The following is a 97,158-nucleotide window of genomic DNA, read 5'->3' on the forward strand; positions in this document are numbered from 1 at the left end:
GCGCGAGCGCATCTGGCGCTCAAACAACTACCACCAGCTGGTGTTTTACGCCGCCTGCGCCTACTGCGGCCACAACAGCCCGGTCGAACGCTTTACCAAAATCATGGAAGACATGACGCTGGATAAAGAGCAGGAAACCGCGATGCGTAAGGCGCTGATTGAGCTTAAGCCCTACGCGTTCGCCCAAAACGTTCGCCATCCGCGCCTGCTGATGTTGATAAACGAAATCACGGCGCTGCGCAAAAGCGATCGCTACGTTACTCCACAGCCGCGGCAGAAGGCGCTATCAGAGTGCATGTCCGATGAGAAAGAGGACGTTACTTTACGGCTGGCGGCGAAGCTTTTGCTACAGGAAGCCAGGCAGCGAGAAAAACGTCAGGGGTCGGACAAAAAGCCAAGCCGCTTCTGGCAGTTCTGGCGTTTCAACACGCGCCTTAACCGCAGCGGCTATCTGGCGCAGGTGCTGGTGGGCACCATAGCGGCCTATTTTGTCTCCCGTTTTGCCATTTCGCTGTCGTCGGACGTCAACGGCCCAATGCTGTTTGGCTTTCTGATGCTGCTAAACGGCGCAAGCGCCGTCGTTCGGCGCATCAACGATATAGGACTCGGCCTGCTGGCCACCGTTTGCGTGATTATCCTTATCTTTGTTGTTACCCCTGCGGCCCTGATTTTGCTTCTCATCCCAGGGACGCAGTCATCCACCAACGCTGGCCCACCGCCGGAAAGGTGGTTCAATCTCTGACCTGAAACGCTAAAAAAGCGAGGCGCCCGATGAAGAAAACCTACAGAATTGCCGCCATTCCCGGCGACGGTATCGGCAAAGAAGTGTTACCGGAGGGCGTCCGCGTACTGCAAGCGGCGGCCAAACGCTGGGATCTCAACCTCTCTTTCGAGACCTTCGAGTGGGCCAGCTGCGACTACTACGAGCAGCACCAGAAGATGATGCCGGACGACTGGTTTGAGCTCTTAAAGCCGTTCGACGCCATCTACTTCGGCGCCGTCGGCTGGCCGGATCGGGTGCCGGACCATATCTCCCTTTGGGGCTCGCTGCTGAAGTTCCGCCGCGAGTTCGATCAGTACGTCAACTTAAGGCCGGTGCGGCTGTTCCCCGGCGTGCCCTGCCCGTTGGCGAATAAGAAGCCCGGCGACATCGATTTCTACGTAGTGCGGGAAAACACAGAAGGGGAATATTCTTCCCTCGGCGGCCGCATGTTTGAAGGCACCGACCGCGAATTCGTAGTGCAAGAGTCGATTTTCACCCGCCACGGCGTCGACCGCATCCTGAAGTTCGCCTTTGAGCTGGCGCAAACTCGCCCGAGAAAGCTTTTGACCTCCGCCACCAAGTCCAACGGTATGGCCATCAGCATGCCCTACTGGGACGAGCGCCTGGCGCTGATGGCAAAAAATTATCCTGAAATCCGCTGGGACAAGCAGCACATCGACATCCTCTGCGCCCGCTTCGTGCTCAACCCGGAGCGCTTTGACGTGGTGGTCGCCTCCAACCTGTTCGGCGACATTCTTTCCGACCTCGGCCCGGCCTGCGCCGGCACCATCGGCATCGCGCCGTCGGCCAACATCAACCCGGAACGCAACTTCCCATCGATGTTTGAGCCGGTGCACGGCTCTGCGCCCGATATTTACGGCCAGAACATCGCCAACCCGATAGCCACCATCTGGACCGGCGCCATGATGCTGGACTTCCTGGGGGACGGCGACGAGCGCTACCGCGCCGCCCACGACGGCATTTTGCGGGCCATAGAGCAAACCATCGCCAGCGGCCCCAAAACCCGCGACCTCGGCGGCCGGGCCTCCACGCAGGAGGTAGGCCAAGCGATCGCCGAGCTGTTATAGCGCTCACAGCGCCTTCGGATTGGGATGGGCTATTCTTAACGGATAGCCCAGACTGATAACAAACTGATTAAATCAGCTTCAGTGAAAATTCCGACCGAAAACACACTGTGCTTATATCATCACTGTGCTCGGCCGGAAGAGCGCCTGAATTAGCTTTGGGAGTGCGGCGGGCCTAGGCTGCCTACGGGCACTTCGTTGGCTTACGCCAAGTCGACCCCCACGGCACCCTCTCCCGCCGTTTAGCCCCGTAAGTTTTATTCAAACCCTTTGTTAACAATCTCTAGACTATCCTTAATGGGTAGCCCTGAAAATCAAGAATGGAGGCCCTTCCATGCAGTTAAGCGATCCTGCGCTGTTTAAACAGCACGCGTTTATCAACGGCATCTGGCTTTCCGCCGCAAGCCAAAAAACCCTCGACGTCACCAATCCCGCCACCGGCGAACGGCTCGGTCAGGTCCCCGATATGGACGAAAACGACGCGCTGCTGGCGGTGGAGGCGGCGAAGCTCGCTCTGGTCGGCTGGCGGGCGCTGCCGGCGCAAAAGCGGGCCGCCCTGCTGCGCGACTGGTTCGAATTGATGCTGGCGCACAGTAAAGATCTCGCCATGCTGATGACGCTGGAACAGGGAAAGCCGCTGGCCGAAGCCGAAGGAGAAATCCGCTACGCCGCGTCGTTTATTGAATGGTTTGCCGAGCAGGCCAAGCGCACCAACGGCGAAATAATCCCTTCCCCCTCTGCGGACCGCCGCCTGATGGTGATTAAGCAGCCGGTCGGCGTATGCGCCGCCATTACGCCGTGGAACTTCCCGTCCGCCATGATTACCCGCAAGGCCGCGCCCGCGCTGGCGGCGGGCTGCACCATGGTTATCCGCCCCGCCACCGAAACGCCCTTTTCGGCGCTGGCGATGGCGGAGCTGGCCTCCCGTGCCGGCATTCCCGCCGGCGTCATCAACGTCATCACCGGGCGCTCCGGCCCCATCGGCGGCGTGCTGACCACCCATCCGGAGGTGCGCAAGCTGACGTTTACCGGCTCGACAGAGGTCGGAAGGCTTTTGATGCGCCAGTGCGCCGACAGCGTGAAAAAGCTCTCCCTTGAGCTTGGCGGCAACGCGCCGTTTATCGTGTTTGACGACGCGGACCTCGACGCCGCCGTTGAGGGCGCCATCGCCGCCAAGTTTCGCAACGGCGGGCAAACCTGCGTATGCGCCAACCGCTTTTACATCCAGCGCGGCATCTACCCGCAGTTTACCGGGCGCTTCACCCAGCGGGTGCGCGAGCTTAAGGTGGGGAATGGGCTAGAGGAAGGCATAGACATCGGCCCGCTGATTAACGCCGACGCGGTGAAAAAGGTGAACGAGCTGGTGGAAGACGCCGTAGCCCGCGGCGCCCACGTGCTGACGGGTAATACGCCCCACCCATTGGGCGGCAACTTTATGACGCCCACCGTGCTTGGCAACGTCCGCCACGGCTCGCGCGTACTGGATGAAGAGATCTTCGGCCCCGTAGCTCCACTGGTGGTGTTCGACAACGAAGAGGAGGCCATCCGGCTGGCCAACGACACCATTTACGGCCTGGCCGCCTACTTCTACAGCCAGAACGCCGCCCGCCTCTGGCGCGTGGGCGAAGCGCTGGAGTACGGCATGGTCGGCATCAACACCGGGCTTATCTCCAACGAAGTCGCCCCGTTCGGCGGCGTTAAGCAGTCCGGCCTCGGCCGCGAAGGCTCCACGCACGGCATCGATGAGTATTTGGAGATGAAGTATTTGTGTCAGGGGTTTTGAATAGGGTCTGACAGCAGTTCATAAATTAACGCTTTGGTCGTCGGCAGCCTACGCGCTGGCGGCCGTATTATTTTCTCAGCGCTATTACATTGGCTATTCCCACTCCTATTTCAGGCAAAAATATTTATAAAGCCTTTTTCTATCACTGCCTTTTCCAGCAAACATTGAGCAATAAGGAAACGGCGCCAACTTACTCATCCTCGTACATATAAAAAGCAAAAATAACACATTGGATACGATTTTCCATAAAAATTAGAAAGTTACCATTGCGCCATATTATTCCATTTAATATTATGCAACCCGTTTATTAATAGAAAACAAATTAATGGAAAACGTTTTCGGATGGATACCCGCTCCCTCGCTACATTTGCGCGCTGCGCTTTACCTTTTTTGATTGTTTCTTTCTCTTGGCCAGCGCTATCCGCACCGCTGCCCATGACGGACACCAATACGCAGGAACTCTTGCGTCAGCAGGAACGCGAGCGCCAGCTGAGAGAGCAGCTCGACAAACAGCCGGACGTGCGAACTGAACTCCCCGAAGCTGACGGCCAAGACGCAACGTTGCCGATAAACGAATCCCCCTGTTTTCGCATCGACAACGTTGCGCTTATCGGCGATGCAGCTGACCGTTTCCAATGGGCGCTATCCGCAGCAAACCGGGGCCAAGACGTTGTTGAAGGCCGCTGCTTAGGTTCTCAAGGAATTAATCTTGTCATGCGGCGCATTCAAAACGCGATTATCGCCAAAGGGTTTGTCACTACCCGAATTTTCGCAGGCCCGCAGGATTTGACGCAGGGCGCGTTGACGCTCACGGTCGTCCCCGGCCGCATCCGTGAAATTCGCTATGCCGACGGCAGCGACGGGCAAACGCTTACGCTTTTGACGGCGCTGCCCGCGCGTGCGGGCGACATTCTTAACCTGCGCGACGTCGAGCAGGGGCTGGAAAACCTAAAGCGCGTACCGACCGCAGAAGCCGATATTCAGATAGAGCCGACGGACAACGCGGGAGAAAGCGACCTGACGATCGTACGCAAGCAGCAGCTACCGCTGCGCGTATCGCTGTCGATGGACGACTCCGGCAGCAAAAGCACGGGGAAATATCAGGGCGCCTTTTCACTCTCCGTAGACAACCCGCTGCGTATGAACGACCTGTTTTACGTCAGCGCCGGACACAGCCTGTTTGGCGACAGCAACCCACGCGACGGTCAGAAAGGTACCGAGAACTATAACGCCTACTACTCTATTCCCTACGGATACTGGCAGCTCAGCGTTTCAGCCAGCCAGTACGACTATCATCAAACCGTCCCTGGCTACCAAAGCGACTATAAATACAGCGGTAAAAGCAAAAACGCCGATGCCAGGCTCTCACGCATCCTCTATCGCGACGGCTCGCGCAAAACTACCGCCAGCGTGCGCGGCTGGATGCAGGAGTCAAAAAACTTTATCGATGACGCTGAGGTGGAAATCCAGCGACGCCGTACCGCAGGCTGGGAACTGGGCCTGAATCATCGGGAGTTTATCGGCAGCGCCATCGTTGATGCCAACGTGTCGTGGCGCCAAGGCACCGGCGCGTTTAACGCCATTACGGCTCCGGAAGAAGAGTTCGGCGAAGGCACCTCACGCCCGCGCATTCTTAACGCCGACCTGCAATACAACCAGCCGTTTAGCCTCGGGCCGCTGAACCTGCGTTACAGCAACCAGTGGCGGGCGCAGTGGAACCAGACGGCCTTAATCCCGAATGACCGTTTTTCCATCGGCAACCGCTATACCGTGCGCGGCTTTGACGGCGAGTACACGCTCGCCGGCGAGCGCGGCTGGTTTGTGCGCAACGACTTAGGGCTGGCGCTAGGGCAGTACAACCAGGAGCTTTACGTCGGTATGGACTACGGCGAAGTGGACGGCCCGTCAACCGAATGGATTATTGGCCGCCATCTGGCCGGGGCGGTTGTGGGCCTGCGCGGCGGCCACGGGCCATTCAGCTATGACCTGTTTACCGGCTGGCCGGTGAGTAAACCGGACGGCATGCCGGTTTCCAACGTCACCTACGGCTTCAATGCCAACCTGTCGTTTTAAGGGGAGCCGATGATGAAACAGGATATCAACGTCATTGCGCCTGCGCTGACCGGTAAGCCGGTTGACGAGGCGTTCATCCTTGGCAGCGCCGTCTGGCTATGGATGCACTCACCGCTACATCGGGAAACCCCGCTGCTGGCGCTGCAGGACGTCCTGCTGCCCGCCATTAAGCACCGCCAGTTCGTCATGGCGTTCGAAAACAACAGGCCGGTGTTTTATCTAAGCTGGGCAAAATTGAACGAAGCCACTGAATCCCGCTATTTGCAAAAAGACGTAATGCACTTGGCTACCTCCGAATGGGACAGCGGCGAGCGGCTGTGGTTTATTGACTGGATTGCTCCGTTCGGCCACACCCGCGCCATGAATAACTGGGTTCGCAGTCGGCTATTTGCGGGTAACTTTTGCGCCCGCAGTGTCTATCACCGACAGCACAAGCCGCACGGCAAATCTATTCAACAATTTCGGGGAGTGGCCGTACCGCTCGCTGTCGCAACGCACTGGTTTGACAGCCATCCCGTCAGTTTCGGTCTACAAAAAACGTTGAGCGAAGGAACGCAATCATGAACAAAGGCATGTATCGGCTGGTATTTAACAAAGCGCGCGGCGAATTAATGGCCGTGGCCGAATTCGTTACCGGGCATCAGAACGGCGCTACGCCGCGACCGTCTTCGCCGAAGGCAAATAGCGTGACCGTTGGGCTGCGCATCCTCGCCTTTAGCCTGCTGTGCGCGCTTAATCTGGTATGGGTTTCCCCCGTTCAAGCGCAAAGCCACATCGTCGCTGACCCGAGCGCCCCGCGAAATCAACAGGCGCAGGTGCTGCCTGCGGGCAATAACCCGAATATCCCGGTTATTAACATCCAAACCCCGAACGGCAAAGGCGTTAGCCGTAATACCTACAGCCGATTCGACGTCGGCCCTGACGGCGCGGTGCTCAACAACGCCCGAACGAATCAGGGCAGCCAGTCGCAGTTAGCGGGCTATGTAGGCGCCAACCCGAATCTGGCCAGCGGCAGCGCGCGCGTTATCCTCAACGAAGTCAACGCCCGCGATCCGTCACAGCTGCGCGGCTATATTGACGTAGCCGGGCAAAAAGCCCAAGTTATCGTCGCCAACCCGGCGGGCATCACCTGCGACGGCTGCGGCTTTATCAACGCCAACCGCGCCACGCTTACCACGGGTACGCCGCAGTTTGACCAAAGCGGCAATCTGACCGGTTATCAGGTCAATAACGGCAAAATCATCGTCGGCGGCCAGGGTATGGACGCCAGCCGAGCGGACCACACCGATGTGATTGCCCGCGCCGTCGAAGTGAACGCCGGGCTGTGGGCCAATGAATTAACCGTAACCACCGGCGCAAACCGCGTCGACGCCGACAATACCGCACAGGCCGAACGGCGCACCGCCAGCGGCGATAAGCCGCAGTTCGCGCTGGACGTTTCTTCACTTGGCGGCATGTATGCCGGCAAGATCACCATGACCGGCACAGAACAGGGCGTGGGGGTGCGCAACGCGGGACATATTGGAGCCTCAGTCGGAGAAGTCGTTATTACTGCCGACGGTCGACTGGAAAACAGCGGCACGCTCAACGCGGTGGGCAATACCCATATCGCCGTTAGCGGCGATGCAGTGAACACCGGCGTTGTGTATGGCAAGGAAAACGTTACGCTCCGCAGTCAGTCTCTGGACAACGGTGGCCAGCTTGCCGCAGCGCGTGACATTACCGTACAGACCAACGGCAATGTCACCAACCGTAATGACGCCGCAATCACGGCGGGCAGTCAGTTAAGTATCAACGCCGACGGCCTCGCTAACGATGGCGCGATTAGCGCGCAAAGCGATGTCGCCGTCACTGCCAAACGGCGCATCAACAACACAGGGCGCATCAGCAGCGGCGGACGCGCCACCATCAAGGCCCAGCAGCTTGATAACGCTGGCACCGTTTACAGCATCGGTTCCGGCAACTACAGCGTTGATATTTTCAGCAACAGCAGCACGTTTGCCAGTGGCACTGACCTGAGCATAACGGGTATCAGCCAACAACATAGCGGCTTGACCGTGGCTGGATTACAGGCTGACGGTAATCTGGGAAACAGCGGCTTTCTGGATCTGAGCGCCAGCCAGCGCATTACTGCCCCCGGCCAGCTCTATGCCGGTGGCGATATGCGCCTACTTTCGCCGGAGCTGCAATTGAATGGCGGCACGCTTGCCGCCAACGGCAATGCGGCACTCACAACGACACGGCTCAACACCCAAAACTCCCGCTTAAGCAGCGGCGGCAGCCTTTCCGTCAGCGCTGAACTCATTGATAACCGAGCCGGGCAGTGGCAAAGCGGCGGTGAAACAACGATTATCGCAGCCCGATTCGACAACCGAGACGGCAAAATACGCGCGGGAACAGACTATCGGTTGACCAGCGCCGGCAGCCTGGACAACCGCAGCGGCCTGATTAGCGGCAACGGTGCCGTCAGCCTCAATGACGTCAGCACCAGCAAGACCTTCGCGATTGAAAACGCCGCAGGCACCCTGATTGCCGGGCAACAGTTGGACGTTAATGCGCACGCCTTCACCGGCAGCGGCCAGCTGTTAAGCCTTGGCGAATTACGCCTACAGCTCGATACCTCCCTGGATTTTGACGGCGAACTGACGGCTAACGGCGACGCCGCTCTGCTGATTGGCGGCAACCTGACCAACAGCGGCCAGATCCAGACCGGGCAACATCTGAGCCTGAGCGCAGCCAATCTCGACAACCGCGTCAGCGGCGAAATCGCCGCCGGTCATACCGACATCACTACTGCTAGCTTAACCAACCGCGGGTTGATTGACGGCAGCCTGACGAGGCTTAACGTCACCACGCTCAATAACTTCGGCACCGGCAAAATTTATGGCGACAACCTGCTGATTAACGCCGGTACTCTGAACAATTTCGAGGAAGGCAGCGACACTGCCGTTATTGCCGCCCGTGACACCCTGCTGATTGGCGCGGGCGAGATTAACAACCGCTGGCACAGCCTGATATACAGCGGCGGCGATATGGGGATTGGCGGCCACGTTGATGAAAACGGCCAACTGACCGGTCGCGCGGCATTGATTGACAACGCCAGCGCCACTATCGAAAGCCTGGGCAACATGCAGCTGTCGGTCGATTCGCTCAACAACCGCAACCTCGACTTCGCGACCCACGTCGTTGAAATCGAACGTAGGCATATCGATGAATACAGCTTCTATCCCGATCGCGACGGCGGCCCCATCTACAGCAGCGATGAGGCCTATGTTGACAACAGCGCCAGCAACCATCTGAAAATGCTGCATGGCCCCGGCAGGGCTGATGACCATTTCTATCAGTACGACTACGAGCGCGTTATCACCGAAGACCAGATCCTGCGCAGCGATCCCGGCCAAATTTTGGCGGGCGGCAATATGATTATCAACGCTGACCGGGTGCTCAACGACAAAAGTGAAATCATCGCGGGCGGCACGCTGGTCGGCAATATTACCGATTTGGTGAATACCGAGCTGAAAGGCGAAAACATTCTGACCGACAGCGGCATCCTGCACGAGTACTACCGCAAAAAGCGCAAGGGCAGCGACAGCCAAGGACATCGGACTAACAACTACCTGCCCGCACCGGTCATCACCGAAATCGACCTACAGCCGACCACATACTTAGGTAACACCGCCCCCACGGGCAGCGGCCTAAGCGTCGGCCAGAACGTCATCACCTACGTCAATGCCAACACCGGTGTCGACGTTAACGGCCCCGGCACTCTGCGCATCGGCACCGTCACCCCCGGCATGCCGGACAACGGCCTGATGCAGCAAACCGGCGATCCGACCGCCGGCTACTACCTGGAGACCGACCCGCGCTTTGCCAACTACCGCAAGTGGCTCAGCTCCGATTACATGCTCGAGCTGATGGCGACCGACCCCAACACCATGCACAAGCGCCTAGGCGACGGTTTTATCGAACAGCGCATGATCCGCGAGCAGGTGGTCAAACTCACGGGAAACCGCTTCCTTGACGGCTATGAAAACGACGAAGCGCAGTATCGCGCCCTGATCGACAGCGGCGTCGACTTTGCCAAGCAGTACGGCCTGGTTCCCGGCGTCGCGCTGACCGCTGAACAAATGGCGCAGTTGACCAGCAACATCGTCTGGCTGGTCGAACAGCAGGTGACGCTGCCGGACGGCAGCATCGTGACCGCGCTGGTGCCGCAGGTGTATATCGTTGATGACAGCAGCCCAAAAGCGCCCTCCTCCGCCCTCATCGCCGGGCGCAACGTTGACTTGACCGTAAGCGGCGAACTGACCAACCGCGGCACCCTGTCCGCCGCCAACGGCCTATTCGTTGATGCGGGCGCCATCAGCAACCTCGGCGGCAGCATGCTGGCCAATGACCTGTGGCTGAACACCGCGGGGGACATCAACCACCTCGGCGGCCTGCTGGCGGGCAATAACAGCGTCACCATGGTCGCTGGCGGCAACATCAACGTCGCCAGTCAGACCGTTCGCACCGAAGGCGCACAGGGCTTTGTGGAAAACGTCAGCCGCGTGGCCGAAATTCGCGTTAACGGCAACGGTCAGCCATCCGAAACAGGTAAAGGCAATGGCGAACTGACCATGATTGCCGGTGGCGACATGACCTTAACCGCCGCCGCCATCAGCAATCAGGCCGAAGGCGGTCAAACCTATCTGTCGGCAGAAAACATCACCCTCAACACCGTGACCGAATCGTTCGAACAGAACAACAAATTCGACGGTGACAACTGGCTCAACCGCAGCGGCAGCGCTGAGGTCGGCACCGTCATCAAGGCGCAGGGCGACATCACCCTTGATGCGGGCAACGATATTCACGCCCGCGCCGCCAACATGACGTCGGACAAAGGCGACATCGCGCTGTACGCTGGCAACGACATCACCATTGAGTCCGGCCGCAGAACCGACCACACCGACGCCGCCTTTAAGAGCAGCGGCAAGAGCGGCGGCGGCAACAGCGTGTCGCTCACGTTAAAAGACACGGTGGATGAAAACAGCGCCATTGGAAGCCAGCTGTCTGCCGAGAACGTCACCCTCAACGCCGGGCGCGATATCACGTTCACCGGCTCGAACGCCGTCGCGACGAAGGACGTTGACCTGTCCGCCGGGCGCGATATCACCCTTCAGGCGGCCCACGAGGAGTACAGCAACCGCCACTTCCGCGAGGAGAAAAAGTCCGGCGCATTCACCAGCGGCGCGACCGTCACCTTTGGCAGCCAGTCGCAAAGCTACGACAACACCGCCTCCGGCACCGAAAGCTACGCCAGCACGATTGGCGCGCTTGAAGGCAACGTCAACATCAACGCGGGCGGCAGCTATCGCCAGACCGGCAGCCACGTCAAGGCGCTGGAGGGCGATATCGGCATCACCGCTGGCGACATCACCATTGAGTCCTCCGCCGACGCCTGGCAGAAAAAGAGCATTTACACCTTCAAGCAGGACGGCCTGACGATGGGCGTCTCCAACCCGGTTATCAGCGCCATCCAGACCGCGCAGGACATGCACAAGGCCAGCCAAAATACCGACGACACCCGCATGCAGGCCCTGGCCGGAGCCACTACCGCGCTGGCTGGCTACAACGCGGCCAGCGCGGTAGCGCAGAACCCACAGCAGGCGGGCGGCATCAATATCAGCATCACCTACGGCCAGAGCCGCTCGGAGGACGTCACCAGAAGCTGGGGCGTTAACCAGACCAGCAGCACCGTGCAGGCGGGCGGCAACGTTATTCTTAACGCCAATACCAAAGATGGCAGAGAGGGCAGCGGCAATATCCGCATCACCGGCAGCGACATCGATGCAGGTAAGAACCTCGGCCTTATCGCCGAGAACGACATCCTGCTCAACGCCGCTGACAACACCAACAGCCTGCGGCGCGACAGCGAGAGCCAGAGTTGGGGCGCGGGCGTCGGCATCGCGCTTGGTTCTAACGGCTGGTCTATCGGTTTTACCGCCAACGGCAGCCTGGGGCGCGGCGAGGCCGAAGGCGATGACGTATATCGCACCAACAGCCACCTGACAGCTGGGGATACCCTGTTTATCCAGAGCGGCGGCGACACTACCCTCTCTGGCGCTGCGGCCAAGGGCAGCAGCATCATCGCTGACGTGGGCAAAAACCTCACCATCGAGAGCCTGCAGGACACCAGCACCTACAAAAGCGACGACTGGAACGTCGGCGGCAGCGTGACGGTGGGCTACGGCTTCTCTGCCAGCGCCAACTACAGCCAGAACAAGGTCGATGCCGACTTCAAGAGCGTGACCGAACAAAGCGGCCTGTTCGCCGGCGACGGCGGCTTTAACGTCTACGTTGGCGAGCACACGAGCCTGACCGGCGCGGTGATTGCAAGCTCTGACAAGGCGGCGCAGGACGGTAAAAACCAGTTCAGCACCGGAACTATCGAGACCAGAGACATCAAAAACCACTCCAGCTATGACGCCTCCGGCTTTAGCATCGGCGGCGGCTACAGCTACGGCGGGGGCGGCATGATACCGCTGGGCGGCGGTGACGGCGATGGCGGAGGCGCTACGGCCTCAGGCGGCGGCGTCGGCAAGGACCAAAAGGGCAACGCCACCACCGGCGCGAATGCCGACCCATCCACCAAACAGCCTGAAACCGGCGGCTGGAGCGCCACTACGCCGATTTATATGAGCGCCAGCGATAGCGACAGCAGCACCACTCGCGCGGGCATCAGCGGCGGCGACGTCACCATTCGCGACGAAGCGGGCCAGCAGGCCCGCACCGGCCAGACGGCGGCGGAGGCTATCGCCAACCTTAACCGCGACGTCAGCAGCGACCGCGACGGCACCAACGCCGTCGATAACCTGTACGAGCGCGACAAGAAGAAAATCGACGCCGGGTTTGAAATTACCCGCGCCTTCCAGAACGAGGTCGGCACCTTTGTGGTGAACAAGGCCAAGGAAGCCGATGCGATTAAGAAGTCTCTGATAGAGCAAGGCATCGACCCGGAGACCAACGCCGACTACCTTGAAGCCCTCAAATGGGCACCCGGCGGCGAGTACAGCCAGGTTATTACCGCCATCACCGCCGCCACCGGCGGCAACATCATGGGCGGCATGGACGGACTGGCCCAGGCGGCGGTGCTGAACTACGTGCAGGGCATGGGCGCGCAGGAAATCAAGAAGCTGGCGGACAGCATTGGCGAAGGCACGGTTGAAGGCGAAGCGGCCCGAGCAGTGCTGCAAGGCCTCGCAGCCTGTGGGGCGCAGGCTGGCCAAGGCGGCGACTGCGCCAGCGCCGGGCTGGGGACGGCGGCGGGGGTGATTGCTAATGCCATTTTGGACAACTGGGACAAAGACCCGAGCCAGATGACCTCCGAGGAGAAGAAGGCGCGAGAGGACCTGATAACCGGCCTTATCGCTGGAGCTGCTGGCGTAACCGGCGGGGATGCGGGGAGTGCGGCGGCTGGGATGCAGATCGAGCAGGAATTTAACCACCTTACCACCGGCGAAAAGCAGGTACTTCAGGGTAAGGAGAAAAAATATGCCGCCACTTGCCAGGGCGAAAGCGCAGGAAGTAGCGCCTGTCAGGAACTTAAGCAGGATATCGACAAGCTTAAGGAAAAAGGCGGCAGTATTGATAAAGTTGAAGAAAGTGAATTCGGCCCGGACTTCCAGCTCGCAGGCACAGAGCAAACCGAGCATAAGCCGGGAGACGTGGTTTCCTGCGTGAACTCCAGCAATGGCTATTGTGTCGTCACCGACCAATCAGCGAACAACGGTCGCGAATGGGTACTGACAGACGCAGACGACGTTCAGGCGATTGCCGCCAAACATCAAAACGGCAGCGCGGAAGACTTTATCAAGGAACTCGGCGCGGCCTACTTTAATGCAGGCTGTGGGCTGCCGGGGGCAGCGTCTACGATTTGCCAGACGTATTCTGCGGCGGGCGGGGCGAATCCGATTGATGGGAAGGTTCCGACGGATGCGGAGAGAGCAGCTTGGGCTGTTGATGCTGCATTGAACATCGCCGGAGGTTACGCAACGTGGAAGTCGACGAAGGGTACTTCCGTTGATGCAAATAAAATCAAGGAAGACCTTTCATCTTCGACTATTCAACCATCAAAATTGACTCCTGAAATGGAATCTAAAATACTAGCAGGGCAACGGGTCGATGGTACAAATAAAATAATCGGTGGACATTCTCCAAGCATAAATGATGCTAACCCTAAGTATGCTGTGGAAACAATTAAAGTAAATCAAGATGGGACTAGAACAGTAAAATACACAACTCAATTTGAAGATGGAAACTTGTCAAAGATAAAAACCAGTACTTTATTCCCTGAAAGCTGGTCAGACAAAAGTATTATTGAATCTATTAATAAAATCGGGAATACTTCACCTATAGGTCAAAGAAATTCATCTGGCGAAACTCTTCATCGGGGAACGATTAATGGTGTAGAAATTGATGTAATTAAAAAAGGTAATGAAATTACCGCTGGGTATCCAGTTGGGGGGAAGCCAACACCTGGCTTTACTCCTATAGAATAAGAGGAATATAAAGATGTATAATAAATTTAATGAATGTATCCTTGATTTTAGCCTCGAGCGTGATCCCGGTGATTACTGGTATGATTGTGCTATTCTAGAATCTACTGATATCTTGAAAAAATTTGACAAAAAAGATTGGAAAGTGTTGCTAGAACAGTTAGGTTCCAAGCCTCTATTTTGGCAGAAAAGACTAGTGGAATGTTTAGGTGACTTACATAGCCCATATGAGATAGAAGTAATTTTATATCTTATTGATACAGATGATGAAGACCTTTTCATTACTTGCATTGATTCATTAAGGCTATTAGATTTATCGGGATTGAGTGGGGGTAGAAAAGAAGAGATATTATCTAAAGTCACATGCTTATTAGATAATAAGCCCTTACCAGTAAAAAAAGTCATAGAGGAACTTATAAGAAAAATTAATAAACCTAATAGCTATTAATAAATAGAATAGGGCCTGTTTATAAAACTGTATACAGGCTCCTATTCATCCATATTCTATTTTGTAAAAATATTTACCAACCCTAAATCAAAGTAGAGAAAAATATGCTATCCATAAGCGATATAATGAATAAAAAATTAGTGGTTTAGCACAATTTAAAGCATATTTTTACGCTTTAGGCGCTGTAAATGAAAAGGCTTTTTTGACAGACCATAAAAATGGCCATTTGGAAAATAGTATTATTTTACCAAATAGTATTATTGAGTTAATTATTGAACAGGATAAGAGTTTTGGAGTGCTTGTTGGTGGCGAGTATGCTTATTACGCTATGGATGCAATTATAGAAGGTTTTTTAGAATTGAACGGACAACAATTATCCTTATCTAAAGTAAATAAAATTACTTTATTTGACTGTGATATATCACAAGACTTTATTTTTACTGATTAGATTAAAGCTGTAGGAACCCAACCAAAAAACTGGGATCCATAATTCTATTTCTCAGACCGAACCTGTACATGAATTCGTGTACAGGCTCTTTATGACAGGGATGTTGCTAGTTATAGCAAAGTGAATACCCGTACACCTTTCTATATTTTCTTGATCTAACCGTAAGAATTGGTATTGTATTGATAATAAAAAAGGGAAGTTAACATGGGATTACAGGCAAGCATTGATATCGAATTTCCTCATGAAATATCACCTAAAAATGTCGTTATGGATTTAATAAATAACGATTTTCACTTTGATTTTGATAATTATGTTTCTTTTTTATCCTCATCAGACATAGATGACTATGATTGGCATAAAGAAAATAAAGCTAACTTCGATCTTTGCGAATTTATTAATTCACATAACGATAAAAGTAAAATCGGCATAGTGTTAGTAACCAAAGAAGGCATAGGTGGAGAATTCCTAATCTATCCTTCGTGGTTATCGTTCTCATTATCTATTAATAGGGTATACATATCACCACAAGAAAGAATCATAGACTTTAGTTGGTACTTTACGAGGCTATCATCCTTTCTAAAAACAAAAAATATATCAGTTATAAATTGTCAACTTGCTTATTAAGAATTTGATGAATAATGGGATGGTAAGGGATTAGCATCCTAACTGAGATTCACTATGAGAAAAGAGTTATTTGATCTTCCCCACGCGCATAAAATAACTTATAACGACCGAGGATATGTAGATAAGCGCTATTATCGCGAGTTAGATAAAAATGGTAATGCTGTTGGTCCTTGGCTCATTGAAAAATAAAGAGAAATAACATGTCTAATGATGTTTGTGGTTATATCGTATCTTCTATTACACGAGAAGAAGAAAATGCTCTAACTAATTATTTTTTCAAGAAAGATCTTGGTCTACAGCAGATACCTGATAATGAATTGTATAATTTCCCTGTGGACCTGCTACCAAAAGACAGTGATTTTATATTCTTGATTGGTGACAGACCTGGTTATCCTAATGCTACCTATTTAATTGACTATCTTGAATACGATCCTGAATCATCTGATATCGGCTTTCCTAGTAATCCAAAAGAACGCCTAAATATCCTTCTAGATGCACTGGTTGATATGATCAAGATAACAAATGCCGAAAAAATGGTCGTTGCCCTAACGGACTGTAACCAGATTGAAGCGGTAAAAAAGATAAATTTATCTGAGATTTATGATGTTATTCATGCCGATTTTGAAAAATATCGAGCTCCTCCTGATACCCTTTATGAAATTATAGTTTAACCATTAGTTTGGGCCTGTAGAGCCTGCACGAGCCTGTACATGAATTCGTGTACAGGTGTAGTCCCCCCTGTTTTTAGTACCACCGCCAGTTAGAGTCTCCGGCCAGTTTTTGCCTCGCATAAATAACTGGACTCACCTGCCAGACGGGAAAAATAGTGATGATATGCATCGACGGTACAGGCCCAAGAAATAGGAAATTACATATATTGATATACAGGCTTAACAATAAAACGGCCGGTGTTTAGATCTAGAGTGAAAGGTACCCAACCACCAGGCGGATCCCATTCCCCAGAACCATAAATAATGTTTTCTTTAATATCATGGATAAGAACGCCATCTACCGCACATGGTTCCGAACGCCATTTAATCCCCGTTTTGATATTAATGAAGAAAGTGTACTCAAACGTCGTAACAATAAAGTTCTCCGTAAGCTCATCAGAATAAACATCAGGGATTGAATATAAGTTCCCAACATAGTCATCTAAGCTGATGCTGGTGACATTATGCGTTTCCACATCAAACAGATGAACATGCATTCCATGAAGTATGGCAACGGTGCTCTGGTTTACTTTTATTTCTTTAAAACACTGCTCAAGTATCCAGCCGTCAGTATCAAGGGCAGCGTATATGTTAAGGAATAGTTGAGGCTTTTCATTTACGGATACAAGAACCCTACGCCTGAAGAGTGTTCTTTCAGCAAATTGGTTAACGTCTATAACAGGCAAATCTATGCCCAGAGATAAACTTGAATTCTTTTCAGGCTCTATGAAAATGGCTGTTACGGTCATCAAGATAAACTCTTTTTTGTAATAAGATAAAAATTACTCAAGAGGTAAGATGACTTAACTAACCATTATTTTCAATTGATACACGAAAAATATATAGAACTCAACATAAGGTGTTTTATTGTGGCACCTCGTAAATTGAAATACCGCAAGTGGCGCCCGCATACAGGCGCCATGCATATCCTCAATCTTAATGCTTCACCAACGTCGCAAAATAGTAAACCAGCGGCACAGCCAATATCCACAGCCCCAGCGGGATTTCCCGCCACTTGCCGGCGATGGCTTTAATCACGATGTAGAACAGCAGCCCACCGGCGATGCCGGTGCCGAAGCTGTTGGCAATCAGGGTAATCATCACCATCATCAGCACCGGCAGTCCGTCGGTGAAGTTGCCCAGATCGACTTTGCGCAAGCCGCTGAACATATTCAGGCCGATGAGGATTAGCGCCGGAGCGGTGGCCTCTTTGGGAATCATCAGCGCGACCGGAGTGAACAGCAGCATCAGCAGGAACATCACCGCCGCCGCCAGCGCCGTGATGCCGGTTTTACCGCCCGCTTCCGCTGCCGCAGAGGATTCAATCAGCGCGGTAGCCGCCGGGATGCCGAGCCACGGGCCTACTGCCGCCGCAATCGAGTCGACCACAAACGGCCGGTTGATGTTCGGCATATTGCCTTCTTCATCCAGCAGGCCCGCTTCACCGCCGACGGCCAGCGTCGTGCCCATGGTCGAGAAGAACTCCGAGGCGAAAAAGACGAACAGGAACGGCAGGAAGGCGATATTCAGCGCGCCGATCATGTCAATCTGCCCCAGTACCGGCGTTAGCGAATGGGGCATGTCGATAAAGCTGCTCGGCAGCTTGGTGACGCCCATAGGAATACCGATCAGGGTAGCGACCAGGATGGCCCACAAAATGGAGCCAGGGATCCGCCGCGCCTGCAAGGCAATAGCGAGGAACAGGCCGCACAGCGCCACCAGCGCGCCGGGAGAGAGGAAGTCCCCCAGCATCAGCGCGTTGGTTTTGGCATTGGCCAGCACCAGCCCGGCGTTGCGAAAGCCAAGCACGGCGACGAACAGGCCGATAGAGGCCGTCAGCCCCAGCTTGATGGACTGCGGCACCGAGCGGGTGACCACTTCTCGCAGGCCGAATTTTGTCAGCAGAAAGAATAAAATCCCGGACCAGCAGGCGATGCCAAGCCCGACCTGCCAGCCGATGCCTTCGCTGCCCGCCAGCGTCACACCCACCAGCACCGACCCACCGATGCCCGGCCCGACGATAAACGGCAGGTTGGCGTAGAACGCCATCAGCAGCGTGCCGCCGACGAACACCAGAATGGTGCCGGTAGTCGCAGCGCCCTTGTCCATCCCGCCGACCGCCAGCAGGCCGGGGATGACCACCAGCAGATAGGCGGCGGCGAGAAAGCCGGTGATGCCCGCAAGGCACTCGGTGCGCACTGAGCTGCCGCGGGAATACAGGGCAAAGCGGCGTTCCAGCCAGCTTCCCTGCGTGGATGTGGTCGAATAAAAAGTATTGTCGGCCATGCTCAAGGTTCCTGATGATTAATTATTGTTGTGATATGTGTTCCGGGGTCTCCCGGCAGTCAAGCAGCGGGTCGACAATCTGGCGAGTGCTGCCGTCGGTCAAACCCAAGTCGGTCAAATGCGGCCCTGCGTTGCAGGCAAGGCAGGTGCCTTCGATAGCCTTAAAGACGCGGTACGGCGGCTCCCAGTCGGCCACTTTCGCGCTCAGATCGCGAAGCTGACGGAACTGCTCGGCCAGCTCGGCTGCCGGCAGGTCGGACAGCATGCCGGCAATCGGCATAGCCACGTGAGCCAGAATCTCGCCCCGCTGCGCCAGCGCCATTCCACCGCCGGAAGCGATAAGCCGGTTAGCCGCCAGCGCCATGTCTTCTGCATTGCGGCCCAGCACCACCAGGTTGTGCGAGTCGTGGGAGTAGCTGGTGGCAATCGCGCCGCGCAGCTCGCCCCAGCCTTCCAGCAGTGCGATTTGCGGCGTCGCCTCGTGGCGGCCGTGGCGGTGCTGAACCCAAATCAGGCTAAACCCGTCGGGCAGTTGGACGATGCCGTCGCGAACCTGAACGTCGATCTCTCCCCACTGGGTAAAGCGCGCGCCGCGAATGTGCCGCAGGCGAGCGACGCCGTGACGGATGCCCTTCACGCGCAGAGCGAAATCCTCGGCGTTAAGCGGCGCAATTTTCATCGTGTCGCGCGGAGGAACGCTCTCCGCCGCTGCGGCGATTGGCTGTAACAGCACGCCGCCTTGGGCAATCAGCTTCCCGGCGACGTAAACCTCGCGCGCCTTCAGCTTTTCCAGTGAATCAAAGACAACCAGATCGGCACGGCGACCGGCGGCAATCAGCCCAAGGTCATTGCGCTGCAGGCGAATAGCCGCATTGAGCGTCGCGAAACGCAGGGCGTCGGTAGCCGACAGGCCGTGCTCAATCAGCAGGTTGAGCAGCGCGATGATGCCGCCCTTTTCCAACAGCATGTCCGGCGGCACGTCGTCGGTGCAGACGGTAATTTGCGACGAGAGATGCGGCAGCGTTTTGAGCGCCTTAACGATGTCCGGCAGCAGGTAGGGGTGAGAGCCGCGGATTTCCAGCGTCAGCCCGGCGCGCAGCTTTTCCAGCGCGTCCTCGGCGGAAACCAGCTCGTGGTCGGAGGTAACGCCTGCGGCCAGATAGGCCTGCAAATCCGCACCGCTCAGCCCGCGGGCGTGGCCTTCAATCACCTTACCGCTGTCGAGGCCAGCCTGAAGGATTTCCTCCATTCGCTGGCTGCCGTGCAGGATGCCGTGCATGTCCATCACTTCCGCGACGCCGCGCACTTCCGGCCACGCCAGCATGGTTTCCATTTCCGCGCCGGCGAAGTCCGCGCCAGACATCTCCAGCCCCGGCGTCGACGGCACGCAGGAGGGCGCGGCGACCATTACTCGCAGCGGTAAATCGCGGCTGGCGTCAACGGCGTAGCGCACGCCCTCGACGCCCAGCACGTTGGCCAGCTCGTGCGGATCCCAGAAGACCGCCGTGGTTCCCTGAGCGAGAACGACCTCGGCATAGCGCTCCGGCGACAGGTGTGAACTTTCAAGGTGGACGTGAGTGTCCATCAGTCCCGGCGACAGATAAGCACCAGCTAATGAACGGCTCTCGCGGGCGTCGGTACGACTGTGACGCGGGTGAACGCTGGCAATCATGTCGCCGACGATGCCAACGTCGGCTTCGCGGATTTCGCCGGTGACCATATCGACAATGCGCGCGTCGGTCAGTAGCAGATCGAAGGGGGATTTACCGCGAGCGGCCTGTACGGCGCGGCGGCGGATTTCAACATTGCTGGACATAGCAACTCCGACACAAGGATAATGTGGGTACTCTAGTGGCATAGCAAACGTTTGCCCAGATGATAAAATTTATCGCCCGATAAGCTCGGGTTATTATGCGTGACTATCGTTTTACCGTTGGTGAACAATAATATGGCCGAACCCTGGCAGCGCCTGCCCGCGCTCTCTTTGAAGCAGCTACAATATTTCGTGACGCTGGCGCAGCTGCGTCACTTCACCGACACCGCCAGCCGCCTGGCGATCAGCCAACCGGCGCTGAGCAGCGCCCTGCGCCAGATTGAAACGGTGCTGGGCGGCAAGCTGGTTAACCGCACCGCTTCCTCCGTCACGCTGACCGAACTGGGCGCCGCGATTTTGCCGCACGCCCAGCGTATGCTGAGCGTGGCTCAGCTGGCGTTTCAGGATATGCAGCAAATTGTGGAAGCCGGCGGTGACGGTACGGTGCGCATCGGGCTGGTGCCATCGGTCAGCTCTCTGCTGTTCCCTCTGCTGCCACTGACTCTGGCGCAGGCCTTCCCTCGTTTGCGGCTTGAGTTTCACGATCTGACCAACGATGCGCTGTTTCAGCAATTGCAAAGCGGGCAAATTGATTTCGGCATTGGCGCTATCGACAGCTCCCTTCCCCCTGAGCTACAGGTTTATCCGCTGCGTGAAGATCCGTTTGTCGCGGTGCTGCACCGCGACGACCCGCTGGCCGACAGGTCGCACCTGCAGTGGAAGCTGCTGGCCGGGCGCGATATCGCGGTGTTCTCGAAGGGCAATATCCGTCGCCTGGTCACTGCGCTGGCGGAGAGCCATCGCCTGACGCTGAATGCGCGCTATCAGGTAGACTACACCGAAACCCTCTACGGACTGGTGCGCTCGCGGCTGGCGGTGGCTATTCTGCCTGAGCTTTATACCACCCACCTACAGGACCCGGATTTAAAAACGGCACACCTCCAGCAGCCCGCGCTGACGCGCACCGTGGCGCTCATGCGCGGGCCACAGACGCTGCCGCCGCTGATAGAGGAGAGTTTTGCGTTGCTGTTGGGGGCGCTGCGGGAAGGGGTATAGAGATGATATATAATAAATTTGATGCCTGCATATTCGATTTTAGCCATGGGCGAGAGCCGGATGACTATTGGCATGATGGCGCCATTCTTGAGGCAGCTGAATCACTTAAAAATTTTACCAAAGATGATTGGGAGGCGCTGTTAAAATAATTAAAACGTAACCCCCCTATTTTGGCAAAAAAGGCTTGTGGAGTATTTAGGTGATTTACACAACTCATATGAGCTGGAAGCCATTTTAAATCTCATCAATACAGATGATGAAGACCTGTTATTTATCACTTGCGTTGATTCATCAAGATCCTCAAATTTATCGACGCGGAGCCAGAACAGTAAGAAGCAATTATTATCCAAAGCAGAGGGTATATTAAGTAATGCGGCCTCCCTAGAGAAGCACGCCTTGGAAAAGTTAATTATAAAGCTTAATTGAGCTATTAATTATTTTCTGCTTTTCAAGTTTCTATTTTGTTTCTATTTTTATTAAATTTTGTAACCTCCCTACCATAAGGCCATTTATTTGCCTCCCGTTCAAAAAACCAAGTAAAATGATGGAATTATAGATCCAATAAGTCTAAAATTAATAAATTATGCAGACGGCCTATAATTCAGCATATCCGGCGCTAAGAAAATTATATTAATACTAACCTTACTTGAGTTTGACTTTATTATGTTTATTCAATGGAAGAAGATAACGCTCTCAAACATGATTGCAGGCATTTTTTGTTTCTCGATAAGCTTTGCAACTCAGGCTTTAACGTTCACCTATTATCCGACATGGGGTTCAGGAGGCGGCGTTGCGGGGACCTGCACATTTACATTACCCGAACAAGCACCGCTGTCGATCCCCCGAACGCTGATTGTCGATAACAGCCTGCCAAACGGTACAGAGCTGTTTAGCTGGAATTACAATGAATTCATACCTAACATCAGCGGAAGCTGTAGCGCAAATGGTTCCAACACTAGATCATCATCGGCAAGATTCTTTTTTATGCCCGCAGGTTCGGTCGGAGGAACGGCCATGACGTCTGGTGCCTTCAAGACAAATATACCCGGTATAGGCATCAAGTTTTACTATACTTACACGGCTACAGGAATGAGCGCATATCAAAGCGCTACCAGCTCATCGACCACGAGAATAACCACCGAAGACGGCTGGAAGATTGGTGTAACTCCACTCAATATCGAATATTCAATGAAGAACGATACCTCTATAGGCGTTTGGTTCACTACGGACTACCGTATGACTCCGCCCCCAACGACTTACTTTTATTCCTACAACGCTAACAATGCTGCTTATTCCGTACGTGCCGCATTGGTTAAAACAGGAAGTATCACCTATACCTCAACGCCACTGTCATTACCGCAAGCAGCTACTTTCGGCACGCCCGATGCCGGTGGGTATACTCCAATTCCTACCGTGCTAGGAGGAGGAGGCATCACCATCATTCCCCCTACTTGCCGCCTGCATACGCCAGAGGATTACGTCGTCAATATGGGGGAATGGACAAACAAAGCCCAGCGCCCCGCCTACAGTACGCCAAAGGGCTTTAATATCAATCTAGAATGTTCCGGTAGGCCTGACAACGTATACTTTCGCTTTGAGGACACGGGCATCTCACCCGGCGGCAATAAAAACGTCAGCCTGTATGACGGCAGTGGAAATAAAATAGACGGTTTGGAAATTGAAATGCAGTACGGCGGCTCGCGCATTGACGTCGATAACACGACTATCACCAGCGTAGGGCCGCACGGCGCGACCAAAACTAACACGCAAGATTTTTCGTTTAACAGCCAAAGCAGCGTTGGATTTTCGGCTCGTTATGTACAGCGTAACAATATCCAAAAAGCAGGAACGCCTTATTTTGGTCCCGTGACGGGAATGGTGAATATGTACGTCATCTACCAGTAACAGAATAGGGAATTAGTTTTTGCGAGCCGTTTCCAGACCCTATATTCCCTTTCTTACTACAGACGCTGGTCGCTGTATCATCGCATTAATGCGCTGCCGCCGCTGATAGAAGAGAGTTTTTCTTTGCTGTTGGGGGCGCTGTGGGCGTCGGCGTAGAGGTTGCCGATACGATTACAGATAGCGCTGATGACATAAAAATAGAACCTAAAAAACGCAGTTCTAAAATTGTTCATAACTCACGTAGAACAATACCCTTTATGTTGAGGATATATATGGCTTCGCATCCATTTTTCTCGTCAACCAGCGATAGCGCAATGACGATTCGGGGCTACGAGCTAAGGTCAACTGAACGCGCTTATGGTGATTCCCTGAGGACAATCTTCGATGAGCTTGAACGTGTGGATTTTCTCGCATCGGCCGAAACGAGAATTTTTACCTGCTTTCGCTTTCTGGATGCAAAGTCTGACTGGGGAACCGTATGGCGCAAGATAAAAGGCGAAGATTGCATCGGACTCGATCTCGTATTCCTGAACGACGTCGACTTACCCTTTTATAACACCACTCTCGCCGCGCTATCCGATGGCCTTCAACGACTGGCGATCGGGCTTACAACGAGAGACGTTTTCATCGAAGTGCTGGACAGCTGCGCCCACAGATTCAAGGAGTGGGGGCACGACCCCGCACAAATTCATGCCCGTCTGGAAAGTTGGTTTCATAATGAAGGTTACAGCCAAATCTGGAAGCTATTCGACCTTTTTGGACAAGACACAAACTTGAGCGACTGTGAGCGCCTCATACCATGGCTCACTTTCGATGACGTCGTCTTTTTGTATGAACGATGGCATGCGTCTCAGGGGAAGAACTTCGTCTCGACGTTGGATTCTCGATGCCACTATAAGCAGATTGGCCTGATACCTAAAAACAAGAAAAAATCAGCGTAACTTCGCGTGTGATAAACCTATTTGATACGGCACCCAAGAAGCGTCAGTCCTCTTATTGGAAGCGAAGTATTAATGTGTAGGTAACTCACTCATCTTTTGCGGCCAACCTTCCATAAATTATCTTGCCGTTTGTCATGTGTCGGCGGTTATCAATAATATTCTGCACGAACATCAATTAATCCTTTCATTTGATTTGCTCCCCCGAAAACAATTGTATAAAATTTTATACACAAGGAAAACTCAATATCCGAAAAGGCAACGATGCCTGAAGAAAAGGCAATCGTATGGATGGGCACCTCATTTGAGGATGTACTGGCTTTCCCCCGAACGGTGCGTAAAGAAGTGGGTTATCAGTTACACCGAGTACAATATGGCATTGAGCCTAAAGACTGGAAACCTTTCTCGGAAGTAGGCGCTGGCGTTAACGAAATTCGGGTACGCGATGCCAGTGGGACTTACCGCGTAATGTATGTAGCAAAGTTTGATGAGGCTATCTACGTTCTACACGGCTTTCAGAAAAAAACGCAGCAAACGGATAAGCATGATAAAGATATCGTCAGAATGCGTTACAACCTGGCAATCCAACAGCGGGGAAACGGTAAATGACCACAAAAACGAACAATGAATCTCGCCATATCACGCCCTCCGGCGGCAATATCTTTGCCGATCTGGGCTTTGACGAACGGGAAGCCAAAGCGCTTCATGCGGATTCCTTGCGCGAAATAGAAAACACGCTGGCCATCAAGGAAGCGCTAATGGAAGAAATCGCGGTCTGGATTGCAGACAGAAAGATGAAGCAGGCGGAGGTCGCCGCCATTTTGCATATTTCGCGCCCGCGCGTTTCCGACGTGGTAAATAAAAAAACTGGCAAGTTCACAATTGATTCGCTGGTGAATATGCTGAGCCGCATGGGTAAAGACGTTCGGGTTTGTGTTGGGTGAGCTTACACGCCGATTAAGCGACAGCGGGAAGGCAAAAGGCGCCTCACCATTATTGATAACGCCGCTGGCACTCCATTGGGGTTCACGCCCAGTGCGTACATATACCCCGGCGCGTAGTTTTTGCAGCCCGTCGCTATGCATATACTTATTGGCTAAAGATGGGCTAATGCCATTTTTTGTCAGCCAAGACTGCAACACCAAAGAGCCCGGCGTCGTATTTCGCAAAAGCCAGTTTAGTTTTGATGACATATATTCTCTTTTAGTTTAACAATATAGAAAATAGTAAACTATTGAGTTGATGACATGTCAATCTTGAAAGCTGTCACTCCTGCTATCTTGAGGAACACCCGTAACTTTATATAGCAAGCACTTCCTTGAAAAGAGGAAACGTTGCTAAATTAAATAGTTATTCTCTATTTTGCGAGCCATCCCCAGATACTAGATCCCTTCTCTTGCCGCCGATCTCTGCCCGCGGTATCGGTAGTTCGTTGTAAGGGGTTTCAGGGTCCCAGCCCATATGTTTATAAAAACCGTTTTTATCGACATATGGCCCTAATATGTCGATGCTATAAACATGTCACACCGTTATGAAGACAGCGTAAACCGTCAACGGATAAAAAAGAGGCGTTAGTATGTTAAATAGTATTGAAATAGCGTTATAAATTAATTTATGCCCCAACGGATCCTTTCACACGATCAGAGCAGAGTATTTCAATGAGCCGATACCATGTTTCCAACAGCGAAGGCCTGCATGAAAAGAACTCCGATGAACAGGTCCTAGCCAACAAGCTGGGCATTTCTGATGCCAACAAAATCAATGACGCTGAACTAGTATTATTAGAGCAGCTCTATGACTTTATTTTTGAAGAACAATTTCCTCTTGGGCAAATCACGGTATCTATGCTCAAAAAATGGCATCATCGCTGGTTAGGTAATATCTATGAATGGGCAGGGCGAGAAAGAACTGTCAATATCAGCAAAGGCGGCTTTATGTTTGCGCCTTCAGCCCAGCTACCAAAACTACTGGACAAGTTTGATACTAACTATCTTGCCCGTTACACCCCCTGTGATGAAATGGATGAAGAACAGCTCATCGAAGCCATCTCGGTAATCCATGTTGAGCTGATACTCATTCATCCGTTCAGAGAAGGAAATGGACGTCTATCGCGACTTTTAGCTGATGTAATGGCCGTTCAGGGGGGATTTAAGCCATTGAATTATCGAAGTTGGGAACAGAATCGAGCTCAGTACATTTCAGCTATCCATGCGGGTATATCGATGGACTATGAGCCAATGAAGCACTGGGTCAAAAAGGCATTAAAAAACGGCTAAATCGCCAAGCGTAGATGAGCAAATTCTTTACGCTTAGCCTCAAGTGAAGCCTCTATTTTACTAGAAGATTGGCCTGTTTCGATCGCCGTTGACGTTGCCACTGAACGAACGATCTCTTCACGAGACGGCTTGACATAAGACGCTGGCGTCTTCTTGTTATCGTTCATCACTATTCCTAAGGTAGATTGATCTGTTAAAGCGTTCTGTAGATTATTATAGCAAGTGTCTTACTCTACTTCATATAGCAATCTCTTTTCTAAAAAAGAGTAAGCAATACCAAACCAAATCACTATCTTGCGAGCCATCCCCAGACTCTAAATCCCCGCTCTTGCCGCAGCGCGGCGACCACGCTATCGTCGCACCGTGCCTGAGAAATCAGGCAACGGGATTAGCCTCCTGCCGATAACTCTCTGACGACATATGATTTTTATGTCGTGCGTCCGACTTTAGAAGCGATATACTGTCGCTTCTCTATGGTGGGCTGGATGAGGGCGCCGCAAGGTGCGCCGGTGTCCAGAGAGGCCGGTAAGGCTAACCTCGTCCAGTTCACCACCCGCGAGATTAGCCTCTCCAGTGGTGACCATATCAATCACTTTCTGGAGGCTGCTCTATGGCTACAACCCCTACCCAAACACATCCGTTACTTTTTCTCGCTTTAAATCCCAACGTCGATTTCACCACGCTGGCCGACTACTGCGAGCAGTTTGCCGAAGCGCAGGCCGAGTTTAACTTTCCGGTGCTGCGCGCCGCGTTTTGCGAACGTCTCATTGCCTGCCTGACGTGGCTTAAAGATACGCAGAACGCCCCCATCCCGCCCCATCTGGAATCGCAGTTTATTGTTGACGCCTACCCCCTCGTTTCTCCTCGCTTCGAGCCCGAAACGGGGCAGCTGTGCGACTACTGCCTGGCGCTGGCGAAGGTTCTGGCCGACCGGGAGCTGCCGCCCGACGTGGAGCAAACGTTCTCAGACCTGCTGTTTGGGCTCGCCTGTTATCTTGCCGCAGATCTTAAAGCCCCGCGCTGGGTACGCACGGCTAACGGGCTCGTTCCCGTCGATGGAGGTGAGTGATGAAGCAGCAGGACTGGCATCCCGCCGATATCATCGCGGCGCTGAAAAAGCGCGGCACGTCGCTCGCCGCCGTCTCCCGCAACGCGGGGTTGGCGTCCTCTACGCTCGCCAACGCGCTGATGCGCCGCTGGCCTAAGGGGGAAAGGCTGATTGCCGGAGCGCTTGGGGTTGCGCCGGAGGATATCTGGCCTTCGCGGTATCGGGGATAGGTTGGATTTTTTGAAATTTACTTTCCGCGCCGTTGTAAATAGCGGCGCGGATGTTGCGATAGCTCGCCAGCAACTGTCAGAAGTGAAAAGAATTTATTTGTTATTTCGATGACAAAATATATTTTTCATCACCAAGGGCTACTCTATGACTAAAATCCTCCGTGGCCTTAAAGTCATTCATTGAACAACGATTGCAGCTGCTATATTCATCGCCAACCTTACCGTCATTTTGCCACCCGCATACGGGGCATATTTCATAGAAGGCATCTTCTCTATTTTCAAAAACGATGTATCCGCAGGCATCGCAACAAACGCCTTTTATTGTGTCATCCCGATGGTCAAGAATGGTGATTTCGTTGCCCGTAATGGATCTTACGATATTTTCCCAGAAGCCATTTCTTATTAATCTGGAAAAAACAAGGTCGTCATATATTATCTGGTTATATTTTTTCTTTGCTGATTCGAGCGAGGAATTATCATCAATCACACCATGTTCGATAAGAAACAGGGTTCTGTCTTCTGCTGTTGTTTTGAATAATGAGTACAATCTAATGAATTCAATAACTTCATTGTACGTAAACTCAATTTTCATTACGACGCAATCTCCTAATTCCCCATGCCACACAGCCACCCAATCCTCCAAGCACAACGCCAACGGCCAACCCAGAAAGCATCTCCCTATAGCTCATTAATTCTGTATTTAGGGTAAAGGCGCTAAGCATAACGCCGATAACGGTAACGATCGAGGCGTGAAGGATGCTCTTTTTTTGTATCAGCAAACCTGCAAAAAAACCGCAAAGGAACGTCAGAAAACAGGCCATCAAATTGAAATACGTCAAATTCTCGCCCACTGGCCCAAAAAATCTATAGCGGATAACGAGATAGAGAATATTCCTCGCAAGAAGGTAGATATTGATACATACCATATAAGCCAGAAACACTTTGTTTTGGAGCCGTGATTCAAAAAATTTAATCATTTTATCTGCCAACATGGCGCGATATCCCTATTCACTAAATTATTCCCTACATCCCTATTTTTTAATACTAAGGAATATATCCATTTTTCGAACTAACCGATACCGAAAGAATAACGTTATCTTTCACTCGTATATCAACAAAAAAATCCTTTTTACAGTGCGGGCATTCAACATAGCCTTCTGCCGTAAAACTTTCTTGTAGCCTGTTTTTAGTGACGTTTATTAGCTCATCCTTCAGTTGATATTGGCATAAATTCCCTGAAGGGAAGAAAGCTTCAATCTCATAGACGTCTGATGCCTCACATCGAGGGCAAACGCAGACTGCGTGTAGGATGTCATGCGTTGACATGGAATTTCCCTTAACGGCATACCGTGCCCTTAAATGTGCCGGCGTCTCGTTCCAAACGCAACTGAAGTGATGCCATAGGCAGTAGCTACTCGAACCGTAATTCCCACTTAGAAAGAATATTTTCATATTGTTCACGGTCTGGGATCGTAAATGGAACCTTCTTCACAACAGCGCTTAATATCGAAAAAAGATCTTTCTTTAACTTCATATCATCGATAAAGGTGTCAATACCAACTACGTACTGAAATAATGCATTATTGTTAGATAATTCTTTTATTTCATTAGGTAATAATGTGCCTTCATCGCTAGCTATTATTAATACTGCATCACCAAAGGGATGGATCATTTCCACACACTCAAGTTCGTCGATTAACAGACGTACCTCCTCCATTACACGGCGATATGCTTTTGTGTACATTCTATTTTTTGATACTAAAGATAGTGAAAATCTCACAACTAATAGCTCCCAAAACGATAAGATCATATTTCAATAAGATGATGCTGGATCTGACATGCCGCATTTATCCATAAAATAGAGATAGATAGTTTTTTTCTTATAGGTACATGCAATAAATTCTGGAGTGGAAAAAGATCCGGCAACGAGAAATAAAGAAAGCTTATATATTGCCAGTTCAATAGATTCGTATGATAAGCGCAGTTCCATCGATAATCGGCTCATAAAAATATCGTCATCCTCTGGATGCCCGGAGCATGACAATAATAAGGTGCGATAAGGCGCTGAGCCTGCGCATTCTAGCGCTATCTCCGCCGTTTTTTGCGTGTCTAATAAGGTGGTAAACGCAAGCATTAGCTCTTGCGCATCCTGCTCGTTAAGAAAAAAGTGAAAACCGCTCAGGCTTTTATTAATAAACACGTTATTTACCTATATTCGGCCTATGTGAGATATCCCATTATCTTTCGTTAGCATGGCGCTCGCCCCTCTTACGAAAAAACGGTTTTGCGCGAGCGGTACCATCGCGCAAAGCCAGTAAGATATTCTCGTTTAGCCAACCACCCTACAGCTTCATCGAATCCAAATACTCAATCAGCCGCGCGCGCGCCGAGTCGATCTCCTCTACGCGGTGTTCGCTTAAAAGCTCGTCGAACTCGTTAAGCCAAATGCCGATCTGGATGCGCTCGTTGCCCAACGACTGCGCCCAGGCGCGTTCCAGGCGGGCGCGCAGGGCGCGGTTGGGCATTTCGTCGCGGGGGTGGATCTTGAGCGCCTTAAGCCGCTCGTGGCTGCTCTTTTTCTGCTCTTCGCTCAGCCCGATGGGGCTGTGGTCGATAACCTTGGTGTGGGATTTACCCGTTTCAAGCAGGTCGACGTCCACTTCCAGCAGGCCGTTGATGTCGTAGCTAAAGCGTACGTCCAGCGACTGAATGTTGCCGTTCGGCTCTACCGGCACTTCGAACTCGTCCACCAGAATGTTGTTCTCGACGCGGGGATTTTCCCCCTGATAGACGGCGATGCGAATAGACTTCTGCTCCGGGTGGCCGGTGTAGAACGTCTCTACCCGCGAGGTCGGCACCACGGTGTTGCGTTCGATAATCGGCGAGAACACGCCGGACACCTTGCCGTTGTTGGTGGAAATACCGAGGGTATAGGGGCAGACGTCGGTCAGGATAACCTCGTCGATCGCCTCATCGCGCAGGCGGCAGGCGGCCTGTACCGCCGCACCCAGGGCGACGATGGTGCTTGGGTCCAGATGCTGATGAGGCATTTTGCCGAACAGGCGCACCACTAAACGCTGGATGATCGACAGCTGAGACGCGCCGCCCACCAGCACCAGGTTGTCCAGCTCGCTCGGCTGCAGGCGGGCGTCGTTCAGCGCCTGCTCGATCGGCGCCCGCAGGCGGTTGAGCAGAGGCAACCAGACCTTCTCCGCTTTCTGCATGTCCAGCTCATAGCGCCACTCTTTGTCCTGCCAGTGCCAGACGATATCGACGTCCTGCGCGCCCATGCGGCACTTGGCCTCTTCGGCGCTGTCGTTTAGGCGCGCCAAGGCATCGGTCGTAACCTCGCCTTCGCTGAGCTTCCACTCCTTCAAGCAGTCTTTCACCAGCGCATGGGTGAAGTCTTCCCCGCCCAGATAGTTATCCCCGGCGGAGGAGTGAACCTCAATCAGCGGCAGGGCGAATTCCAGCACCGTGACGTCAAACGTGCCGCCGCCGAGGTCAAACACCAGCGTGCGGCCAAACTCCTGAGTGTGCAGGCCGTAGGCCATTGCGGCGGCGGTGGGTTCGTTAATCAGGCGTACCGCGTTAAGCCCGGCCAGCTCGGCGGCGAATCGCGTCTGCTTGCGCTGCTCGTCGCTAAAGTAGGCGGGTACGGAAATCACCACGTCGGAGATCTCCTGCCCAAGCCAGGCTTCGGCGTCTGCCTTCAGGGATTTGAGCACCAGCGCCGACAGCTCCGGCGCGTTAAAGGTTTTCTCCGCAAGGCGATAGGTCTTGTTGCTGCCCATAAAGCGCTTAAACAGCGCGGCGGACCGGGTTGGGTGCGTCGTCAGGCGTGAAAAGGCCGGGCGACCGACCAAAATAGAGCCGTCTTCATCGAGGCTGACGACGGAAGGAGTCAGGTATTCGCCCAGCGCATTGGGAATAAGCTGCGCTTTTCCCTCCTGCCAGACGCTGATAAGACTGTTGGTTGTCCCTAAATCAATGCCAATCGCCGGCACTGACGCACGTTCTCCATTCATGACCTGCTCCCATTAAATTGCTCACTAACCCTGCATAATATAGGGGTAGCAGGCGGCGATCAAACGTTCAGGCCGTGTTCCCGTCCGATCGCCTCAAGAAGCGCTCTCGCCCCGGCCTCAACCAGCCGCTCGGTCTGTGCAAAGTCGCCCGTATAGTACGGATCGGGCACGTCCGCGATGTCGGCATTCGGCACAAAGTCCATCAGTTTGTACAGGTGGTCGATAAACGGCGTTCCTGCAATGTCGCGAATATCGTCGATATTGCCGTTATCCATTGCGATTAGATAGTCAACATTCCCAATATCGTCGCGCTTTAACAGTGACGCCCGCATAGTGGAAAAATCAATGCCCCATCGACGCAGCACCTCTTGCGTACCCCGATGAGGCGGATTTCCCACGTTCCACCTTTCCGTCCCGGCGGAGCGGACTTCAATGCGCTCGCTTAGCCCCGCCTGCGCCACCAGATGGCGAAAAATGCCCTCCGCCATCGGAGAACGGCATATATTGCCTAAACAGACAAATTCAACGACGATGACCTCTTTCTCTCCTGCTTTTTGCTTCATATCGCCCCATTTTCTGCATCGTTTTAATGCTAAAACAATAATACATTTTTCAGCCAAACCAAAATCCGGCCTGTGCTTTGCCCGGTGAACCGTCAGCCAGCGGGCGTGCAAGAAACCGTAACCCGGCTTTACCTCTTTGCCAGAAACCATTATGGTTGGTAAATCATGCTGCGCGCTTATTGCGCTTTCCTACACGTGCCGCAACGGCTTCTATCTCTGAACGGGAGGCTTCGTGAAAAAGGCCTTTGGCGTCTTCTTCCCCCTGTATACCACCACGCTCATCATGCTGCTGGGCTCAGGCCTGCTGACCACCTATATCTCTCTTCGGCTGGCTTCGGCCAACGTCAGCGGCGCGCTTATCGGCGCGCTGACCGCCGCCAACTACGTCGGGCTGGTGCTCGGCGGCAAGGTCGGGCATTACCTGATTGCCCGCGTCGGCCATATCCGCACCTATGTCGCCTGCGCGGGCATCATCACGGCTGCGGTGCTGGCGCACGGGCTAACGGCAATGCTGCCGGTCTGGGTCGGGCTGAGGCTGGTTATCGGCATGTGCCTGATGTGTCAGTACATGGTGCTGGAAAGCTGGTTTAACGATCAGGCGGAGCCCAATCAGCGCGGCGTGGTGTTCGGTTTCTACATGGCCGCGTCGTATCTCGGCATGGCGCTGGGTCAGCTGGTGCTCATCCTGCTGCCGGACCTGGAAATCCAGTCGCTGCTGATTATCGCGCTTTGTTTCTCGCTGTGTCTGGTGCCCATCGCGTTAACCACCCGTAGCCACGCCCGGCAGATGTCGCCCGCGCCGATGGAGCTGCGCTTTTTCGTCGGCGCTATCCCTAAGGTGTTGGCCTCAACGCTGGTGGTCGGCATGGCGATCGGTTCCTTTTACGGGCTGGCGCCGGTTTATACCCAGCTACAATCTTTATCAACCGAGCAGACGGGCCTGTTTATGGCGCTGTCGGTCTGCGCCGGCCTTATCGTACAGTTACCCTTCAGTTGGTTATCCGATCGCTACAACCGGCTTACGCTGTTAAGGGTGATTTCCCTGATGCTAGCGGCAGCCGCGCTGCCGCTAGCCCTGCTGCCCCACATTGACTTTACGCTGCTGCTCGGCATTGGGTTTATCGTCGGCATGCTGCAGTTTACGCTCTACCCGCTGGTGGTGGCACTGGCCAACGACCTGATTGAGCCGGAACGCCGGGTTTCGCTGGCGGCCTGCTTGCTGATGGCGTTCGGCGTTGGCGCAAGCATCGGCCCGCTGCTGGTCGGCGCGGCCATGATGCCGCTGGGGGGCAACATCCTGTACGCCTTCTTTGCCCTGTGCGGTATTATTTTGGCGCTGCTTAGCAGAACGCCCAAACAAGAGGAGGTGCAGTTTGTACAAGACGCGCCGCTGCCTCACGTCGCTATGCCGGACAGCCTGATGAGTTCTCCTCTGTCCCCTGCGCTTAACCCCAGCTTTGACGAGCAGATGATTCAGGAAGTCATGCCCTCGCCGGAACCAGCGAGTGAAGAAGACGCCGCTTTGCAAAGCGACGCGGAGCCCCCGGAAGAAGCCGAAGAAGACATGGCGCAGAGCGAAGAACGCAAAAATGACGAAGGCCTGGAAAAGGCCTACACCATGCTGCCCTGATGCCGTTTAGAGATGAGATGACTGAAATGACCGAAATAGTGGAAATAACGACCGAACGCCTCAGGCTGCGCCAGTGGACGCCCGCCGATCGGGAGCCGTGGGCCGACATGCTGGCCGACCCGCGCGTAATGGCCTACTTTCCCGCCCCGTTGGACCGTACGGCCAGCGACGCCTTCGCCGATCGCTGCCAGGCAGGGATTGTCGAACGCGGCTGGGGATTTTGGGCGGTAGAGCGCCTAAGCGACGGGCGATTTATCGGCATGGTCGGGCTTAATGTGCCTCCCGCTGCACTACCGTTCTCCCCTTGCGTGGAAATCGGCTGGCGGCTGGCGCACGACTGCTGGGGAAAAGGCTATGCGTTTGAGGCGGCTAACGGCGCGCTTGCGGCGGGATTCGAACGTTTGGGCCTTTCAGAAATCGTCGCGTTCACTACGCTGCAAAACCGCCGTTCCCGTGCGCTGATGGAAAGATTAGGCATGCGGCCCTCGCCGCAGGAGGAATTCGACCACCCAATGCTTACAGCCGACAGCCCGCTGCTCAAGCACTGCCTGTATCGGCTTTCCAAAGAGGCCTGGATGACGCGCTCTGCCGACGCAAACAAACGCTGACGGCAAAGCGCTATAGGAAGAAAAAGGTCCGCTAACCGTGTCAGGGACTAACGGACGAAGCACTACAGGGTGTAAAGAACCTGTTATTACTCAACGTCGCTAAGGCTGCAACGTCAGATCGTGAACGGTGGCATCCGGTGCGTTGTGGCTTACGGACTGAATGCCGGCGTCTCTTGCCTGCTCCGTCGTATAGGTTTGGCTCGTGCCAATCACCTGACCATTGACCGCCTTCAGGTTAAATGAGAACTTTCCGTTGGCCGTCGCTTTTTTCTCGAAGTGTTTCACATCCTGCGAATGAGTTTTTACTGACTTCACACCGTTCTGGCAGTTGGCTTTGGTGGTATACCCTTCGCTGCCGAGAATAATCTGCCCGTTTCCTGCCTTCAGGCGAAAATAAAACTCATCGTTTTTACCTAGGAAAATTTCGAACTTCGCGCTCATATCCGTCCACCTTCTGTCTGTTCGCTGCGCCTTCACGGCGCTGTTCGGTAACTTCCTTAAGCATAGTCGATAGCGCTCACGGCGGTGGCAGAAACGCGTTTATTTTTTCACCTCACGGTACGTCGTCCCTATTCCTCGTCGATCGCCGAAAACCGCTCGGCAAGAAAATCAATAAGCGCCCTTACCGACGGCAGCAGCCCTCGCCGGCTGGGAAACACAACGTGGATAATTTCCTGCCGCGGCGCCCACGCGGGCAGAATATCAATCAAAGCGCCCTGCGCCAGCTCCTGCTGCACCATCAAAAGCGGAAGCTGAACCACGCCGACGCCTGCAATGGCGGCGCTGCGTAGCGCTATCATGTCCGTTGTGACAAAGCGCGGCGCATAGTCGACGTCTACCCGCTCGCCGCCGGGTCCGAACAGCGTCCAGCAAAACGCGCTCTGGGGCAAACCAAGCCCCAGCGTTGGCCAGTCGGCAAGCGACTGCGGGCCGAACGGCCGCCCAAGGCGGTCAACCAGCGCCGGGCTGGCGACCAGGCAATGCCTGCGCTCGGCCAGAACCCGCATCACCAGATCGCTGTCCTCCAGCGGCGGCGGACGTACTCGAACGGCAACGTCAACGCCTTCACCCAGCAGGTCTACCTTTCGGTTAGTCGCTTCCAGATGGACGGTCACCAGAGGATAGCGCGCCATAAAGTCAGCCAGCATCCGGCCAATGTGAACGTGCAGCATCGCCACCGGGCAGGTAACCCGAATAACGCCGCGCGGCGCCGCCCGGTTTGTTTCGATCACCTCCTGCGCCGCATCCGCCTCTACCAGCATGGCTTTACAGCGCTCGTAATAATCTCGACCGACGTCCGTCACGACAAAGTGGCGCGTAGAACGCTGGATCAGGCGAACGCCGAGCCGTTCTTCCAGCATGGCGATGCGTCGACTAAGCTTTGACTTGGGAACGCCCAGCGCTCGTCCGGCCGGCGCGAAGCCGCCGTGGTCTACGATCTGGACAAAGTAATAGAGGTCGTTCAAATCCTGCATGGCGCTTCACCATCGTTCTTAAAATAGGACGCTGAAGTCCAATTTAGCAGACTACCGGGCTTTTTGTCCTGAAACTATGATTTATCTATCGACGCGCTGCGTGCGCTTTCAGCCCACACAATCACCAGAGGATAAACTCATGACTATACCCGCCAACTTCCACAATCAGCATCCCGTCATTGATGCCGACGACGCCGTAATGCTTTTAATCGACCATCAGAGCGGCCTGTTCCAGACGGTAAACGACATGCCGATGCCGGAACTGCGCGCCCGCGCCGCCGCGCTGGCGAAAATGGCCACGCTGAGCAACATTCCGGTCATCACCACCGCCTCCGTGCCGCAGGGCCCCAACGGCCCGCTGATCCCGGAAATTCACGCCAACGCGCCGCATGCCAAGTACGTCGCCCGCCGGGGAGAGATCAACGCCTGGGACAACCCGGAGTTTGTCGCCGCCGTTAAGGCCACCGGTCGCAAAACGCTGATTATCGCCGGCACCATCACCAGCGTATGCATGGCCTTCCCCTCCATTAGCGCGGTTGCCGACGGCTATCGGGTGTTTGCGGTCATCGACGCATCGGGAACTTACAGCAAGATGGCGCAGGAAATCACGCTGGCCCGCGTGGTTCAGGCCGGCGTCGTACCGATGGACACCGCCGCCGTCGCCTCCGAGCTGCAAAAGACCTGGAACCGAGACGACGCACAGGAGTGGGCGGAGGTTTACACCCAGATTTTCCCGGCCTACCGGCTGCTGATTGAAAGCTACCAGAAGGCGCAAGAGGTGGCTAAAAGCAACGAAAAGCTGGACTCCGCGCGTTAATACGTATGACACCCCGCCATTGGCGGGGTGCTTTTTGACTGAATAACCGTAAATAGGGACGAAATCAGAACCGCTTCTTCACGCCCAGCATGCCGCCGTAGCTTCGGTAGTCGTTCTCCCCTCCCCGACCGCGAATATGGCCCCACGCCTGCCACCCGCCGGCAACTTCGCCCTGTAGGCCAAGCTTTAATTCATAAGTGCTGCTCGGGGTATTGTCATTGATGGTTTTGCCGTTGAAGCTCAGATCGTTCTTCGTAGTGTCATGCCACCAGTTGGCTTCAATAAACGGCTGCACGCTTCTGCCCTCCAACATGCTCCGGCTGTGCAACCGTACGCCCAAACGCGTCACTGCGCTATCGGTATCACCGCCGCGCACTCGGGTGTCATTCGCTTCTCTATGGTTGTCCGTTCGATAGATGTTGTAGGCGACCTGCCCCTGCGGCTCGATAAACCATTCGCGGCTTCTGTTTTCTCCCAGGCTAAAGGCGTAGCCGCTTTCGACAGAAAAGATCCAACCGCGGCTGTCATAGCTTTCCTCCTGGTGGCCCTTGCCCTGTACGCGGTTATCGTACCAGGCGTATTGCCCCCAGACGTCAACGTATGGGCCGACCAAGCCGTCTTTCTGACCGAACCAGGTGAGGTAAACGCCGGCGCTATAGCCGTCAACGTCTCCGCTGGCGGCGCGCTCATGGCCGCTGGCCGTGATGCCGCTGTGGGCTACGTCCGCGTCGATATGGCTTTGGCCAAAGGCTCCCATAACCCCCATGTGCCAACGATCGATACCACCTCGGCTCCAGCGAATAAGATCGCCGCCAAGGTGTACTATTTCCGTATTGGTTTTCATATCTATATAGCCATCGGCAGCGTGGCTGTTGGTGCGCTCCGCAACAATGCGCACCCAAGCTGCGGGTTCGCTGTCGGCATCGCTGTGCGCATCGCCCGAAAGCTGCTCGCCGCGGCGGTCGTGCATCGTATGCATAAACATCGTGCTGGCGGCTCTGAGGTTGCGCAGATAAACCCCCGTTTCCGGGCGCGGCGTCTCCAGCGTACGCAGATACCAATTGCCGTCACCGGCGCTCGCGCCGACGCCGCCCTGATGCAGGTCGTATTCATGAATGCCCGCCGTAACCCGGCTGGCTAAAGAAAACTGGCCGTCGGACTGACCGCCGACGCTGACGACTTCAATACCGTTAACCGTAGGCGTTCCCTCCCCGTCGAGGTTATTGATAGTAATGCGGGTAGCGCCATTCGTATTGCCAAGGATGACGAGCCTGTCCGTTTGCGAAACATCGTGGCCCAGTCTGGTGTTGAGCGTCAGCTGGCCATTATCACCCACATAGTCGCCGCCGACTGACAGCATGCTGGTAGCTGCCGGCCCCATCAGTCGAATCTCGCCGCCGTTAATCAGGCTGCCGCTGATGGTGAAATGTCCATCGCGCCCGCCGCCAAATCCTGGCGCGGCGTTGGCGACAACCAGCGTTCCCCTGTTAGTGACGTCGCCCACCACGCTGCCGTAGCCGCCCAGCGTGCCGGAGGGGTGTATCGTCATCCCGCCTCCGCCCAGCAGCCGAGCATTATTGCCTAAGATAAGCGCGCCTGCGTAAACGTCCGTTGCGCCGGTATAATCATGATCGCCGGTAAAGACTAAAAGGCCATCTCCTGCCTTGATTAATGAACCCTTACCGTCAATAACGCCGTTGAATACGGTATCCGTCGTCTGGTTCACGGTTAATGCGGAGCCCGTTAAATGGACCGTTCCCGCACCCGTTAGGTTATTGACCCGCTGCGCAAACCCGTTGAGATCAAAAACGCCGCTGGGGCTTAACGACAGCATATCGCTATCGTTAATGATATTCGCAGCACCGGCCCGTAGCGTACCGGCATTGACCACCGTTGGTCCCGTATAGCTGCTGTCAGGGTTTGTTAGAAGCAAAACCCCCTCATCATCTTTGAACAGCGTACCTACCCCACTGATTTTTCCGGCAAACGTTTTGTCGCTAATATGGGCAAAAGCGAGTACGCCATCGTTCGCTACGTCTCCGTTCAGCTCTCCCGGCGGATGTATCCACAGGCTGGCGCCGGACGCAATAGCCGTGCCCCCGCCGACGCCGGCATGCGTCAACGCGCCGTTTAAGACCAAAGCCCCGCTTTTAACGTTCAGCGCCGCTGAATCTTCTGCGGTTGTGCTCATCGCGCTACCGCCGAGCACCCACGTCCGATCGTGCCCGGCCTCTACCACAACTCGCTCCAGACCGAAGAAGTCACTCGTCAAAACGCCGCTTTCCCGTAAAGTCAGCGTATTGCCTCCACCAAGGCTGACAATAGCGCCGTCAATAGAACTGCCCTGCGTCAGAACCAGCACATTATTATCACCGCTGACGGAAACCGCGATGCCCGAGCGCCCCACGACGCTACCGCCGTTGGTGAAGGTATGATTATCAGTATTGATAAACACGCCGGTGCCTCCAATAATCGAGCCTTGGTTATTAATTTCAACGGTGCCGTGGCTGTTGATTAAGACGCCATATTGCGTACTGGCAGTACCTGGAGTAACGATCGTCCCGCCCTCCTGATTAATAAGTTTTCCACCCGAACCGTTGCGAAACCAAACGCCATAGTTTTTAACGCTAATATTGCCGGCATTGATAACTTCGCCATAGCCCGCATTCGTAATGACGCCATAACCGCCGCTAAGCGTGGATGAATCGCTGCCGACATAAACGCCGTTGCCCCCCTTAAAATACACCGCCGTCAACGACCCTCCGCCTTGAATAAGGCCATCGTTAACCACCTTACCGCCGTTCATCACAAATATGCCGTCGCTCTGGCTATTAACGACCCCCGACCTTGAATTGGAGACAGTTCCCCCCGCCTGTAGCCGAACGCCGAATGAATCGCCGTTATTGCCTCGGCCAGAGCTAATAATATTTCCCGAATTATTCAAAACGGATCGGCCGTTCTGTGAATCTAAATAAACACCGTTTTCGGCCCTAATTCCTGCGCCGTTGTCTATAACCAGCGCCCAATCAGCGGTATTGCGGCCAACGATGCCAACTTGGCCCGGCGCGTTGATAACGTGTGGCGCCGCTAAAATAAACGGCCCAGAACCGCTGAGCGTATAGGTTCCCGTTTGTGCAAGAATCTCGACGTCAGCAAAAGCATACGGGGTAAATCCGACCAGCAGCGATGAACACGCTAACGATATTCTTTTGTAAGGCTTACCGGTAGGTTCAGAGCAATACTCATAGGGTGAACACGTTATATTTTTCATAGAAAACCTCCGTAAAAAAAATAAAAAACAGGGCTCCGCGCTGCATTTATTAATAACGCAACGCTGTCAGGGAAAGAGAAAGGTGCAGGAGTTCTCCTAGATGAAAATATGAATCCTCATCCACGTATTGATAATAATTATTAGACTCAGGCAATATTCCAAATATTTTCTTAAAATAGATTATACGCAAATTCTATTTGAATAATACGTAAAGCAGATCTGTCCCTTTTCAGCCTCAGCGCCTCCTTTAAAGCTCCCGCCTGCAAGATATTTCTCCCTACTATTAACAATAGCAGAGGCATTAGTAATAACGATGGACACAATGTGATCCAGATTGCACCATTGAAGATAAGTTTAAAATAAGTGCCATTACTATTGCGACGGATTACTTCAACCATTAGTAGAATAGAAAATAATAATAACGTAGTTTTACACAAGAAAAGGCAATTTGCCTTTCATGGAAAAATAATAATATCGTTTTATCTTTGAGTAATTAAAATGAAATTATTTTAATAATGTTCCATTACTAAATAATTCATTAAAAAATGTTCCATTACTCATAATATAAACATTCGGAATTATGCTAATCAAGAAATAAACGCATTATTTAATCTCTAAATATAATCAGCGTTCACCTGTGGGAGGCTGTTATAGAGAACCCGGTTTTACGCTATCGCACCGCTGTACGTACGCTTCCTTACGATGAGCACATTTTCAAACCGCTTTTCCCTATTGCAACAATCGCTGAGATAACGTGACCGAGTTTGCATCATCAAATATTAAATTGATGTTAAGATTGTCATCCAACTGTGCGTTATTTGGGTGATGGTCGTAAATAAAGCGTAATAACAATCCGTTATGCGGCGTTCACCCAGCTAACCCCCGGTTTACAAGATCCCCCACACCTGAGAGGGGCCGCCTGCGGCGTGCCCGTATCCAAAAAGGACATAGCGATGGACGAACAGTTAAAACAAAACGCGCTTGATTTTCACCAGTTCCCGGTTCCGGGAAAAATCAAAATAGTCCCTACCAAGCCTCTGGCGACCCAGCGCGATCTGGCGCTGGCCTATTCGCCCGGCGTTGCTGCGCCCTGTTTAGAGATAGCCGAAGATCCGCTCGCCTCATACAAGTACACGGCTCGCGGCAACCTGGTGGCGGTTATCTCTAACGGCACCGCCGTGCTGGGCCTCGGCAACATTGGGGCGCTGGCGGGTAAGCCGGTCATGGAGGGTAAAGGCGTTCTGTTTAAGAAATTCGCCGGCATTGACGTATTCGACATTGAGGTCGACGAAGCCGATCCGGACAAGCTCATCGACATCATCGCATCGCTGGAGCCCACTTTCGGCGGCATCAACCTTGAAGACATCAAGGCTCCGGAGTGCTTTCGCATTGAAAAAGAGCTGCGCAAGCGCATGAAGATCCCGGTCTTCCACGACGATCAGCACGGCACCGCCATCATCTGCGCCGCCGCCGTTCTTAACGGCCTGCGCGTGGTGAACAAAAAGATTGAAGACGTGAAGCTGGTGGTTTCCGGCGCGGGCGCGGCGGCAATCGCCTGTCTGAACCTGCTGGTAGCGCTCGGCATGAAGAAAGAGCACATCACGGTGTGCGACTCGCGCGGCGTTATCTATCAGGGCCGTGACGAGAATATGGAAGAAAACAAGGCAATATACGCCGTGGTCGACAGCGGCAAGCGCTCGCTGGGCGACGCCGTCGGCGGCAGCGACATCTTCCTCGGCTGCTCCGGCCCGCGCGTGCTGACGCCGGAAATGGTCAAAACCATGGCCGACAGCCCGCTGATTCTGGCGCTGGCCAACCCGGAACCTGAAATCCTGCCGCCGTTGGCGAAAGAGGCCCGTCCGGACGCCATCGTCTGCACCGGCCGTTCGGACTATCCGAACCAGGTCAACAACGTGCTGTGCTTCCCGTTCCTGTTCCGCGGCGCGCTGGACGTAGGGGCCACCGTCATTAACGAAGAAATGAAGCTGGCCGCCGTGCGTGCCATCGCCGATCTGGCGCTGGCGGAGCAGAGCGACGTCGTGTCTTCCGCCTACGGAGACCAGGAGCTTTCCTTCGGCCCTGAATATCTGATACCCAAGCCGTTCGACCCTAGGCTTATCGTCAAGATCGCGCCTGCAGTCGCCAAGGCGGCGATGGACTCCGGCGTAGCGACTCGCCCCATTAGCGACTTCAGCGCCTACGTCGAGCACCTGACCCAGTTTATCTACAAGACCAACCTGTTTATGAAGCCGGTCTTCTCTCAGGCCAAGTCGACGCTTAAGCGCATCGTGTTTGCCGAGGGTGAGGAAGAGCGCGTGCTGCACGCAACTCAGGAAGTGGTTTCTCAAAACCTGGCCTTCCCGATCCTGATAGGCCGCCCGAGCGTAATTGAAATGCGCCTGAAAAAGCTTGGCCTGCAGCTTCAGATTGGCAGGGACTTCGAGGTGGTCAACAACGAGTCCGATCCGCGCTTTAACGAGTACTGGAGCGAATACCATCACATGATGAAGCGCAAGGGCGTGACTCGCGAAGCGGCCCGCCGCCGCATCATCAGCGATCCGACCCTTATCGGCGCGCTGATGGTCAAGCGCGGCGAAGCCGATGGCCTTCTCTGCGGCGTTATCGGCAACTACCACGACCACTACGACGTCATCCAGACGATGTTCGGCTATCGTGACGGCACCTCAACTGCCGGCGCTATGAACGCGCTGCTGCTGCCCAGCGGCAACACCTTTATCGCCGACACCTACGTCAACGACGACCCGACGCCGGAACAGCTGTGCGACATCACGCTGATGGCGGCAGAAACCGTGCACCGTTTTGGCATTGAGCCGAAGGTGGCGCTGCTGTCCCACTCCAGCTTCGGCACCTCGGACAGCCCGAGCGCGGTAAAAATGCGCCGCGTGCTGGAGTTGGTGAAAGAGCGTGCGCCTAATCTGGAAATCGATGGCGAAATGCACGGCGACGCCGCGTTGGTGGAAGCCATTCGCAACGACCTGATGCCGGACAGCCCGCTTAAAGGTGCGGCCAACGTGCTTATCATGCCGAACATGGAGTCTGCCCGCATTAGCTACAACCTGCTGCGCGTCTCCTCTTCCGAAGGGGTCACCGTCGGCCCGGTGCTGATGGGCATCTCAAAGCCGGTGCACATCCTGACGCCGGTCGCCTCGGTGCGCCGCATCGTCAACATGGCGGCGCTGGCTGCGGCGGAAGCGCAGACTAAGCCGATTTAAGATTGACTGCGGTAGATATGACAACGGCCCCGATTGGGGCCGTTTGAATTTCTGCAAACCTAATTAGATATTCCCTAGCTCGCTGATAATGTTTGAATTTTTCTCAATCATCAACAACAGATTGAGTGGAATTACACCATATCGCGGATGTCCTCGGCATGGTCTTCAACTTTCCTCAACTGCGGTTACAACGCTGGACCAAAAGGCATTGATGAGTTGTTCGATTTCTACCGAATTATCCGCAACAGACTGCCGCACGATGGCATCAATTAGGCATTCTTTATCAAGGAACGTTAATTCCGCAGGTGATCCCTCCTGATACATGGTCGCAACATCGTAACCTAGTAATGCAGCCCCCATTCGCACCGGATCCCAGCCCAGCCGCTCGCCTTCAACGGGTGGCTCATAGATTCGGTCATCTTCAATAGCGCCATATTCACGAACAATATTATAAAAATCGACCGCATCTTTAGCGTTACCAAATCCGCGATCGCGCCAGGCAAACAGCTTTAATAAAGCAAGCCCCGCCAGAGAGCAAAAGGGCAACGTTTCGCCGTTATCCAGTCGTACCTGCACGGTATGCCTAAACGCTTCGTCAAAACCATCCACGTACATAATAATTTTTCGATCTGGCGGCCAAGCGATTTGGTTATCCTCGGCAATTGCGCCAAATGGGATAATATCTACTTCGATACCCGCTACGATGATACGATGAGCGTTATTTCGCACAACCTGAGCATCTTGCGCAAGAAAAGCATTCTTTAATTCATCAAAGCGCTGCCAGCCATCCACAAATACGGCAATGTCTATATCGCGAGTACGGCGTCCTACACGTCTACCGTGTACATGGTGAAGCAAAATTTCACGCGCCGTCGCGCCCGCAATGAAGAAAGATATATCCTGCGCCGTACAAATCCGCTTTATCTGAACCAACAGTCCTTCAATAGTCAAAGAGAGCGGATTCGTTAAGGTGGAGATATTTGTCATTGATTATCCTTGCCGCTTCCCAATTTCGGGCGTCCCCACTGGCCAACAACTCTGCCGTGCACAGCATCGCTTTGGCTTTAGGATTAATCGCCAACTGGCCCCAAAAGCGGGAAACCAGCTGGAGTTTTCCGTCCGAAACGGGTTTCAGTCCCAATTCTTTTCGCCTTTGCAACAGAGAATAAGGCGTAAAAATCACCCCGCTTTCGGGTATCAGGTATCCTTCGCTCAGCTCTGCGGCCGCTATTTCGCTGCTCCAGTGTTCACCTGCCGCAAGCGTGATTTCATTCCATGACGTCGGCGCGGCTAACGGAAGAAAATTCAGCTTCGGACGCAAAGCCGTGGCGTAGTCCCTCAACCACAGCGCCAGCAATTCTTCCTCGTTCATCAGGCGTCGTCCATTCTCCGATTTGCGAAAATAGCGCTGCGCCGCAAGATAGGTGAAAGCCTTGTTGACCATGCCTAAAGAAATGCCAGCCTTCTCGGCTAAATTGCGGTAGGTATCGTTCAGGGTTTCGGGGTGAGACAGCAGCACAAAAAGGAGTTTCATCACCCCTTCAGCAAATCGGCGGTTCGCGACAGCGGGTTTCTTTTCGTATTTGCCTTCAATCAAAAGATACAGCCCCGGCGTCTGAATTCGGGCGTTTCCTGCGGTATCGATAAAGTTAATCTGGTGAACGGCGCAATGTTCCGCCAGCGCGGGCGTTAATGAGTTGCACACCAAAAGCGCAGGGAGGTCGGTTGAAATACCGGACATCTGCTCTCGCGCCGCCAGCAGGGACTCCTTACGATGAACCCGCCTGACTTCCAGTGCGAAAGTCACCGCCTCGCCGTTTGGCGCAATAAGCTTTCCCCATCCGTCGCACGCGCCATAGCGGGTGCCAAGCGCGTACTGTAACTGAAACCCTTTTGGCAAGTTCTCTGCAACAGTAGATAGGAATTGTTCTTCTTTCATTTGTTCACGCCTTTATTTTGTTCATGATTCATGAACAAAATAATTTTATGAACAAAGAGGAGGGATATGCAAGGGAAAGTTTTATGTGAAGCAGCCGGGCCGTGAGAACAACGAAATGACATCGCCGCACTGTGCCAGCGCGGTGACAAAATTGAACATGGCGCCCTAAGGCGCCAACGTTGATTATTGGATACGAAACGGACTCATACTACAGCGCTTATCGGGGCTTTTCAGCCCCGTCAACAGCGAAGAACAGTTATCCCCCCGTCTCATCCGCCAACAGCAGCCCCTTCCCTTTGGCGTAATACGCCTCCCTAACGTCCCCTGGCACCATGTTACCGCCGGTAGCCCACACCAGATGGGTGGCGTTCTCCATCGACGTAATCCCGTGGGCCGACGCGTAGCATTTTCCATTTTCGCTGCCTTCCAGTAGGGAAACGCCCCTAAAGCCGGCCAGCGCGCTCGGTTCCAGCTCGATATTTTCCAAATCTACCAGCGCGGCAAGGTAGCGGTACATACTGTCGTCGGTCAGGGTATAGGAGCCGCTAATCAGGTGCTCTATCGTTTTACCGACAAAGCTCGACGCTCTGCCCACCGCCAGACCGTCGGCGTCGGTTTTGTTGTCGATGCCGAAGTCCTGCACGCAGACCCTATCGTGATAGCCGGTCGCCAGCCCCAGCAGCATGCAGGGGGAATGAGTGGGCTCTGCAAAAAAGCAGTGGGCGTTCTCGCCGAACACCGACTTCAGGCCAAACAGCACGCCGCCCGGGCCGCCGCCGACGCCGCAGGGCAGGTAGACGAACAGCGGATGCGCCTTATCTACCACCACGCCGCGCGCCTCAAACTGCTTTTTCAATCTTAGAGCGGCAACCGTATAACCGAGAAACAGCGACAGGGAGTTTTCATCGTCAACGAAGTGGCACATCGGGTCGCCCTGCGCCTCTTTGCGCCCGGCCTCAACGGCCTTGCTGTAGTCGTCCGCATACTCCTTCACCGTGACGCCCTTGCTTCTGAGCATCGCCTTTTTCCACTGTTTGGCGTCGGCAGACATGTGAACGGTGGTCTTAAAGCCCAGCTTGGCTCCCATGATGCCGATAGACAGCCCCAGGTTGCCCGTTGAGCCGACCGCGATCGAGTACCGCTCAAACAGGCTTTTGAACTCATCGTCCGCCAGTTTGGCGTAGTTGTCCCCTAAAGAGAGCCAGCCGCTCTTTAAGGCGATGTCTTCCGCAAGCGCGAGCACTTCATAAATGCCGCCCCGCGCCTTGATAGAGCCGGAAATCGGCAAATGGCTGTCGCACTTTAGCAGCACCTGCCCTTTCACCTCTTGCGACATCTCTTTGGCGAGATAGCGCTTCATCTCCGTTAGCGCAATCACCGGGGACTCAATAATGCCGCCGTGCTGCTGGGTTTCAGGGAAAACCCGCTCAATATAGGGGGCAAACCGTTCAAGCCGACGAGCGGCATCCTGAATGTCCTCCATCGTTACCGCTGAATGGCGAAGAACTTCTTCGCACTCTCCCAGGCGGTCGTTCAGCCAAAACGTTTCTTTCAACGCGGCGAGCTCCTTCGTTATCGGAAACTCGTCATGCCACTCTTGCAGCGTTTTTCCTGCGATCATTTTTTTACCTCTGGCATAAATAAGTTTTTCCCAATAGCCCGCGTTTAGAACATGCCCGGAAGCACGCCTGCGAACGTTTGCAGTATCAGAACGACGGCAAATCCGACGAGGCTGGCAAGCGTCGTACTGTAAGTCGTTGCGGTAAAGGCTTCCTTCACCTCCAGCTGGTTGTACTTGGCCGGCAACCAGAAGGCCGCGTCGGTGGGCAGCGTCATGCCGACGGTGCCGCAGCAAATGGCCAAACCAACCACCACCGGCGAGTAGCCCATGGAAACCGCGGCGGGCCCAACGATAGAGACCACCGTCAGCATGGCGACCGTCGCTGACCCCACCGCCGCACGGATAATCATCGCCAGCAGGAATGCCAGCAGCACTATCGGCAGGTTCCAGCTGGAAAGCAGCTCCACCAACGCGTTGCCCAGCCCGCTCTTTTGCAGGATAAGGCCAAAGCAGCCGCCGGTGCCGATCACCATCAGGATGTTGCCCAGCCGGTCAGACGCGGCGTCAACGAACTTCATAATGGAGGAGTCGGTGTTTTTAACGATGTACTTTCTCAGCACGAAGGCCGACAGGAGAAGCGCCAGGAACAGGGCAATATTGTTGTTGCCGCAGAAGGTCAGCACGGTGTACATCAGGCTGTCTTTCGGCAGCAGCCAGGTGGCGATAGAGCCAGCAATGATTAGCGCAATCGGGAACAGGATCAGATTGAATGCCGTCATGGCCGAAGGCTTTTCCGGATCCGGCGCCAGCAGCTCGCTGTTGTTCACCAGTTCGGAAACTTCTTGCCGATAGGCGGCCTTTTCTTCCGCCGTCAGCCGCGAGTTGATGAAGTTTCCGTACTGCCAGCCGCACAGCAGGCTTGCCGGCAGCGCGACGATAAGGCCGTAGGCGATAAACCAGCCGAGATCCGCGCCGATCTGCGTGGCGACGGCCACCGGGCCCGGCGTCGGTGCCACCACGCAGTGGGTCAGCAGCAGGCCGACGAACAGCGATGCGGCGTAGGCGCTCTTCTTTTTGTTGGTGAGCTTGCGCAGCGAGTTAATCAGCGGGGAAAGCATGATATAGCCGGAAGCGAAATACACCGGAATAGCGACAATAAAGCCTGCCAGGTTCAGCGCCAGCAGGTCGTTTTTCTGACCAAATTTGCGCAGCAGCCCCTTGGCCATCTCTTCGGTTGCGCCCGAGGCCGCCAGCATTTCGCCGAAGATCCCGCCAAACAGAATCACCAGGCCCAGGCTTGCCATGGTGTTACCAAAGCCTGTCCCCAAATAGCCGAGCAGCTCTCCGGTCGGCATACCGCACAGCACCGCCATCATAATGGCGGAAACAAACAGGCCGATCGCCGGGCTGACCTTAAACTTGATAAGCATCAGCAGCAGGACGACCATGACTGCCAAAAAGGCGACTAAAACGCTCATTAAAACCTCCGTTTACTCTTTTTATTGTTATTGCGCGCCGTTTGAAAAGTGTCGAAGAACCCTGCCTGAATGAACGCCGGTAAGCTTTTTGTCGCGATAGACAATGCCGCCGTTAACGATGACGTATTCAATGCCGTCGCTCAGTTCGTTCGAATGGGTATACGTCGCCTTGTCCTGCAGCTTTTCGTAGTTAAACACCACCAGATCCGCATCGTTGCCGTCCTTAATCACGCCCTTGGTCGGCATCCCCAAACGCGCCGCCGGCATCGAGGTCATTTTTCGTATCACCTCTTCCAGCGTCATGACGCCGTTTTCCTTGTGGTAGTAGCAAATCGCCCGCGGGCAGGTGCCGTAGGCGCGAGGGTGGCCCTTTTCGTCCAGCGCGCGGGTCAGGCCGTCGCTGCCGACCACCGTATGGGGGAACTGCGCTATCTCGAAAACGTCTTCGTCACACATGCTGCTGTACACCGCGCTGCTGACGCCTTTGTTCTCCACCATGATGTCGAAAAACGTCTCGAACGGGTCTTGCCCCAGCTCTGCCGCATATTCCGCTACGGTTTTTCCCACTACGCCCGGCGTGTTGGGCGATGAGGAGACAAACACCCCTTCCCAGCCGCCGGCGTTAATGTAGTAGTTGTCATATTCGGATTTAGGGTCTTCCATCTCCCGGCGGATTTTTTCGCGCATCGCAGGGCTCTCAAGCCGCTCGGCCATCTTCGCCACGCCTTCAGTGAAGTGCCACGGCGGCACGCAGGCGTTGAGGTGGGTCATGTTTCTCGGGTAGGGGTACTGGTCGCAGGTGACCTGCACGCCTTCATCGATCGCCTTTTGAATAACGGCCAGCGTCTGTTTTTGCAGGCCCCAGTTGGCCTTGCCCAAAATCTTGTGGTGGGAGATAAACACCGGCACGCCCGCACGACGGCCGATTTCAATCGTTTCTTCCACCGCCTTGACGCTGTCGTAAGATTCATTGCGCATGTGGGAAGCGTAAATGCCGCCATAGGGCTTAATCACCTTGGCCAGCTCGACGATTTCATCGGTGGTGGCGTAGCAGCAGGGGGTATAAATCAGCCCGGTGGAGAAGCCGGCGGCGCCGTTTTCCATCGCTTCTTTCAGCAGGCCTTTCATGGTTTCCATTTCCTGCTCGGTCGGCTCACGGTTATCAAACCCCATCACTGCAATACGCAGGGTGCTGTGGCCGACATAGCTCTTAATGTTCGCCGTTTTGGGCGCGGCGTCGGCGTAGTGCAAATAGCGCCGATAATTCGTCCAGTTTTGCATATCTTCCGGGAACGCCAGCGCGCCGACGGACAGCTGGCCCTGCACCAGGTCTAGATGCTCCGGCGTGACCGGAGCAGCCGACAGCCCGCACTGGCCGCCGATTTCCGTCGTTACCCCCTGCGAGGTTTTACAGAGCCGGGCGCATTCGTCGCCTAATATGAGATCGCCGTGAGAGTGGGCATCGATAAAGCCGGGGCTGACGTAAAGCCCTTCGCCCTCAATCACCGTTTTCGCCGCTTCTGTTCCGTCAGCGTGGACTATCTTATCGCCGACTACCCCAACGCTTCCCCGATAGGCGGGCGCGCCGGTGCCGTCAACGACCATAACGTTCTTTATCAAGATATCGATCATGACATTTTTCTCCTGAATCAAGGGGGCCGTGTCCTGCTGCAGTCAGGAACCGTTAAACCGTAATTGTTCAGGGGATATTGGATAAAAAAGGCTGGTGGCTGACAAACGATAAAAACGGCGCTTCGCATGAGCCCAATTAATTCAAATGAGTGATATCCGTCAAATAACCGAAAATACGAGACGATTGCATCATTTAAATTCACACAAAAGATCAGGCTTCAGGGTACTCTTTAACGCAGTCGAACTCGTTTTATGACAGAGGAACGCCGTGTACACCGAAGACCACTACCTTGCCGGCGGCAAACGTTTGAGCAGCTATCAGCTATCGAAACTGCACACGTTTGAAGCGGCCGCGCGCCACAGCTCATTCGCGCTGGCAGCGGACGAGCTGTCGCTGACGCCCAGCGCCGTCAGCCACCGCATCAACGGGCTGGAAGAAGAGCTAGGCTTTAAGCTGTTCCGACGATTTCACCGCCGCATTGAGCTTACGCAGGAAGGCCAGCGGGTATACTGGTCTCTGAAGTCGTCTTTGGAATCGCTCAATCGGGAGATACTGGAGATTAAAAGCCGGGAGCTGTCCGGCAGCCTGACGGTATACTCTCGCCCGTCGATCGCCCAGTGCTGGCTGGTGCCCAAGCTGGCGCAGTTTAGCCAACAGCACCCGGCCATCAGCCTGAACGTTTTGACCGGCAATGAAAACGTCGACTTTCGCGGCTACGGCATCGATCTGGCTATCTACTTTGACGATAAAACGCCGGAAAGGCTGGTCTGCCGCCACCTGATGGACGAATCGATCGTGCCGGTCTGCAGCCCGGAGTACGCCGAACGCTTCGGCCTGGCGGGCAACCCCGAAGGTCTTAACCGCTGCACGCTTTTGCATGACCGCCAGGCGTGGAGCTACGACTCCGACACCCACGAGTGGAACTCATGGGCGCGGCACTTTTCCATCGAACTCAATGCGGAGCAGCACAGCATCGGCTTTGACCGCTCCGACCTGGCGATTATCGCCGCCATGAACCACGTCGGCGTCGCGATGGGAAGAAAAAAGCTGGTGGAAAAGCGCATCGCCAGGCAGGAGCTGGTCGCGCCCTTTCCCGACATGGAGCTGCTCTGCGCCCAGCGCTACTACGTCGCTACCCTGCCGGAACGCCAGAGCCCGAAGGGTGAGGCGTTTATTCAGTGGCTGCTGTCGGCAGCGCAGCCGGAGGTTTGAGAAGAAGCACATCGCCCGCTGGGTTACAACTACATCGCACCGCGGTGTGCAAACTTGCAAAGGCGTTTCTATACTAAAAGAAATGTTTTTACCCACAGCGAGCAAATCCATCATGAAAAAAACCATGCTTACCCTGCTGTTTTTGCTGCCCTTTACGCTTGCCAGCACTGGGGCAAACGCCGACAACGACAAGGCGAAAGGCAATAAAGGACACCAAAACAGCGCGCACCAAAACAACGGCCATAAGGGCAACGATAAAGGAAACGGCGGCAAAGGAAACAATAAGAGCAACGGCGGTAAAAACCACGACGGCGGTTCGCCAACCATCACCATTACCTTCGATCAGGCCAGAGGCCTGGCCGTCACCCACGGCCTGACGGGATACTCATCGCTTCCGCCCGGCATTGCTAAAAACCTGGCGCGCGGCAAGCCGCTGCCTCCCGGCATCGCCAAAAAGGCCGTTCCGGCCGGGATGCTGAGCTCGCTGCCCCACTATCCGGGCTATGAGTGGTACATCGCGGGCGACGATCTGGTGCTGGTGGCAGTGACGACGGCGATCGTGAATACCGTTTTATCGGGCGTGTTTAACTAGCGCGTCTTCCGCTTATTTTCCCTCACGTAGTCTTGCAACACAGGTGAGGCATTTTGCCTCACCTCCCGCAGCGTATTCCCTCATTTTTTCGCACCGGCAGCCCGCCGTATATACCAAAGCGTTATAAATCAGCTGATTAAAAAATGGCACGGTTATTGATACCTGTTTGAGTGATTTACTCACCCATAAGGATCGCGACATGAAAAAAAATGCTGTTGTCATTCACCCGCAGGACTGCGTCGCTACGGCCATTATGCCGCTGGCCGCCGGCGAAAAAGCCGCAATGTTTATCGGCACGGAGGCCAAGGAAGTCACGCTGCGCAACGCCATTCCTGCCGGACATAAGTTCGCCATTCGCGCCATGGCGCTGCACGACGAAGTATACAAGTACGGCGAATCTATCGGCAGGGCGACGCAGGCCATTGAGCTCGGCGAGCACGTGCACGTTCACAACGTGGAAAGCGAGCGCGGGCGCGGCGACTGGAACCAGTAATCTTCAATAACGATAAAAAATCACTAAGGAATATTCATGAGCAACGATACTTTTCCCGGCTACCGCCGTCCGGACGGCAGCGTAGGCATCCGTAACTACGTGCTAATTCTTCCCACCAGCGTCTGTTCCAACAAGGTCGCGCAGGATATCTCCCGCCAGGTGAAAGGCTCTACCTGGGTCAACAATACCTTCGGCTGCTGCCAGGTCGCCAGCGACGCCCGCCTGACGGAAAAGACGCTGGTCAACGTCGCCAAGAACCCCAACGTCGGCGCTATCGTGGTGGTTGGCCTCGGCTGTGAAGGCGCTGAGCCAACCCGCATCGCGGACGAAATCGAGAAAATCGGCAAGCCCTCCTGCTGCATCACCATCCAGCAGGAAGGCGGCACGCTGCAGTGTCAGGCCAAGGGAATCTCGCTGGCGCGCGAATACGCCCAACTGCTTTCGCAGCAAAAAACCGAGATAACCCCCGTCAGCAAGCTTATTCTGGCGATGGAGTGCGGCGGCTCCGATACCACCTCAGGCCTGGCCTCCAACCCGGCCTGCGGCGCAGCGTCTGATATGCTTATCGCCAAAGGCGGCAGCTCGATTCTGTCGGAAACCACCGAATTTATCGGCGCCGAGCACATCATGGCCAAACGCGCGGTGACGCCGGCAGTCGGTCAGCAGCTTATCGATCTGGTCGTCTCCTGCGAAGCGCGCGCCAAGGCGCTGGGCGAAGACATTCGCGGCGGCCAGCCGACGCCGGGCAACATTGAAGGCGGCCTGACGACGATTGAAGAAAAGTCTCTCGGCTGTATCCATAAAGCGGGCCACGCGCCGCTGCAGGGCGTACTCCAGTATGCCGACGCGCCGACCAGCCCAGGCCTGTGGGTGATGGATACCCCGGGGCAGGACATTGAGTCGATGTCCGGCATGGTTGCCGGCGGCGCACAGGTGATTATCTTCACCACCGGTCGCGGCACGCCGAGCGGCAACCCGATCGCGCCGGTCATCAAAATCACCGGCAATAAGGCAACGTTTGACAAGATGAAGGACAACATCGATATCGACGTTTCGCCCATCATGACCGGCGAAGCCTCTATTTCCCAGATGGGCGAAGAGATCTATCGGGAAGTGGTGCGCGTCGCCAACGGCAAAACCACCAAGTCGGAAGATCTGGGGCACGCGGAGTTCTCTATTTATAAAATCGCCCCGACTTTCTAAATCGTCTCTTTCCGGGCGGCGAACCTCGGTCGCCCGTTTTTCTGGAAGCTAACTATGAAAATTAAACAGGCTTTAGAACGTTTTCCCGGCGGGATGATGGTTATCCCTCTTATCATCGGCGCACTGTTCAAAACCTTCGCCCCCGGCGCGTTGGAAATAGGCGGCTTCGTGTCGTCAATCTCCCACGGCGCGATGGCGATCCTCGGCGTGTTTTTAGTCTGCATGGGGGCCGACGTACAGTTTAAGGCCGCGCCCAAGGCGTTAAAAAAGGGCGCGGCGATCACCCTCGCCAAATTCGCCAGCGGCGTAGCCGTCGGCCTGCTGGTGGGTAAGTTCTGCGGCGCCGACGGGCTGTTTGGGCTGTCCGCGTTGGCCATCATCGCCGCCATGACCAACTCCAACAGCGGCCTGTACGCCGCACTGGTCGGTGAATACGGTGACGACACCGACGGCGGCGCCATCGCCGTGATTTCTATCAACGACGGGCCGTTTTTAACCATGCTGGCGCTGGGAAGCGCGGGGCTGGTGACCATTCCGTTTATGGACCTGCTGGCGGTGATTATTCCCGTCGTCATCGGCATGGTGCTGGGCAATCTGGATGAAGAATTGCGCACCTTCCTGAAAACCGGCGGCGCGATGCTTATCCCCTTCTTTGCCTTTGGATTAGGCTACGGCATCGACTTCGCCCGCCTGCTGACGGCAGGCTTCTCCGGTATTCTTCTGGGCCTGATGACGGTATTTATCGGCGGCGCTTTCAACATCATGGCCGACAGAATGTCGGGCGGGACCGGCGTCGCGGGGGCGGCCGTTTCCTCCACGGCAGGCAACGCCGTCGCTACGCCGGCGGCGCTGGTGCTCATCGACCCAAGCCTGGCGGAGACCGCCACCAGCGCAGCGGCGCAGGTGGCGGCGTCTACCATCGTCACCGCCCTGCTGGTGCCCTTCCTGACCGTATGGATAGCCAAGCGCAATGCCCAGCGCACCGAGGCCCGAGCGGTCGGCTAACAAAACGCGTTCGGCGCTCTCGTTATCCAAGAGCGCCGAATTTATCCAGCCGATGTCACGATTATGCGCCCACGTTCACCTTTTCCCTGACGCCAAAGGTAAGATAGCGCATCATGGCTCCCCCGTTTTGTAGGTCCATGGTTATGAACACAATTCCTTTCGAGACTGCGCCAACGCCGCTTTGCCTGGTCGCCCCCTATCCCGCTCTGATTGAGGAAGCCAAAAGCCTGCTTCCGGGGGTCTCAACGCCGCTGACGCTACACCTGACTGATTTAAATCGCATTATTGAGGAACTGCCGACGCTGGAATCCCGCGGGCACCGCGTGCTGATAAGCCGGGGCGGCTGCGCCGACCTTCTGCGTCAGCACAGCCGACTGCCGGTGGTCGAGATAAAAACCTCGGGCTACGACGTGCTCAACGCGCTAACGCCGTTTATCGGGCAAAAGGTCCGCATCGGCATCGTCGGCTTTCGAAGCGTCGTCGAAGGCTGCTGCCGCGCGGCGGAACAGCTGGGCATTGAGCACGAATCCTTTTTGCTGACCAGCAACGACGCTAAAGAGATCGCCGCCATGCAGCAAAGGCTGACGACCCAGCGGCTGGACTGGATTGTAGGGGACACCGTCTGCCAGGACTACTTCGCGCCGCTGGCGACCCGCTTTCGCCTGCTTAACTCCGGCATCGACTCCGTGCGCCAAGCGCTGGAAGAAGCGCAGACGCTCTATCAGGCCTTCAGGCAACAGGCGCTGGAGCGCGACCACCTGCAGCTGATTTTGGACAAGTTCGACAAGGGCGTGATCTCCGTTGATGAACGGGGCAACGTGCTGCACGTCAATCACTGCGCCCGTATGCTGTTCGACCTGAAAGCGACGGCGGAAAGCGACACGGGATCGCTGACGCTGTCCCAGCTTAGCGCGGCCATCCGCCCCGACTGGGACTCGCTGCGCCGAGGGAAGCCGGTGCTGGCGCAAATCATCGACAGCGCGCTGGGGGTGTTGGTCTTAAACCAATATCCGGTGATCGCGGACGACAGGCTCATTCGCGCCGTCTTAACGGTGCAAACCGCCGCCAGCCTGCGGGATACCGAATATCAGGTTCGCCGGCAGGAGCTGGCGCAGCGGGGCCTGAACGCCCGCTACCGCTTTAACGACATCATTACCGAAAACCCCGAAATGAGGCGACGCATGGATATCATGCGCACCTACGCGCTGACCGACGCGACCATTCTGATAAGCGGAGAGAGCGGTACGGGAAAAGAGCTGCTGGCGCAAAGCCTGCACAACGCCAGCCGACGGGCGAACGGGCCGTTCGTCGCCATCAACTGCGGCGCCGTCGCACCGCAAATTCTGGAAAGTGAACTGTTTGGCTACGTAGCGGGCGCGTTTACCGGCGCGTCGCCTAAGGGGAAAACCGGGCTGTTTGAGCTGGCGCATCAGGGAACGCTGTTTTTGGATGAAATCGGCGAGCTGGATAAGCCGCTGCAGTCGCGCCTGCTGCGCGTGCTGCAGGAGCGGCAGATTATGCGCCTGGGCTCCGATCGGGTTATCCCTATCGATATTCGCATCATAGCGGCCACCAACAAGAAGCTGCCTCAGCTGATAGAACAGGGCGTATTTCGGGAAGATCTCTACTATCGGCTTAACGTGCTCAAAGCAACGACGCTGCCGCTGCGCGAGCGCCCGGAAGACGTCCGCGCGATTGGCGCCTACCTGCTCAATGAATACTGCCAGCGCTATCAGTTGCCCGAAATGACGCTGACGCCGGAACTGTGGCGAACGCTGCAAAGCTACTCCTGGCCGGGCAACGTGCGCCAGCTGGGCAACATCATTGAAAGGCTGGTGCTTTCGATACACACCCGCCCCGCGACGCTGGCGGAAGCCCGCCTGCTGCTCGACGACCTGGAGCCTGCAGCCGTGCCGACGCCCTCCTCCTGCCCCCGCTGCCGCATGTTGAAGGGCGATTTTAAGGCCATCCGGCTACGCATGCTGCACCAGCTGCTGCACGCCGAACAGAACAACAAAAGCCGACTGGCCAAGCGGCTCAACGTGGACAGAACCTCGCTGAACCGCTGGTTGAAGGAGAGCACAGGGGAGGAGGCATCTTTTGACGGGTAGATTTCAACAAATTAATAGAACGTTATTATCTTGAACTATCGCTATAGTAAATAAATTAACAACAATTAGTTGTTGACTGTATTATATTATTTGATATAGTCCCTATGGTAACTTCATAAAACTCTAACAATTTTCGTTAGATATCACATCACCTAAAAAGGAAACCAACAACTTTAAATAGTCACCCTAACCTACGCCGCTCTCGGCCAATCACATATTCTATTTTTCACCCCGCAATTCGCGGGGTTTTTTACTTTTCGCCACCGCGAAACGGCTTCCTATAGCCCATGACGTCACCGCGCACGTAAAGCGCGCAAACGCCTTTACTCACACACTGATTAACTAACTAAAGAGATAACCTATGAGTTCCAACCGCCCATTTATTTATGATGAACAAGGACGCGTCCTGATCCTGCACGGCACCAACACCGGCGACGCCAAATGGACCGAAGACGGCATGCCCGGCAAAACGGGCGCTGACGACTACATCGACCGACATATCAAAAACTACGGCATGAACGTGGTGCGCCTGCTGGCGTTTTGGGCCCGAATTGAGCCGCAAAAGGGGGTTTATGACAAAACGTATCTGGTTCGACTGGAAAAAGCGGTCAAACGCTATACCGACAGAGGAATGTATGTCCTGATTGATTTCCATCAGGATCTGTACGGCCCAGGCCTCGACGTTCCGCCCGATCCGAACGGCAACAACGGCGCGCCGCTGTGGGCGTCTTACACCGACGGTCTGGAACCCCAAACGCACCCGCTCACCAAGTTCGACTGGAGCATGCAGCATCTGGATCCTGCAATGATGGCCGCGTTCAAAAACTTCTTTAACTATGAGAAGTACCCTGAACTACAGGACTGTCTGATTGGGGCCCAAACTGAGGTCGCTCGCCGTTTCAAAGATAACCCACGCGTTATCGGTTACGATCTGTTCAACGAACCGTTCAGCGGTGACTTAAGCACTACGCTGAGCGGCAGCTTCCAGGCACAGCAGCTCTCGGACTTTTATCAAAGGGCCATTGATCGGATCCGTACTGTAGAAAGCAATAAGTATATCTTTGTTGAGCCACAGGCCGTCGGCCCTAATCAGGGCCTGCCGGGCGCCTTGCGGCCGCTGAAAGACCCTCGCTCAGGCGAAGCGCGTCTGGTCTATGCGCCGCACATCTATACGCTGGGCGCCCCTACCGGTAAAGCCTATACTCTGATCGACGCGCTGGAGATAGCCGCATGGGCTAAAAACCGCGCGGAAGAAATGGAGGCGCTGAATATGCCAATGGCGGTGGGAGAGATCGGCGCGCCGGAAACCTCAACCGTGGCTAAATATTTCGACGCGGCCATCAACAAGTTTGATGAGCTCAACAGCGGGTTTATGGTGTGGATTGACGGACAAAACACTTGGAGCATCGAGGATAAGGACGGCCAACCGTATTCCAAGGTAGACAGCACTGTCCGAACTTATCCGCAGGCAATTTCCGGTAAGCCGATTAAGTTTAGTTTTGACCGCCACAGCGGAAAGTTTGAACTGGCTTTCAAACAGGACAAGGGCGTCACCGCACCAACGGAAATATTCGTACCGGAGTCGCAGTATCCTAACGGCTGGAATCTGGACATCAAAGGCCAAACGTTAAGAAACTGCCGCTGGAGCTTTGACGGCGCCACTCAAATCCTGAGCGTTTATATGGACTACTCTGAGAGCGAAAAGGTTATTTGTATCGTTAAGAAATAATCCTTACGAATCGTCTTCCCAATAAATAACCGAATATACCCCTATGTTGACGGCACGACGCACCCATGCGTCGTGCCGCTACCATCGACGGATATAACACGAACATCCTATTCGTCTGCAGCCACGCAGAACGAACTTCGTGAATATGACTTTGCACTGATTAACAAGCCACAGGCGACGACCTCAGCTTGGGCAAAAAACACGCCAAATTTTTCCAAATTCAACAAATAAAATAGGAATATAACAATGGATTTTGACAGTAAATACATTTTCGATGAACAAGGGCGCGTCCTGATCCTGCACGGCACCAACACCGCCGACGCCAAAGAAACCGTAGACGGCATGCCAGGCCCCATGGGCGCTGACGATTATATCGATCGCCATATTTACAACTACGGCATGAACGTGGTGCGCCTGCTGGCGTTTTGGATGCGAATCGAACCGGAAAAAGGCGTTTTTGACGACGTTTATCTGACCAATCTGGAAAAGACGGTTAAACGCTACACGGATAAAGGGATGTACGTCCTCATCGATTTCCATCAGGATCTGTACAGCCCTTCATTAAGTTCGTCTCCCATTCCGAACGACAACGACGGCGCGCCCGCATGGGCGACCTACACTGACGGTCTGGTACCTAAAAAGCAGCCGCTGTCTAAAATCGACTGGAGCCTGCAGCATTTGGATCCCGCAACGATGGCGGCATTCAGAAACTTCTTTGATTATAAAAAGTATCCTGAGCTGCAAGATCACCTGATTGGCGCTCAGGTAGAAGTGGTGCGGCGCCTGAAGGATAACCCGCGCGTTATCGGCTACGACTTGTTCAATGAGCCGTTCAGCGGCGATATATGCAACACGTTAGACGGGAGCTTCCAGGCAAATCAACTTTCCGATTTTTATCAGCGAGCTATTGATAGGATCCGCGGCGTCGACGACAAAAAATACATCTTTCTTGAGCCTCAAGCCGTTGGCCCTAACCAGGGGCTACCTGGCGGACTGCGGCCATTAAAGGACCCGATCCAGAGCGCACCGCGTTTAGTCTATGCACCGCACATTTATCCGCTGGGCGTCACTGCCGGTATGCCCTACACCCTTATTGACACAGTGCAAATTGCCGCTTGGGCGGATAATCGCATTAAGGAAATGAAAGCGCTCAATATGCCGATGGTAGTTGGTGAAATCGGAGCAACGGAAACGGTGAATATAAACGAGTATTTTGACGCTGCTATCGGCAAATTTGATGAACTTAACAGCGGATTCATACTATGGACTAACGAAGAGGCAGGCTGGAGCATCGAAGACCAGAGCGGTCATATTTGCACCAAAGCGGCCAGCATCGTCCGCCCTTATCCGCGCACCATTTCGGGCAAGCCGGTTAAATTCAGCTTCAATCGAGGAGCTGGCAAGCTTGAACTAACGTTTAAACAGGATAAAGACGTCACCGCGCCGACTGAAATTTTTATACCGGAATTACAGTACCCAAACGGTTGGACTTTGGACATTAAAGGCCAGAGCCAAAGAAACTGTCGGTGGAGCTTTGATGGTGCAACGCAGATTCTGAGCGTGTATATGGATTACTCCGAAAGCGAGAAGACTATCCGCATTATGAAGAAATAACCTCTCCTTGCATTTTGGTCGTAAAAAGCGGCGGGTATTTTCCCGCCGCTTCAAAAAACAAACTCAAGCGCCAAGATTTTTCGCGCGCTTATTTATCCCCTACGGGTTTGCTGAAACCTACTTTACATCCCCCATCGCCACGTACCCCACGTCCTCCACCAGCTTCTGCCCCTGCGGGCTTAAGAACCAGTCGATAAGCGCCTGAGTATTGGCCGACGGCTTGCCGGTCGTCACCATATACACGTCCACGGTAAACGGATAGCTGCCGTTGCGGATATTTTCCACCGTCGGCGCGACGCCGTCGATGGCGAGCAGGCGCAGCTTCTCGTTTTTGTCCATCTGGCTTGCATAGTAGCGGAAGGAGTAACCCAGCGCGTTAGTGACGTTCTGATAGTTGGCAACGCGGCGCACCAAGCCACCCATGCCGCTGGTGCGTTCGGTCTCTAGCGGTTTACGCATCTCAAGATCCTGCATCACCTTTGACAACATTACGGTCTGGCTGCCGGAGTTCGCCGGGCGCTGGAAGGGAATAATATTTTCGTCCCTGCCGCCCACGTCGCGCCAGTTGTTGATTTTTCCGCTGTAGATGCTGCGAATTTGCTCGACCGTAAGGCCGGTTACCGGGTTGTCCTGACTGACGACGAAAACGAACGCCTCGCGGCTAAAAGGAGTCTGCGTCAGCGTAACCCCCTTGTCGGCAGCCGCTTTCTTTTGTTCCACCGAAGGCTCGGCGGCGAAAATCAGGTCAACCTGGCCGTCAATCAGAGACTTATAGGCTTCCGGCGTCCTGCTGCTGGTAACGTACTTGCTGGCGGAGCTTGCATCCAGCCCTTGATAAATGGCCTGTACGGCGGACGCATAGACCGGATAAGCCGCCGTCGCACCGTCAAGGCGCGGCCAGTCTTTGCCGATGTGAAGCGTTGGTTTTTCCACCGGCGTCAGCAGGTTGCCTTCACTAAACGGCCTGTAGTCGTAAAGCGAAATGGTTTCATCGACAGTTTTCTCACTGTCTTCTTTAATTAAATTGCTCTCGCGGTTATACCCCTGACAGCCCACAACCAGCAGTAGAGCGCAAAACAGCCCTAGCGACGCCTTGAGCCCCTTTTTATCCACCAGAGGCTTACCGGCGCGCTTCGCACCGAAGGCGAACGCCAGCGTGAACAGTGCGTAAGTCGCCGCGGGAACCCACAGCATCATCCAAAACCCCCCACTGAAGACCGCAATAAAAGAAGAAACAAAGAATGGGATCGTGCCAATTCCCATCCAGATAAAGGCCTCATGAGTGAAATCGCCCCCGCTGACAAACATCGCTAGAATCCAGAAAGCCAAAATATAAAAAATGGCGATCAGCATGGGCGCATAGCGCGGCCAAAAGCGGTCAGGCAGTTGGATATGCTTTCCCCACACGTATCCCACGAAAGCGATACCGACGGGAGCCGCTATCAGCCCGAAACCAGAGAGTCCTCTCAGATTCAGCGACTCAATCAGTATCATAAACAGCATCGCCCCGCCCTGCGCCACCGTAGGCAGCACTAGGAGGATCATAAGAAGAGAAAGCAGTAGATATTTAAGGTTCATGGTCGAACGTCCCTGTAGCGCCGAACGGCTTTAATTCCAAAGATAAAAAGATGAAGGAACAATAGCGTTATATGGGAGCCCAATAAAGACGTTATTTCACTATTTTTTCTTGAAAAGGCACCGATAGCTCCAGAGTAAAGGCGATATTTACGATAACTACACTTTATTTGCACTATCTGAACGCATCCTGCATCAATTAGCATTTTTATACCAATATCCCGCAAGCTTCAGGCCTCGATGAGTTTTTTCAAAGGCAAACCCTTCTTCGATACCGGAACGCTTGGAAAAAGCAGAGCCATAGGTTAGCCTGACGAGCCTTAGCCCTTTTGCATAGGTCGTTAGCTCACGATCGCGTAAATTCGCGCTTTGATAGGAGCCTAAGTCGAGCTTCGTCGCTTCCAGCATTTCGGCCAACTGCACTTCCGTCAGTTTTTTCCTCAGCATATCGGAAGAGGCCAGGTAAATTTCATGGTATTGCGCGGCGGCGAGCTTGGTTCTGAATTGTTCTACGGCGCGCTGTTCCAGCTCAGATTCGGACGGTTTGCAGCCAAACAGCGCCGCTGAGGCGCTCATAGCCAAAAGAAAACAGGTTAAACGTTTCCATTTCATTTTATTTTCACTGCCTGTGTAACGGATGCGTAGACTCGATGGATTTTGCGTGAACGATAAACAACTTCTTTGCGGAAAAATGTGAGGGCAGTGAGGAAATGAAGAAATGTTGCGCGGTAAAAATCGACCTGTCAGAGATGGGCAGCTAGCGCCGCCGCCTGACGCATCCCCCGACAAAGGCTTACCTCTGCCGAGGGAATATACCGTTTACCAGCCGTAGCGCACGTTCAGGCCGAAGTTGGCATCGCCGTAGCCGTGGCTGCCCTTCTGGCCCGAGGCTTGAGCAGTGACGCTTAACCGACTGCCGATATTCGCCTGTATGCCCACTTTCAGCTCCGCCCGATCGGACGGCATTTCCTGCCTCGTTTGAGCATTATCGAAAGACACCGTTGTCCCGTCGCTGGCGTGCAGCCAGCTGGCTTCGACAAACGGCTGAATGACGTTGGCGTCCTTGCGCAGCCGACCGTCTACTCTCAGACCGAGGCGGGTGGTCCAACCGTCGCCGTTCTGGCCGTCGATACGCGAACCGTTACCGTCTTTCACGCCGTCAGCGCTGTAGTTCTGCCAAACGGCCTGCGCCTGCGGCGTCAGGCCTATTGAATTACCGCTATTGAGCGCAATATCGTAACGATAGCCGACCTCCAGCGAGGCGGCGTTGGCCGTTGAGTCATAGCGGGTGGAGCCTGCGTCGCCGTTATCCACCGAGTTATCGTACATGCCGTACTGATACCAGCTGTCGACGTACATGCCCCGATGGGCCTGCGCGTCGGCAAACCAGGTGGCGTAAACGCCAAGATTATAACCATCGACGTGACCGGAGGCGCTAAACCGGCTGCCGTCGGCGCCCCGGTTGCCCGTACTGTCGGTATCCGCGGTGATATAGCTGCCCATCAGGCCGACGTCCAGGCTCTGTTCGCCGTAGCGCCATGCCAAAACGTCGCCGCCGAGCTGGATCTGGGAATAGCGGCTGTCGATATCAACATAGCCGCTCGCCGCCGTAGAGTCGGCCGCACCAGACTTAAACCGCATCCACACGCTGCCGTCGTCAGAGCGAAGCTGGCTGCCTTCGCGATCGTAGAGGGACTGCATCTGCAGGCTGCGCGCCATCCACTGGTTGCCAAGGTAGGCGCCGGTATCCGCGCGATACTGGGGTGTGACCGGCTCCGGGCCAGACGCCTGCGAGCGCAAATACCAGTCGCCGCTGTTCGCGTCCTGATACAGACGGTACTCGTACAGCCCGGCCTGCACCTGATTACCCTGGGTAAACACGCCGCTCGATGCGCCGTTAACGTCAATCACTTCAATGCCGTTGACGGTTTGTGCCCCCAGCCCGCCGACGTTGTTGATATGCACGCTGGTCGTACCGGAAGTGTCGCCGTTGACCACCAGCCTGTCGCTCGGAGAATCATCGCCGCCGAGCGCTACGTTCATTAACAGCTGACCGTTACCATGGTAATCGCCGTTGACAGTCAGCGTGCGGAACGCGCCGCCAGCGGCGGGCGAGGAATATACAATCGCTCCCGCATTGTTAACGGCGCCGGTCAACACGACAGAAGAATCAACCTTCACCAGACCGGTGTTGTTCAGCGCGCCAAACGAGGAATCGCCGTTAACCAGCCACTGGCTGGCGTCGTCAATCTCTATCTGGCTAACGTTCTTCGCCGCTCCCTGCCACGCCGAACCGTTTTTCAGGCTCAGCGCCAGTGAGCCGCTGCCGTCGCTGCTGCTCTGTATCACGTCGCCGTTAATAGTCGATGCGTCGGCATTCACTACGACGCTGCCTGCTGGAGTATAAACGTCCGGAACGGGAGTTACGAAGCTGAAACCGATATCATACCCATCGGAGGCTAATATCGCCGCGTTGCCGTTTTGTGCGTTCAGCGTGGTGCCGTTGGTAAGGTTCAGCGTCAGGTCGCCGGTCGCCTTAACGACGGCCGCATCGCGTGCGGCGATCGCACTGCTGTCAAAGGTTAGTGCGTTGCCGGTACTCTGCGCTTCATAACTTGTATAGATAGCCGACGAATCTGCGCCCGCCGTAGAAATAGACGTGCCGGTCATCGTGACGCTGGCCCGATCGCGCAGCTTTAGGCCATACGCATTGCTGCCATCGGTCGTCGCGCTGCCGCCGGTAATCGTTAAACTGGCGCCGAGGCCTGAGGCGTTGTAAGCATAGGCCCGCTCACCCTGCATCGTAACGTCAGTATTGGTCAATATGACGTTGGGTAAACTGGTATTACCGTCCTGCGCGGCAGATACGACACCAAAGACGTTCGTGCCGCTGACGTTGACGCTTGAGTCTGACAGCTCAAGGAGTATCGGACTATCCGATAATGAACCCAGCGCAAAAACGCCCGCGGACAGTTCACCGTTTTGCAGATCGATGCTGCTGTTACGCAGCGTAATCGTACCGCTCTCAGTCCAAGCTCCCACACCCTGATAAGAATTACTGTGGGTAATATAAACACTATCGCCGTCAATCACCCCCGAACCATAAGTTGACAGAGCAAAAGCGTATCCACCATTACCGCCGCCATCAATGTGAGTATTAACGATACTTACTGTACCAACGCTTAACACGCCGCTATAGCTATCACCGGAATGGATAGTTGAATTGATAATTGTCGCTTCACTATCCGCACCAATGGCAACACCGTAATTTTGAGTGATTAAATTGACGCCTGACAGCGTCAACGAGGAATTTCCTTGTATATATCCCCCTCTCAGTGCCGTAATGGTCATGTCAGTAAAGGAGACCCTACCGTCCACCATATCAAGCAGCTCACCGTCTGTCGTAATGCTGCCGCCATTAACGACTACGCTACCGTTACCTACGATATTGAAGAGCCCATTAAGATTTCCCCCCTCACTGTGCACCGTCACGTTATTCAACGTAAGGCTGCCCTGCGTATCCACTTCAAACGTGTCGCCTGAGTGTCCAATAAGGGTACTATCGGAAATATTCAACGTGCCCTGGTCGTATACGCGGACGATATCGGCAACGAAGCTAGCTTGGGTTTCCGCAACAATTTGGCTGGCGTTAATCACGCTGTTTTCACCGTCGACCCAAAAAACGACGTCTGCGCCGCTGCTGGTTTCGTTCGTGATGGTTTGCGTCTGGCCGCTGCTTTCCTGCCAGGCAACAGTTATTGCAAAGCTGTCGGCCGCATACAGCGACCAGCTCAGAAAACAGAGCGGCTTTAATAAAAAACGGCCGGCGAGCGTCGCCGTGGAAGAAATGACCTTTATCATAAAGTGATGATTCCTTTTCAATTAAGCCAATGGCTAAATATCCCTTTGATTCTAATAAGGCATTACAATAGAGAAATATTATCTCATCCAATTATATTGATATGGAAACAAGACCGTAATTCAGATTATGTAATTATTTATTTTACAATAACAGAAATAAAATAATTATAGACAAGAAAAACTCAAATGACACATTACCGAGCTGGCTAAATGCCCTAAGCTGACGCGGTTCTCAACGCGCAATCTGTTCTGCCGTCAAAAAACACCGGGGGCCTACGACAGATAACTCTATACGTAAAATGATACATCTGGCAATAAAACCAACCTCGAAAGCATTGCGCTCGACAATTCGAAAATTACGGCTGACGGCGAGTTGCTTTATTTTCGTATTCAACAATCACTTGAGCGTTTTCCTTTAATATAAAGACCATCATATAAAATTATCTACAAACTCTAAAATAATGATTTATTTCAGATGGACGCGTTTTATCTTTCGATCGGCGATAAAAAAGCGGCGAGGATCTCCCCGCCGCCTTTTTCACGATGCCACGATAGGCAGCCGCTACTTGTTTTCTTTCTCTTCCTTCGCTACGACCTCACGGTACCAGCGCGGGTGGTGCTTTTGCGCCCACTTGCGGCTGACCTTGCCTTCGATCATGCCGGTAATGGAGCCCTTCACCCAGAACGCCATATACATGTGAACCAAAATCGCGTGGATAAGCACAATGGCCGCCACCGCGTGGATCATCAGGCACATGCGAATAGCCCACATCGGGAACAGGTGAGCAAAGTACGGACGCCAGATAACGACACCGGTCACCAGCAGCACCAGGATCAGGCTCATGATGCTCCAGAACATCGCCTTTTGACCGGGGTTGTATTTACCCACGTCCGCGACCTTATGCTCGTTGCCCTTCAGAACCTCAACGATGTGGATGAACCAGGAGATATCTTCTTTCTTCGGAATGTTGTGCTTCACGAAGCGGAAGAACATCAGGATCAGCACAAAGAAGATCAGTACGCCAAAGAACGGGTGCAGGATGCGCCCCATCTGCGGCGTACCGAACGTCTGGGTCAGCCAACTCAGCGTCGGGAAGAACATCGCGATACCGGACAGCGCCACCAGGAAAAAACAGATGACGACGGTCCAGTGGCACGCCCTGTCGATGAACGAGTTACGCTTAATCATCTTATTTGGCTTCATGATGTTCCTCCTCGTCCTCGTCTTCATCGACCTTGTTCGGTCCCATACCTACGTAGTGATAGATAAGGCCGGTGAAGGTGGCGATAAACGCGGCGGCAGACAGCGGCTTGAGAATGCCTTTCCAGAAGCCGACGACCGGGCTGATGACCGGATCCTTCGGCAAATTGTGGTACAGCTCAGGCCGGTCGGCATGGTGCAGCACGTACATCACGTGCGTACCGCCGACGCCCTGCGGATCGTAAAGACCCGCGTTCTCGTAGCCACGCCCCTTCAGCTCAGCGATCCGCTCTTGCGCCAGCTGCTTCATCGCTTCTTTGGTACCGAAGTGAATAGCGCCGGTCGGGCAGGTCTTCACGCAGGCCGGTTCCTGACCGACGGTAACGCGGTCAACGCACAGGGTACACTTGTAAACCCGGTTGTCCTCTTTGTTCAAACGCGGAACGTTGAACGGACAGCCGGCGATACAGTAACCGCAGCCGATACAGTGCTCGGACTGGAAGTCCACGATGCCGTTAGCGTACTGAATGATAGCGCCTGCGGATGGGCAGGCCTTCAGGCAGCCCGGATCGCTACAGTGCATACAGCCATCCTTGCGGATAAGCCACTCCAGCTTGCCGTTCTCTTCCACTTCGGAATAACGCATCACCGTCCACGACTTGGCGCTCAAATCGGCGGGGTTATCGTAAACCCCGACGTTATGGCCCACTTCATCGCGAATGTCGTTCCACTCGGAACAGGCTACCTGACAGGCCTTACAGCCAATACAGGTAGTGACGTCAATCAGTTTCGCCACTTCTTCCTGGTGATGACGCGCCTGAGGAGGCGGCGTCAGCGAGTTGGTGGCGGAACGCTTAATAATGTCTTGAGATTGCATTGACATATTTTCTCTCCGTTACACCTTTTCTACGTTAACCAGGAACGCCTTGTACTCCGGCGTCTGCGTGTTGGCGTCGCCGACAAACGGCGTCAGGGTATTGGCGAGGAAGCCCTTGCGAGCCGCGCCGACAAAGCCCCAGTGGATCGGAATGCCGACAGTTTCCACGTCTTGGCCGTGAACCTTCAGCGTGCGGATCCGCTTGGTCACTACCGCTTTGGCTTCGATGTAGCCGCGCTGGGAGCTGACCTTCACCGTATCGCCCTGAACGATGCCCTTCGCCTTCGCCAGACCTTCGCCGATTTCGACGAACTGCTCGGGCTGCGTAATCGCGTTAAGCAGCGAGTGCTTGGTCCAGAAGTGGAAATGTTCCGTCAGACGATAGGTGGTGCCCACGTACGGGAAGTCCTTCGAGCTGCCCATATTGTCCAAGTCAGCCTTGAACACGCGGGCTGCCGGGTTAGACACCACTTTTTCATGCAGCGGGTTAGTGCCCAGAGGCGTTTCAAACGGCTCGTAGTGTTCCGGGAACGGACCTTCAGCCATCTTATCCACGGCGAACAGGCGGCCTAAGCCCTCGTTCTGCATGATAAACGGCATCACGTCGCTGCCCGGAGGCGCTGCGCTGAAGTCCGGAACGTCGATACCGGTCCACTTGGCGCCATCCCACTCGATGAGCTTGCGCTTTGGATCCCACGGCTTACCCTGCATATCCGCAGAAGCGCGGTTGTACAGGATACGGCGGTTAAGCGGCCACGCCCAGGACCAGGCCAGCGTGTTGCCGAGACCCGACGGGTCGGAGTTATCGCGACGCGCCATCTGGTTGCCGGCTTCGGTCCAGCTACCGGTGTAGATCCAGCAGGCGCTGGACGTCGTACCGTCATCGCGCAGCTGAGCAAAGCTGTCGAGCAGTTGGCCTTTCTTCAAGATGACCTTGCCGGTAGCGTCGGTAATATCCACCAGCGCATAGCCGTTGGACTCCTTCGCCATCTCTTCGGACTGCGGATGCATCGGCATCTTGTAGTCCCAGGTCATGTTCATTAGCGGCTCTTTACCCACGGCGTTATCGCCGTCTTTAGCGTAAAGCTCGCGCAGTTTGAACAGCAGCCCGGCCAGGATTTGACCGTCGGTAATCGCTTCGCCCGGCGCTTCGCCGCCCTTCCAGTGCCACTGCAGCCAGCGGCCGGAGTTGACGATAGAACCGTCTTCTTCGGCAAAGCAGGTGCAAGGCAGGCGGAACACTTCCGTTTGGATCTTGGACGGATCGACGTCGTTCTGCTTACCGTGGTTCTGCCAGAACTCGGCGGTTTCGGTACTCAGCGGATCGATAGTCACCAGATACTTAAGCTTGGACAGAGAACGAACGACCTTATTCTTGTCCGGGAAAGACGCCACTGGGTTAAAGCCCTGACAGATGTAGCCGTTAACTTTGCCTTCATCCATCATGGTGAAGTACTTCAGAACGTCGTAACCGGCGTCCCACTTCGGCAGCCAGTCAAAGCCCCAGTCGTTTTCCTTCTGAGCCTTGTCGCCGTAGAAGCTCTTCATCAGGCTGACGAAGAATTTCGGATAGTTGCCCCAGTAGTTAACCTGGTTGGCTAGCCCTTTCTTCGGCGTGTTGGCGTCCAGATAGGTTTGCAGCGTCGCCTGCTTGTCTGACGGCAGCGTCAGGTAGCCCGGCAGCGACTGCGACAGCAGGCCAAGGTCGGTTAAGCCCTGAATGTTGGAGTGGCCGCGCAGCGCATTAACGCCGCCGCCCGCCATGCCCATGTTGCCCAGCAGAAGCTGGATCATGGCCATCGTACGGATGTTCTGAGCGCCCACGGAGTGCTGCGTCCATCCCAATGCGTACAGGAACGACGTGGTTTTATCTACCGCGCTGGTTTCGGCAATCAGCTCACAGACTTTAATGAAGTCTTCCTGCGGCGTACCGCAAACGTTGCTGACGACTTCCGGCGTGTAGCGATCGACGTGCTGCTTAAGCAGGTTCCATACGCACCTAGGGTCCGTCATGGTCATGTCGCGTTTGGCGTAGCCTTCCTCGTCAACCTGATAGTTCCAGGTCGTCTTGTCGTACTGGCGCTTTTCTGCGTCATAACCGCTGAACAGGCCGTCTTCAAAGGTGAAGTCGTCCCTTACCAGCAGCGTTGCGTTGGTATAGTGTTTGACGTATTCCGCGTTAACCTTGTTATTCGCCATCAGGTAGCGAATCACGCCCGACAGAAACGCAATGTCGGTCCCGGAGCGCAGCGGCGTATAGAAATCAGCCACGGACGCCGTACGAGTAAAGCGCGGATCGATAACGATAAGTTTGGCGTTGTTATGGATTTTCGCTTCCATCGCCCAGCGGAAACCGACCGGGTGAGCTTCAGCGGCGTTGCCGCCCATAACGACGACCAGGTTGGCGTTTTTAATATCCACCCAGTGGTTGGTCATCGCACCGCGACCAAATGTTGGAGCAAGACTTGCTACCGTTGGTCCGTGTCAGACGCGCGCCTGGTTGTCTACTGCGAGCATGCCGAGCGCCCGCGAAAATTTTTGTGTGAGTAAACCGTTTTCGTTACTGGCCGCAGAGGCGGCAAGCAGGCCGGTGGTCAACCAGCGGTTAACGGTAACGCCGTCAGCGTTCTTCTCCTGGAAGTTAGCGTCGCGGTCAGCCTTCATCAGCTTGGCAATGCGCTCGTAAGCTTCATTCCAGCTGATGCGCTGCCACTTGTCGGAACCCGGCGCACGATACTCCGGATACTTCAAACGGCTGTCGCTGTTGATATAGTCAATAAGCCCTGCGCCTTTCGGGCAAAGCGCACCGCGGCTGACCGGATGGTCCGGGTCGCCTTCGATATGAAATATGCTGGCTCTGGCGTTTTTGGCGCCGTCCCCCATGCTGTACATTAACAGCCCACACCCCACCGAACAGTAGGTACAGGTATTGCGGGTTTCTTTCGCGCGCAAAAGCTTATAGCTGCGCGTCTCCGCCAGCGCCGCGCCCGGGGTGAACCCCAGAACCGCCGCCGTTGTACCTGCCATACCGCCAGCGCAGATTCGGAAAAACTGCCTTCTGCTGACCTGCATGGTTTTCTCCTTCTTATTAAACTGCTACATTGCTCTGTATACTGCGTATAACATTCCGTTATAAGTCTAGTCTATCCGTTATAAAGGCCGTTTGTTACCACTCATAATTGGTAGAAAATCTCGCCAGATTGGACGAATTTAGTATCGCCCCGCCATTTAAACCTCAACGAACCAAACGATTAAACGATCAAGTCGAAGACAACTTTATTATACGAATATAAAATGGTCTCAAAATTGATCCACGTCCTAAATGTTACGAAAATTAACTTAATGTTGGACATTTTTGCACCATTTGTACATTCAATGTTAACTTTAAAATAATTTCCATCAAGCCCCTAACATCCGAAGGCCTATAGCGTGAACAGTGAAAAAATCCATAAAAGTGATGATAAAACGCCCATCGTTGGCGTAGAGTCTCTAACGGTTCGCCGGCACAACGCATTGACAAGCCCAGAGCAGGACTGGGTTGCGCAGGAAGTCCCCGTGGCGCTGGTCTATAACGGGATTTCCCATGTCGTCATGATGGCGACGCCGAAAGAATTGGATGAATTTGCGATCGGCTTCTCATTAGCCGAAGGGATTATCGAATCCCCAAGCGAGATTTATGGCATCGATGTTAATGTCGGCTGTCGCGGCATTGAGGTAGACGTCGAACTCTCAACGCGCAGATTCTCCGGCCTGAAAGAGCGCCGCAGGGCGATGGCGGGCCGCACCGGCTGCGGCGTATGCGGCGTGGAGCAGCTGGGCGAGGTTCTTCGCCCGATACCGACGCTGCCGTTTACCCAAACCTTCGATCTGGCGCTGCTGGACGGCGCGCTCCCCGGCCTGAACGACGTACAGCTGGTCGGCAGGCTGACCGGCTGTACCCATGCGGCAGGCTGGATTTCACCGGAAGGGAAAATGCTCGGCGGGCGCGAGGACGTTGGGCGACACGTGGCGCTGGATAAGCTTTTAGGCGTGCGGGCCAAGGCCGGCTGGAAGGACGGCGCGGTGTTGGTTTCAAGCCGCGCAAGCTATGAAATGGTTCAGAAAGCGGCGATGTGCGGCGTGGAAATCCTGTTCGCCGTTTCCGCGGCCACTACGCTTGCGGTGGAAGTCGCCGAGAAATGCAACCTGACGCTGGTCGGCTTCAGCAAGCCGGGCCGGGCGACGGTCTACAGCCATCCGCAGAGGATTGTTGGGGTGTAAAGATAAAGAAAAGGCGCGGATTACACCGCGCCCTTTTCTAATTTATGGCTTCCGCCTTATTCCCCTGACGGAAACATAAACGGGTTGATGCTGCTGCGGGCGAAGCCCTCTTCTTCAACTTTCGCATCCAGTACCAGCGACGCCAAGTCGTCGGCCACCGGCTCAACGTACTGATCCTGCTCCTGATACAGAATTTTCAGATAGCTGCCGCAGTCGCCGCAGCTTTCCGCTTTCACCGCCGCCTTTTCCGAGTCCAGCGACCAGTAGTCGAGCTTACCGCCCTGTTCGCAGTTGGTGCACTTCACCCGAACCATGTGCCATTCGCTTTCGCACAGGCTGCAGTGCAAATAGCGCAGGCCCGTTTCAGCGCCGATATGCACCAGGCTAGCTACCGGCGCGCTGCCGCAGACCGGGCAGAAGTGGCGGCCTTCGCCGTACTCGGTGCGCGCCTTGCCGGGAATTTGGCTGGCCATCTGCGCCCAATACAAAGAAAGCGCGGCCCACAGGAACGTCGCCTTATCGCTGCCGACCTTGCCGTATTCGCCGGCCAGAAGCGCGGTCGCCAGCGCTTCCCGCTCCTGAGAACTCATTTTTTGCAGCGATTCCAACACCGGCAAGACGTGTTCCGGCGCATCGGGCTGCAGCTCGGCGATAATGGACAACAGCAGCGTCTGCCAGTGTTCGCTTCTCGGATAAGTATCGGTCGCCAGCGGCGGCCTGTCGGAAGCGTTTTTCAGCACGTCGGTCAGGTCCAGCGTCAACGGATGGTCGTGACGAGCCTTATCCTGGGCGTCTACTACGCTTGCGGCAAATTCCAGATAGCTCCCCAATGGGCTGTCTTTAGCCAGTTGGCGCATGCGCTCAGCGCGGCGGGAATAGAGGCTCTTCAGGTTGGCAAACAGGAGCGGCGGGATCGCCGTAGGGTTTTTGCCCACCTCTTCCGGTGAAACAATGCGGATACTGCTCATGCTTTTGCTTCCTTAATCATTATTACTCGGTCAATGCAACAGAGCTTTGACATTTATTTAACTAAAGACTTTACCCGTAATCGAGGCGGAAGTCTCCCCCACCGATAGGAATTAACCATACAAACGATAATGATAATCAATTGATTAACAGTGCTATACTTGAAGGCGTTAAAGAAACCCGGCCGCTCGTCTTTGGTCTATGGCGGCATAACGTCCATTTTAAGGAGCACGCAATGAGCTACACTTTACCCTCGCTTCCCTATGCTTACGACGCCTTAGAACCCCACTTCGATAAGCAGACGATGGAAATCCACCACAGCAAGCACCATCAGGCCTACGTCAACAACGCCAACGCCGCGTTAGAGAGCCTGCCCGACGAGCTTAAGAACCTTTCCGCCGAAGAGCTGATTGCCCAGTTGGACAAGGTCCCGGCGGAAAAGCGTACCGCGCTTCGAAACAACGCGGGCGGCCACGCCAACCACAGCCTGTTTTGGAAAGGGCTGAAGAAGGGAACCCAGTTAACTTCTGAGCTCAAAGCAGCCATCGAGCGCGACTTCGGCAGCGTCGACGCGTTTAAAGAGAAGTTCGAACAGGCGGCCGCCACGCGCTTCGGTTCCGGCTGGGCCTGGCTGGTTTATAAAGACGGCAAGCTCGCCGTCGTCTCTACCGCCAACCAGGACAGCCCACTGATGGGCGAAAGCGTTTCCGGCGCCTCCGGCTATCCCATCGTCGGCCTGGACGTCTGGGAGCACGCCTACTACCTGAAGTACCAGAACCGCCGCCCGGACTACATCAAGGCCTTCTGGGACGTCGTCAACTGGGACGAAGCGGCAAAACGCTTCGCCGACGTGAAGAAATAACCTTTGTCGTAACGTCTCCACGATGCGGCGGCGAACCTTTCGCCGCCGCTCTGGCAAAAACTTGGCTTTATGCCCTTCTCTCTTTGATTTCCCTATTCTTTGCGCCAAAAATAACGCTTTTCTCCTCGCATTTTACCGTTTTTCTCAAGGAAAAGTGGATACGCTCTTTTTAGTAGATGAGCAAGAAGGCCTGGTTTTCCTGCTACTCTGCCTCAAACGGGTGATAAAATCGCCGGTTTATGCTAGGATGCCGCCTTACTTTTTGATTAGCTATTTTTAGGGAAAAATCATGAACTCTATTCCAGCCTGTCCGCTGTGCGCTTCAGAAAACACCTATCCGGACGGCGCGATGCTTATCTGCCCCGACTGCGCCCACGAGTGGAACCCCAACGAGCAGCAAGCGGCAGACAGCGATGAGCGCATCGTAAAAGACAGCAACGGCAACGTGCTGGCCGACGGCGACTGCGTGACCCTGATTAAGGATCTGAAGCTGAAAGGCTCTTCCACCGTGCTGAAAGTCGGTAGCAAGAGTAAGCCTATCCGTCTGGTCGACGGCGACCACGAGATCGACTGCAAAATCGACAACACCAGCGTGATGCTGAAAGCCTGCTTTGTGAAGAAGGTTTAAGGCCTGATATATCGCCGCCTCTCATGAGGCGGCCCTATCTTTAAGGCTAGACCGTCTCACTCTGCGCCGCTATGCTAAACTTTTCCTAGCTTAGCCAAGGCGGCCCACCATGAACTCCCCCAACGTCTTTATCGGAAAAATCCGCTCTTACGATGACCACGCCCCCAGCGCCATCGCCAAGCTGGCCGTTGACGGCGAACTGACGCTGACATCGCTCGGCTTCATGGGCGACGAACAGGCGGAAAAACGCCATCACGGCGGCGCCGATCGCGCGCTGTGCCACTATCCACGCGAGCACTATGCCTATTGGAAATCGCGCTTTCCACAGCAGGCGGAACAGTTCGCCGCGCCGCTGTTTGGTGAAAACGTTTCAACGCTGGGGCTGACGGAAGACAACGTCCATATCGGCGATATCTTTCGCTGGGGTAAGGCGCTGATTCAGGTGACTCAACCGCGCTCTCCCTGCTATAAGCTCAACTACCACTGTGCTATCGATAGCTTCGCCCGCGTGATGCAGGACAGCGGCCGCTGCGGTTGGCTCTACCGCGTGCTGGCGGAAGGCAAAGTGACCGCCGACGAGCCGCTGGAACTGGTCAGCCGCAATAGCGATATTTCCGTCGCCGAGGCCATCTCGATTGCCTTCCACGCGCCCTTTGACGAAGAGCGCTATAAGGCGTTGCTGAGCGCGCCAGGGCTGTCGGCCAGCTGGAGCAAGAATATGCAAATGCGGCTCCTGACCGGAAAAATCGAAGAGATGGAAAATCGCCTGGCAGGCCCAAAGCCGGCTAAATAGCCGCTTACACCCTACTCCGGGCCGGCGCCGTCATTACGATTACGGCCGGTTGGCCCACGCGCCTTGTATCGGTTTGGCCAAGAGAGCGAGTACGGCAATCATGCTGATTTCAATCGAGAACGACCAGCAGATGTGCCCAAGGATTTCACTCCACAGCTCGTAGCCGTTAAGGTTCCACAGCCACCCCGTCTCCCCGTTTAAATAGGCCGGATGCCGGAAGCCCAGCGCGGGAATAAGAAAGCCATGCATAGCGATAGTAATAATCAGGCCGTAGGCCGCGCCGTACCAAAGCCTGACCTTCGGCCAGTAGGCAGAAGCAAGCACATAAACCAGCGCGAACGCAAAGCTGAACAGCCAGTGATAGAGCATAACCGCACCGGGAATGGTAATCCCTTGGTAAACGTAATCCATTGAGTGCGAGTTAATACCAAGCCACCCAAGCCATGCGTCGATGTGCGCCGCCGGAGGGGAGATTTCTCCCGCAACGCGGGGCGGCATATTGGCTTCCGTTCCCGATTTAACCAGGGAGCTAATAAAGCCGCCGATAAGCGTCGTCCAGATAATGACCTGGAGATTCGTCTTATTTTTCAACATAACGGATGTCCTCTTAGATATCGCTTATAACAACGGGCCATCTCAGTTTTTTCAACTAAAGAAGTCGATGAAAACAGTATTTTCATTAACTAAATCTAGTTCCTGTTGAGTATTGCTGCAAATACTGGGGTGCCATCGGCTCACGCCGCAGCGGGTTATCGGGGAAGAGAAGGGCATGGGGGAGAGATCTTCTAGTCAAGGTGATAGAAGGAACAGGAAGCGGTTTATTGGGCTAAAGCCGGGTTACCGCCTCATTACTATTTTAAAGCGTTCTTTTTCCACTTGCGGATTTTCGGCCTGAAATTGGTAAAGGGCGCGACGGAATTGATATGAACCCACTTATAGACCGGCCACATCGCTTTGGTTGTCGCCCAGTTGCGTTTGCCCGGCTCAAACAGGACGTCGTCAGAGAGCGTCTCAAGCCAGTTCGTTAATGCTTCAACCAGCTTATCCAGTCGCTCTTTTTGCTCGCAAAGCGTCGACTGCCCGTACTGCTGATAAAAGGACTGATAAAGCGCTCCCAGCTGATTCCATTTGAAATCCGCCGACGGAACGGCTGCGCGCCTTCCAGCTTGCTCTTCCTGTTCCCATAACAGCAGCGAGGATAGCCAGCCAATTTGGTAGGACAGCATCTCTCGAGGCGTTTTGTCTACGCCTTCCACTCTTGTGGCCGAAACCTCGTCTGGGATGTCTTCAAACTCTGCGATGAATCGTTGATAGCAGGCCTGAATCCGTTCAATCAGCGCCTTCTTATCCGCATATTCCTTCATGGCCATAGCTCCATAATGAACGAGGCCGCAAAAGCGGCCTCGTTTTAATGACGTTTAAGCTTACATCAGCTGCGCAATCTTACGCGCAACGTCCATCAGCTTCTGCTGCTTCTTCTGCAGCTCGCCGTTCATTTCGTTGAACTGATCCAGCGCTTTTTGTTCAGTAAACTGAACCATGTGGCCGCTGTACTCGATCTTGTCGCCCTGCGCTTTCAGGAAGTCAGAAAGCTTCAGAACGTCGCCAAAGGTCTCGTCCAACAGAACCAGCGTTTCTTTAGCCAGAGAGCCCTGCTGGGTTACAACCTTCGCATAGGCCTTGTCATAAACGGCCTTCAGGTCGTCCGGCATTTTTACTGCCGCGTAGCTATCGGCGGTTTTCTTGATGATCTCGTCCAGCTTGGCGGTAGCCGCGCGGGTTTCAGTTTGCGCTTTTTCCACCTTCGCGCGGTTATCAACCATCGCCTTCATGGTGTTCAGCGTTCTAAGCTCAGTCATTGACGATTGCATTGAGCTAGAGAACGCGCCGTTAAGGTCGTTGGTAAAACCGGTCAGCAGGTCATAGTCTTTAGCGTAGTTGCCAAAGGCCTTTTTCTGTTCATCGGTCAGGCTCGGCAGGCGAACTTTAGCGCCGTCGACAATTTTAGTCTGAAGAAACTCGCTGAAGGCTTTACGCTGCTCCGGTTCGTTGTCGCCACAGGCGGTCAGTTGGAAAACTAATCCCAGCATCAGCAGGGGGGCGAAAAAGCGCGCCCATGATTTTTGCTTAACGAAAGACATATCTACTCCCCAAAACGGTATCCATTAAATCCATCTAAGTATCCGGCGCAGCGCGAAACTATCTGAACGCCAAGGAACCGGCATACGTTATCATCCGAGGCAGGGGGAATAAAGCACTTGTGCCAAAAAACGCCTCGTTGGAACAAGCATAGTTGAAAAGGAGGAATCGTTTTCAGAAAAAAACAGCGGGGCTCGGAACAGGCTCCCCGCTGAAGTGGCGTGACTCAGAGGTATTTATTATTAGTGGTTATGTCAAAATCTTTTCAACTCTATTTCTTAAACATCACCGTTGGATCGATGATGGATGAACGATAGCCCAGCATGGTCGGACGGTTGCTATGAACCTTCAGCTCCAACATCACGTCCTGCGTACCGTCTTTCACTTCGTTAAGTACGGAGACCAGCGGCGTAGTTCCCGACATTCCTGCCGTCGCGGAATACATGAACATCGTTTTGGTTTCTGGCCGATACTGCGTTACGGAAGTGATCGGGCTATACCACTCAAAGCCGCGCTCTTTGCCGTATTCCCAGGATTGATACACGGTCATGTTCTTCTCATCAACGACGAATTCTACGCCGCGAGAGTACTTCATCGTCGGCAGCGCCGGCTGCTCCATACCCCGGGCGTCGCCGTTGTCGAACACCGTCACGACGGACTTGCCATTGGTACTCTTTGACGGAACGATGTAGCCGGTATGCTGCGTCCAGGTCCAATCGAAGTCGCCTTCGCACTTGTGATTTTCACACTTGAGCGCCTTGCCCGACTTATCGACCGGCTTCAATACTTTCTTCGCCAGTTCACCCTTCCAACCGGTAGGATCGGCAATAATCCACTTCACCTGCTTGTCGCGGCCGATTTTGATAACGGCGGACTGGTGGCGTGAACTGATGATAATGCTGTCGTCACGCGCATCGTAGCTGATGGAGTTCACGTGCGCCCAGTTACGGCCCGGCCCGGAGCCGGTGACGTCGCCGAACGGCAGCTGCGCCAGCTGCTCTTTCGTCATGGTTTCACCAGAATGAGCGGTATCTACGCTCAGGCAGACAGCCCCCTGATCCATCGCCAGCAGTACGTTATCGCGGAACGGATCGAGGATCGTGTTCAAATCCCAGTAGTCCACCGTATCGCCGTTTTTATCCACTTCCAGAATATGATCGCGCACGGTGTTAACGGTGTAGCCGTCCTTCAGCGGATAATCTTCTTTAGCGACCCGCAGCAGATAGGTGTCGTTAGGCGTTTCGATAATTTCGTGCGAGAAGTCGATGAAGCCCTTCGGCAAACGCTTGTCGGCAATATTGCGCCCCAGGAAATCATACTTGTAGTAGCGTTGGCCCTGGCCAAAGATCAGATTACCGTCCTTTACCTGATGGAAGCTCATCATCGAGCCAATGCGGGTAATATCGTTTGGATTTCGCAGTTTATCGATGTTCATAAACCAGCGCACGTCGCCGTTGGTATCGCTTATCCAGTTTATCCCGGTGTAGTCCCAGTTCGCCGCGCCGCCCTTCACGTGCATGATGTGGCCGTTTTTAGACGTTCCGACGATATGGTTAAACAAATACAGGCGATTTTTCAGGCTGCCATCAACTTTCACAGGCTCTACGGTAGGAAGCGCGGCGGTTTGTCCTCCCGTAGCGGGAACGGTGACCGGTGCGGCATAGACGGACCACGTATAAGTTTGCGGCTTGCCGCCTTCTTCCCAATCCACTTTCACCTTGTTGACGTAATCAGGGTAGAGGCCGAATACGGGAATGCCGTTGTGCGTATTAATCGCCTGAGGGCCTACGTCGTAGCTGATGGGAATCCCTTTATCACCTTTGCCAAGTACGGTCACTTTGACTTTGCTAATGTTGTGATTGGCCTTGTTGATAATTGCCGTCAAAGGAAAAACGCCGTCATAAGGCGCTACGTCAACAACGCCCAGCGGCCCTTCTTTCATCGGAACGATATCCGTCGTTGCCACCAGCGGGCGTTCTTTATCAAGCCCCCCGGCCGCCAGCGCTGTTCCGCTGACGCAAAGACAGCACAACAGGGATAGCGTTATTCGCGTTAATTTCATGATTATCTCCTTTAGCTGAATGCAAAATAAAAATAAATAGTGACTACGCGCGAAGCGAGCCAAGAAAAATAAAGCGTTGCAATATGTTTTTAATTCGGAGGTAATCTAAATTAATAAAAAGGTCTTTTGCATGATTCACATCACATTTAGAAACATTTACTAATATTTTAAAATATATCCATTCTGATAAAATCAGAATTTATTCATAAAATACAAATAATTAAATTCATTTCGAGATATTGAATATTTCAAGTAAATAGCGGAGAAATAATTTCTATTTATTCCTTAATGTGAAATATGATTATTCATTAAATGGAAAGTAAAAGTGGACAAATAATATATACACCGATGGGCCACAGCCCAAAAATATACAAAAAATGCTATTAAAAAAGCCTCGCTTATTCAGCGAGGCTTTATCAATAAATGCGATATTACTTTTTATTAAGCAGGAACTTTACGACGTTGCCGTATTCACTGATGAAGCTATCAACCGAATCTGCATCCAGACCGTCGGTCTTCACCATATACTTGCCGTTCACGACGACGGAAGGCACGCTTCTAAGCTCCACTTCTTCCGCCATCTTGCGCTGACGCAGCGTCAGAGACTTAACGACGAAGCTGTTCCAAGCGCTGTCGAAATCCTGTGCGGAAACGCCGGCTTCAATAAACGCCTGACGAATGCCGTCAAGGTTTTGGATAGCGCGCGTCTTTTGAATGCCGTTAAACAGCAGCGGCGCCACTTTATCCTGAACATTCAGCATGATGGCGACAGACCAGGCCTGCGTCAGCTGAGAGCCCAACTCGCCGCCCATGAAGTCCACGTGGTACTTAACCATCTTGCCGTTAGGCGGCAGCTGCTTTTTAAACACGTTCGTCATATGGTAGACGTTTTCGAAGTCATAGCAGTGCGGACAGAAGAAAGAGAAAAATTCCATCACCTCCGGTTCTTCGGTCGCAGAGCGGGAAAGCGTGGTGTACTGCTTACCGTCTTTGTAGTTGGCGGTAGCGGCCGCTGACGTTTCCGCCGCGCTTGCCGTAATAATAGGATTGGACAGCATTAAAAACGCACCTGCGGCAATCGCAGCGTAAACCATCTTTTTCATAACAACACTCCGTGACAAAAGAATCAGTACATCGGCGCCAGCCGCAGCGGCGGAGCCTCTAAGCGTTTAACTTGTTCAAACAGGGCCGCCGGCTGCGTCTGCCAAAAATCGACGTCGGCTATCCAGGGAAAGCTTTTCGGAAATGCGGGATCGTCCCAACGGCGCACAACCCAGGCCAGGTAGTGCACCATCCGCATACCGCGCAGCGGCTCGATTAACGCAAGTTCTTCTACAGGGAAATCGGCGAACTCGCCGTAGGATTCGGCAATCAGATCCAGCTGCATTAGCCTGTCTCGTTCCTCTCCCTGTAAGAGCATCCAAACGTCCTGTATTTTCGGGCCGTTGCGCGCGTCGTCTAAATCAACGAACGTTGGCCCGTCTCTCCACAAAATATTGCCGGGGTGGCAATCCCCGTGCAGTCGGCACGGCGCCCAGTCTATGTGCCAGTGAGACTCAACGGCCTGAATCAGGCAGTCGAGTGCGGACAGAAAGTCAGCCCTTACGGCATTTGGCACCAGCGCGCTTTCCGCCAGCGTTTCCCGAGGTTGGTAAAGATATTCGTCCAGCCCAAACGTGGGGCGATGAGCAAAGCTGCCGCTTTCGCCCACCTTATGAATGCGCCCTAAAAAGCGGGCCACCCACTCAAGATGGTCGAGGTTATCCACTTCAAACTGACGACCGCCGACGCTTGGGAACACGGCAAATAAATAGCCCTGGTGTTGGTGCAACGTGCGCCCATCAAGCAAGAGCGGCGCAACGACCGGGATTTCGTCGTTTGCAAGCTCCAAAGCAAAGTCATGCTCTTCCTGAATCTGCGCTTCACTCCAGCGCTGGGGACGGTAGAACTTCACGACGAAGCGGCGTCGCTCTTCGTCCATAAATTGATAAACGCGGTTTTCATAGCTGTTTAGCGCCGTCAGGCCGGAGTCTACCCGCAGCCCAACGTCAAACAGCGCGTCTAAAATAGCGTCCGGCAGCAGGGATTGAAAATTGAAGGCCGGCATGGTTGATCCACTACACATCGCGTTAATCTATATCCGTTCAGGCTAGTCTTTCAGGATGCCGCGGGCGCGCAACAGCGCGGTTTTGAAATCTTCTTCGTAGTCCTTTTTCAGACCGGGAATAGCGTCAGTGCTGGATGAATCACGCATCTTGAGATGATAGATCAACACGTCGTCCGTCAGCTCGCCAAGCGGCCCTTTATATCCGGCTTCGTCAGCCAGCTTTTGCAGAAATTGAACCAGATTCAGATCCGGGTCTTTCTGCCACGCCGGGTGAATCAGTTCAATAAGTTCATTGACGCGATGGCATTTCATAACGCCTCTCCCTTTAGTCTTGATTACAAACGGGGCAAGTATGTAACGACGCCCCAATCGCCACCAGCGTGATTTACGCATAAAGGCTTTTCAAATGTAGAAAAAGCGGCGGCAGCGGGCACAGCCTATCAGGGTTAATAAAAATTTAACAGCCCATTATTTCATCATCCGCGCCATGTTGATGGCCTCAATCAGCCTGGCGCGATCGACGCGGGGATCCTCGCTGTCGAGCAGCCGCTGCCAGATGTCGATCGCCTGTTGATATTGGGCGTTGAGGAAGCGATCGGAGGCTAAAAGCATGAGTGCGGTAATTTGATTAGGGTCGAGCGCCAGCGCTCGCTGAATCAGCAATTCGGCCTGCGGCGTCATGCGTTGGCCGGCCTGATAGTAGAGCGTAGTCGCTTTGGCCGTTAGGACTTCGGCGTCGTCGCCGCGAATTTTGGCCACTCTGTCGAAAGCGACCAGCGCGTTTTCAAACGCATTGCTGTTCAGATAACGTTGGCCGAGCAAGAACCAGGACTCGCTGTCGTTGGGCGACGTGCGAATGCGCTGCATCAGCTCGGCGACCACCTTATCCTGCATCTGCTCTTCGCTCATACCTTCAAACAGCGCGTTGCCCCCCTGACGCACAAACTCGGCGGACGACGAATACTGGCCGTACGCTACGTAGCCGCATATCGTTAGCACCAGCGTAAATACCGTCATCAGCACCGGCGTCAGAAGCGTCGAACGCTTGCCGTCCATCGCTGAAGCCGGGGCGTCCTGCGCGTTTTGCAACAGACTCAGCGCCAGCTCTTCCTTTAACGCTTCGGCCTGACGGCGCTCGCTTTCCTCGCAACCAAACAGCCTTTCGGCCAGGGCGGACTCCTGGCGGTACAGCGCAACGTTAACCTGCTCGCGCAGCGTCTGCGGCGGCGCTTTCCCGGCGCGACAAAACGGCAGCCAGACGATAGCTATCGCCAGCAGAGCCAGAATGCCGCTACCAATCCAAAATGCCGTCACCGCTTTTTCTCCAACAGTTGTTCAAGCTTACGGCGCTGTTCGTCGCTCATTTCGGGCAAAGGTTGAGCCCGGCGACGAACGTAGCGCCATGCCGCCACTGCGGCGAAAAGCAGCAGCACAAGCGGGCTGAGCCACAGCAGGGCCGTCTGCACGCCAAAGCGCGGCTTATACAGGACAAAATCGCCAAATCGGCTGGTCATCACGCTCACGATCTCATCGTTCGATTTACCTTCGTCCACCATGCGATAAACCTCAAGGCGCAGATCGCGGGCTATCGGCGAAGTGGACTCCACCAAATTCTGATTCTGACACTGCGGGCAGCGCAGCTGCTTGGCGAGCGTCACGGCCCGCTCCTGGTTTTCCGGCGTTTTAAACTGCCAGGTATCGACAATCTCAGCCCGTAGAGGCAGCGCGAAGCACAGCAGCAGCAACAGGCGCCAGCAGCGAATCATGGCAGCGGCTCCCCCTTCATCAGCGAACCGATTTTCGGCTCGAACTCCACTTTCCAAACCTCGGCGTTTAATTCACCAGAATAGCGGTAGCGGATCGCGCCCCGGGCGTCGATAAGATAGGTTTCCGGCGTGCCGTAAACGCCGAGCTCCATCGCAAGCTTGCCCTCGGGATCGTAAATCGAGCGGAAGTAGGGATTGCCCAGCTCGTTAAGCACCTTGACTGCCGCGCTACGGGTATCGCGATAGTTGAGGCCGTAGAGCTTGAACTCCGTCCGCTGCCCCAGCTTGCTTAAAAACGAAAACTCTGACTTACAGGAAGGGCACCAGCTGGCCCAAACGTTGAGCACCGTAATGTGCCCCTGAAAGTCCCGTTCGGAAAATGTCCGGTTGCGTAGCAGCAGGTCGTCTGCCGCAAAGGTCGGCATCGGCTTATCCTGCTGGGTCAATCCGAGCTGATGGGGATCCTGACGCAGGCCAAACAGGAGCGCGATGCCCAAAGCGGCGACCAGCAATAGAGGAATAAACAGCTTCAGGCGCGTCATGACGTCACCTCTTTTCGCGAGCGTATCCGGCCGGCAAGCAGCAAAATGCCGCCTAGCATCATCAAAAGGCCGCCGCCCCACACCCAGCGGATAAAGGGCTTATAGTGAAAACGCAGCGCGTAGCTGTCCCGATCCACCTTCTCCCCCATAATCGCGTACACGTCGCCGAAAATTCCCCAGGAAATGCCCGGCTCGCTCATCAACATGGTTCTTACCGTATAGTGACGCCGTTCAGGCATAAGCGTCGCCACGTTCTTGTCCGCTTTTGTCACCGAAATCACCGCCTGTTCCGACGTATAGTTCGGCCCCACTAGCAGGCGAGTTTCCTGATAGTTAAAGCGGTAGTCGCCAAGCCTCGCCTCACTGCCTTGGGCCATTTTCACCCCCGTCTCGATGGAGTAATAGCTGGAAATCACAATGCCCACCGTGGTGACGGCAACGCCACAGTGCGCCAGCCAAACGCCGCACCGCCTCAAGGACAGTCGGCGAACCATCGACAGGTTGCTCAGGCAAACCCACGCGGCGAGCGCAAGCGACAGAGCGACCATCGGGTAAAACCGGTCAAACAGCAGCGCGCCGCCAACGCCGACCGCGGCGGCTAACAGAGCTAAAACGGCCAGACGCCTTCCTGTACCCGCTCCCATGCTTTTCCAGCGGCTTAGCGCAGAGATCCCCATAACGGACAGGGCCAGCAGCGCGGGCGGAACAAAGGTGGCGTTGAAATAAGGCGCGCCGACGGAAATAGAGCCCAATCCGAATGCGGTAAACAGCATCGGATAAAAGGTGCCGATAAGCACAATCAGCGTCGCAACGCTCAGCAGCACGTTGGCCGCCAACAGCATTGTCTCTCTCGACAAAAGCCCGAAGCGCGCGGCGGAAGGCTGGGTATTGGCTCTTAGCGCAAACAGCGTCAACGCGCCCATCACGGCCAGGCCCAACAGAAGAAGCAGCATGATGCCGCGATCGGGGTCAACGGCAAAAGCGTGCACGGAGGTCAAAACGCCGGAGCGAACGATGAAAGTGCCCAGCAGGCTGAGCGCAAAAGTGAAGATGGAAAGCAGCAGACTCCAGTGGCTGAACGCGCCCCGTCGCTCCGTCACTATCAACGAGTGCAGCAGCGCGGTGCCTAAAAGCCACGGCATCAGCGAAGCGTTTTCTACCGGGTCCCAGAACCACCAGCCGCCCCAGCCTAACTCATAGTAGGCCCACCACGAGCCAAGAATAATGCCGCCGGTCAGGCAAACCCACGCGGCCAGCGCCCAGGGTCGGCTCCAGTGGGCGACGGCGGCATCCATTTTGCCGCTCGCCAGCGCGGCAATCGCCAGCGCAAAGTTAACGGCAAAGCCAACGTAACCTAAATAGAGCAGCGGTGGGTGAAAAATCAGGCCGACGTCCTGCAGCATCGGGTTAAGGTCTCGCCCTTCCATCGGTGCGGCCATCGTTGAAGAAAAGGCGCGCTCAAACGGGTTGGAAAAAAACAGAATAAACAGGCAGAACCCCACCATGATAAGGCCGAGCACCGCCAGCGCCGCCGCGCTGACCTGCGGGTCCATACGGCGACTAAATGCCGCTAATAGCGCAGTCCAAACGGAAAGCGAAAACAGCCAGAACAGCATGGAGCCTTCATGACCGCCCCATACCGCCGCAACCTTAAAAAAGACGGGCAGCTGAGAATTTGAATGCTGGGCGACGTACATTACCGAGAAATCGTCGGTGGCAAAGCTATAGCCCAAAAGCGCAATGGAAAGCGTGATAAATAAACATGCGCCGTAGCTTAACGGCGCACCGTAGCGAGTGAGTAACGACCGCCGGCAGAACAGACCCACCGGCGGTACAATACTTAACAGAAGTGAGAGCGCCAGTGCGCCCAGTAGGGACAGCAGACCCAGTTCTGGAATCATGCCGTTCCCTTTTCTTTTACGCTCATTAAGCTACCGTCATTTGGCCCGCGTACAGGATGAAGAATCTCAACATAAGTACACCACAAAGCCCCATACAGGCAACCGTCACGAGATAGCCCTTGCTGTGCTGAACGCGATGGCTGCACACGGCGCCCATAATCAGCGGCAGCAAAATGCCAAGGCCGATAATGCCAAACCAGAAGACGTTGGACCAGAATCCGCCGCCAATAGCCGCAACTGCAGCGACCTCTTTCTGGCCGCCGCCGAAGAACAGGCCGACGAACAGCGCAAACAGCAGCAGCAGTTCGAACAGTACGACCGGTTTTTCGATCTGATGGACAAAGTGGATGGAGGGGCTGTCCGTCGGCTGCTTAAACCAGGTTACGCCAAACAGCACCGCCGCCGCCGCGCCGGACGACACGCCCGAGAACAAGAACAGAACGGGCAGAACCGGGTTGTTCAACATGGGATAGGTTTTCAGCGCCGACAGCAGAAAGCCGGTATAGACTCCCAGCAGCACCGCCAAAAGCACCATCAACGGCTCCAGCACCTTCTCAAGCCGCACCAGCGAAACGATAATGCCGTTCACCCAGCTAAACGCCGTCAGGCGGGTTTGGGTAAATTGACGGATCTCTTCACGAAACAGCACGGCCAGCCAGACAATCAGCACCACCATATAGACCTGGAACAGCATAACGCCCATCGACATAACGGAGGTCGGGCTGTAGAAGATCATCAGGTACCAGAAGGTCCATGGCTTGGTCAGGTGGAAAATCAAAATGGTCAGACCGACGATAATGGTCAGCGGCGCGATAATCGCCGTAGCCTTAATAACGCCGTCGCGGCTGGCTTCATTACCCAGGATCCTGCGCTTAAGGAAAATGGCGATGGTCACCATCCCCGCAGAAATGCCTATCAGAAACAGGTAAATGGCGATCGGCCAGTCCCAGACCAGAGAGTCAAAGTGGAAAGCGCTGCTCATCCTTTAATCTCCCCGTGTTTGCTCGGAATACGATACATCTTCGGCTCAGTGCCCAGATGTACCTTGGAGCGGTAAGTGGTCTTATCCGCAATCAGCTTCACGATATCGCTGTTAGGATCGTCCAGATTACCGAACGTCAACGCCTTGGTTGGGCAGGACTCCACGCAGGCAGGCAGTTTGCCCTTGGCCAGGTTGGTATCGCGACAGAAGTTGCACTTATCGGCGCTCTTTTTCACCGGGTGAATAAAGCGCACGCGATAAGGGCAGGCGGCTATGCAGTACTGGCAGCCTACGCAGCGGTCTGGATTCACGTCAACGATACCGGTAGCCGCATCTTTGTAAGAGGCTCCCGTCGGGCAGACGTCCACACAGGGCGGATTATCACAGTGCTGACAGGAGTGACGGTCGAACTGATATTTTGCCTCTGGAAACTCCCCGACGGGGCCGGTGCGGATAATAGTGAGCCGCGATACCCCTTCAGGGACGTTATTGACCTCCCGGCAGGCATCCATACAGGCGGTGCATCCGATACAACGAGTTTCGTCATACACCATGCCATAGCGAATACCGTTAACCGACATCGTTTGTGCCAACACGCGATGCGCGGCGCCGGTCGTCAAAATAACTGCTCCCATACCGGCAATAAAATGACGGCGTGAGCAACTCATGGCGTTTCCTTCTCTTTTTGATGCTGCTTTTGCTGTTCGCTATGACAGTCGACGCACAGCTTGATTTGGCCCTTTTTGTCCAACCCTTTCACCGGATCGACGGCTGGGTGCAGCTGGTGGCAGCTGGCGCAGGACGTTTTCAGAATGTGCACGTCGTGAGCCCACAGCGCGGCGCGCAGCTTCTCAGGCTGGTGACAGGTCATACAAACCTGATTCTGCTTATCCACCGGGAAGGTATCTTTGTTAAAGCGCATCGCATCCGCAGCGCCGTCACGGTGCGCGGGCGAGATCGTGCCGTGACAGTTGGTGCAGGTCACCGGCGTCCCGGTGTTGGGATTCGTCGCCTTGGCGTGAGCGCCGTGCATCCCATCCTTATTTTCTTTATGACACTGAGTACAGGCGTAGTCGCGATTACGCTGTAGCTCAACCTGATAGCCGGACGAAGCGGCCGCATCCTGCTGCGACGCCGCCGACGCCGGCATGGCCGTCGCAGCAAGCATGGATGCCAGCATTAATAGCCCGCCTTTGAATAGCAAACGTAAACTACTCATGAGATTTCCACCTTTATTGGGCCCCGCCAAACGCGGGGCCAGTCGCATTTATTGGTTTAACAAGCGGCCTTCTTTCTTGGCTTCGTTGTCCCACTCAACCACGCGGGTTTTCAGGAACTCTTGTTTTTCGCTTTCCAGCTTCTGCATATCCATGCCTAGAGCCTTTTGAGCGTTTGCTTTTGTGGAAATATCCGGCAGAGCGATCGGCGTCGTGATCCCTTTGGTCGCCAACAGGCGAGCCAGCTTGGTGCGAGCCTCAGCGGACTTGTCGAGAGACGTACCCAGCACTTTCAGACCGACTTCCGGCGCGTGCATATGAATGCCGTGAGACGCGATAGCGTAGTCCCAGCGCCACTGAGCGTGACGGATATCCTGAAGGATCGGCTTCATCTCTTCTTCGGTCGCGCCTGCGTCCCATGCGGCCTTGGCTTCAAAGTGCGCGTGAACCAGCTGACGCTCGGCCTTTTTCTTAAGCTCTCTTACCGCTTCTTTTCTGCTGGCGACGATGTCCTGCAGCTGCTGCTTGCTCTGCGTGTGGCAGCTTGAGCAGCTTTCAGCAAACCGGTCAAAAGGATTGCCGATCTTGTGGTCGGTGTAGAGCTTACCGTCGGCGTTCTGTACCTTCGGCATGTGGCAGTCGATACAGGTCACGTTGTTCTTGCCGTGAACGCCCTGGCTCCAGGTCTCATACTCCGGGTGCTGGGCCTTGATCATCGGCGCTTTGGAGAGCGCGTGCTTCCAGTCGGAAAATTCGATGTTGTCGTAGTACTCTTCCATTTTCTCAACCGTCATACCCCCATCCCACGGGAACTTGACCGCTTTGTTCTTGCCGGAGAAGTAGTACTCAACGTGACAGTTGCTGCACACCATAGACTGCTGGTCTAAGCGGCTGGCCTTATCAAACGGCTTGCCGATAGCTTCCAGCGCGCGCGCGGTGTAAGGACGAGACATATAGAGCGCAGGCTTGCCTGCGGCAAAATCTTTTGACGCCGTATCGTGACAGTCGGCGCAGCCGATGGGGTTAACGACCTGAGAGCCGCCGCGCGCCCACATGCCTTCGAAGTAAGCGTCTTCACCGCCTTCATCGATAAGGCGGGCGACGTCCGGACTCTTACAGCTCCAGCAGGCCATCGGCAGCGGGCCGTCCGTATCTTTCATCGGCGCAGCGGTACGCAGCGACTGACGGATATCGGTAATAGCGTAGAAGTGCCCACGCGCTTTTTTGTAGTCTTTAGCGAACGGATAGCCCGCCCAGAGGATAACCATGTCGGGATATTCATCCAGGCCGCCGCCCAGCGTGTCTAATTCGCTGGTTGCGCGCCAGGAGTCGTACTGATCCTTATGGTCTTTCGCAAATGCTTCATTACGAGCTTCAACATTAAGCTTGTTGGCGCTTGCCGTATTGATTGCCAGAAGCGATGCAAACAATATCAGTAAGCCAGCTGATAACCTTGCCTTAAATTTGCCCACGGTAATAACTCCCAATTTATTATATTTTCGACCTTTACTTCGCCGTTTGAGAAAGTAGAAATACGTCCCTTTGCACTGATTTATCACGCCAGAAACATACTTAAAAGGTAGTATTTTATTATCCGTTTAAATATAACGAACTGAAGGGGAAATGAATATCTTGCCTAAAGAATACTTGTTTTAGATCAACGAAAAAGTCATTGAAAATTCAGTTTTTTGACAGGCTTCAAACTCTATTTTAATTCACTCTTCGAATATAACTATTTAGGGTTATAAGCAATTAATACCTCTTTAGAGTTATAAACTACACACACCTTCATTAATAAGGGAAGAAATATACTTTATGAATACCAAAATAGATTACGTCTTTAATAGAAATAAATAAAGAGACGTTTGTTTAATATAAAATGAAAATCATTATCAATTAATTCAATTAAACGGGGCGAGCGTTTTATAAACGCGTTAAAATGGGCGCCTGTTCCGGTCGAATGTCAGTGAGGTTATAACATGTCGCTCCCCACGCTTACCGGCGCCGTACTGTCGGGAGGTCAAGCAACCCGTATGGGCGGCCTTGATAAAGGGCTGGTTAATATCGGCGGAAAACCGCTCTATCAACACGTTCTCCAGCGCTTGGAAGCGCAGGTGAACGGAGTCATTATCAGCGCCAACCGCAATATCGACGAATACCAAAAAAGCGGCTATCCGGTGCTTTCTGATACCATCAGCGGCTTTAAAGGCCCCCTTGCCGGCATCTTAACCGTTTTAGAAAACAGCCCGACAGAATGGGTTCTGTTCGCCCCCTGCGATACGCCGTTTATCCCTACCAACCTGGCGGAAGTTTTATGGAACGGAAAGCAGAACGCTTTGGCGGCCTACGCCGACGACGGCGAGCGATCTCATCCTACGGTAGCGCTTATCAGCACTCGGCTGATAAAGCCTTTGCGTGACTATCTCTTGGGAGGCGATCGCAAGCTGATGCTCTTTATGTCCGCGCAGAACGCGATACCGGTCAGGTTTAATGACGATCCCCGCGCCTTTCGCAATATCAACACGCTGGACGACGCCGAGCAGGAGAGCCGCCAAAAATGATCAACGCCCCTCTTCCCCTACTGGCCATCACTGCCTACAGCGGTACGGGAAAAACTACGCTGCTAAAAAAGCTCATCCCAATGCTTGCGGATATGGGCATTCGCTGCGGCCTGATAAAGCATTCACATCATGACGTGGACGTCGACACGCCGGGAAAAGACAGCTACGAGCTTCGTAAAGCGGGCGCAGTTCAGACCATCGTCGCCTGCGACCAGCGGTGGGCGTTAATGACGGAAACGCCCCAACGGGCGGTTAACCTGCCCGAGCTGGTGGGTAAGTTTGATCCTCTACTTATCGATTTAGTGCTATTGGAGGGCTTTAAGCAGGAGCCGGTTCCTAAAATAGCTCTGTACCGTGCCGCCGTTGGCAGGCCGCTGGAAGGCCTGCTCGACGAGTATGCGATAGCGCTGGCGACGGACGAGGCGCTCGATGTGGGTATCCCGATCCTGAACATTAACGACTGCTCGCAGGTCGCCGAGTTTATCCGCGCCTGGCTGACCGCTAAACACTAACGCTTCGCTAGCTATTTACTCGGGCAACCGCTGTCGGTATCTGGCCCAATGGTTACGCTCGGGCCAAGAAACTTGGGTTGCCGGTGCAGCACGCGGCTGTCCAACAGCGCGCTGACGCGGGCCAGCTTCTCCCGCATGCGGGTATACTTCCCGCGCCCGCTGGGCAAGTCTTTTGCATTGTAGGCAATGGCATCAATGCCGTACTGTCGCGCCAGATACAGCGCCCGCTGGTTATGAAATTGCTGGGAGACGATGATGAAATCATTTTCCCCAAAGACCTTATTGGCTCTGACCACCGAATCAAGGGTTGAGAACCCGGCGTAGTCGCAAAAAATAGCGCCTTTCGGCACGCCTTTTTCCATCAGCGCCCGCTGCATGGCCGACGGTTCATCATAGTGCTTTTTGCCATTGTCGCCGCTGACCAACAGCCACTGAATCTTTCCGGCATGGTACAGCTCGGCGGCGGCGTCAATGCGCCGGGTGAAATAGCGGTTGTTGGGCTTGGCGCCGAGCACCAGAGCGACTTTCCGAGCGGGAATGTCCTCAACGCTGTCGTAGATCTGCGCCTCGGTAGCGCCGACGATTTCACGCTCCGCGTAATGAATCAGCCCCAAGGAAATAGCGGCAGACAGCAGATAGAGGAAAATAAGCCTGCGGGAGAAAAGCTTTCGAAATACGACGTTAATAACCCGAAACAGGGCCTTGAAAAACCGAACAATCACCGTTGTCTTCATCCATGAAAGTGAATCAGCGCCCTTTTTAACGCAGGATTATGAACTTTGTATGAGGTGGAACATTATTTCGTGGGCAATCCGACGCTCTCCCCCAGCCCTGTAACAATCAGAAAAAGCATGGGTAAACGTATTCTCAATCGCCTGCGTCAGCGCTGCTTCATCCACGCCTTCCGTCGTTTGAATAAACTGACAGATTTTCTTTATCTCACTACTGTATTCATCGTCCGGAGCAAGACGACCCGGCGCAAGCCTCATAGGATCCCATGCGTTAATGATAGCGGTGACGAACTCTTTCATGTCTTTTCCTTAAGAAATGGTTAAACGTCCAGCAGCGCATCGACGGCTAGGCTAAAGTGATCGGCCATCGCCTTCATGGCGCCCAACTCCTGAATCAGCTGCATTTCGCTGGAAGCGCAGTCATGCTGCTGGTGATTATTACCTACGTGCCGGCAATTTCGCTGCTTCTGGTATAAAACTTTAGACGAAAGAATAAAGCAGCCCCAGTAGCCAAACCGGGGCATACAAAGCGATTACCGCACTTTATTCGCCATAATTTCAATGATCTGCCGATCGGTTTCCTGCATTGACCGGCAGGCTAACGCGCACAGGTTGGATATTGAACGCTCTACGTCATCTGCAACAATGCCCTCATTGCCCGTCACTGCGGTATCGTCCAGCGCCATCAGCACCGCTTTCCACGCGGAAGACACGCTGGTAGACACCTTCATCGCGCAGCTGTTCGAGGCTCCATCGCAAATCATGCCGCTAACGTCGCCGATCATGCTGCCAATCGCCATTGAAATGGTTTGATAATCGCCGTCAACCAGCCAGGTCATGCCTGCCGCCGCGCCCATTGCCGCCGTTGTCGCTGCGCACAGCGCAGACAGCTTCGGCAGTTGATAATGGATATAGATAGCGCTTAGGTGCGACAGCATTAACGCTCTGGCCAAGCGTTCTTCATCTGCGCCAAAGTATTCGGCAACGACAACGACTGGCATCGTGGCGGCGATCCCCTGATTGCCGGAACCAGAATTACTCATGGCGGGCAGCGTCGCGCCGCCCATGCGCGCATCCGACGCAGCGCTGGTGCGGATCAGAATCTCTGACAAGAGGTCTTTTGCCATCAGCCCGCGCTCACACTGCTTCTCTAACGTTGCGCCAATATGCAGCCCCCAGCGCCCGCGCAGGCCTTCTTTCGACAGGGCGTCGTTAAGGTGCGCCGCTTCAAGGATAAAGCGAATATCCTCAAAGGGAACCTGATTCACAAACGTCAGGATCTCCGCCAGTGACGAGTGCGACAGAACGGCTAGCGGGTCGTCTGCTGACGCATCCTGCGAATCCTCAGCAAGGGTAAAGCAAACGCCATCCTGAGTTTCAATCCGTACGATGCGAGTATGTCCGCCAACGATAGTAACGCTTGCCCATTCGTCACCAGCAAACGCCTTGGCCTGGGAATAAAGGATATCTTCACACGGCGACTTCAGCATTACGCGAACTCGTCCTTCATCCAGCATCATTTTGGCGTGCGCGACATCCTCTTGTGAGGCCGCTTTTAACACCTCCAGGCCTGCGTGAGCGTCACCACCCACGGCGCCCAGCGCAGCCGCGATAGGCAGGCCCACCATTCCCGTACCCGGAACGGTTACGCCCATTCCGTTTTTCATCAGGTTTGGTGAAATCCATGCATCAATTCGCTCTGCCGGACCCGACAGGCGGGACGCGGCAACGGCGCTCGCTAACGCCAGAGAGATGGGCTCGGTACAGCCCAGAGCAGGCTTAACCTCTTCCTGCACGGCGAGAATAAAAAGCTTCCACAACGGATTCATTTCAGGCTTGGACATAATAACAACCTTAAGGCTTAGCGTTCGTCAGCATCAGGAGAATGCCAGGAACGGAGAAACGCACAACAACAGACCGGTAAAGATAATCAGCATCAGCGAAGCGCCCTTGTACTTGTGAAGAGCGGGAACTTTGTAGACCAACCACGCGGGGATCAGACAGCCAACCATACCGAAGATCGGGCTGCAGATAGAGGTGAAGCTCAGCACTGGCGCATTCAGGACAATGGCGCTCCAAGAGAGCAGAATGGCAAACACCATAATTCCACGCTGAACCAGAGTCTCGTTGATCTTATCGGCCGGAAGCTTACGGCGAAGCAGGTTCATCACGATGCCCTGCGTCGCTTCGCGAAAGCCGAGATACACGCCGAAGAAGGCGGTCATAACGGCAAATATATTCAGAATAACGCTGACGATTTTGACCCAGGCGGCGCCGTCGCCACTGATAAACTGCGCAGCAATCGCCAATGCGGAAATATTCTGCTCATAGGCCTTTACCGCTTCGTCATGGCCCATCGCCAGCGTAAAAGAAACGGCATAGAAGAATACGGTGACGAACAAAACGCCAAATGCAATATTCATGGCGCGCAGCGCCTTGTGGCGGGCAACCTCGATAGACTTCGAGCGTGAACGATAAGAGATGACCATCGGGCTCAGCGTTTGGATAAACAGGATGGACGTCAGCGTAAACGGAAGCGTGATTATCGCATTCTTCACCAACAGGCCCGCTGGTGGCAGTGAACCAACGTTATACAAGTGCCACATGCCTATCATGGATAGCCCCAACAAAGCCACGACCAGCAGCTTGGTCAGCACCATCAGGCTGGAAACCTTAAACAGCAGCTTCTCGCCGCGCGAGGAAATAGCCACTAAGATGCAGATAAGCGCCAGTCCATAGAAGGGGCTCTCGGACAGCAGGCCTTCCGTTATGCCGAAAGTATGTAAATAAGAGGCGCTGTCATTGGTAATTGCCGTGGAATATACGAACATCCAGATAACCAGCATAACGAAGTAAAGCGCACCTAACAGAATGCCCCAGTTTTTCCCCAGGTAGCCGCTGATAACGCTGGGGTAGTCTTTACACTCGGGAGACTCTGCCAGAGTATTAATAAAGAGGCGCTGGAACAGATACATTGCCGGATAGCCAATAATCGACGAGAGCAAAAACACCCACAGCCCCATCAATCCCACCTGAACGGGTAAAAACACGATGCCGGCGCCGATCGCCATGCCGATGCTCATAATCACCCAACCGACGTCAGTACCGTCGAACTTGGTCGCTTCACGCCATTCACTTTCCGTCATGGTTGCCCGACCGGCAGGTAAGGAGCCTTCCAGCGTTACGCTTGCACTTGATGTTGATTCCATAACATTCTCATTTAGTAAGTAGGGTAAGTTAGATTTGTATTTTTCTAGCCGCAGAGAAACGCTCGGCGGCGAATGCGATAAATCATACGCATGATAATGAAGAAAAAAATTGCATTTATTGCCATGCAATAAGCATGGTTATAGAAATAATTTCCAACCATTCGCATATAAATCAAAAATTATTCTACAGTTTTCTAAAATGAGAGGTAGTTCACATCCATATAATTTTAATCGTTATTTTCCTATGGCATAAAAAAGGCCACTCTTTCGAGTGGCCTTCTTCTAATTAAGAGCCTGGCAGTTTATGAACCTCTTCGAGGCCGTCCTCCGGGCGTTTCGGCAGATTTGTCCCTATCAAGTAGCGAACTGCCGTTAGACAAAAGCAAAAAGGCCACTCTTTCGAGTGGCCTCTTCTAATTAAAAGCCTGGCAGTTTATAAACCTCTTCGAGGTTCACCCTTCGGGCCGTTGCTTCGCAACGTTCAAAAGGCTTTGCCTTTTGTCCTACTCTCCATCGAGTAGCGAACTGCCCGAACATCTGCATACTTCTTTAAATTAAGAGCCTGGCAGTTCCCTACTCTCGCATGGGGAAGCCCCACACTACCATCGGCGCTACGGCGTTTCACTTCTGAGTTCGGCATGGGGTCAGGTGGGACCACCGCGCTGTCGCCGCCAGGCATATTCTTTGTGCTCTGTCCTGTGTCTTTCACGCTGATGCTGCGTTGGCCGCTCTCCGTCGTCATAGTCACATACCTATGTATGTTCCCGTGCCGCCCTCGTTTGCCGCCTTGCCTCACCGCGAAATCCTTCGGACTTTAATCCGCAGAACAAACTGAATAATTCTTCGTCTCTAAAACGCCTTCGGCGTTGTAAGGTTAAGCCTCACGGTTCATTAGTACTGGTTAGCTCAATACATCGCTGCACTTACACACCCAGCCTATCTACGTCATCGTCTTTAACGTTCCTTTAGGGGACTCTAAGTCCCAGGGAAGACTCATCTTGGGGCAAGTTTCGCGCTTAGATGCTTTCAGCGCTTATCTTTTCCGCACGTAGCTACCGGGCAATGCAATTGGCATCACAACCCGTACACCAGCGGTGCGTTCACTCCGGTCCTCTCGTACTAGGAGCAACCCCCCTCAATCTTCCAGCGCCCACGGCAGATAGGGACCGAACTGTCTCACGACGTTCTAAACCCAGCTCGCGTACCACTTTAAACGGCGAACAGCCGTACCCTTGGGACCTACTTCAGCCCCAGGATGTGATGAGCCGACATCGAGGTGCCAAACACCGCCGTCGATATGAACTCTTGGGCGGTATCAGCCTGTTATCCCCGGAGTACCTTTTATCCGTTGAGCGATGGCCCTTCCATTCAGAACCACCGGATCACTAAGACCTACTTTCGTACCTGCTCGAGCCGTCACTCTCGCAGTCAAGCTGGCTTATGCCTTTGCACTAACCTCCTGATGTCCGACCAGGATTAGCCAACCTTCGTGCTCCTCCGTTACTCTTTGGGAGGAGACCGCCCCAGTCAAACTACCCACCAGACACTGTCCTCACCCGCGATTCAGCAGGTCGAGTTAGAACATCAAACATTAAAGGGTGGTATTTCAAGGTTGGCTCCATGCAGACTGGCGTCCACACTTCAAAGCCTCCCACCTATCCTACACATCAAGGTTCAATGTTCCGTGTCAAGCTATAGTAAAGGTTCACGGGGTCTTTCCGTCTTGCCGCGGGTACACAGCATCTTCACTGCGAGTTCAATTTCACTGGGTCTCGGGTGGAGACAGCCTGGCCATCATTACGCCATTCGTGCAGGTCGGAACTTACCCGACAAGGAATTTCGCTACCTTAGGACCGTTATAGTTACGGCCGCCGTTTACTGGGGCTTCGATCAAGAGCTTCGCTTGCGCTAACCCCATCAATTAACCTTCCAGCACCGGGCAGGCGTCACACCGTATACGTCCACTTTCGTGTTTGCACAGTGCTGTGTTTTTAATAAACAGTTGCAGCCAGCTGGTATCTTCGACTGGCTTCGGCTCCATGGGCAAGCCACTTCACCTACTGCCAGCGTGCCTTCTCCCGAAGTTACGGCACCATTTTGCCTAGTTCCTTCACCCGAGTTCTCCCAAGCGCCTGAGTATTCTCTACCTGACCACCTGTGTCGGTTTGGGGTACGATTTCGTGTTACC

The 97,158-nt window shown here is 54.3% G+C and carries 82 protein-coding genes, 2 rRNA genes and 3 pseudogenes (2 of these 87 running past the window's edge); 38 read left to right on the forward strand and 49 right to left on the reverse strand.

The window, feature by feature from the left end; all coding sequences use genetic code 11:
- The 3 genes from V8L73_RS18330 to V8L73_RS18340 form a co-directional block, all read left to right on the forward strand.
- A protein-coding gene (locus tag V8L73_RS18330) for a DUF805 domain-containing protein (RefSeq protein WP_347253677.1) crosses the window boundary here: on the forward strand, nt 1–742 show its 3' portion. Its footprint begins 1,970 nt before the window's first position; 742 of the gene's 2,712 nt are visible here — the last part of the coding sequence; its start codon lies off the left edge, out of view; it ends in the stop codon at nt 740–742.
- Nucleotides 743–771: 29 nt separating this feature from the next.
- Nucleotides 772–1,851: a tartrate dehydrogenase gene (locus tag V8L73_RS18335; protein ID WP_347253678.1), complete on the forward strand. Its 1,080-nt coding sequence runs from the start codon at nt 772–774 to the stop codon at nt 1,849–1,851.
- Nucleotides 1,852–2,182: 331 nt separating this feature from the next.
- Nucleotides 2,183–3,631 carry an NAD-dependent succinate-semialdehyde dehydrogenase gene (locus tag V8L73_RS18340; RefSeq protein WP_347253679.1) on the forward strand — a complete coding sequence of 483 codons (1,449 nt, stop codon included), beginning with the start codon at nt 2,183–2,185 and terminating at the stop codon, nt 3,629–3,631.
- 260 nt (nt 3,632–3,891) lie between these two features.
- On the opposite strand, the gene V8L73_RS18345 is transcribed toward V8L73_RS18340, so the two are convergent.
- Nucleotides 3,892–4,068, reverse strand: coding sequence for a hypothetical protein (locus V8L73_RS18345; RefSeq protein WP_347253680.1), 177 nt, complete (start codon nt 4,066–4,068; stop codon nt 3,892–3,894).
- Here V8L73_RS18345 and V8L73_RS18350 point away from each other — a divergent pair.
- The 7 genes from V8L73_RS18350 to V8L73_RS18380 all read left to right on the forward strand — a co-directional run bounded on the left by V8L73_RS18350 (nt 4,067) and on the right by V8L73_RS18380 (nt 16,432).
- Nucleotides 4,067–5,704: a ShlB/FhaC/HecB family hemolysin secretion/activation protein gene (locus V8L73_RS18350; protein WP_347253681.1), complete on the forward strand. Its 1,638-nt coding sequence runs from the start codon at nt 4,067–4,069 to the stop codon at nt 5,702–5,704. The two genes, V8L73_RS18345 and V8L73_RS18350, sit on opposite strands and share 2 nt — an antisense overlap.
- 9 nt (nt 5,705–5,713) lie before the next feature.
- Complete coding sequence (locus V8L73_RS18355; RefSeq protein WP_027275134.1) at nt 5,714–6,268, forward strand: toxin-activating lysine-acyltransferase; 555 nt, start codon at nt 5,714–5,716, stop codon at nt 6,266–6,268.
- Nucleotides 6,265–14,244 carry a hemagglutinin repeat-containing protein gene (locus V8L73_RS18360; RefSeq protein WP_347253682.1) on the forward strand — a complete coding sequence of 2,660 codons (7,980 nt, stop codon included), beginning with the start codon at nt 6,265–6,267 and terminating at the stop codon, nt 14,242–14,244. Before V8L73_RS18355 ends, V8L73_RS18360 begins: the two co-directional genes overlap by 4 nt.
- A 13-nt stretch (nt 14,245–14,257) precedes the next feature.
- Nucleotides 14,258–14,689: a hypothetical protein gene (locus tag V8L73_RS18365; protein ID WP_347253683.1), complete on the forward strand. Its 432-nt coding sequence runs from the start codon at nt 14,258–14,260 to the stop codon at nt 14,687–14,689.
- A gap of 202 nt (nt 14,690–14,891) precedes the next feature.
- On the forward strand, nt 14,892–15,137 hold the full coding sequence (locus tag V8L73_RS18370; RefSeq protein WP_347253684.1) for a hypothetical protein: 246 nt from the start codon (nt 14,892–14,894) through the stop codon (nt 15,135–15,137).
- Nucleotides 15,138–15,341: 204 nt separating this feature from the next.
- Nucleotides 15,342–15,761, forward strand: a complete 420-nt coding sequence (locus tag V8L73_RS18375; RefSeq protein ID WP_347253685.1) for a hypothetical protein — start codon at nt 15,342–15,344, stop codon at nt 15,759–15,761.
- A gap of 200 nt (nt 15,762–15,961) precedes the next feature.
- Entirely contained in the window at nt 15,962–16,432 is a 471-nt protein-coding gene (locus tag V8L73_RS18380) for a hypothetical protein (RefSeq protein WP_347253686.1), read from the forward strand.
- Nucleotides 16,433–16,629: 197 nt separating this feature from the next.
- On the opposite strand, the gene V8L73_RS18385 is transcribed toward V8L73_RS18380, so the two are convergent.
- The 3 genes and pseudogenes from V8L73_RS18385 to V8L73_RS18395 all read right to left on the reverse strand — a co-directional run bounded on the left by V8L73_RS18385 (nt 16,630) and on the right by V8L73_RS18395 (nt 20,573).
- A complete protein-coding gene (locus V8L73_RS18385) occupies nt 16,630–17,220 on the reverse strand; it encodes a hypothetical protein (RefSeq protein WP_347254833.1) in 591 nt (196 codons plus the stop codon).
- A gap of 187 nt (nt 17,221–17,407) precedes the next feature.
- The gene (locus tag V8L73_RS18390) at nt 17,408–18,757 is read right to left on the reverse strand and encodes an NCS2 family permease (protein WP_027275550.1); all 1,350 of its coding nucleotides are present in this window, start codon (nt 18,755–18,757) and stop codon (nt 17,408–17,410) included.
- Nucleotides 18,758–18,775: 18 nt separating this feature from the next.
- Nucleotides 18,776–20,573, reverse strand: a pseudogene (locus tag V8L73_RS18395) (adenine deaminase).
- 132 nt (nt 20,574–20,705) lie between these two features.
- Between V8L73_RS18395 and V8L73_RS18400 the strand changes: the two are divergent.
- The 6 genes from V8L73_RS18400 (at nt 20,706) to V8L73_RS18425 (ending at nt 25,413) form a co-directional block, all read left to right on the forward strand.
- A complete protein-coding gene (locus V8L73_RS18400) occupies nt 20,706–21,626 on the forward strand; it encodes a LysR family transcriptional regulator (protein WP_347254834.1) in 921 nt (306 codons plus the stop codon).
- A 2-nt stretch (nt 21,627–21,628) separates the two neighbouring features.
- On the forward strand, nt 21,629–21,775 hold the full coding sequence (locus V8L73_RS18405) for a hypothetical protein (RefSeq protein ID WP_154656333.1): 147 nt from the start codon (nt 21,629–21,631) through the stop codon (nt 21,773–21,775).
- 514 nt (nt 21,776–22,289) lie between these two features.
- Entirely contained in the window at nt 22,290–23,531 is a 1,242-nt protein-coding gene (locus V8L73_RS18410; protein WP_261832106.1) for a fimbrial protein, read from the forward strand.
- Between the two features lie 140 nt (nt 23,532–23,671).
- Nucleotides 23,672–24,472 (forward strand): hypothetical protein, encoded by an 801-nt coding sequence (locus V8L73_RS18415; RefSeq protein WP_347253687.1) that lies wholly within the window; start codon nt 23,672–23,674, stop codon nt 24,470–24,472.
- A 288-nt stretch (nt 24,473–24,760) separates the two neighbouring features.
- A complete protein-coding gene (locus tag V8L73_RS18420; RefSeq protein WP_347254835.1) occupies nt 24,761–25,078 on the forward strand; it encodes a type II toxin-antitoxin system RelE/ParE family toxin in 318 nt (105 codons plus the stop codon).
- Nucleotides 25,075–25,413: a helix-turn-helix domain-containing protein gene (locus tag V8L73_RS18425; RefSeq protein WP_347253688.1), complete on the forward strand. Its 339-nt coding sequence runs from the start codon at nt 25,075–25,077 to the stop codon at nt 25,411–25,413. Before V8L73_RS18420 ends, V8L73_RS18425 begins: the two co-directional genes overlap by 4 nt.
- 69 nt (nt 25,414–25,482) lie before the next feature.
- Here the strand turns inward: V8L73_RS18425 and V8L73_RS18430 are convergent.
- Nucleotides 25,483–25,662 (reverse strand): annotated as a pseudogene (locus V8L73_RS18430) (AbiEi antitoxin N-terminal domain-containing protein); the annotation flags it as partial.
- Nucleotides 25,663–26,127: 465 nt separating this feature from the next.
- On the opposite strand from V8L73_RS18430, the gene V8L73_RS18435 reads away from it, so the two are divergent.
- Entirely contained in the window at nt 26,128–26,745 is a 618-nt protein-coding gene (locus V8L73_RS18435) for a Fic/DOC family protein (RefSeq protein ID WP_347253689.1), read from the forward strand.
- Here V8L73_RS18435 and V8L73_RS18440 read toward each other — a convergent pair.
- Nucleotides 26,742–26,912: a hypothetical protein gene (locus V8L73_RS18440; protein WP_347253690.1), complete on the reverse strand. Its 171-nt coding sequence runs from the start codon at nt 26,910–26,912 to the stop codon at nt 26,742–26,744. The genes V8L73_RS18435 and V8L73_RS18440 overlap by 4 nt on opposite strands.
- A 318-nt stretch (nt 26,913–27,230) precedes the next feature.
- On the opposite strand from V8L73_RS18440, the gene V8L73_RS18445 reads away from it, so the two are divergent.
- Genes V8L73_RS18445 through xreR2 form a run of 3 tightly spaced genes read left to right on the forward strand, consistent with a single transcriptional unit; the run spans nt 27,231 to nt 28,023 of the window.
- Nucleotides 27,231–27,404, forward strand: a complete 174-nt coding sequence (locus tag V8L73_RS18445) for an ash family protein (protein ID WP_422655630.1) — start codon at nt 27,231–27,233, stop codon at nt 27,402–27,404.
- Nucleotides 27,356–27,814: a hypothetical protein gene (locus V8L73_RS18450; RefSeq protein WP_347253692.1), complete on the forward strand. Its 459-nt coding sequence runs from the start codon at nt 27,356–27,358 to the stop codon at nt 27,812–27,814. The genes V8L73_RS18445 and V8L73_RS18450 overlap by 49 nt, the downstream gene beginning before the upstream one ends.
- Nucleotides 27,814–28,023, forward strand: coding sequence for a cell morphology transcriptional regulator XreR2 (gene xreR2, locus V8L73_RS18455; protein ID WP_347253693.1), 210 nt, complete (start codon nt 27,814–27,816; stop codon nt 28,021–28,023). The genes V8L73_RS18450 and xreR2 overlap by 1 nt, the downstream gene beginning before the upstream one ends.
- A 100-nt stretch (nt 28,024–28,123) precedes the next feature.
- Here xreR2 and V8L73_RS18460 read toward each other — a convergent pair whose 3' ends face one another.
- The 6 genes from V8L73_RS18460 to V8L73_RS18485 form a co-directional block, all read right to left on the reverse strand.
- The gene (locus V8L73_RS18460) at nt 28,124–28,615 is read right to left on the reverse strand and encodes a CPCC family cysteine-rich protein (RefSeq protein ID WP_347253694.1); all 492 of its coding nucleotides are present in this window, start codon (nt 28,613–28,615) and stop codon (nt 28,124–28,126) included.
- A complete protein-coding gene (locus V8L73_RS18465; RefSeq protein WP_347253695.1) occupies nt 28,605–29,015 on the reverse strand; it encodes a hypothetical protein in 411 nt (136 codons plus the stop codon). The genes V8L73_RS18460 and V8L73_RS18465 overlap by 11 nt, the downstream gene beginning before the upstream one ends.
- Nucleotides 29,016–29,434: 419 nt before the next feature.
- Nucleotides 29,435–29,767: a hypothetical protein gene (locus tag V8L73_RS18470; RefSeq protein ID WP_347253696.1), complete on the reverse strand. Its 333-nt coding sequence runs from the start codon at nt 29,765–29,767 to the stop codon at nt 29,435–29,437.
- A 69-nt stretch (nt 29,768–29,836) separates the two neighbouring features.
- On the reverse strand, nt 29,837–30,223 hold the full coding sequence (locus V8L73_RS18475) for a hypothetical protein (protein WP_027275542.1): 387 nt from the start codon (nt 30,221–30,223) through the stop codon (nt 29,837–29,839).
- Nucleotides 30,224–30,365: 142 nt separating this feature from the next.
- Nucleotides 30,366–32,051 (reverse strand): molecular chaperone HscC, encoded by a 1,686-nt coding sequence (locus tag V8L73_RS18480; RefSeq protein ID WP_027275541.1) that lies wholly within the window; start codon nt 32,049–32,051, stop codon nt 30,366–30,368.
- A gap of 59 nt (nt 32,052–32,110) precedes the next feature.
- The gene (locus V8L73_RS18485; protein WP_347253697.1) at nt 32,111–32,614 is read right to left on the reverse strand and encodes a low molecular weight protein-tyrosine-phosphatase; all 504 of its coding nucleotides are present in this window, start codon (nt 32,612–32,614) and stop codon (nt 32,111–32,113) included.
- 232 nt (nt 32,615–32,846) lie between these two features.
- Here V8L73_RS18485 and V8L73_RS18490 point away from each other — a divergent pair, with 232 nt between their 5' ends.
- A complete protein-coding gene (locus tag V8L73_RS18490; protein WP_347253698.1) occupies nt 32,847–34,244 on the forward strand; it encodes an MFS transporter in 1,398 nt (465 codons plus the stop codon).
- Nucleotides 34,245–34,270: 26 nt separating this feature from the next.
- Nucleotides 34,271–34,852 (forward strand): GNAT family N-acetyltransferase, encoded by a 582-nt coding sequence (locus V8L73_RS18495; RefSeq protein WP_347253699.1) that lies wholly within the window; start codon nt 34,271–34,273, stop codon nt 34,850–34,852.
- A gap of 99 nt (nt 34,853–34,951) precedes the next feature.
- Here V8L73_RS18495 and V8L73_RS18500 read toward each other — a convergent pair whose 3' ends face one another.
- Nucleotides 34,952–35,293, reverse strand: a complete 342-nt coding sequence (locus tag V8L73_RS18500) for a YegP family protein (protein WP_027275537.1) — start codon at nt 35,291–35,293, stop codon at nt 34,952–34,954.
- 128 nt (nt 35,294–35,421) lie between these two features.
- Complete coding sequence (locus V8L73_RS18505; protein ID WP_347253700.1) at nt 35,422–36,327, reverse strand: LysR family transcriptional regulator; 906 nt, start codon at nt 36,325–36,327, stop codon at nt 35,422–35,424.
- Nucleotides 36,328–36,466: 139 nt separating this feature from the next.
- On the opposite strand from V8L73_RS18505, the gene V8L73_RS18510 reads away from it, so the two are divergent.
- Nucleotides 36,467–37,144 carry an isochorismatase family protein gene (locus tag V8L73_RS18510; protein ID WP_347253701.1) on the forward strand — a complete coding sequence of 226 codons (678 nt, stop codon included), beginning with the start codon at nt 36,467–36,469 and terminating at the stop codon, nt 37,142–37,144.
- A gap of 64 nt (nt 37,145–37,208) precedes the next feature.
- Here the strand turns inward: V8L73_RS18510 and V8L73_RS18515 are convergent, their stop codons facing one another.
- Nucleotides 37,209–40,415 (reverse strand): autotransporter outer membrane beta-barrel domain-containing protein, encoded by a 3,207-nt coding sequence (locus V8L73_RS18515; protein WP_347253702.1) that lies wholly within the window; start codon nt 40,413–40,415, stop codon nt 37,209–37,211.
- A gap of 953 nt (nt 40,416–41,368) precedes the next feature.
- Here V8L73_RS18515 and V8L73_RS18520 point away from each other — a divergent pair.
- Nucleotides 41,369–43,648 (forward strand): NADP-dependent malic enzyme, encoded by a 2,280-nt coding sequence (locus V8L73_RS18520; protein ID WP_261832094.1) that lies wholly within the window; start codon nt 41,369–41,371, stop codon nt 43,646–43,648.
- 165 nt (nt 43,649–43,813) lie between these two features.
- On the opposite strand, the gene V8L73_RS18525 is transcribed toward V8L73_RS18520, so the two are convergent.
- From V8L73_RS18525 to V8L73_RS18545, 5 genes are all read right to left on the reverse strand, one after another.
- Nucleotides 43,814–44,635, reverse strand: coding sequence for a nucleotidyl transferase AbiEii/AbiGii toxin family protein (locus V8L73_RS18525; protein ID WP_261832093.1), 822 nt, complete (start codon nt 44,633–44,635; stop codon nt 43,814–43,816).
- On the reverse strand, nt 44,589–45,587 hold the full coding sequence (locus V8L73_RS18530; RefSeq protein WP_347253703.1) for a type IV toxin-antitoxin system AbiEi family antitoxin: 999 nt from the start codon (nt 45,585–45,587) through the stop codon (nt 44,589–44,591). Before V8L73_RS18530 ends, V8L73_RS18525 begins: the two co-directional genes overlap by 47 nt.
- Before the next feature lie 256 nt (nt 45,588–45,843).
- Nucleotides 45,844–47,208 carry a D-serine ammonia-lyase gene (locus V8L73_RS18535; RefSeq protein ID WP_347253704.1) on the reverse strand — a complete coding sequence of 455 codons (1,365 nt, stop codon included), beginning with the start codon at nt 47,206–47,208 and terminating at the stop codon, nt 45,844–45,846.
- Nucleotides 47,209–47,252: 44 nt separating this feature from the next.
- Nucleotides 47,253–48,626: a GntP family permease gene (locus V8L73_RS18540; RefSeq protein ID WP_027275529.1), complete on the reverse strand. Its 1,374-nt coding sequence runs from the start codon at nt 48,624–48,626 to the stop codon at nt 47,253–47,255.
- A 27-nt stretch (nt 48,627–48,653) separates the two neighbouring features.
- Nucleotides 48,654–50,258 (reverse strand): D-aminoacylase, encoded by a 1,605-nt coding sequence (locus tag V8L73_RS18545; RefSeq protein ID WP_347253705.1) that lies wholly within the window; start codon nt 50,256–50,258, stop codon nt 48,654–48,656.
- A 268-nt stretch (nt 50,259–50,526) separates the two neighbouring features.
- On the opposite strand from V8L73_RS18545, the gene dsdC reads away from it, so the two are divergent.
- The 8 genes from dsdC (at nt 50,527) to V8L73_RS18585 (ending at nt 60,218) form a co-directional block, all read left to right on the forward strand.
- Nucleotides 50,527–51,471, forward strand: coding sequence for a DNA-binding transcriptional regulator DsdC (gene dsdC / locus V8L73_RS18550; RefSeq protein WP_347253706.1), 945 nt, complete (start codon nt 50,527–50,529; stop codon nt 51,469–51,471).
- Between the two features lie 112 nt (nt 51,472–51,583).
- Nucleotides 51,584–52,063: an RcnB family protein gene (locus tag V8L73_RS18555; RefSeq protein WP_261832087.1), complete on the forward strand. Its 480-nt coding sequence runs from the start codon at nt 51,584–51,586 to the stop codon at nt 52,061–52,063.
- 199 nt (nt 52,064–52,262) lie between these two features.
- A complete protein-coding gene (locus V8L73_RS18560; protein WP_027275524.1) occupies nt 52,263–52,556 on the forward strand; it encodes a UxaA family hydrolase in 294 nt (97 codons plus the stop codon).
- A 30-nt stretch (nt 52,557–52,586) separates the two neighbouring features.
- Nucleotides 52,587–53,759: a UxaA family hydrolase gene (locus V8L73_RS18565; protein ID WP_261832176.1), complete on the forward strand. Its 1,173-nt coding sequence runs from the start codon at nt 52,587–52,589 to the stop codon at nt 53,757–53,759.
- Between the two features lie 54 nt (nt 53,760–53,813).
- Complete coding sequence (locus V8L73_RS18570) at nt 53,814–54,764, forward strand: 2-keto-3-deoxygluconate permease (protein ID WP_261832086.1); 951 nt, start codon at nt 53,814–53,816, stop codon at nt 54,762–54,764.
- A 143-nt stretch (nt 54,765–54,907) separates the two neighbouring features.
- Nucleotides 54,908–56,875 carry a sigma 54-interacting transcriptional regulator gene (locus V8L73_RS18575; RefSeq protein ID WP_261832085.1) on the forward strand — a complete coding sequence of 656 codons (1,968 nt, stop codon included), beginning with the start codon at nt 54,908–54,910 and terminating at the stop codon, nt 56,873–56,875.
- Nucleotides 56,876–57,236: 361 nt separating this feature from the next.
- Nucleotides 57,237–58,604 carry a cellulase family glycosylhydrolase gene (locus V8L73_RS18580; protein ID WP_347253707.1) on the forward strand — a complete coding sequence of 456 codons (1,368 nt, stop codon included), beginning with the start codon at nt 57,237–57,239 and terminating at the stop codon, nt 58,602–58,604.
- A gap of 246 nt (nt 58,605–58,850) precedes the next feature.
- Nucleotides 58,851–60,218, forward strand: coding sequence for a cellulase family glycosylhydrolase (locus V8L73_RS18585; protein ID WP_347253708.1), 1,368 nt, complete (start codon nt 58,851–58,853; stop codon nt 60,216–60,218).
- 117 nt (nt 60,219–60,335) lie between these two features.
- Here V8L73_RS18585 and V8L73_RS18590 read toward each other — a convergent pair whose 3' ends face one another.
- The 6 genes and pseudogenes from V8L73_RS18590 to fdnG all read right to left on the reverse strand — a co-directional run bounded on the left by V8L73_RS18590 (nt 60,336) and on the right by fdnG (nt 70,804).
- Nucleotides 60,336–61,796, reverse strand: coding sequence for a substrate-binding domain-containing protein (locus V8L73_RS18590; RefSeq protein WP_347253709.1), 1,461 nt, complete (start codon nt 61,794–61,796; stop codon nt 60,336–60,338).
- A 192-nt stretch (nt 61,797–61,988) separates the two neighbouring features.
- Complete coding sequence (locus V8L73_RS18595; RefSeq protein WP_134388922.1) at nt 61,989–62,405, reverse strand: hypothetical protein; 417 nt, start codon at nt 62,403–62,405, stop codon at nt 61,989–61,991.
- Nucleotides 62,406–62,612: 207 nt separating this feature from the next.
- A pseudogene (locus V8L73_RS19940) lies at nt 62,613–64,043 on the reverse strand (autotransporter outer membrane beta-barrel domain-containing protein); the annotation flags it as partial.
- A 2,173-nt stretch (nt 64,044–66,216) separates the two neighbouring features.
- On the reverse strand, nt 66,217–66,861 hold the full coding sequence (gene fdnI / locus V8L73_RS18605) for a formate dehydrogenase-N subunit gamma (protein WP_027275730.1): 645 nt from the start codon (nt 66,859–66,861) through the stop codon (nt 66,217–66,219).
- Nucleotides 66,845–67,738 carry a formate dehydrogenase subunit beta gene (gene fdxH / locus V8L73_RS18610; protein ID WP_027275729.1) on the reverse strand — a complete coding sequence of 298 codons (894 nt, stop codon included), beginning with the start codon at nt 67,736–67,738 and terminating at the stop codon, nt 66,845–66,847. Before fdxH ends, fdnI begins: the two co-directional genes overlap by 17 nt.
- A gap of 12 nt (nt 67,739–67,750) precedes the next feature.
- Entirely contained in the window at nt 67,751–70,804 is a 3,054-nt protein-coding gene (gene fdnG / locus V8L73_RS18615; protein ID WP_081873503.1) for a formate dehydrogenase-N subunit alpha, read from the reverse strand.
- A 399-nt stretch (nt 70,805–71,203) separates the two neighbouring features.
- Here fdnG and fdhD point away from each other — a divergent pair, with 399 nt between their 5' ends.
- The gene (gene fdhD, locus V8L73_RS18620) at nt 71,204–71,992 is read left to right on the forward strand and encodes a formate dehydrogenase accessory sulfurtransferase FdhD (protein WP_245614600.1); all 789 of its coding nucleotides are present in this window, start codon (nt 71,204–71,206) and stop codon (nt 71,990–71,992) included.
- Between the two features lie 56 nt (nt 71,993–72,048).
- Here the strand turns inward: fdhD and fdhE are convergent, their stop codons facing one another.
- Nucleotides 72,049–72,960 carry a formate dehydrogenase accessory protein FdhE gene (gene fdhE / locus V8L73_RS18625; RefSeq protein WP_027275725.1) on the reverse strand — a complete coding sequence of 304 codons (912 nt, stop codon included), beginning with the start codon at nt 72,958–72,960 and terminating at the stop codon, nt 72,049–72,051.
- Nucleotides 72,961–73,193: 233 nt separating this feature from the next.
- Here fdhE and sodA point away from each other — a divergent pair, with 233 nt between their 5' ends.
- The 3 genes from sodA (at nt 73,194) to yiiM (ending at nt 75,241) form a co-directional block, all read left to right on the forward strand.
- Nucleotides 73,194–73,820, forward strand: a complete 627-nt coding sequence (sodA, locus tag V8L73_RS18630; RefSeq protein ID WP_261832079.1) for a superoxide dismutase [Mn] — start codon at nt 73,194–73,196, stop codon at nt 73,818–73,820.
- Nucleotides 73,821–74,109: 289 nt separating this feature from the next.
- Nucleotides 74,110–74,448, forward strand: a complete 339-nt coding sequence (locus V8L73_RS18635; RefSeq protein WP_347253711.1) for a zinc ribbon domain-containing protein YjdM — start codon at nt 74,110–74,112, stop codon at nt 74,446–74,448.
- Between the two features lie 109 nt (nt 74,449–74,557).
- The gene (gene yiiM / locus V8L73_RS18640) at nt 74,558–75,241 is read left to right on the forward strand and encodes a 6-hydroxyaminopurine reductase (protein ID WP_347253712.1); all 684 of its coding nucleotides are present in this window, start codon (nt 74,558–74,560) and stop codon (nt 75,239–75,241) included.
- A 39-nt stretch (nt 75,242–75,280) separates the two neighbouring features.
- Here the strand turns inward: yiiM and V8L73_RS18645 are convergent, their stop codons facing one another.
- From V8L73_RS18645 to nrfA, 15 genes are all read right to left on the reverse strand, one after another.
- Nucleotides 75,281–75,835, reverse strand: coding sequence for a YagU family protein (locus V8L73_RS18645; protein ID WP_027275721.1), 555 nt, complete (start codon nt 75,833–75,835; stop codon nt 75,281–75,283).
- 257 nt (nt 75,836–76,092) lie between these two features.
- Nucleotides 76,093–76,605, reverse strand: coding sequence for a ClbS/DfsB family four-helix bundle protein (locus tag V8L73_RS18650; protein WP_347253713.1), 513 nt, complete (start codon nt 76,603–76,605; stop codon nt 76,093–76,095).
- A 60-nt stretch (nt 76,606–76,665) separates the two neighbouring features.
- A complete protein-coding gene (locus tag V8L73_RS18655) occupies nt 76,666–77,382 on the reverse strand; it encodes a DUF3053 family protein (RefSeq protein WP_347253714.1) in 717 nt (238 codons plus the stop codon).
- Between the two features lie 269 nt (nt 77,383–77,651).
- Nucleotides 77,652–79,442: an aryl-sulfate sulfotransferase gene (locus V8L73_RS18660; RefSeq protein ID WP_027275718.1), complete on the reverse strand. Its 1,791-nt coding sequence runs from the start codon at nt 79,440–79,442 to the stop codon at nt 77,652–77,654.
- 431 nt (nt 79,443–79,873) lie between these two features.
- Complete coding sequence (dsbA, locus tag V8L73_RS18665; protein ID WP_134389240.1) at nt 79,874–80,500, reverse strand: thiol:disulfide interchange protein DsbA; 627 nt, start codon at nt 80,498–80,500, stop codon at nt 79,874–79,876.
- Nucleotides 80,501–80,568: 68 nt separating this feature from the next.
- Nucleotides 80,569–81,549 carry a serine/threonine protein kinase gene (locus tag V8L73_RS18670; protein WP_261832075.1) on the reverse strand — a complete coding sequence of 327 codons (981 nt, stop codon included), beginning with the start codon at nt 81,547–81,549 and terminating at the stop codon, nt 80,569–80,571.
- Nucleotides 81,550–81,591: 42 nt separating this feature from the next.
- Complete coding sequence (locus V8L73_RS18675; RefSeq protein ID WP_027275715.1) at nt 81,592–81,861, reverse strand: YihD family protein; 270 nt, start codon at nt 81,859–81,861, stop codon at nt 81,592–81,594.
- A 156-nt stretch (nt 81,862–82,017) separates the two neighbouring features.
- Nucleotides 82,018–82,863 (reverse strand): c-type cytochrome biogenesis protein CcmI, encoded by an 846-nt coding sequence (gene ccmI, locus V8L73_RS18680; protein WP_347253715.1) that lies wholly within the window; start codon nt 82,861–82,863, stop codon nt 82,018–82,020.
- Complete coding sequence (gene nrfF, locus V8L73_RS18685; protein ID WP_027275714.1) at nt 82,860–83,315, reverse strand: heme lyase NrfEFG subunit NrfF; 456 nt, start codon at nt 83,313–83,315, stop codon at nt 82,860–82,862. The genes ccmI and nrfF overlap by 4 nt, the downstream gene beginning before the upstream one ends.
- Nucleotides 83,312–83,857, reverse strand: a complete 546-nt coding sequence (locus V8L73_RS18690) for a DsbE family thiol:disulfide interchange protein (RefSeq protein ID WP_347253716.1) — start codon at nt 83,855–83,857, stop codon at nt 83,312–83,314. The genes nrfF and V8L73_RS18690 overlap by 4 nt, the downstream gene beginning before the upstream one ends.
- Complete coding sequence (locus V8L73_RS18695) at nt 83,854–85,758, reverse strand: heme lyase CcmF/NrfE family subunit (RefSeq protein ID WP_347253717.1); 1,905 nt, start codon at nt 85,756–85,758, stop codon at nt 83,854–83,856. The genes V8L73_RS18690 and V8L73_RS18695 overlap by 4 nt, the downstream gene beginning before the upstream one ends.
- Before the next feature lie 25 nt (nt 85,759–85,783).
- A complete protein-coding gene (gene nrfD, locus V8L73_RS18700; RefSeq protein WP_347253718.1) occupies nt 85,784–86,740 on the reverse strand; it encodes a cytochrome c nitrite reductase subunit NrfD in 957 nt (318 codons plus the stop codon).
- Nucleotides 86,737–87,408: a cytochrome c nitrite reductase Fe-S protein gene (gene nrfC / locus V8L73_RS18705; protein ID WP_261832070.1), complete on the reverse strand. Its 672-nt coding sequence runs from the start codon at nt 87,406–87,408 to the stop codon at nt 86,737–86,739. The genes nrfD and nrfC overlap by 4 nt, the downstream gene beginning before the upstream one ends.
- Nucleotides 87,405–87,959: a cytochrome c nitrite reductase pentaheme subunit gene (gene nrfB / locus V8L73_RS18710; RefSeq protein WP_027275709.1), complete on the reverse strand. Its 555-nt coding sequence runs from the start codon at nt 87,957–87,959 to the stop codon at nt 87,405–87,407. The genes nrfC and nrfB overlap by 4 nt, the downstream gene beginning before the upstream one ends.
- Nucleotides 87,960–88,007: 48 nt before the next feature.
- The gene (gene nrfA, locus V8L73_RS18715) at nt 88,008–89,435 is read right to left on the reverse strand and encodes an ammonia-forming nitrite reductase cytochrome c552 subunit (protein ID WP_373876289.1); all 1,428 of its coding nucleotides are present in this window, start codon (nt 89,433–89,435) and stop codon (nt 88,008–88,010) included.
- Nucleotides 89,436–89,936: 501 nt separating this feature from the next.
- Here nrfA and mobA point away from each other — a divergent pair.
- Both mobA and mobB read left to right on the forward strand, forming a co-directional pair.
- A complete protein-coding gene (gene mobA / locus V8L73_RS18720; protein ID WP_027275707.1) occupies nt 89,937–90,518 on the forward strand; it encodes a molybdenum cofactor guanylyltransferase MobA in 582 nt (193 codons plus the stop codon).
- Complete coding sequence (gene mobB / locus V8L73_RS18725; protein WP_347253719.1) at nt 90,515–91,030, forward strand: molybdopterin-guanine dinucleotide biosynthesis protein MobB; 516 nt, start codon at nt 90,515–90,517, stop codon at nt 91,028–91,030. Before mobA ends, mobB begins: the two co-directional genes overlap by 4 nt.
- 11 nt (nt 91,031–91,041) lie before the next feature.
- On the opposite strand, the gene V8L73_RS18730 is transcribed toward mobB, so the two are convergent.
- The 7 genes from V8L73_RS18730 to V8L73_RS18760 all read right to left on the reverse strand — a co-directional run.
- Nucleotides 91,042–91,752: a SanA/YdcF family protein gene (locus V8L73_RS18730; protein ID WP_422655601.1), complete on the reverse strand. Its 711-nt coding sequence runs from the start codon at nt 91,750–91,752 to the stop codon at nt 91,042–91,044.
- A gap of 48 nt (nt 91,753–91,800) precedes the next feature.
- A complete protein-coding gene (locus tag V8L73_RS18735) occupies nt 91,801–92,061 on the reverse strand; it encodes a DUF1871 family protein (RefSeq protein ID WP_347253721.1) in 261 nt (86 codons plus the stop codon).
- 20 nt (nt 92,062–92,081) lie between these two features.
- Entirely contained in the window at nt 92,082–92,285 is a 204-nt protein-coding gene (locus tag V8L73_RS18740; protein ID WP_261832066.1) for a hypothetical protein, read from the reverse strand.
- A gap of 9 nt (nt 92,286–92,294) precedes the next feature.
- The gene (locus tag V8L73_RS18745; RefSeq protein WP_347253722.1) at nt 92,295–93,605 is read right to left on the reverse strand and encodes a serine dehydratase subunit alpha family protein; all 1,311 of its coding nucleotides are present in this window, start codon (nt 93,603–93,605) and stop codon (nt 92,295–92,297) included.
- A 33-nt stretch (nt 93,606–93,638) separates the two neighbouring features.
- Nucleotides 93,639–94,970 (reverse strand): hypothetical protein, encoded by a 1,332-nt coding sequence (locus V8L73_RS18750; protein ID WP_347253723.1) that lies wholly within the window; start codon nt 94,968–94,970, stop codon nt 93,639–93,641.
- A gap of 560 nt (nt 94,971–95,530) precedes the next feature.
- Nucleotides 95,531–95,646 (reverse strand): 5S ribosomal RNA (rrf, locus tag V8L73_RS18755).
- A gap of 194 nt (nt 95,647–95,840) precedes the next feature.
- Nucleotides 95,841–97,158 (reverse strand): 23S ribosomal RNA (locus V8L73_RS18760); it runs 1,786 nt beyond the window's last position.

Source organism: Leminorella grimontii, from assembly GCF_039789245.1.
Taxonomy (GTDB): Bacteria; Pseudomonadota; Gammaproteobacteria; order Enterobacterales; family Enterobacteriaceae; genus Leminorella; species Leminorella grimontii.

Excerpts from the sequence above, each read along its gene's own strand:
- V8L73_RS18335 (WP_347253678.1), top strand. The coding sequence starts at position 772 with ATGAAGAAAACCTACAGAATTGCCGCCATTCCCGGCGACGGTATCGGC.
- V8L73_RS18340 (WP_347253679.1), top strand. The coding sequence starts at position 2,183 with ATGCAGTTAAGCGATCCTGCGCTGTTTAAACAGCACGCGTTTATCAAC.
- V8L73_RS18350 (WP_347253681.1), top strand. The coding sequence starts at position 4,067 with ATGACGGACACCAATACGCAGGAACTCTTGCGTCAGCAGGAACGCGAG.
- V8L73_RS18345 (WP_347253680.1), bottom strand. The coding sequence starts at position 4,068 with ATGGGCAGCGGTGCGGATAGCGCTGGCCAAGAGAAAGAAACAATCAAA.
- V8L73_RS18355 (WP_027275134.1), top strand. The coding sequence starts at position 5,714 with ATGATGAAACAGGATATCAACGTCATTGCGCCTGCGCTGACCGGTAAG.
- V8L73_RS18360 (WP_347253682.1), top strand. The coding sequence starts at position 6,265 with ATGAACAAAGGCATGTATCGGCTGGTATTTAACAAAGCGCGCGGCGAA.
- V8L73_RS18365 (WP_347253683.1), top strand. The coding sequence starts at position 14,258 with ATGTATAATAAATTTAATGAATGTATCCTTGATTTTAGCCTCGAGCGT.
- V8L73_RS18375 (WP_347253685.1), top strand. The coding sequence starts at position 15,342 with ATGGGATTACAGGCAAGCATTGATATCGAATTTCCTCATGAAATATCA.
- V8L73_RS18380 (WP_347253686.1), top strand. The coding sequence starts at position 15,962 with ATGTCTAATGATGTTTGTGGTTATATCGTATCTTCTATTACACGAGAA.
- V8L73_RS18385 (WP_347254833.1), bottom strand. The coding sequence starts at position 17,220 with ATGACCGTAACAGCCATTTTCATAGAGCCTGAAAAGAATTCAAGTTTA.
- V8L73_RS18390 (WP_027275550.1), bottom strand. The coding sequence starts at position 18,757 with ATGGCCGACAATACTTTTTATTCGACCACATCCACGCAGGGAAGCTGG.
- V8L73_RS18400 (WP_347254834.1), top strand. The coding sequence starts at position 20,706 with ATGGCCGAACCCTGGCAGCGCCTGCCCGCGCTCTCTTTGAAGCAGCTA.
- V8L73_RS18405 (WP_154656333.1), top strand. The coding sequence starts at position 21,629 with ATGATATATAATAAATTTGATGCCTGCATATTCGATTTTAGCCATGGG.
- V8L73_RS18410 (WP_261832106.1), top strand. The coding sequence starts at position 22,290 with ATGTTTATTCAATGGAAGAAGATAACGCTCTCAAACATGATTGCAGGC.
- V8L73_RS18420 (WP_347254835.1), top strand. The coding sequence starts at position 24,761 with ATGGGCACCTCATTTGAGGATGTACTGGCTTTCCCCCGAACGGTGCGT.
- V8L73_RS18425 (WP_347253688.1), top strand. The coding sequence starts at position 25,075 with ATGACCACAAAAACGAACAATGAATCTCGCCATATCACGCCCTCCGGC.
- V8L73_RS18435 (WP_347253689.1), top strand. The coding sequence starts at position 26,128 with ATGAGCCGATACCATGTTTCCAACAGCGAAGGCCTGCATGAAAAGAAC.
- V8L73_RS18440 (WP_347253690.1), bottom strand. The coding sequence starts at position 26,912 with ATGAACGATAACAAGAAGACGCCAGCGTCTTATGTCAAGCCGTCTCGT.
- V8L73_RS18445 (WP_422655630.1), top strand. The coding sequence starts at position 27,231 with ATGAGGGCGCCGCAAGGTGCGCCGGTGTCCAGAGAGGCCGGTAAGGCT.
- V8L73_RS18450 (WP_347253692.1), top strand. The coding sequence starts at position 27,356 with ATGGCTACAACCCCTACCCAAACACATCCGTTACTTTTTCTCGCTTTA.
- xreR2 (WP_347253693.1), top strand. The coding sequence starts at position 27,814 with ATGAAGCAGCAGGACTGGCATCCCGCCGATATCATCGCGGCGCTGAAA.
- V8L73_RS18460 (WP_347253694.1), bottom strand. The coding sequence starts at position 28,615 with ATGAAAATTGAGTTTACGTACAATGAAGTTATTGAATTCATTAGATTG.
- V8L73_RS18465 (WP_347253695.1), bottom strand. The coding sequence starts at position 29,015 with ATGTTGGCAGATAAAATGATTAAATTTTTTGAATCACGGCTCCAAAAC.
- V8L73_RS18470 (WP_347253696.1), bottom strand. The coding sequence starts at position 29,767 with ATGTACACAAAAGCATATCGCCGTGTAATGGAGGAGGTACGTCTGTTA.
- V8L73_RS18480 (WP_027275541.1), bottom strand. The coding sequence starts at position 32,051 with ATGAATGGAGAACGTGCGTCAGTGCCGGCGATTGGCATTGATTTAGGG.
- V8L73_RS18485 (WP_347253697.1), bottom strand. The coding sequence starts at position 32,614 with ATGAAGCAAAAAGCAGGAGAGAAAGAGGTCATCGTCGTTGAATTTGTC.
- V8L73_RS18495 (WP_347253699.1), top strand. The coding sequence starts at position 34,271 with ATGACCGAAATAGTGGAAATAACGACCGAACGCCTCAGGCTGCGCCAG.
- V8L73_RS18500 (WP_027275537.1), bottom strand. The coding sequence starts at position 35,293 with ATGAGCGCGAAGTTCGAAATTTTCCTAGGTAAAAACGATGAGTTTTAT.
- V8L73_RS18505 (WP_347253700.1), bottom strand. The coding sequence starts at position 36,327 with ATGCAGGATTTGAACGACCTCTATTACTTTGTCCAGATCGTAGACCAC.
- V8L73_RS18510 (WP_347253701.1), top strand. The coding sequence starts at position 36,467 with ATGACTATACCCGCCAACTTCCACAATCAGCATCCCGTCATTGATGCC.
- V8L73_RS18515 (WP_347253702.1), bottom strand. The coding sequence starts at position 40,415 with ATGAAAAATATAACGTGTTCACCCTATGAGTATTGCTCTGAACCTACC.
- V8L73_RS18520 (WP_261832094.1), top strand. The coding sequence starts at position 41,369 with ATGGACGAACAGTTAAAACAAAACGCGCTTGATTTTCACCAGTTCCCG.
- V8L73_RS18525 (WP_261832093.1), bottom strand. The coding sequence starts at position 44,635 with ATGACAAATATCTCCACCTTAACGAATCCGCTCTCTTTGACTATTGAA.
- V8L73_RS18530 (WP_347253703.1), bottom strand. The coding sequence starts at position 45,587 with ATGAAAGAAGAACAATTCCTATCTACTGTTGCAGAGAACTTGCCAAAA.
- V8L73_RS18535 (WP_347253704.1), bottom strand. The coding sequence starts at position 47,208 with ATGATCGCAGGAAAAACGCTGCAAGAGTGGCATGACGAGTTTCCGATA.
- V8L73_RS18540 (WP_027275529.1), bottom strand. The coding sequence starts at position 48,626 with ATGAGCGTTTTAGTCGCCTTTTTGGCAGTCATGGTCGTCCTGCTGCTG.
- V8L73_RS18545 (WP_347253705.1), bottom strand. The coding sequence starts at position 50,258 with ATGATCGATATCTTGATAAAGAACGTTATGGTCGTTGACGGCACCGGC.
- V8L73_RS18555 (WP_261832087.1), top strand. The coding sequence starts at position 51,584 with ATGAAAAAAACCATGCTTACCCTGCTGTTTTTGCTGCCCTTTACGCTT.
- V8L73_RS18560 (WP_027275524.1), top strand. The coding sequence starts at position 52,263 with ATGAAAAAAAATGCTGTTGTCATTCACCCGCAGGACTGCGTCGCTACG.
- V8L73_RS18570 (WP_261832086.1), top strand. The coding sequence starts at position 53,814 with ATGAAAATTAAACAGGCTTTAGAACGTTTTCCCGGCGGGATGATGGTT.
- V8L73_RS18575 (WP_261832085.1), top strand. The coding sequence starts at position 54,908 with ATGAACACAATTCCTTTCGAGACTGCGCCAACGCCGCTTTGCCTGGTC.
- V8L73_RS18580 (WP_347253707.1), top strand. The coding sequence starts at position 57,237 with ATGAGTTCCAACCGCCCATTTATTTATGATGAACAAGGACGCGTCCTG.
- V8L73_RS18585 (WP_347253708.1), top strand. The coding sequence starts at position 58,851 with ATGGATTTTGACAGTAAATACATTTTCGATGAACAAGGGCGCGTCCTG.
- V8L73_RS18590 (WP_347253709.1), bottom strand. The coding sequence starts at position 61,796 with ATGAACCTTAAATATCTACTGCTTTCTCTTCTTATGATCCTCCTAGTG.
- V8L73_RS18595 (WP_134388922.1), bottom strand. The coding sequence starts at position 62,405 with ATGAAATGGAAACGTTTAACCTGTTTTCTTTTGGCTATGAGCGCCTCA.
- fdxH (WP_027275729.1), bottom strand. The coding sequence starts at position 67,738 with ATGTCAATGCAATCTCAAGACATTATTAAGCGTTCCGCCACCAACTCG.
- fdhE (WP_027275725.1), bottom strand. The coding sequence starts at position 72,960 with ATGAGCAGTATCCGCATTGTTTCACCGGAAGAGGTGGGCAAAAACCCT.
- sodA (WP_261832079.1), top strand. The coding sequence starts at position 73,194 with ATGAGCTACACTTTACCCTCGCTTCCCTATGCTTACGACGCCTTAGAA.
- V8L73_RS18635 (WP_347253711.1), top strand. The coding sequence starts at position 74,110 with ATGAACTCTATTCCAGCCTGTCCGCTGTGCGCTTCAGAAAACACCTAT.
- yiiM (WP_347253712.1), top strand. The coding sequence starts at position 74,558 with ATGAACTCCCCCAACGTCTTTATCGGAAAAATCCGCTCTTACGATGAC.
- V8L73_RS18645 (WP_027275721.1), bottom strand. The coding sequence starts at position 75,835 with ATGTTGAAAAATAAGACGAATCTCCAGGTCATTATCTGGACGACGCTT.
- V8L73_RS18650 (WP_347253713.1), bottom strand. The coding sequence starts at position 76,605 with ATGAAGGAATATGCGGATAAGAAGGCGCTGATTGAACGGATTCAGGCC.
- V8L73_RS18655 (WP_347253714.1), bottom strand. The coding sequence starts at position 77,382 with ATGTCTTTCGTTAAGCAAAAATCATGGGCGCGCTTTTTCGCCCCCCTG.
- V8L73_RS18660 (WP_027275718.1), bottom strand. The coding sequence starts at position 79,442 with ATGAAATTAACGCGAATAACGCTATCCCTGTTGTGCTGTCTTTGCGTC.
- dsbA (WP_134389240.1), bottom strand. The coding sequence starts at position 80,500 with ATGCTGTCCAATCCTATTATTACGGCAAGCGCGGCGGAAACGTCAGCG.
- V8L73_RS18670 (WP_261832075.1), bottom strand. The coding sequence starts at position 81,549 with ATGCCGGCCTTCAATTTTCAATCCCTGCTGCCGGACGCTATTTTAGAC.
- V8L73_RS18675 (WP_027275715.1), bottom strand. The coding sequence starts at position 81,861 with ATGAAATGCCATCGCGTCAATGAACTTATTGAACTGATTCACCCGGCG.
- nrfF (WP_027275714.1), bottom strand. The coding sequence starts at position 83,315 with ATGATTCGCTGCTGGCGCCTGTTGCTGCTGCTGTGCTTCGCGCTGCCT.
- V8L73_RS18690 (WP_347253716.1), bottom strand. The coding sequence starts at position 83,857 with ATGACGCGCCTGAAGCTGTTTATTCCTCTATTGCTGGTCGCCGCTTTG.
- V8L73_RS18695 (WP_347253717.1), bottom strand. The coding sequence starts at position 85,758 with ATGATTCCAGAACTGGGTCTGCTGTCCCTACTGGGCGCACTGGCGCTC.
- nrfD (WP_347253718.1), bottom strand. The coding sequence starts at position 86,740 with ATGAGCAGCGCTTTCCACTTTGACTCTCTGGTCTGGGACTGGCCGATC.
- nrfC (WP_261832070.1), bottom strand. The coding sequence starts at position 87,408 with ATGAGTTGCTCACGCCGTCATTTTATTGCCGGTATGGGAGCAGTTATT.
- nrfB (WP_027275709.1), bottom strand. The coding sequence starts at position 87,959 with ATGAGTAGTTTACGTTTGCTATTCAAAGGCGGGCTATTAATGCTGGCA.
- mobA (WP_027275707.1), top strand. The coding sequence starts at position 89,937 with ATGTCGCTCCCCACGCTTACCGGCGCCGTACTGTCGGGAGGTCAAGCA.
- mobB (WP_347253719.1), top strand. The coding sequence starts at position 90,515 with ATGATCAACGCCCCTCTTCCCCTACTGGCCATCACTGCCTACAGCGGT.
- V8L73_RS18735 (WP_347253721.1), bottom strand. The coding sequence starts at position 92,061 with ATGAAAGAGTTCGTCACCGCTATCATTAACGCATGGGATCCTATGAGG.
- V8L73_RS18740 (WP_261832066.1), bottom strand. The coding sequence starts at position 92,285 with ATGCCCCGGTTTGGCTACTGGGGCTGCTTTATTCTTTCGTCTAAAGTT.
- V8L73_RS18745 (WP_347253722.1), bottom strand. The coding sequence starts at position 93,605 with ATGTCCAAGCCTGAAATGAATCCGTTGTGGAAGCTTTTTATTCTCGCC.
- V8L73_RS18750 (WP_347253723.1), bottom strand. The coding sequence starts at position 94,970 with ATGGAATCAACATCAAGTGCAAGCGTAACGCTGGAAGGCTCCTTACCT.